At 50.1% G+C, this 108,711-nt stretch carries 126 protein-coding genes, 5 tRNA genes and 1 pseudogene (2 of these 132 running past the window's edge); 57 read left to right on the top strand and 75 right to left on the bottom strand.

All coding sequences use genetic code 11. The annotated features are described in order from the left end of the window. On the bottom strand, positions 1 to 2,373 hold the 5' portion of the coding sequence (gene uvrA, locus ACN0IC_RS06940) for an excinuclease ABC subunit UvrA (RefSeq protein ID WP_416878040.1). 504 nt of this gene lie to the left of the window's left edge; 2,373 of the gene's 2,877 nt are visible here — the first part of the coding sequence; its start codon is at positions 2,371 to 2,373; the stop codon falls past the left edge of the window. Between the two features lie 159 nt (positions 2,374 to 2,532). Here uvrA and ssb (ACN0IC_RS06935) point away from each other — a divergent pair, with 159 nt between their 5' ends. From ssb (ACN0IC_RS06935) to ACN0IC_RS06925, 3 genes are all read left to right on the top strand, one after another. Continuing rightward, on the top strand, positions 2,533 to 3,039 hold the full coding sequence (ssb, locus tag ACN0IC_RS06935) for a single-stranded DNA-binding protein (RefSeq protein ID WP_416878039.1): 507 nt from the start codon (positions 2,533 to 2,535) through the stop codon (positions 3,037 to 3,039). Positions 3,040 to 3,306: 267 nt separating this feature from the next. Continuing rightward, positions 3,307 to 4,233: an RnfABCDGE type electron transport complex subunit D gene (locus ACN0IC_RS06930; RefSeq protein ID WP_416878038.1), complete on the top strand. Its 927-nt coding sequence runs from the start codon at positions 3,307 to 3,309 to the stop codon at positions 4,231 to 4,233. 33 nt (positions 4,234 to 4,266) lie between these two features. Further along, positions 4,267 to 5,646 (top strand): DUF2330 domain-containing protein, encoded by a 1,380-nt coding sequence (locus ACN0IC_RS06925; protein WP_416878037.1) that lies wholly within the window; start codon positions 4,267 to 4,269, stop codon positions 5,644 to 5,646. 37 nt (positions 5,647 to 5,683) lie between these two features. Here the strand turns inward: ACN0IC_RS06925 and ACN0IC_RS06920 are convergent, their stop codons facing one another. After that, entirely contained in the window at positions 5,684 to 6,343 is a 660-nt protein-coding gene (locus ACN0IC_RS06920) for a superoxide dismutase family protein (protein ID WP_416878036.1), read from the bottom strand. Between the two features lie 203 nt (positions 6,344 to 6,546). Between ACN0IC_RS06920 and gyrA the strand changes: the two genes are divergently transcribed. The 7 genes from gyrA (at position 6,547) to ACN0IC_RS06885 (ending at position 14,689) form a co-directional block, all read left to right on the top strand. Continuing rightward, a complete protein-coding gene (gene gyrA / locus ACN0IC_RS06915; RefSeq protein ID WP_416878035.1) occupies positions 6,547 to 9,318 on the top strand; it encodes a DNA gyrase subunit A in 2,772 nt (923 codons plus the stop codon). A gap of 91 nt (positions 9,319 to 9,409) precedes the next feature. After that, positions 9,410 to 10,087: a methyltransferase domain-containing protein gene (locus ACN0IC_RS06910; protein ID WP_416878034.1), complete on the top strand. Its 678-nt coding sequence runs from the start codon at positions 9,410 to 9,412 to the stop codon at positions 10,085 to 10,087. Positions 10,088 to 10,808: 721 nt separating this feature from the next. After that, on the top strand, positions 10,809 to 11,129 hold the full coding sequence (locus ACN0IC_RS06905) for a hypothetical protein (protein ID WP_416878033.1): 321 nt from the start codon (positions 10,809 to 10,811) through the stop codon (positions 11,127 to 11,129). 168 nt (positions 11,130 to 11,297) lie between these two features. Beyond that, positions 11,298 to 12,266 carry a tyrosine-type recombinase/integrase gene (locus ACN0IC_RS06900; RefSeq protein ID WP_416878032.1) on the top strand — a complete coding sequence of 323 codons (969 nt, stop codon included), beginning with the start codon at positions 11,298 to 11,300 and terminating at the stop codon, positions 12,264 to 12,266. 50 nt (positions 12,267 to 12,316) lie between these two features. Next, positions 12,317 to 13,285: a KpsF/GutQ family sugar-phosphate isomerase gene (locus ACN0IC_RS06895; protein WP_416878031.1), complete on the top strand. Its 969-nt coding sequence runs from the start codon at positions 12,317 to 12,319 to the stop codon at positions 13,283 to 13,285. Then, positions 13,278 to 14,084: a 3-deoxy-manno-octulosonate cytidylyltransferase gene (locus ACN0IC_RS06890; protein ID WP_416878030.1), complete on the top strand. Its 807-nt coding sequence runs from the start codon at positions 13,278 to 13,280 to the stop codon at positions 14,082 to 14,084. Before ACN0IC_RS06895 ends, ACN0IC_RS06890 begins: the two co-directional genes overlap by 8 nt. Continuing rightward, on the top strand, positions 14,081 to 14,689 hold the full coding sequence (locus tag ACN0IC_RS06885; RefSeq protein ID WP_416878029.1) for a histidine phosphatase family protein: 609 nt from the start codon (positions 14,081 to 14,083) through the stop codon (positions 14,687 to 14,689). Before ACN0IC_RS06890 ends, ACN0IC_RS06885 begins: the two co-directional genes overlap by 4 nt. Here ACN0IC_RS06885 and ACN0IC_RS06880 read toward each other — a convergent pair. The 6 genes from ACN0IC_RS06880 to ACN0IC_RS06855 form a co-directional block, all read right to left on the bottom strand. Continuing rightward, entirely contained in the window at positions 14,652 to 15,497 is an 846-nt protein-coding gene (locus tag ACN0IC_RS06880) for an MBL fold metallo-hydrolase (protein ID WP_416878028.1), read from the bottom strand. The two genes, ACN0IC_RS06885 and ACN0IC_RS06880, sit on opposite strands and share 38 nt — an antisense overlap. After that, complete coding sequence (locus tag ACN0IC_RS06875; RefSeq protein ID WP_416878027.1) at positions 15,488 to 16,279, bottom strand: TatD family hydrolase; 792 nt, start codon at positions 16,277 to 16,279, stop codon at positions 15,488 to 15,490. The genes ACN0IC_RS06880 and ACN0IC_RS06875 overlap by 10 nt, the downstream gene beginning before the upstream one ends. Next, positions 16,279 to 17,343, bottom strand: coding sequence for a DNA polymerase III subunit delta' (locus ACN0IC_RS06870; protein ID WP_416878026.1), 1,065 nt, complete (start codon positions 17,341 to 17,343; stop codon positions 16,279 to 16,281). Before ACN0IC_RS06870 ends, ACN0IC_RS06875 begins: the two co-directional genes overlap by 1 nt. Beyond that, a complete protein-coding gene (tmk, locus tag ACN0IC_RS06865) occupies positions 17,344 to 18,003 on the bottom strand; it encodes a dTMP kinase (protein WP_416878025.1) in 660 nt (219 codons plus the stop codon). 3 nt (positions 18,004 to 18,006) lie between these two features. Further along, complete coding sequence (locus ACN0IC_RS06860; RefSeq protein ID WP_416878024.1) at positions 18,007 to 19,152, bottom strand: D-alanyl-D-alanine carboxypeptidase family protein; 1,146 nt, start codon at positions 19,150 to 19,152, stop codon at positions 18,007 to 18,009. Positions 19,153 to 19,288: 136 nt separating this feature from the next. Then, positions 19,289 to 20,281, bottom strand: coding sequence for a septal ring lytic transglycosylase RlpA family protein (locus ACN0IC_RS06855; RefSeq protein WP_416878023.1), 993 nt, complete (start codon positions 20,279 to 20,281; stop codon positions 19,289 to 19,291). A gap of 436 nt (positions 20,282 to 20,717) precedes the next feature. Between ACN0IC_RS06855 and ACN0IC_RS06850 the strand changes: the two genes are divergently transcribed. From ACN0IC_RS06850 to hisIE, 11 genes are all read left to right on the top strand, one after another. Further along, positions 20,718 to 20,807: transfer RNA gene (locus ACN0IC_RS06850), tRNA-Ser, on the top strand. Positions 20,808 to 20,908: 101 nt separating this feature from the next. Beyond that, positions 20,909 to 22,465 (top strand): sulfatase, encoded by a 1,557-nt coding sequence (locus ACN0IC_RS06845; RefSeq protein ID WP_416878022.1) that lies wholly within the window; start codon positions 20,909 to 20,911, stop codon positions 22,463 to 22,465. 16 nt (positions 22,466 to 22,481) lie between these two features. Further along, positions 22,482 to 23,249, top strand: a complete 768-nt coding sequence (locus tag ACN0IC_RS06840) for a class I SAM-dependent methyltransferase (RefSeq protein WP_416878021.1) — start codon at positions 22,482 to 22,484, stop codon at positions 23,247 to 23,249. 94 nt (positions 23,250 to 23,343) lie between these two features. Beyond that, positions 23,344 to 23,631: a YerC/YecD family TrpR-related protein gene (locus ACN0IC_RS06835; RefSeq protein ID WP_416878020.1), complete on the top strand. Its 288-nt coding sequence runs from the start codon at positions 23,344 to 23,346 to the stop codon at positions 23,629 to 23,631. Then, the gene (gene hisG / locus ACN0IC_RS06830) at positions 23,628 to 24,512 is read left to right on the top strand and encodes an ATP phosphoribosyltransferase (protein WP_416878019.1); all 885 of its coding nucleotides are present in this window, start codon (positions 23,628 to 23,630) and stop codon (positions 24,510 to 24,512) included. Before ACN0IC_RS06835 ends, hisG begins: the two co-directional genes overlap by 4 nt. Positions 24,513 to 24,514: 2 nt before the next feature. After that, on the top strand, positions 24,515 to 25,816 hold the full coding sequence (gene hisD / locus ACN0IC_RS06825; protein WP_416878018.1) for a histidinol dehydrogenase: 1,302 nt from the start codon (positions 24,515 to 24,517) through the stop codon (positions 25,814 to 25,816). Next, positions 25,809 to 27,458 (top strand): histidinol-phosphate transaminase, encoded by a 1,650-nt coding sequence (gene hisC, locus ACN0IC_RS06820; protein WP_416878017.1) that lies wholly within the window; start codon positions 25,809 to 25,811, stop codon positions 27,456 to 27,458. The genes hisD and hisC overlap by 8 nt, the downstream gene beginning before the upstream one ends. Next, positions 27,455 to 28,054 (top strand): imidazole glycerol phosphate synthase subunit HisH, encoded by a 600-nt coding sequence (hisH, locus tag ACN0IC_RS06815; protein WP_416878016.1) that lies wholly within the window; start codon positions 27,455 to 27,457, stop codon positions 28,052 to 28,054. The genes hisC and hisH overlap by 4 nt, the downstream gene beginning before the upstream one ends. Continuing rightward, a complete protein-coding gene (gene hisA / locus ACN0IC_RS06810; RefSeq protein WP_416878015.1) occupies positions 28,051 to 28,776 on the top strand; it encodes a 1-(5-phosphoribosyl)-5-[(5-phosphoribosylamino)methylideneamino]imidazole-4-carboxamide isomerase in 726 nt (241 codons plus the stop codon). The genes hisH and hisA overlap by 4 nt, the downstream gene beginning before the upstream one ends. Next, a complete protein-coding gene (hisF, locus tag ACN0IC_RS06805) occupies positions 28,770 to 29,537 on the top strand; it encodes an imidazole glycerol phosphate synthase subunit HisF (RefSeq protein ID WP_416878014.1) in 768 nt (255 codons plus the stop codon). The genes hisA and hisF overlap by 7 nt, the downstream gene beginning before the upstream one ends. Then, a complete protein-coding gene (hisIE, locus tag ACN0IC_RS06800) occupies positions 29,537 to 30,142 on the top strand; it encodes a bifunctional phosphoribosyl-AMP cyclohydrolase/phosphoribosyl-ATP diphosphatase HisIE (RefSeq protein ID WP_416878086.1) in 606 nt (201 codons plus the stop codon). Before hisF ends, hisIE begins: the two co-directional genes overlap by 1 nt. Before the next feature lie 18 nt (positions 30,143 to 30,160). On the opposite strand, the gene ACN0IC_RS06795 is transcribed toward hisIE, so the two are convergent. The 4 genes from ACN0IC_RS06795 to cysG are packed head-to-tail and all read right to left on the bottom strand — an operon-like array spanning position 30,161 to position 34,683. Continuing rightward, positions 30,161 to 31,348, bottom strand: a complete 1,188-nt coding sequence (locus ACN0IC_RS06795; RefSeq protein ID WP_416878013.1) for a phosphoadenylyl-sulfate reductase — start codon at positions 31,346 to 31,348, stop codon at positions 30,161 to 30,163. Continuing rightward, positions 31,338 to 32,975: a nitrite/sulfite reductase gene (locus tag ACN0IC_RS06790; RefSeq protein ID WP_416878012.1), complete on the bottom strand. Its 1,638-nt coding sequence runs from the start codon at positions 32,973 to 32,975 to the stop codon at positions 31,338 to 31,340. Before ACN0IC_RS06790 ends, ACN0IC_RS06795 begins: the two co-directional genes overlap by 11 nt. A gap of 2 nt (positions 32,976 to 32,977) precedes the next feature. Then, positions 32,978 to 33,301 (bottom strand): DUF2849 domain-containing protein, encoded by a 324-nt coding sequence (locus tag ACN0IC_RS06785; RefSeq protein WP_416878011.1) that lies wholly within the window; start codon positions 33,299 to 33,301, stop codon positions 32,978 to 32,980. Continuing rightward, positions 33,298 to 34,683 carry a siroheme synthase CysG gene (gene cysG / locus ACN0IC_RS06780; RefSeq protein WP_416878010.1) on the bottom strand — a complete coding sequence of 462 codons (1,386 nt, stop codon included), beginning with the start codon at positions 34,681 to 34,683 and terminating at the stop codon, positions 33,298 to 33,300. The genes ACN0IC_RS06785 and cysG overlap by 4 nt, the downstream gene beginning before the upstream one ends. 162 nt (positions 34,684 to 34,845) lie before the next feature. Here cysG and ACN0IC_RS06775 point away from each other — a divergent pair, with 162 nt between their 5' ends. The 3 genes from ACN0IC_RS06775 (at position 34,846) to ACN0IC_RS06765 (ending at position 37,519) form a co-directional block, all read left to right on the top strand. Beyond that, on the top strand, positions 34,846 to 35,463 hold the full coding sequence (locus tag ACN0IC_RS06775; RefSeq protein ID WP_416878009.1) for a helix-turn-helix domain-containing protein: 618 nt from the start codon (positions 34,846 to 34,848) through the stop codon (positions 35,461 to 35,463). Positions 35,464 to 35,528: 65 nt separating this feature from the next. Next, positions 35,529 to 36,872, top strand: a complete 1,344-nt coding sequence (gene thrC / locus ACN0IC_RS06770) for a threonine synthase (RefSeq protein WP_416878008.1) — start codon at positions 35,529 to 35,531, stop codon at positions 36,870 to 36,872. A 2-nt stretch (positions 36,873 to 36,874) separates the two neighbouring features. After that, positions 36,875 to 37,519 carry a shikimate kinase gene (locus tag ACN0IC_RS06765; protein WP_416878007.1) on the top strand — a complete coding sequence of 215 codons (645 nt, stop codon included), beginning with the start codon at positions 36,875 to 36,877 and terminating at the stop codon, positions 37,517 to 37,519. Here ACN0IC_RS06765 and hemH read toward each other — a convergent pair. Beyond that, a complete protein-coding gene (hemH, locus tag ACN0IC_RS06760) occupies positions 37,502 to 38,512 on the bottom strand; it encodes a ferrochelatase (protein ID WP_416878006.1) in 1,011 nt (336 codons plus the stop codon). The genes ACN0IC_RS06765 and hemH overlap by 18 nt on opposite strands. Positions 38,513 to 38,657: 145 nt before the next feature. On the opposite strand from hemH, the gene ACN0IC_RS06755 reads away from it, so the two are divergent. Both ACN0IC_RS06755 and ACN0IC_RS06750 read left to right on the top strand, forming a co-directional pair. Then, positions 38,658 to 40,511 (top strand): M2 family metallopeptidase, encoded by a 1,854-nt coding sequence (locus ACN0IC_RS06755; RefSeq protein ID WP_416878005.1) that lies wholly within the window; start codon positions 38,658 to 38,660, stop codon positions 40,509 to 40,511. Between the two features lie 56 nt (positions 40,512 to 40,567). After that, positions 40,568 to 41,980 (top strand): hypothetical protein, encoded by a 1,413-nt coding sequence (locus ACN0IC_RS06750; RefSeq protein ID WP_416878004.1) that lies wholly within the window; start codon positions 40,568 to 40,570, stop codon positions 41,978 to 41,980. 25 nt (positions 41,981 to 42,005) lie between these two features. On the opposite strand, the gene mfd is transcribed toward ACN0IC_RS06750, so the two are convergent. Further along, the gene (gene mfd / locus ACN0IC_RS06745) at positions 42,006 to 45,479 is read right to left on the bottom strand and encodes a transcription-repair coupling factor (protein ID WP_416878003.1); all 3,474 of its coding nucleotides are present in this window, start codon (positions 45,477 to 45,479) and stop codon (positions 42,006 to 42,008) included. Next, positions 45,480 to 45,734: a succinate dehydrogenase assembly factor 2 gene (locus ACN0IC_RS06740; RefSeq protein ID WP_416878002.1), complete on the bottom strand. Its 255-nt coding sequence runs from the start codon at positions 45,732 to 45,734 to the stop codon at positions 45,480 to 45,482. It abuts the gene before it with no gap. An 85-nt stretch (positions 45,735 to 45,819) separates the two neighbouring features. Between ACN0IC_RS06740 and recG the strand changes: the two genes are divergently transcribed. After that, on the top strand, positions 45,820 to 47,919 hold the full coding sequence (gene recG / locus ACN0IC_RS06735) for an ATP-dependent DNA helicase RecG (RefSeq protein WP_416878001.1): 2,100 nt from the start codon (positions 45,820 to 45,822) through the stop codon (positions 47,917 to 47,919). 12 nt (positions 47,920 to 47,931) lie between these two features. Here recG and ACN0IC_RS06730 read toward each other — a convergent pair whose 3' ends face one another. Further along, complete coding sequence (locus ACN0IC_RS06730) at positions 47,932 to 48,699, bottom strand: DUF502 domain-containing protein (RefSeq protein WP_416878000.1); 768 nt, start codon at positions 48,697 to 48,699, stop codon at positions 47,932 to 47,934. A gap of 98 nt (positions 48,700 to 48,797) precedes the next feature. On the opposite strand from ACN0IC_RS06730, the gene ACN0IC_RS06725 reads away from it, so the two are divergent. The 9 genes from ACN0IC_RS06725 to ACN0IC_RS06685 all read left to right on the top strand — a co-directional run bounded on the left by ACN0IC_RS06725 (position 48,798) and on the right by ACN0IC_RS06685 (position 55,762). After that, on the top strand, positions 48,798 to 50,021 hold the full coding sequence (locus tag ACN0IC_RS06725) for a DUF3089 domain-containing protein (protein WP_416877999.1): 1,224 nt from the start codon (positions 48,798 to 48,800) through the stop codon (positions 50,019 to 50,021). Positions 50,022 to 50,127: 106 nt separating this feature from the next. Beyond that, entirely contained in the window at positions 50,128 to 51,126 is a 999-nt protein-coding gene (locus tag ACN0IC_RS06720; RefSeq protein ID WP_416877998.1) for a cysteine synthase A, read from the top strand. Beyond that, positions 51,120 to 51,956: a sulfurtransferase gene (locus ACN0IC_RS06715; RefSeq protein WP_416877997.1), complete on the top strand. Its 837-nt coding sequence runs from the start codon at positions 51,120 to 51,122 to the stop codon at positions 51,954 to 51,956. Before ACN0IC_RS06720 ends, ACN0IC_RS06715 begins: the two co-directional genes overlap by 7 nt. Then, positions 51,953 to 53,095, top strand: a complete 1,143-nt coding sequence (metC, locus tag ACN0IC_RS06710; protein ID WP_416877996.1) for a cystathionine beta-lyase — start codon at positions 51,953 to 51,955, stop codon at positions 53,093 to 53,095. The genes ACN0IC_RS06715 and metC overlap by 4 nt, the downstream gene beginning before the upstream one ends. 92 nt (positions 53,096 to 53,187) lie before the next feature. Further along, positions 53,188 to 54,315 (top strand): hypothetical protein, encoded by a 1,128-nt coding sequence (locus ACN0IC_RS06705; protein ID WP_416877995.1) that lies wholly within the window; start codon positions 53,188 to 53,190, stop codon positions 54,313 to 54,315. 154 nt (positions 54,316 to 54,469) lie between these two features. Continuing rightward, entirely contained in the window at positions 54,470 to 54,742 is a 273-nt protein-coding gene (locus ACN0IC_RS06700; RefSeq protein ID WP_416877994.1) for a hypothetical protein, read from the top strand. Then, on the top strand, positions 54,739 to 55,140 hold the full coding sequence (locus ACN0IC_RS06695) for a hypothetical protein (protein WP_416877993.1): 402 nt from the start codon (positions 54,739 to 54,741) through the stop codon (positions 55,138 to 55,140). The genes ACN0IC_RS06700 and ACN0IC_RS06695 overlap by 4 nt, the downstream gene beginning before the upstream one ends. 3 nt (positions 55,141 to 55,143) lie before the next feature. Further along, positions 55,144 to 55,383 (top strand): hypothetical protein, encoded by a 240-nt coding sequence (locus ACN0IC_RS06690; RefSeq protein WP_416877992.1) that lies wholly within the window; start codon positions 55,144 to 55,146, stop codon positions 55,381 to 55,383. Further along, positions 55,373 to 55,762 (top strand): hypothetical protein, encoded by a 390-nt coding sequence (locus tag ACN0IC_RS06685; protein WP_416877991.1) that lies wholly within the window; start codon positions 55,373 to 55,375, stop codon positions 55,760 to 55,762. Before ACN0IC_RS06690 ends, ACN0IC_RS06685 begins: the two co-directional genes overlap by 11 nt. A gap of 35 nt (positions 55,763 to 55,797) precedes the next feature. Here ACN0IC_RS06685 and ACN0IC_RS06680 read toward each other — a convergent pair whose 3' ends face one another. The 3 genes from ACN0IC_RS06680 to ACN0IC_RS06670 all read right to left on the bottom strand — a co-directional run bounded on the left by ACN0IC_RS06680 (position 55,798) and on the right by ACN0IC_RS06670 (position 58,129). Then, on the bottom strand, positions 55,798 to 55,947 hold the full coding sequence (locus ACN0IC_RS06680; protein ID WP_416877990.1) for a hypothetical protein: 150 nt from the start codon (positions 55,945 to 55,947) through the stop codon (positions 55,798 to 55,800). Then, the gene (locus ACN0IC_RS06675) at positions 55,944 to 57,497 is read right to left on the bottom strand and encodes a hypothetical protein (RefSeq protein WP_416877989.1); all 1,554 of its coding nucleotides are present in this window, start codon (positions 57,495 to 57,497) and stop codon (positions 55,944 to 55,946) included. Before ACN0IC_RS06675 ends, ACN0IC_RS06680 begins: the two co-directional genes overlap by 4 nt. Positions 57,498 to 57,673: 176 nt before the next feature. After that, entirely contained in the window at positions 57,674 to 58,129 is a 456-nt protein-coding gene (locus ACN0IC_RS06670) for a hypothetical protein (RefSeq protein WP_416877988.1), read from the bottom strand. A gap of 110 nt (positions 58,130 to 58,239) precedes the next feature. Here ACN0IC_RS06670 and ACN0IC_RS06665 point away from each other — a divergent pair, with 110 nt between their 5' ends. The 4 genes from ACN0IC_RS06665 to ACN0IC_RS06650 are packed head-to-tail and all read left to right on the top strand — an operon-like array spanning position 58,240 to position 59,082. Next, entirely contained in the window at positions 58,240 to 58,413 is a 174-nt protein-coding gene (locus ACN0IC_RS06665) for a hypothetical protein (RefSeq protein WP_416877987.1), read from the top strand. Between the two features lie 35 nt (positions 58,414 to 58,448). Beyond that, the gene (locus ACN0IC_RS06660; protein WP_416877986.1) at positions 58,449 to 58,670 is read left to right on the top strand and encodes a hypothetical protein; all 222 of its coding nucleotides are present in this window, start codon (positions 58,449 to 58,451) and stop codon (positions 58,668 to 58,670) included. Then, positions 58,667 to 58,873 (top strand): hypothetical protein, encoded by a 207-nt coding sequence (locus tag ACN0IC_RS06655; protein ID WP_416877985.1) that lies wholly within the window; start codon positions 58,667 to 58,669, stop codon positions 58,871 to 58,873. The genes ACN0IC_RS06660 and ACN0IC_RS06655 overlap by 4 nt, the downstream gene beginning before the upstream one ends. Beyond that, on the top strand, positions 58,870 to 59,082 hold the full coding sequence (locus ACN0IC_RS06650) for a hypothetical protein (RefSeq protein ID WP_416877984.1): 213 nt from the start codon (positions 58,870 to 58,872) through the stop codon (positions 59,080 to 59,082). The genes ACN0IC_RS06655 and ACN0IC_RS06650 overlap by 4 nt, the downstream gene beginning before the upstream one ends. Before the next feature lie 54 nt (positions 59,083 to 59,136). On the opposite strand, the gene ACN0IC_RS06645 is transcribed toward ACN0IC_RS06650, so the two are convergent. Genes ACN0IC_RS06645 through ACN0IC_RS06635 form a run of 3 tightly spaced genes read right to left on the bottom strand, consistent with a single transcriptional unit; the run spans position 59,137 to position 62,283 of the window. Further along, positions 59,137 to 59,943, bottom strand: a complete 807-nt coding sequence (locus ACN0IC_RS06645) for a glycoside hydrolase family protein (protein WP_416877983.1) — start codon at positions 59,941 to 59,943, stop codon at positions 59,137 to 59,139. 8 nt (positions 59,944 to 59,951) lie between these two features. Continuing rightward, on the bottom strand, positions 59,952 to 60,365 hold the full coding sequence (locus ACN0IC_RS06640; protein WP_416877982.1) for a hypothetical protein: 414 nt from the start codon (positions 60,363 to 60,365) through the stop codon (positions 59,952 to 59,954). A gap of 49 nt (positions 60,366 to 60,414) precedes the next feature. Beyond that, a complete protein-coding gene (locus ACN0IC_RS06635) occupies positions 60,415 to 62,283 on the bottom strand; it encodes a hypothetical protein (protein ID WP_416877981.1) in 1,869 nt (622 codons plus the stop codon). A gap of 66 nt (positions 62,284 to 62,349) precedes the next feature. On the opposite strand from ACN0IC_RS06635, the gene ACN0IC_RS06630 reads away from it, so the two are divergent. After that, the gene (locus ACN0IC_RS06630; RefSeq protein ID WP_416877980.1) at positions 62,350 to 62,853 is read left to right on the top strand and encodes a hypothetical protein; all 504 of its coding nucleotides are present in this window, start codon (positions 62,350 to 62,352) and stop codon (positions 62,851 to 62,853) included. Between the two features lie 234 nt (positions 62,854 to 63,087). On the opposite strand, the gene ACN0IC_RS06625 is transcribed toward ACN0IC_RS06630, so the two are convergent. The 20 genes and pseudogenes from ACN0IC_RS06625 to ACN0IC_RS06530 all read right to left on the bottom strand — a co-directional run bounded on the left by ACN0IC_RS06625 (position 63,088) and on the right by ACN0IC_RS06530 (position 79,255). Beyond that, the gene (locus ACN0IC_RS06625; protein WP_416877979.1) at positions 63,088 to 64,191 is read right to left on the bottom strand and encodes a hypothetical protein; all 1,104 of its coding nucleotides are present in this window, start codon (positions 64,189 to 64,191) and stop codon (positions 63,088 to 63,090) included. 15 nt (positions 64,192 to 64,206) lie between these two features. After that, positions 64,207 to 66,450: a hypothetical protein gene (locus ACN0IC_RS06620; protein WP_416877978.1), complete on the bottom strand. Its 2,244-nt coding sequence runs from the start codon at positions 66,448 to 66,450 to the stop codon at positions 64,207 to 64,209. Between the two features lie 2 nt (positions 66,451 to 66,452). Next, positions 66,453 to 66,812: a hypothetical protein gene (locus ACN0IC_RS06615; RefSeq protein WP_416877977.1), complete on the bottom strand. Its 360-nt coding sequence runs from the start codon at positions 66,810 to 66,812 to the stop codon at positions 66,453 to 66,455. Further along, positions 66,809 to 68,317: a hypothetical protein gene (locus tag ACN0IC_RS06610; RefSeq protein ID WP_416877976.1), complete on the bottom strand. Its 1,509-nt coding sequence runs from the start codon at positions 68,315 to 68,317 to the stop codon at positions 66,809 to 66,811. Before ACN0IC_RS06610 ends, ACN0IC_RS06615 begins: the two co-directional genes overlap by 4 nt. Before the next feature lie 3 nt (positions 68,318 to 68,320). Further along, the gene (locus tag ACN0IC_RS06605) at positions 68,321 to 68,968 is read right to left on the bottom strand and encodes a hypothetical protein (RefSeq protein WP_416877975.1); all 648 of its coding nucleotides are present in this window, start codon (positions 68,966 to 68,968) and stop codon (positions 68,321 to 68,323) included. Beyond that, positions 68,968 to 69,354 carry a hypothetical protein gene (locus tag ACN0IC_RS06600; RefSeq protein ID WP_416877974.1) on the bottom strand — a complete coding sequence of 129 codons (387 nt, stop codon included), beginning with the start codon at positions 69,352 to 69,354 and terminating at the stop codon, positions 68,968 to 68,970. The genes ACN0IC_RS06605 and ACN0IC_RS06600 overlap by 1 nt, the downstream gene beginning before the upstream one ends. Before the next feature lie 9 nt (positions 69,355 to 69,363). Then, positions 69,364 to 70,803 carry a hypothetical protein gene (locus tag ACN0IC_RS06595; RefSeq protein ID WP_416877973.1) on the bottom strand — a complete coding sequence of 480 codons (1,440 nt, stop codon included), beginning with the start codon at positions 70,801 to 70,803 and terminating at the stop codon, positions 69,364 to 69,366. Positions 70,804 to 71,044: 241 nt separating this feature from the next. Further along, positions 71,045 to 71,452, bottom strand: a complete 408-nt coding sequence (locus ACN0IC_RS06590) for a hypothetical protein (RefSeq protein WP_416877972.1) — start codon at positions 71,450 to 71,452, stop codon at positions 71,045 to 71,047. Further along, a complete protein-coding gene (locus tag ACN0IC_RS06585) occupies positions 71,449 to 72,018 on the bottom strand; it encodes a hypothetical protein (RefSeq protein WP_416877971.1) in 570 nt (189 codons plus the stop codon). The genes ACN0IC_RS06590 and ACN0IC_RS06585 overlap by 4 nt, the downstream gene beginning before the upstream one ends. Then, positions 72,015 to 72,410, bottom strand: a complete 396-nt coding sequence (locus ACN0IC_RS06580) for a hypothetical protein (protein ID WP_416877970.1) — start codon at positions 72,408 to 72,410, stop codon at positions 72,015 to 72,017. Before ACN0IC_RS06580 ends, ACN0IC_RS06585 begins: the two co-directional genes overlap by 4 nt. Next, positions 72,410 to 72,625, bottom strand: coding sequence for a hypothetical protein (locus tag ACN0IC_RS06575; RefSeq protein ID WP_416877969.1), 216 nt, complete (start codon positions 72,623 to 72,625; stop codon positions 72,410 to 72,412). The genes ACN0IC_RS06580 and ACN0IC_RS06575 overlap by 1 nt, the downstream gene beginning before the upstream one ends. 49 nt (positions 72,626 to 72,674) lie before the next feature. Continuing rightward, on the bottom strand, positions 72,675 to 73,664 hold the full coding sequence (locus tag ACN0IC_RS06570) for an SU10 major capsid protein (protein WP_416877968.1): 990 nt from the start codon (positions 73,662 to 73,664) through the stop codon (positions 72,675 to 72,677). Positions 73,665 to 73,676: 12 nt separating this feature from the next. Beyond that, positions 73,677 to 74,633: a hypothetical protein gene (locus ACN0IC_RS06565; RefSeq protein WP_416877967.1), complete on the bottom strand. Its 957-nt coding sequence runs from the start codon at positions 74,631 to 74,633 to the stop codon at positions 73,677 to 73,679. Between the two features lie 26 nt (positions 74,634 to 74,659). Beyond that, positions 74,660 to 74,938 (bottom strand): hypothetical protein, encoded by a 279-nt coding sequence (locus ACN0IC_RS06560; RefSeq protein WP_416877966.1) that lies wholly within the window; start codon positions 74,936 to 74,938, stop codon positions 74,660 to 74,662. Continuing rightward, entirely contained in the window at positions 74,935 to 76,980 is a 2,046-nt protein-coding gene (locus tag ACN0IC_RS06555) for a hypothetical protein (protein ID WP_416877965.1), read from the bottom strand. Before ACN0IC_RS06555 ends, ACN0IC_RS06560 begins: the two co-directional genes overlap by 4 nt. Beyond that, positions 76,977 to 78,482 carry a terminase gene (locus ACN0IC_RS06550; RefSeq protein ID WP_416877964.1) on the bottom strand — a complete coding sequence of 502 codons (1,506 nt, stop codon included), beginning with the start codon at positions 78,480 to 78,482 and terminating at the stop codon, positions 76,977 to 76,979. The genes ACN0IC_RS06555 and ACN0IC_RS06550 overlap by 4 nt, the downstream gene beginning before the upstream one ends. Beyond that, positions 78,460 to 78,660: a hypothetical protein gene (locus tag ACN0IC_RS06545; RefSeq protein ID WP_416878089.1), complete on the bottom strand. Its 201-nt coding sequence runs from the start codon at positions 78,658 to 78,660 to the stop codon at positions 78,460 to 78,462. The genes ACN0IC_RS06550 and ACN0IC_RS06545 overlap by 23 nt, the downstream gene beginning before the upstream one ends. 33 nt (positions 78,661 to 78,693) lie before the next feature. After that, positions 78,694 to 78,795, bottom strand: a pseudogene (locus ACN0IC_RS06540) (hypothetical protein); the annotation flags it as partial. Continuing rightward, the gene (locus ACN0IC_RS06535) at positions 78,788 to 78,946 is read right to left on the bottom strand and encodes a hypothetical protein (protein ID WP_416877963.1); all 159 of its coding nucleotides are present in this window, start codon (positions 78,944 to 78,946) and stop codon (positions 78,788 to 78,790) included. The gene ACN0IC_RS06535 and the pseudogene ACN0IC_RS06540, both read right to left, overlap by 8 nt. A gap of 9 nt (positions 78,947 to 78,955) precedes the next feature. Then, the gene (locus tag ACN0IC_RS06530) at positions 78,956 to 79,255 is read right to left on the bottom strand and encodes a hypothetical protein (protein WP_416877962.1); all 300 of its coding nucleotides are present in this window, start codon (positions 79,253 to 79,255) and stop codon (positions 78,956 to 78,958) included. A 456-nt stretch (positions 79,256 to 79,711) separates the two neighbouring features. Here ACN0IC_RS06530 and ACN0IC_RS06525 point away from each other — a divergent pair, with 456 nt between their 5' ends. Together ACN0IC_RS06525 and ACN0IC_RS06520 are read left to right on the top strand one after the other, a co-directional pair. Continuing rightward, entirely contained in the window at positions 79,712 to 79,960 is a 249-nt protein-coding gene (locus ACN0IC_RS06525) for a hypothetical protein (RefSeq protein WP_416877961.1), read from the top strand. Continuing rightward, positions 79,957 to 80,151 carry a hypothetical protein gene (locus ACN0IC_RS06520; RefSeq protein WP_416877960.1) on the top strand — a complete coding sequence of 65 codons (195 nt, stop codon included), beginning with the start codon at positions 79,957 to 79,959 and terminating at the stop codon, positions 80,149 to 80,151. The genes ACN0IC_RS06525 and ACN0IC_RS06520 overlap by 4 nt, the downstream gene beginning before the upstream one ends. A gap of 147 nt (positions 80,152 to 80,298) precedes the next feature. Here the strand turns inward: ACN0IC_RS06520 and nusG are convergent, their stop codons facing one another. From nusG to ACN0IC_RS06435, 17 genes are all read right to left on the bottom strand, one after another. Continuing rightward, positions 80,299 to 80,922: a transcription termination/antitermination protein NusG gene (gene nusG / locus ACN0IC_RS06515; RefSeq protein ID WP_416877959.1), complete on the bottom strand. Its 624-nt coding sequence runs from the start codon at positions 80,920 to 80,922 to the stop codon at positions 80,299 to 80,301. Continuing rightward, the gene (locus tag ACN0IC_RS06510) at positions 80,915 to 81,439 is read right to left on the bottom strand and encodes a hypothetical protein (protein WP_416877958.1); all 525 of its coding nucleotides are present in this window, start codon (positions 81,437 to 81,439) and stop codon (positions 80,915 to 80,917) included. The genes nusG and ACN0IC_RS06510 overlap by 8 nt, the downstream gene beginning before the upstream one ends. A gap of 351 nt (positions 81,440 to 81,790) precedes the next feature. Further along, complete coding sequence (locus tag ACN0IC_RS06505; RefSeq protein ID WP_416877957.1) at positions 81,791 to 82,054, bottom strand: hypothetical protein; 264 nt, start codon at positions 82,052 to 82,054, stop codon at positions 81,791 to 81,793. 10 nt (positions 82,055 to 82,064) lie between these two features. Next, a complete protein-coding gene (locus tag ACN0IC_RS06500) occupies positions 82,065 to 82,547 on the bottom strand; it encodes a hypothetical protein (RefSeq protein WP_416877956.1) in 483 nt (160 codons plus the stop codon). Between the two features lie 247 nt (positions 82,548 to 82,794). After that, positions 82,795 to 83,001 (bottom strand): hypothetical protein, encoded by a 207-nt coding sequence (locus tag ACN0IC_RS06495; RefSeq protein ID WP_416877955.1) that lies wholly within the window; start codon positions 82,999 to 83,001, stop codon positions 82,795 to 82,797. 390 nt (positions 83,002 to 83,391) lie between these two features. After that, positions 83,392 to 83,586 carry a phosphoglycolate phosphatase gene (locus ACN0IC_RS06490; RefSeq protein ID WP_416877954.1) on the bottom strand — a complete coding sequence of 65 codons (195 nt, stop codon included), beginning with the start codon at positions 83,584 to 83,586 and terminating at the stop codon, positions 83,392 to 83,394. Further along, on the bottom strand, positions 83,583 to 84,449 hold the full coding sequence (locus tag ACN0IC_RS06485; RefSeq protein ID WP_416877953.1) for a helix-turn-helix domain-containing protein: 867 nt from the start codon (positions 84,447 to 84,449) through the stop codon (positions 83,583 to 83,585). Before ACN0IC_RS06485 ends, ACN0IC_RS06490 begins: the two co-directional genes overlap by 4 nt. Further along, positions 84,446 to 85,849, bottom strand: a complete 1,404-nt coding sequence (locus ACN0IC_RS06480; protein WP_416877952.1) for a replicative DNA helicase — start codon at positions 85,847 to 85,849, stop codon at positions 84,446 to 84,448. Before ACN0IC_RS06480 ends, ACN0IC_RS06485 begins: the two co-directional genes overlap by 4 nt. 109 nt (positions 85,850 to 85,958) lie before the next feature. Beyond that, positions 85,959 to 86,189, bottom strand: a complete 231-nt coding sequence (locus tag ACN0IC_RS06475; protein WP_416877951.1) for a hypothetical protein — start codon at positions 86,187 to 86,189, stop codon at positions 85,959 to 85,961. Continuing rightward, on the bottom strand, positions 86,186 to 86,614 hold the full coding sequence (locus ACN0IC_RS06470; protein ID WP_416877950.1) for a hypothetical protein: 429 nt from the start codon (positions 86,612 to 86,614) through the stop codon (positions 86,186 to 86,188). Before ACN0IC_RS06470 ends, ACN0IC_RS06475 begins: the two co-directional genes overlap by 4 nt. After that, a complete protein-coding gene (locus ACN0IC_RS06465; RefSeq protein ID WP_416877949.1) occupies positions 86,607 to 86,873 on the bottom strand; it encodes a hypothetical protein in 267 nt (88 codons plus the stop codon). Before ACN0IC_RS06465 ends, ACN0IC_RS06470 begins: the two co-directional genes overlap by 8 nt. Then, positions 86,870 to 87,256 (bottom strand): DNA methyltransferase, encoded by a 387-nt coding sequence (locus ACN0IC_RS06460; RefSeq protein WP_416877948.1) that lies wholly within the window; start codon positions 87,254 to 87,256, stop codon positions 86,870 to 86,872. Before ACN0IC_RS06460 ends, ACN0IC_RS06465 begins: the two co-directional genes overlap by 4 nt. 308 nt (positions 87,257 to 87,564) lie before the next feature. Continuing rightward, the gene (locus ACN0IC_RS06455) at positions 87,565 to 87,864 is read right to left on the bottom strand and encodes a hypothetical protein (RefSeq protein WP_416877947.1); all 300 of its coding nucleotides are present in this window, start codon (positions 87,862 to 87,864) and stop codon (positions 87,565 to 87,567) included. Further along, a complete protein-coding gene (locus ACN0IC_RS06450) occupies positions 87,861 to 88,349 on the bottom strand; it encodes a hypothetical protein (RefSeq protein ID WP_416877946.1) in 489 nt (162 codons plus the stop codon). The genes ACN0IC_RS06455 and ACN0IC_RS06450 overlap by 4 nt, the downstream gene beginning before the upstream one ends. Next, a complete protein-coding gene (locus ACN0IC_RS06445; protein ID WP_416877945.1) occupies positions 88,342 to 88,527 on the bottom strand; it encodes a hypothetical protein in 186 nt (61 codons plus the stop codon). Before ACN0IC_RS06445 ends, ACN0IC_RS06450 begins: the two co-directional genes overlap by 8 nt. 97 nt (positions 88,528 to 88,624) lie before the next feature. Next, the gene (locus ACN0IC_RS06440) at positions 88,625 to 88,957 is read right to left on the bottom strand and encodes a hypothetical protein (protein ID WP_416877944.1); all 333 of its coding nucleotides are present in this window, start codon (positions 88,955 to 88,957) and stop codon (positions 88,625 to 88,627) included. Between the two features lie 770 nt (positions 88,958 to 89,727). Continuing rightward, positions 89,728 to 89,931 (bottom strand): carph-isopro domain-containing protein, encoded by a 204-nt coding sequence (locus tag ACN0IC_RS06435; protein ID WP_416877943.1) that lies wholly within the window; start codon positions 89,929 to 89,931, stop codon positions 89,728 to 89,730. An 84-nt stretch (positions 89,932 to 90,015) separates the two neighbouring features. Here ACN0IC_RS06435 and ACN0IC_RS06430 point away from each other — a divergent pair, with 84 nt between their 5' ends. From ACN0IC_RS06430 to ACN0IC_RS06365, 14 genes are all read left to right on the top strand, one after another. Beyond that, a complete protein-coding gene (locus ACN0IC_RS06430) occupies positions 90,016 to 90,672 on the top strand; it encodes a S24 family peptidase (RefSeq protein WP_416877942.1) in 657 nt (218 codons plus the stop codon). A gap of 135 nt (positions 90,673 to 90,807) precedes the next feature. Continuing rightward, a complete protein-coding gene (locus ACN0IC_RS06425; RefSeq protein WP_416877941.1) occupies positions 90,808 to 91,311 on the top strand; it encodes a hypothetical protein in 504 nt (167 codons plus the stop codon). Positions 91,312 to 91,322: 11 nt separating this feature from the next. After that, positions 91,323 to 91,751 (top strand): hypothetical protein, encoded by a 429-nt coding sequence (locus ACN0IC_RS06420; RefSeq protein WP_416877940.1) that lies wholly within the window; start codon positions 91,323 to 91,325, stop codon positions 91,749 to 91,751. Continuing rightward, positions 91,751 to 92,173, top strand: a complete 423-nt coding sequence (locus tag ACN0IC_RS06415; RefSeq protein ID WP_416877939.1) for a hypothetical protein — start codon at positions 91,751 to 91,753, stop codon at positions 92,171 to 92,173. Before ACN0IC_RS06420 ends, ACN0IC_RS06415 begins: the two co-directional genes overlap by 1 nt. A gap of 298 nt (positions 92,174 to 92,471) precedes the next feature. Then, entirely contained in the window at positions 92,472 to 92,615 is a 144-nt protein-coding gene (locus ACN0IC_RS06410; RefSeq protein WP_416877938.1) for a hypothetical protein, read from the top strand. Continuing rightward, complete coding sequence (locus ACN0IC_RS06405) at positions 92,615 to 92,800, top strand: hypothetical protein (protein WP_416877937.1); 186 nt, start codon at positions 92,615 to 92,617, stop codon at positions 92,798 to 92,800. The genes ACN0IC_RS06410 and ACN0IC_RS06405 overlap by 1 nt, the downstream gene beginning before the upstream one ends. Then, positions 92,797 to 93,543, top strand: a complete 747-nt coding sequence (locus tag ACN0IC_RS06400; protein WP_416877936.1) for an ERF family protein — start codon at positions 92,797 to 92,799, stop codon at positions 93,541 to 93,543. The genes ACN0IC_RS06405 and ACN0IC_RS06400 overlap by 4 nt, the downstream gene beginning before the upstream one ends. Next, positions 93,540 to 94,232: a hypothetical protein gene (locus ACN0IC_RS06395; protein ID WP_416877935.1), complete on the top strand. Its 693-nt coding sequence runs from the start codon at positions 93,540 to 93,542 to the stop codon at positions 94,230 to 94,232. The genes ACN0IC_RS06400 and ACN0IC_RS06395 overlap by 4 nt, the downstream gene beginning before the upstream one ends. Further along, positions 94,229 to 94,684, top strand: a complete 456-nt coding sequence (gene ssb, locus ACN0IC_RS06390) for a single-stranded DNA-binding protein (protein ID WP_416878085.1) — start codon at positions 94,229 to 94,231, stop codon at positions 94,682 to 94,684. The genes ACN0IC_RS06395 and ssb (ACN0IC_RS06390) overlap by 4 nt, the downstream gene beginning before the upstream one ends. 10 nt (positions 94,685 to 94,694) lie before the next feature. Continuing rightward, on the top strand, positions 94,695 to 95,039 hold the full coding sequence (locus ACN0IC_RS06385) for a hypothetical protein (RefSeq protein WP_416877934.1): 345 nt from the start codon (positions 94,695 to 94,697) through the stop codon (positions 95,037 to 95,039). Positions 95,040 to 95,228: 189 nt separating this feature from the next. Then, positions 95,229 to 95,384: a hypothetical protein gene (locus tag ACN0IC_RS06380; RefSeq protein ID WP_416877933.1), complete on the top strand. Its 156-nt coding sequence runs from the start codon at positions 95,229 to 95,231 to the stop codon at positions 95,382 to 95,384. Then, positions 95,381 to 95,851: a hypothetical protein gene (locus tag ACN0IC_RS06375; protein WP_416877932.1), complete on the top strand. Its 471-nt coding sequence runs from the start codon at positions 95,381 to 95,383 to the stop codon at positions 95,849 to 95,851. Before ACN0IC_RS06380 ends, ACN0IC_RS06375 begins: the two co-directional genes overlap by 4 nt. A 3-nt stretch (positions 95,852 to 95,854) precedes the next feature. Further along, positions 95,855 to 96,040 carry a hypothetical protein gene (locus tag ACN0IC_RS06370; protein WP_416877931.1) on the top strand — a complete coding sequence of 62 codons (186 nt, stop codon included), beginning with the start codon at positions 95,855 to 95,857 and terminating at the stop codon, positions 96,038 to 96,040. Between the two features lie 4 nt (positions 96,041 to 96,044). Next, on the top strand, positions 96,045 to 97,115 hold the full coding sequence (locus ACN0IC_RS06365) for a tyrosine-type recombinase/integrase (RefSeq protein WP_416877930.1): 1,071 nt from the start codon (positions 96,045 to 96,047) through the stop codon (positions 97,113 to 97,115). 46 nt (positions 97,116 to 97,161) lie between these two features. On the opposite strand, the gene ACN0IC_RS06360 is transcribed toward ACN0IC_RS06365, so the two are convergent. The 16 genes from ACN0IC_RS06360 to ACN0IC_RS06285 form a co-directional block, all read right to left on the bottom strand. Beyond that, positions 97,162 to 97,238, bottom strand: a tRNA-Arg gene (locus ACN0IC_RS06360). A gap of 32 nt (positions 97,239 to 97,270) precedes the next feature. Continuing rightward, on the bottom strand, positions 97,271 to 97,576 hold the full coding sequence (locus tag ACN0IC_RS06355; protein ID WP_416877929.1) for an ETC complex I subunit: 306 nt from the start codon (positions 97,574 to 97,576) through the stop codon (positions 97,271 to 97,273). A 59-nt stretch (positions 97,577 to 97,635) separates the two neighbouring features. Beyond that, entirely contained in the window at positions 97,636 to 99,579 is a 1,944-nt protein-coding gene (locus ACN0IC_RS06350; protein ID WP_416877928.1) for an ATP-binding protein, read from the bottom strand. An 85-nt stretch (positions 99,580 to 99,664) separates the two neighbouring features. Next, positions 99,665 to 99,741 (bottom strand) — tRNA-Pro (locus ACN0IC_RS06345). Positions 99,742 to 99,789: 48 nt separating this feature from the next. Then, positions 99,790 to 100,269, bottom strand: a complete 480-nt coding sequence (locus ACN0IC_RS06340; RefSeq protein WP_416877927.1) for a DUF192 domain-containing protein — start codon at positions 100,267 to 100,269, stop codon at positions 99,790 to 99,792. A 72-nt stretch (positions 100,270 to 100,341) separates the two neighbouring features. Then, positions 100,342 to 100,416 (bottom strand) — tRNA-Glu (locus ACN0IC_RS06335). Between the two features lie 85 nt (positions 100,417 to 100,501). After that, positions 100,502 to 102,268, bottom strand: a complete 1,767-nt coding sequence (recJ, locus tag ACN0IC_RS06330) for a single-stranded-DNA-specific exonuclease RecJ (protein WP_416877926.1) — start codon at positions 102,266 to 102,268, stop codon at positions 100,502 to 100,504. Beyond that, positions 102,268 to 103,221 carry a class II fructose-bisphosphatase gene (gene glpX / locus ACN0IC_RS06325; RefSeq protein WP_416877925.1) on the bottom strand — a complete coding sequence of 318 codons (954 nt, stop codon included), beginning with the start codon at positions 103,219 to 103,221 and terminating at the stop codon, positions 102,268 to 102,270. The genes recJ and glpX overlap by 1 nt, the downstream gene beginning before the upstream one ends. 60 nt (positions 103,222 to 103,281) lie before the next feature. Further along, on the bottom strand, positions 103,282 to 104,487 hold the full coding sequence (locus ACN0IC_RS06320; protein ID WP_416877924.1) for an LL-diaminopimelate aminotransferase: 1,206 nt from the start codon (positions 104,485 to 104,487) through the stop codon (positions 103,282 to 103,284). Between the two features lie 9 nt (positions 104,488 to 104,496). Beyond that, entirely contained in the window at positions 104,497 to 104,859 is a 363-nt protein-coding gene (locus ACN0IC_RS06315; protein WP_416877923.1) for a hypothetical protein, read from the bottom strand. Between the two features lie 79 nt (positions 104,860 to 104,938). After that, positions 104,939 to 105,985, bottom strand: a complete 1,047-nt coding sequence (gene argC, locus ACN0IC_RS06310) for an N-acetyl-gamma-glutamyl-phosphate reductase (protein ID WP_416877922.1) — start codon at positions 105,983 to 105,985, stop codon at positions 104,939 to 104,941. A 91-nt stretch (positions 105,986 to 106,076) separates the two neighbouring features. After that, positions 106,077 to 106,577 (bottom strand): 30S ribosomal protein S9, encoded by a 501-nt coding sequence (rpsI, locus tag ACN0IC_RS06305; RefSeq protein ID WP_416877921.1) that lies wholly within the window; start codon positions 106,575 to 106,577, stop codon positions 106,077 to 106,079. 4 nt (positions 106,578 to 106,581) lie between these two features. Then, a complete protein-coding gene (rplM, locus tag ACN0IC_RS06300) occupies positions 106,582 to 107,052 on the bottom strand; it encodes a 50S ribosomal protein L13 (RefSeq protein WP_416877920.1) in 471 nt (156 codons plus the stop codon). Between the two features lie 137 nt (positions 107,053 to 107,189). Beyond that, the gene (locus ACN0IC_RS06295; RefSeq protein WP_416877919.1) at positions 107,190 to 108,236 is read right to left on the bottom strand and encodes a COX15/CtaA family protein; all 1,047 of its coding nucleotides are present in this window, start codon (positions 108,234 to 108,236) and stop codon (positions 107,190 to 107,192) included. A gap of 60 nt (positions 108,237 to 108,296) precedes the next feature. After that, positions 108,297 to 108,373 (bottom strand) — tRNA-Pro (locus ACN0IC_RS06290). 62 nt (positions 108,374 to 108,435) lie between these two features. Next, positions 108,436 to 108,711 carry the final stretch of a MerR family transcriptional regulator gene (locus ACN0IC_RS06285; protein ID WP_416877918.1) on the bottom strand. Its footprint extends 297 nt past the window's final position, so 276 of the gene's 573 nt are visible here — the last part of the coding sequence; the start codon falls outside the window, past its right edge — the gene reads right to left on this strand; it ends in the stop codon at positions 108,436 to 108,438.

The following is a 108,711-nucleotide window of genomic DNA, read 5'->3' as shown; positions in this document are numbered from 1 at the left end:
AATGTCAGCAATGGACTTGCCCTTGAACTTGATCTCGAGTGTTTCGCGGTTATAGCGCGCGCCGTCGCAAACATCACAGGTGACATAGACATCAGGAAGGAAGTGCATCTCAATTTTGATAACGCCGCCGCCCTGACAGGCTTCACACCTTCCGCCCTTAACGTTGAAAGAAAAACGTCCCGGTTTATAACCGCGGGTTTTGGCTTCGGGCAGCCCGGCAAACCAATCCCGGATAGGGGTAAAGGCCCCCGTATAGGTGGCGGGGTTCGACCTCGGCGTCCGGCCAATCGGGGACTGATCAATATCGATGACTTTATCCAAATGTTCTAAGCCCTCGATAGATTTGTGAGGCATAGGCTGGACAGAGGATTTGTTCAGGCGTTTGGCAACCGCTTTGTATAAAGTTTCAATCGTCAGCGTGGATTTACCGCCGCCGGACACACCGGTGACGCAGGTCATCAAACCAAGCGGAAAGTCGGCGTCGACATTTTTCAGATTATTGCCCGTAGCGCCTTTTACGGATAATTTTTTATCTTTGTTCGGTTTGCGCCGTTTAGCCGGAATTTCAATTTCCTTTTTACCGGTCAGATATTTCCCGGTCAGGGAATCTTTGGACTTTTTGATTTGTTCTGGCGTGCCAGAGGCAACAACTTCGCCGCCATGAATGCCGGCGAGAGGGCCCATATCGATAACATAATCAGCCGTCAGGATGGCTTCTTCGTCATGTTCGACAACAATGACCGTATTGCCCAGATCCCGAAGATTCTGGAGCGTTTCCAAAAGCCTCGAATTATCCCGTTGATGAAGACCTATAGAGGGCTCGTCTAGGACATATAGAACGCCTGTCAGACCGGATCCAATCTGGCTGGCGAGGCGAATACGCTGACTTTCACCGCCAGAGAGAGAGCCTGAGCCGCGCCCGAGCGATAGATAATCCAACCCGACAGCATTCAAAAACTCCAGCCGATCGCGTATCTCTTTGAGAATTCGCTCGGCAATTTCCATGTCCTTTTCGGACAATTCCGTGCCTAATTTTTGGAAACGCGTATAAGCGTCCTGAATGGACATATCGCCGGGTTCGGAAATATCCATTCCGGCGACTTTCACGCAGAGGGATTCCGGTCGCAGACGTTTTCCGCCGCAGGCATCACATTGTGAATCCGACATATATTTGCCGAGATCGTCTCTGACCCAAGTCGATTCCGTTTCCCGGTATCGTCGTTGCAAATTCGGAATAACCCCTTCAAAGGGCTTGGTGGTTTTATAGGACCGTTTGCCGTCCTTATAATGGAAATCGACCTTCGTGCCTTTTGTCCCGAACAGGACGACGTCTCTGGCTTTGGCGGAGAGCTTTTCAAATGGGGTATCGACCTTGAAGTCATAATGCTTCGCCAAAGCCTGTAAGGTCTGCATATAGAGACCGTCGGGCTTTTTTGACCAAGGCAGAATGGCGCCGCCCGCAAGGGATTTGCGTTCATCCGGCACCACCAAACCCGCATCGAATTTCAATTCCTTCCCCAGACCATCACAGGTGGGACAAGCTCCAAAAGGATTGTTGAAAGAGAAAAGTCGTGGTTCAATTTCGGATATGGTAAATCCGGAGACGGGACAGGCGAATTTTTCGGAAAAGAGAATACGTTTTTCCGGATCATCCGCATATTCCGCCGCGGCCAGTCCGTCGGCAATTCGCAAAGACGCCTCGAGACTATCAGCCAGGCGGGTTTCAAGCCCTTCGCGGACGACGACACGGTCAACCACAATATCTATATTGTGTTTATATTTCTTATCAAGCGCTTCGGCGTCTTCAATACGCACGATCTCGCCGTTGATTTTGGCCCGCTGATAGCCTTGCTTCATAAATTCGGCGAGGTCTTTACGAAACTCGCCTTTTCGGCCGCGGACAAAGGGCGCCATGATATAGAGTTTCGTGCCTTCGGGCAGCGCCATAATAATATCGACCATTTGCGAAACGGTCTGACTTTCAATCGGCAATCCCGTTGCCGGAGAGTAGGGGACGCCCACCCGCGCCCAGAGCAGGCGCATGTAATCGTAAATCTCTGTGACTGTCCCAACTGTCGAACGGGGGTTCTTGGAAGTCGTTTTCTGCTCAATCGAAATGGCAGGGGATAGTCCCTCGATAGAGTCGACGTCCGGCTTGCCCTGCAATTCCAAGAACTGACGCGCATAGGCTGACAGGCTTTCGACATACCGCCGCTGTCCTTCGGCATAAATCGTATCAAAAGCGAGGGAAGATTTGCCCGATCCGGACAAACCTGTAATCACGATCAGCTTGTCACGCGGCAAATCCACATTGACGCTTTTTAGATTATGCTCGCGGGCTCCGCGAACCTGAATGGATTTTAGCATGGCCATGAAGTCGTCCAATTATCGGAAGAGTTAACAGGTTTTCTACGCCTCATTGTGGACTTAGGTTGCCCATCCCTTCAATACAAGTCAGGTGCCGGGCGCTCTTGCAGAGTCGCGCCCAAGGCTTTAGAACATATATAGAACAAAAACGTCAAGAGGTGAAACATGGCAGGCTCAGTCAATAAAGTGATCCTAATCGGGAATGTCGGCAAAGACCCCGAGATCAGAACTTTCGGCAATGGCGGTAAAGTCGCCAATTTTTCCATTGCGACATCAGAGCAGTGGAAAGACAAGCAGGGGCAGCGCCAGGAAAAAACCGAATGGCACAATATTGCCGTGTTTAGTGACGGTCTTGTCGGCGTGATTGAACGCTATGTCAAAAAAGGCTCAAAGCTTTACATCGAAGGCAAGCTGCAGACCCGAAAATGGCAAGATCGCGACGGGAATGATAAATACACGACCGAAGTGGTATTGCAGGGCTATGGCGGCACGCTGACCATGCTCGACAGCGCAAACAGCTCCGGCGGGGGCGGCGGACGCTCATCCGGCGGCGGCTATAATCAGGATAGCGGCGGATATGGAAATATGAATCAAGGCGGCGGCTCTCGCTCGGCGTCAGCCATGGAAGGCCCGAAAGAAGATTTCGACCTAGACGACGAGATCCCGTTTTAGTCTTTAGCTCTTGAATGCCCGACTGCGTCTATTTCGTTTAGATATTGGCGAATAGGCGGGGCGTAAATTATCGGCGTCACCAATGATGGTGATGCGGGTATGCTTTATAAGAAGGATTTGTCATCAGAGTTCGGAGTATTGAGCGATCTTGATGGGCTTCTACTAACTCTATGAATGACTCAATTGTCATTTAATCTTTTGTCCACCCGCCTTTTTTCTGCCACAATTCAAGGTGTAGTTATATTGTAACGCTTAAAAGGGTCTAAAGTGGTCACAGAACAGGGGAAAAGAATTTGGACGGCGGTTTCCCTTGACCCGCGCCATTACCAGATTGGCGTCCTGACTTCTCTTATACTTCTTGGCTTGTTCCACTTTGGTTTCGATTTGGCATGGTGGCATGTTGCGGGCTGCGTCGGCTCTACCCTCGTCACTCAGGCTTTTGCTGACCGGATCGTGGGCCGACGTTTTGATCCCCGCAGCCCTCTAATATCGGCCCTCTCTCTAACCCTTCTCTTACGCACTGGTTCGCTCACTCTTTCTATCGCCGCAGGCGTTCTTGCCGTCGCCTCGAAATATATTCTGCGCTGGAACGGCAAGCATATTTTCAACCCCGCTAATTTCGGGTTGGTCATTCTCTCACTTCTCTTTACGTCCGCCTGGATATCTCCCGGACAATGGGGAGCGGCGCCCTTGTTTGCACTTCTCCTGCTTGGCCTCGGCGGTATGGTGACAGGCAAAGCGAAACGCTGGGATATAAGTCTCGCGCTCTTAGGCAGTTATGGGCTGCTGGTCTGCGGCCGCGCACTCTGGCTCGGCGATCCCTTAACGATACCTGTCCACCAAATGCAGAGCGGCGCTCTGTTGGTTTTTGCCTTCTTCATGATCTCCGACCCAAAAACGACACCGGATGCGAGAGCAGGGCGGTTGGTTTATGCGGCCATTGTGGCGGCGGTCGGGTTCACTATACAATTCGGGCTTTATAATGCGGGAGGTATAATTCTTTCGCTCATTCTCACGGCTCCGCTTGTCCCGATAATTGATAAAATCTTCAAGGCAGAGCGCTATGCATGGCCGACACTGTCAACACCCCTGTCATTCCGGGCGAAATCGCGGAGGACCGAGAGTGAATATGTCGAATCCACGTTAAAGACCGCCCGAACTCCTGCGACTTCGCGCAGGATGACAGAAATTTAGATTAGAAATTTGAATATTAAACAGGAGCTACCCATGAAACATATCCTAACTGCTACCGCAGCGCTTGGTCTCATCGCCTTCGCGCCGTCAGCCAACGCCTTCTGCGGCTTCTATGTCGCCAAGGCCGACACGGATTTGTTCAATTCCAGCTCAAAAGTGGCGCTTGTCCGGGACGGCAACCGCACAGTGATCACCATGACCAATGATTATCTGGGCGACCCGACTGAATTTGCAATGGTTATTCCGGTCCCGACTGTCATCACGAAAGAACAGGTGCATATTTCAGACCCGGCTTTGTTGGAGCATTTGGATGCCTACACATCTCCGCGGCTCGTCGAATATTTTGATAACAACCCCTGTGAGCGCCGCCTTTATGACGCGGAAGCAATGCAAGATGGTGATACGATTATAGTAACGGCAACACGCAAAGCCGAAGATGCGAAAGCGTTGGGCGTCACTATCGAAGAGCAATTTTCAGTCGGTGAATATGACATCCTCATCCTCTCTGCGACTGAGAGCGACGGCCTTCAGACCTGGCTTGATCAAAACGACTATAAAGTGCCGGAAGGCGCCGAGAAAACACTCGGGAGTTACATCAAACAGGATATGAAATTCTTTGTCGCCAAGGTGAACCTGGAAGAAAAAGCCAAGCAGGGCGGCGAGATGCTCCGTCCTATCGCGGTGGCATATGAAAGCCCTAAATTTATGCTCCCTATTCGCCTTGGCACTGTCAATGCCAATGGAGACCAGGATTTATTTGTCTATGCCCTGACCCGCAACGGTAAAGTCGAGACCACAAATTACCGCACGGTGAAAATCCCTTCGGAGAAGGAGCTGCCGATTTTTGTCAAAGATGATTTCGGCGATTTCTATAAAGATATGTATTCTACCGCGGCAGAGCGGGAAGGGGGCCACGGCGTCTTTATGGAATATGCATGGGATATGAATTGGTGCGACCCTTGCGCCGCCGATCCCCTGAGCCGCGATGAACTGCAGGAGCTCGGCGTTTTCTGGATGGATGAAGGCGTAAATGACCCTGCTATAAGGCCTCGCCGTCCGGTTCCGGGCGCTGCGCAAGATGTTTTCGTCACCCGGCTACATGTGCGTTATGACGCAGAAAGCTTTCCCGAAGATCTAAAATTCAAGACGACTGGCGACAGAAACAATTTTCAGGGCCGGTATATTCTTCGTCATGCATATGAAGGAGACATGGAATGTGAAGCCGCGAAGGAATACAAGCAAAACGTAAATGACCGCAAAGATGAAGAAGTCAAAACGCTTGCGAACCTGACAGGTTGGTCAACGGGCGATATTCGCACCCGTATCGAAGAAAGCGGCAAAGGCGGCTACTTTGAAGTGTCAGAGCCCGCACCGGATGTGAAATGGTGGCAAAAAATATGGCCCGGTGAATAATCACCGAGCCATATCAGAATTCAATTATGATTGAAGTTTAGGAAGTGATGACAGCACATCCCACACGCGCACCTGCTGCGCCGCTTGGCTGACTGGTATAATCATCTGCTTTCTGATGAATCATCAAGGCAGCTCCGTCTGCGTCAAGTAGGGCGGGGAGTTCGCTGTCATTGCTGCGAATTGAAACCCGTTTATTGGTGACTGTGAAAACGCCTTCGCCGTTTATCCCAACGTCTATATTTTCCATATCACCTGCGTGCGGGCCATCTGCGACGTCGAAACCATGTTCTTTATCCGTTGGGTTAAAGTGCCCACCGGCAGATGCAAAATCAGGACCTTCGCATTTACCTGTCTGGTGGAAATGCAAAGCATGTGTCCCTTGCTCCAGACCGCTGACATCAACTTTTACTTCTGTTCCACTCATGCCGAGTGAGGTGAGGGTGACGGTGCCGATAGTTTCGCCCTCAGGGTTCATAATATCTCTTGTCATGACTTCACCGCGCTCATTTTCCATGGAATCTGCCATATCCATATCATCCATCTCTCCATCCATGGCGTCATCGTCCATGGACATGGTGGATTCGGTTGTTGCCATATCCGTGTCCATGTTATCGGTTGTTGTGTCTGGATCGCTACCTGAACAAGCCGCGAGCGACGCAATAATTGCAGTTGATAAAAGGGTTTTTGATAGGGTCATAAATGGCTCCAAAGTTAATTTTCATCTTTGCTACGATTTTGATAGCAAATATGTTCCATTGCCCTCTAAACTTAAATCGATTTAAATTTATAGCTTGAGGAAAAGCGCTCTAATAATTTGCTGTAAGCCCTCCTGACTGCTAATAAAAAGAGGACAAAAGCCGCACGATTCGAGCGGCTTGATTTTTATGGGGAGATCAGAGTTTGAGCGACGATAACGACATTCCTGAAACGCCCGATAATGAGGCCCCTCCGCCCTGGCCGGAAGGGGTGAGCCCCATTAGCATCGAAGAGGAGATGAAAAGCTCCTATCTCGATTATGCGATGAGCGTTATCGTCTCTCGGGCGATCCCTGATGTGAGAGACGGGCTAAAGCCGGTTCATCGCCGTATCCTCTATTCCATGCATGAGAACGGTTTCACGCGGGAAAAGCCTTATAAAAAATCCGCCCGCGTCGTGGGGGACGTTATTGGTAAATATCACCCGCATGGTGATAGCGCGGTTTACGACTCACTTGTCCGAATGGCGCAGGATTTTTCCATGCGCCTGCCATTGCTCGACGGGCAGGGCAATTTTGGTTCTGTGGACGGTGATCCGCCGGCGGCGATGCGTTATACCGAAGTTCGCATGGATAAGCCGGCCGCCTCTCTTTTGGCGGATATCGAAAAGAATACGGTCAATTTCCAGGACAATTACGACGCGTCAGAATCCGAGCCTGTCGTTCTACCGGCCCGTTTCCCGAACTTGCTCGTGAATGGAGCAGGCGGCATCGCGGTCGGTATGGCCACCAATATCGCGCCGCATAATCTGGGAGAAGTCATCGACGGCACGCTGGCCTTGATGGAAGACGGTAACCTCTCCGATATGGACTTGCTGGACATTATTCCAGGACCGGATTTCCCGACCGGCGCATTTATCATGGGCCGGAGCGGGGCAAAACAGGGCGTTCTGACAGGGCGCGGCTCTGTCACTGTGCGGGCCAAAACAGAATTTGAAGAAATCCGTAAAGACCGCATGGCGATTATCGTTACTGAAATTCCGTTTCAGGTAAACAAAGCCAATATGATCAAGAAGATAGCGGCGCTTGTTAATGAGAAACGCATTGAGGGAATCTCGGCCGTTCGCGACGAATCCGATCGTGTTGGCATGCGGGTTGTCATTGAACTTAAACGCGACGCCGTCCCTGATGTGGTTCTGAACCAGCTTTTCCGCTTCTCGCAACTCCAACAGAACTTCAGTTCCAACATGCTCGCCCTGAATGGCGGTAAGCCGGAGCAGATGAATGTGCGGCAAATGCTGGAAGCGTTTCTGGGTTTCCGCGAAGAAGTAATTGCTCGCCGGACGAAGTTCGATCTCGCCAAGGCCCGTGACCGGGCGCACATCCTAGTCGGCCTCGCGACCGCGGTTGCCAATATCGATGAGATCATCAAGATTATACGCGGCTCTGCCAATCCGAAAGAGGCACGCGAGAACCTGTTGTCCCGAACCTGGGACGCGCAGGGCATGGGCGCGCTGATCAAGCTCATTGCTGATCCGCGCTCCAAACTGCTGGAGGACGGCACAATCCAGCTGACAGAGGAGCAGGCAAAAGCGATCCTCGACCTGCGTCTGGTCAAGCTCACAGCGCTCGGGATGGACGAAATTACGGACGAAGCCGAGAAGCTCGCCGCGCTTATCACGGATCTACTGGAAATCCTACGTAGCCGCGAACGCGTTCAGACAATCATTCGCGAAGAACTTATTGAAGTTAAAGAGAAATATGCCACGCCGCGCCGATCCGAGTTTATCGAAGGCGAACTGGACTTTGATGATGAAGATCTCATCGCGGTTGAGGATATGGTCGTAACAGTGACGTCTGGCGGATATGTCAAACGCACGGCGCTCGATACTTACCGCGCGCAGCGCCGCGGCGGAAGAGGGCGCTCCGGCATGTCCATGAAGGACGAAGATGTCGTCACCACCGTTTTCGTGGCCAATACACATACGCCTGTTCTGTTCTTTTCCTCGACCGGCATGGCTTACAAGCTGAAAGTCTGGAAACTGCCTCTGGGCGGGCCCGCAACACGCGGCAAGGCTTTAGTCAACCTTTTGCCTCTGGAGCAGGGGGAAACCATCAACTCCATCATGGCCATGCCCGAGAACGAGGACGAATGGGCAGATATGGATATCATGTTTGCGTCGCGTTCCGGCGGCGTGCGCCGAAATTCACTCTCCGACTTCACGCGCGTCAATCGCAACGGCAAAATTGCCATGAAACCGGATGAGGGCGACGGAATCGTTGATGTTCGCTTCTGTAATGAGGAAGACGACGTTCTGCTGACGACGGCCCTCGGAAAATCCATTCGTTTCCGCGTTACCGATGTTCGCCGTTTTGTCGGCCGGACCTCTTCCGGCGTGCGCGGCATCCGACTGGCGGACGGAGACGAGGTCATTTCAATGGCCGTTCTGCGTCATGTCGATATCGAAACTGACGAAGCCCGCGCCTATATGAAACATGCCAATGCCATGCGCCGGGCTTTGTCTGACGAAGGCGAAGACGAGACTGAAGAGGCCGCGGAAGACGTCGAAATTGAAACGTCTCTCGACGAGGAACGCTTAGGCTATCTGCAAGCCAGTGAACAATTCTTGCTCACTCTGGCGGATGACGGTTTGGGCAAACGCAGCTCTTCTTACGATTATCGCTGTATGAACCGGGGCGGGCAGGGCGTGACGGCTCAAAATCTGGACCGTAAAAAAGGCGATCCCCACGCGAAACTGGTTCGTTCCTTCACAATTGACGAAGATGATCAGGTCATGATCGTGACAGATGGCGGGCTTCTGATCCGCTGTCCGGTCCAGAATATCCGAATTGTCTCGCGGAGCTCACGCGGCGTTACGGTTATTAAAACCCGTGATGGTGAGAGAGTAGTGTCTGTCGAACGTGTCCTCGAAAGCGAAGATGAGTCCGAGGCCGACGACGCAGCGTCTGAAACGTAATTCAAGGTTTAAGCCAAATTCTCGATAAGAGGCTTGGTCTTAAACCTTTTTTTTAAATCTTACGGCTAAGCCCTTCCTCAGGGAGGCGCTCATGCAACGTATTGATGCGACAGATTCAAAGACGATCAGGTATAAGTTTCGGAAGAAACGCTTTGAAAAGGTTGAAAACCTTATCCGAGAGGCGCTGAAAGTCTCCGATCCTGTAACAGTTATCGATATTGGCGGGCGCCGGGATTATTGGGATTATCTGTCCGAAGACCTTCGGGAACATGTCATTATTACCACCGTCAATTTTGAAGACGAGCTTGAGGATTACTCTCAAAAGAGCTCCGATTTGAATATTGTTCAAGTGGTCGGGGATGGTTGTGATTTGTCACAATTTTCCGATAATCAGTTCGACATTTCCCACTCTAACAGCGTCATTGAACATGTGGGATCTTTCGCAAATATGGCCAAATTTTCGTCGGAATCCCGGCGCGTTGCCAAACGCTATTACATGCAAACGCCAAATCTCTGGTTTCCCCTGGAACCACATTTTGGCGTGCCGTTTTTGCATTGGCTTCCGGCGCCGACCCGTATTCGCCTCATCAACAAATACGCCGTTGGGTATAGCGAGAGGGTGGAACCCATAGAGGAGGCGATTGACGAGATTGATCATCTCTCGCTCATAAATGCCAGCCTGGTCAAAACCTTCTTTCCAGACGGCGAGATACACCGAGAAAGATTCGCGCTGATGACGAAATCTCTCATCACTATTGGGCCTGAGTAGGCTTACAATGCTTGTCTTTTCCTCCTCCGTAAACGGGGGAAGATGACCTGACTTAGAAAAACCATCCTCACTTATCATTTTAAAACCCTCAACTCTTTCAACCCCTTACAAAATAATTTGGAGACCCATCCTCACTTTGCTTTTCCGGCCTATAGTCAACCTCGTTGATTTGAACGACGGACTTAAAGGCCCCGCTTTCGAATTGACTGAAAAATGTATCGATCGCGTGGGCAGGTTAAGTGCACGTTGACTGACTGGTAATCGGAGGATGTTTGTCGTTGGGGGATGAAGGGTAACGCCTTGAGAGCCGGGCGGCCTGACGAGCGCCATGGGCTCCACGACTGAGACCCTTGGCCGTCAGCGGGACGCGAAATGCCCGTATTTGATGCGGGGCATCAAATACAATGCAGCGCCGAAACCGAAGGGTTCGGATATGGCAAAAATATTATTTAGCTGGGCCGCATCCTTACTATCTCTGCTTCGCAGAGCCGCGTTCGGATGATTCTATCACTGCGGGTCTTACGCCTTACACCCGTAAGCGTGAGGTCGTAAAAACCATATATAGCTTAACGTTCCCCGTTCGATACTCACACCCCGCAGACAGCCCTCTCCGACAAAACCCACAATAAAACGAAAGAATTGAGAGATAAGGAAATGAAATAAGAATAACATATAAGCGCCAAGGGAAGGGGGCAAAATCAGCGGAAGAAGAGACTTATTTATGGTAAGAAAACGAAGGGTTAACCCGCAACAATATCGACAGAATAAGGCGATCCTTAGCAGCCTTAGAGTTGAGGATAAAATCAGGGCGCTTCAGGCAAAACGCCGTGAGTCCCAACCTGACCATTTAAGTGCGAATGAACATGCCCTTATGCGTGAATTAAAATCATTGAAGCGCCGGGTTAAATATGACGAACTCGAATTAGAGTTGATGAATCTTGAACGCAAGATTGTCGGGCTATCGCCTTTGGACAGCTTGCCAATGGCTACGCCCGAAATGCAGGACATCATGAAAATGGAACGGGATATGATGACACCATAATTTGGCATGAAGCCGTTGTCTTCTAATTTGTCTTCACCTAAACCTTACTCGCTGAACGATAAAGTTCTAAAAAACTCACCAAAATACACCATTCTTTAATACAACATAATGCAGATTATGTTGTATTAAACAGGCCCCTAAGGCCGCGGTAGCGTGAGTGTGTATTCTATGGCCTCTTCAAAACAGGAAATTCAAACCGGACAAGATATGACGCCGCCGGACTTTGTGGTTCGCAATGGCACGAAAATGGTTTCGGCTTATGCCGAGTTCTTTTCGCTCAATATCAACCAACATACCAATCATGCTTATGCCAATGGATTGCGTTTGTTTTTTGAACATTGCGAAAGCCTGGGCATAACCGACGTTCTCGATATAGAGCCCGTCCATGTACAGCAGTTCAACATCGCGCAGATTGAAAAAGGCTATGAAAAATCAAGTTTGCGCCAATATCTATCGGCCGTCCGAATGTTTCTGGACTCCTGCGTCGTCAGAGGCGTTCTTTCCGTAAATCCGGCCAAGGCTGTGAAACTCCCGCGCACCACATCAGGCACAGGAAAAACACCGGTTATAGTTTCCACACAGGTCCGTCAGATATTGGACAGCATTCCGCGTCGCTCTCAGAAAGATCTGCGCGACCGTGCTTTGATAGGCCTCATGGTCTATTCCTTTTTTCGGATTTCCGCAGCCTTATCGCTCAAAGTACGTGATTATGAACTCAGAGGCGATCAGAGATGGCTTGTGGGGGAAGAAAAAGGCTCCAAACGGCACGAAATGCCCGTTCATCCGGATTTAGAGGAAATGATGGATGAATACCTCCAGACAACCGGCTTAATGAATCAGCCTAATGAATTGATTTTTCAGTCTTCTACTGCTCGCGGCGGTTATCTCACAGGCAAACCGTTTGACCGTAATTCGTCCTGGAGAATGGTGCGTAAACGCGCCCTCGCCGCAGGAATTCACCGTGATATCGGCAACCACAGCTTCCGCGCGACAGGCATTACAACCTATCTAAATAATGGCGGCAGTCTGGAGGACGCCCGTATCATGGCAAATCATTCAAATTCGACGACGACGAAACTCTATGATCGAACCAAAGATGTGGCCAAAGTGACTGAAATTCAAAGGCTGAAATTCTAGCTCTTTAGTTTTTACTCGTTTCTGCCCCCCGAACCGCCTATAGGTGCCCTATGAATACGTCGACAGAGATCGCAGAATTTGCCCGTAATGTGGTGCGCCAGGAACGTGACGGCTTGACCGCTCTATTAGAGTCCATTGACACGAGCTCTATTTCTCAAGCTGTTGATATTATTTTAAAATCTGATGGCTATCTCATCGTTGCCGGCGTCGGTAAATCAGGCCATGTCGGTCAGAAGATAGCGGCAAGTTTTGCCTCGACCGGAACTCCGGCCTTTTTCATGCATCCAACCGAAGCCAGTCATGGCGATCTCGGCATGATTGCCAAAGGTTCTATACTCCTGGCCCTCTCAAATTCCGGGGAAAGTCGAGAGCTGCTCGATGTCCTTAACTACGCCAAAAAAGAGAAGGTCAAAGTTATCGCGATAACCTCTCGACCTGAATCGACCCTGGCTAAAGCCGCAACAACCGCCCTCCTCCTTCCGCAAGTGGCCGAAGCTTGCCCGAATGGACTGGCCCCGACGACATCAACGACAAATACTCTTGCCATGGGAGATGCCTTGGTTGTTTCTGTCATGCAAAAGCGGGGCTTCACATCAGAAGATTTCGGTAGGCGCCACCCGGGCGGTAAGCTTGGCTTACGCTTACAGACAGTCTCGGATTGGATGGAGCGCACTCAAGCAGGAAACCCTCTGATAGATTATAAAGCCGATATGGCCGAAACCGTTCTGGCGATAACAGAAGGTGGATTGGGATGTGTTGGCATTACGGATGAAAACGGGGCTTTGATCGGGATTGTAACGGATGGTGATTTGCGCCGGGCCATGGGGCCGAATTTGTTTGAAATGAGCGCGACGGACATCATGACCCCCAGCCCATTCACGGTTTCGAAAGAGCAAAGGATGGGAAGGGTGGTAGATGAATTCACGGCCCGCCGTATTGGAAATGCATTCGTCGTACAGGGCGGAAAGCCCCTCGCCTTGGTGGATCTGAAATCTCTTTTAGCGGCCGGTTATGTCTAGCGCGATTATAGTTCCCGCCCGATACGCCTCGACGCGTTTTCCCGGCAAACCCCTGGCCATGCTGGGCGGCCAGACAATGGTCGAGCGTACTTACCGGAATGCTCAAAAAGCGGCGGACGATCTAAAGGATTGTGTTGCGCTGGTTGCGACGGATGATGGGCGAATAGCCACCCATTGCGCTGAAATTGGAATTCAATATGTCATGACCGACCCGGAGCTGCCGTCTGGAAGTGATCGCGCTTTGGCAGCCGTAAGAAATTTTGAGAACACATCGGGCCAGTCAATTGATATCATTGTAAATTTACAGGGAGACGCGCCATTTACGCCGCCAGAGCATGTTATCGCTGTTTTAGACCTTCTCGAAAAAGAACCCGGTTTTGATGTTGCCACACCCTATATTCAATTGGATTGGGACGCGCTTGACCAGATGAGGTCCGATAAGGTTGAAACGCCTTTTAGCGGCACAAGCGTTGTTTCGGATGAACACGGCAAAGCGCTCTGGTTTTCCAAAAATATCCTTCCGGCTATCCGGAAAGAAGAGGCTCTGAGATACGCCTCCCCCCTCTCCCCGGTCTGCCGCCATATCGGGCTCTATGCTTATCGCAAGTCGGCATTGGAAAAGTTCGTCTCATTGCCGCTAGGCCATTGGGAGCAATTGGAAGGGCTGGAGCAGCTACGTTGCCTTGAAAATGGATTGTCCATTGGCTGCGTCAAAGTCAATCCCTCGGAAGTGGACATCTCTGGCATTGATACGCCCGAAGACTTGCGCCGCGCCGAAGCTATCCTGGCGCATTTATGAGCAAGACGCTCTATATTGTCCGACATGGCAACACCTTTGATAAGGGCGACGAAATTTTACGAGTCGGCGGGAGAACCGACTTACCCCTTTCGCAAAGCGGGAAAGATCAAGCCGCGACCTTGGCCGAAGCCTTTAGGAATACGTCATTGGACGCCTGTTTTAGCTCGCCCTTAAAACGCACAATACAGACCGCAGAGGCGATTTGCCAAAACCAGAATATTGAAATTCAAAATGCCGAGTTCCTCCGTGAAATCGACTACGGACCAGACGAAGGAAAGCCGGAGACAGAGGTCATAGCCCGACTAGGCGAGGAGGCTCTGCAGGATTGGGAAGATAACACCGTTGTTCCGACGGGATGGAATGTAGACCCACAATATTACCGAATCCATTGGGCCAAATTTATAGCTACATTAGAGGCGCAAACGACATTGGTTGTGACCAGTAACGGGGTAGCTCGTTTTCTGCTGGATGCCCTATCTCTGCGAGTTGAAGACCGGAAAATAAAAACCGGAAGCGTATCGAAACTGACACGAGTTGACGGGAAATGGGAACTACAGTTTTGGGGTCTCAGGCCGCCTTTTGAACCGCCATTAGAGGGAGAATAATTTCCATTCCGTCATAGGCCGGGACAGCCATGGGCGGAAGTTCGGCTTTCAAGGTCTCATAATCCATATCAATATGCAGATTGGTCAGTATACCTTGTCTCGCTCGAACTCTGGCCAGCCAAGACAGGGACTTATCCGTATTGGCATGTGTTGGATGTGAATTATAGCGGAGACTATCAACGATGAATGTATCAACATCGGCCAGAGCCTCAATCGCTTCGTCCGGCACGTCCCATACATCCGGCGCGTAGCCAAGTTGGCCGTCCAAGATGAAGCCCAGAGAAGTGGTCGGGCCGTGGCTTACTTGGAAAACATCGAGCGTCAGTGTTCCTCCCGGTCCGTCTATCTGAACCCGATCGCCATTTTTCATCAGAGGCTGAAGTTTTAGGATGGGCGGATGAACCCGGCCTTCGGGCATTTCAAAGCAATAGTTAAACCGTGAATGGACATGGTCTTTGGTGTTTTGATCCATGTATGTTGGAATTTGGGTCCGCATCCGATAAGCAACTGCCCGCAAGTCATCAATACCGTGGCTTTGATCCGCATGTTCATGCGTAAAGACAACGGCGTCGAGTCGTTTGATATCAGCCGCTAGGAATTGTTCCCGAAGATCGGGACTCGTATCAATTACGATAGCCGTACGGTTTACCGGCGCCGGCATGTCCTCGCCATCCCAATACTCAACATAAAGCGAAGAGCGGGAGCGCTTGTTTCTTGAATTTGACGGATCGCAAAATCCCCAGTCGCCACCGACACGCGGTACGCCGCCAGAGGATCCGCATCCGAGAATGACGGCTCTCAATCCCATAAATCTGCTCTATCTGCTTTTTGGAAGAGATTGAAAAATGCGTCAGTTGTTCGCTTAGCCGTCTCTTCAAAAGACCACCCTTTGACATCCGCAAGCCCTTGGCAGACCTCTTTTACATAGGCAGGTTCATTACGGCGCCCGCGATAGGGCACCGGGGCCAGATAAGGGCAGTCCGTTTCTACCATGATGCGATCTTCCGGCATGACTTCTATGATGGCGCGTACGTCATGTGCATTCTTGAATGTCACAATGCCGGAGACTGAGAAATAACATCCCATTGCGTCCGCTTCTTTTGCAAGTTCCGGGCCTGATGTGTAGCAATGCATAAGAGCAGGAAACGCCCCTTTTGCCATTTCCCGGTCTAGCGTCTTCATCATTAAATCGTCAGCTTCGCGGGTGTGGATTATAAGCGGTATTTGAAGTTCTCGGGCCGCATCAATGTGAGCCTGAAAATTGTAGATTTGCTCGGCTTCGGAGCTGTATCCGTAATGAAAATCAAATCCGGTTTCACCAATGCCAATGACTTTTGAATGCTCTGCCATTTTGACCAGTTCTTCCGCCGTTATGTCAGGATTGTCTTTGGCATCATGGGGATGCGTGCCAACACTTGCCCATATGCCTTTTGAGCGTTTCGCAACATTGAGTGTTGCTTCAAAATCTTTGATGTTACAACAAATATTCAGAAGTCCGTTGACGCCAGCCTGTTTTGCTCTTTCGATGACATCCGGCAAGTCATTTGCAAATTTCTCTCCATGGAGATTGACGTGGCTATCTATCAACATCAGGCCGCCCTTACCGCGCTTAGTGTGTTAAGCATGGTCGCTGTTTTGTCAGTATTGATAGCTGTCTCTACGGATTTTTGGTCGCGTATTGTTGACCAAGCGGAAATCCACTTATCAGAATTCTTTGTCAGTTTGGGTGGTTCGAACGCCCCTTCCCAGATTCCTGTTTGAGAATGCATCGCGCAATATTGTATTGAGTCTTCCAAAACATCCCAAAATAAAGCTCTAGAGACAGCTGAATTTTGTGGGGCCAGCGACTTGGCAATAGACATATCTATACTGTCCTGACCCCCGGCTAACGATGCAAGGAACCTTTTTAAAGGCATCAGAACTTCTTTGGCATTTTGCGCTAGGGCAACCGCCTTGCCAGGACCGCCACGGCTCAACACCGCGCAGGCCTCTATAAGATCCGGTGACGCCTCGCCTTGCTTGTTTAACCACTCTTTGATCTCCAACTTTGAAACCGTTTTCAACGGAACATTCAGACATCTTGATCGGATAGTTGGTAATAAACGCCCCGGTGAAGAAGAGAGTAAGATCATCACGGTTCGCTGTGGAGGCTCCTCCAACATTTTCAGCAGGGCATTTTCTGCATTGCTATTCAAATCATCTGCTGTGTCGATAAGAACGACACGCCACCCCCCATCCTCAGAGGCTGTCCCTTGTAGGAATCCACTAATCGCGCGAATAGCGTCGACAGGAATGTCCTGTTTGAATTTTTTTGTTTTTGTATCCCAAGGTCTGTTCACGACGAAAAAATTACCGTGTCCCCTCGCCTCAATACGCTGCGCTACCGGATCAGTTGAAGGAATATTGAGGCTATCCTCCATCAAGGATTTGCCGCCTAGAAGTGACCGGGTCATACGGTAGGCTAGAGTCGCTTTTCCGACCCCAGGCGGTCCAGTGAGCAGCCAGGCGTGATGGAGGCGGCCTGATTCTTTTGCGTGGATGAATTTTCTTTCCGCCTCACCATGACCAAGCAGCTCATAGGTCTCACGGGGATGACGGCATCCCGGCGCGCGATCTGATTCCGGTAAGTCCTCAGTCTCAAACCCTTTCGCCACCTAGCTCTCCGAACTGCTCAATTTTCCGGCCAGCTCAGGATACCGCGTTGAAAGGGCATGTACGATTCGATTGTGAATGGCGTCTCGGCTTCCGCCGGCATCAAGTGTGAAAAACCTTTCGGCATTATCATTGGCAATGTCCAAGAATGCTTCTCGCAATGTGTTGTGAAAATCTATTGCCTCCCTATCAAAACGGGACATTTCTTCGCCACGTGTCTCTACGCGTTTTTGAGCAAGTATCGGATCAATATCGAAAAGAATTGTAAGGTCGGGTTTAAAGCCGTTCATCACTGCAGCGTGCACGGCCTTGACCCGATCCGGGCCTAGTCCGCGGGCATATCCCTGATAAGCCAGACTGGAGTCCGCAAATCTGTCACTGACCACCCAAACCCCACGGGCCAGAGCGGGTTTGATAAGCTTCTCAACGTGATCCAGGCGCGCAGCATACATTAGGAGGAGCTCAGTCATGCCTGACCAGCGTTCTTCGGTCCCTGTTAAAACCAGGTCGCGAATGGCCTCTGCGCCAAAAGTGCCGCCGGGCTCACGGGTCATAAGCGTTTCGACTCCCGCGCTCTGTAAAGCTTCGCAAAGTCTCTTGGCCTGTGTTGTCTTTCCGGCGCCCTCACCGCCTTCAAAAGTAATGAACTGTCCGCGTTCCATGTCCTAGCCCCTGATCGTTTTTAGCAGAGAGGCCCAGGCTTTCCCCACTCCTGACAATTCTTTGACGTCTTCGGCGGCCACAGCCTTAACTTTTTTGAGCTCTGTCTCACCATCATAAATTATGATTTCACCAATCTCATCGCCTGCCATTACAGGCGCAATTGCTGTTTTCGCGTGAAGTTCGGACCTGAGTCCTGACCTATTGATCCGAGCCAACCCGACTTTGACAGGTTCAGCTGCCTTTACGCCGACCTTGGAGGCCTTGCCCATATAGACATCAACTTCAGCGATTCGTTCTGATGCATTAAAGACATCATATATTTTGAACTGAGTGAAAGCGGCTGTCATGAGGGATATGGCCGTATCGCGACGTTCGGCCATACTTTCGGTTCCGTTCAAAACAACTATTCGGCGTTCTCCATCTCTTTCAGCAGATCCTACGAGTCCATATCCGGAAACTTCAGTATGACCCGTTTTCAGACCATCCGCGCCTGTGAACCGGCCCAGTAGAGGGTTTCTATTCCCCTGCTTGATCCCGTTCCAGGTAAAGCTGCGTATATCATAAAGTTTATAATACTCCGGAAATTCGCGAATCGTATAATCTGCCAATTTGGCTAGGTCCAATGCACTTATTTCGTGGCCGGGGTCAGGCCACCCGGTGGAATTTACAAAGTTTGCGCTGTTCATTCCCAGTGCCTGAGCCCGAGCCGTCATGCGCGCAGCAAAAGCACTTTCTGAGCCCGCTAAGCCTTCAGCCAAAACGATACATGCATCATTGCCAGATTGCGTAATAACGCCGTGTAGGAGGTCCTCGACCCGCACCATAGAATTCAATTTTAAGAACATTGTAGAGGAGCCGGATTTTGCACCGCCGCGTCGCCATGCTTCTTCACTCACCGGAAACTCTGTATCCATTGTGATTTCGCCGGACTCCAATGCTTCAAAAACCATAACTGCCGTCATGATTTTTGTCATGGACGCCGGAGGTATAGGTCTTTCGGCAGCCTTTTTGAAAAGAACTTCCTGACTATTGTAGTCATAGATAACGGCATGAGGGGCGTTAGTTTGAAACCCCGAAGAGGAGGTCTGGGCGAGCGCCGCGACAGGAAGGAAGAAAGTAGTAAGCAGAAGAGACGAAAAAATACGCATGAAGACCAAATATCCCGGTTAATTCTTCGCCCCTATCTTTGGGTGAAGACTCAAAAAAGGTGCCCCGAAGGACACCTAGTTTATTCACACAGCTTTTTGATAATCGCAAGGCCGGGCTGCGGCCAGATAGAGATGTTTAATTATTATTTTTCTTGCTGCTGTAGTGAACGGCCGGAATAAATTTCGCCTGGCTGTTTTCACTTTTCGCCATGCGGATAGGGCCTTTAATAGTCAGCGTAACTTGACCGTCTGAGTCTGGCAGTCCGGCTTCCGGCGCAAGTTGAGGCGCGGAAGGCGCAATCGGTGAATTATATTCTTGCGCGTCTGGAGAACGCTCAATATCGAAATAATCGCGCTCATGATATTCCTTCGGCATCATTGGTGCAGTATCCTGAGGGCCTGAAAAGGGCATAGACTTTGGAGCCGGAGCCTCGACCGTTAAAGACGGATCCTCAAAAACGGGAGGTAGCGATTGGGCACTCTTCTGCGCGGCGTTAGGATCGGCAGGGCCCATATATCGAACTCGAACCCGCGCTGTGCCGTCTTGAGTGTAACCCAATATTTTTGCGGAAGCCTCGGATAAGTCGATAATACGGCCTGTGACAAATGGGCCGCGATCATTAATCCGAACAGTAAGTGTGCGGCCGTTTGTCAAGTTCTCAACGTGAACCATTGAATTCATTGGCAATGTCTTGTGGGCCGCCGTGAGATCGTTCTTGTTGAATATCTCTCCGCTGGCGGTTGGGCGACCATGATATTTTGGGCCATACCAGGAGGCTAGACCGGATTTATCATATTTAGGGTCGTGCTTTGGCACATAGGTCGAACCCGCCATTTTATAAGGCTGGCCAATTTTCTGATGTGAATAGAGATCCTTATCCACGTCGTGCGGATTGAATTTCGGCCCTCTTGGGACGGTTGCCTGAGGCAGATAAGGAGACGGCAGGTCTTGTAATGTTGAGGGACGACGATGTTGAAGGCTGTTTGGCGCAGAGGGCATTTCCAAAGAGGCATATTTGGTGACGCCTTGTTCCATTTTGTAAGTGATAGGGGCCGCTTCAGAAACTTTGACGATGTTAGTTGAGGCGCAGGCACTCAATGTCATCATCATTATCGCAGATATGCTCATCTTTAACAGTCTCTTTTGTCTTACCGTTTTCATTCTCTGTACCCACTTTCACTGTGTCGGCCAAACCAAAGTAAATAACTAGGGTGACCCGTCTTCTATGGCTGAAAACAGTTAGGACGTTTTGCCTCTCTGACTATTTTCATTGAACCTATATTTAGACAAACAGCTTTAAGTCTGGGTTAGAGATTACCGTGAATACCTTATCAAAATTCTAGGTAAGGATTTGGTTAATCCCCTCATCCTCACCTTGCGATCCACCGCACCGTGACAGAAAAATGCCAGATAAGCTCCTTACATTTCCGTCACTCAGCCTTCACATTGCTCTGAATTAGAGCGGAACAATATTCTTTTACCTTTTCTCACCTCATCTCTGACAAATGGGTTGAACGGCGTTTCAAAATTGACTAAGCGCTGCGCACGCTCAATTTACACCCGTGGGCGGGTGGCAGAGTGGTTGAATGCACCGGTCTTGAAAACCGGCATAGGTGCAAGCCTATCGGGGGTTCGAATCCCTCCCCGCCCGCCACTTTCCAAAACAGAAACAAGCAATCATCCCTCTCTATGAGTTTACAGGCTCATGGGAAAATGCAAGCTGAGATAAATCTAGATCGTATTAAAGATGAGACGATGAAACCTTCTGTTGCTGCAATACCCTGCTTTGCGCTATTCCTCAGTCTCTGCGGCTGTACGGATCAAGATACTAATACGTCAGATGTAGATGATGTTGGCTCAACCGCCAGTTCATCTTCTGCTCCCGCTAAGCGATCCCTGAAACCGCATATTGTCTACATCACATCGGATGATCTGGGGGCAGACTTGGGACCCTGCTTGAATGATCTGAAACTCATGCCGAATATGGAAAAACGGTGCTCAACATCGTTAGTGTTCGAACGGGCCTATGCTAATCCCTATTGCACACCGACTCGCGCCGGAATTTTGACAGGCCGCTATTCGTACCGTCACGGCGCAAATGATGTGTACTCCAAACTTCCCAAACTCCCTCTTACGGAAACGACTATTCCGGAAAAAATAAAAGAAACCGGAGCCGGTTACCGATCCGCCGCATTTGGAAAGTGGCATTTGAGTTATGGTGAGAATGAAACAGACAATCTGAATAATCCGAGTGAACAAGGTTTCGATTATTTCGAGGGCAACCCGAGACAGTATTATACCTACAACTACTTTCCATCCGAATATCGGTGGTATGTCAACGGTGAGGATGTTGGGTGGGGAGAAAAATACAAACCCGTGCAGATCACAGATGCGGTTTTAAATGATTTTCAATCTAGGGCCTCAGGGCCTCAATTTTACTTTGTAAATTATGTGATCCCGCATATCCCTCTGCATGTTCCACCGAGAGAGTTGCATAGCTACAATCTACCGGAAAAAATACCTGACAGCATAATTCACGGCGGGGTCAAAAGAGACCCGAAGGCAGACAAATACGTATTTGCCATGTTGGAGGCGCTCGATGGCGAGCTTGAACGACTCGTATCCGGATTGAGCGAATCGACTCAAAGGCCCATCGTCTTTGTTTTCATGGGAGATAACGGCACGGCAAATGATGTTTACCAAGGGCCTGTCGGAACGAATGAGGGATGGTATCGAGGGAAATCAAGTCTTTATGAGGGCGGCGTCCGTATCCCGCTCATGATATGGTCTTCTCATCCAGGAGAATACGACATTCCGACGAGCCGTACTGACATGTTGGTCCATTCTGCTGACCTGTTTCCAACATTTTTCGACATTGCGGGCGAGGATATATCCACAGAGGATTTAGACGGTCTGAGCTTTTATAAAGTGTTTGATGATCTCTCCTATGAAAGCCGCGAGATGCTTTACAACGAAGGGGGGCATGACCGAAAACAGGCTTATAATTTTACAGCGATAGACCAAGAGGGCAAAAAACTTTTGGTTCAGGAATTAGACCGAAGGCGAACCGAGATAGGATTTGAGGATCTCGTTTCTTACTTTGACATCCGAAACGATCCCGGAGAACAGAATAACCTCTTAAAAACTCAACCTTGTGCAGTGAATTTTCAAAATGTCGATAAGTTATTAGAATTTATGCGAGAAATGAGAGAAAATAGAAATCCGGATTTATCCGACCGGTTCGTGATTGAGGCGTATCGAGCCGAAATTGAGTCTATTGAGAGCACATGTGATGCGACAGAAAATGAATAGGTTTTTGGATACCCCCATGGCGAAAGATAACAAAAAATACGAACCCAGCAAGAACTCCAAAAATGTCCGAAAACTTGGGAAGCCCGCCGAAACGGGTAAAATGGTTTTGGATTATGTGTGTTCCAAGCTCGGCATAGAATCCTTTGCCAAAAAATCCGTTTTGGATATTGGGTGCGGCTTCCGAATGGTTCGAACGATATTGGAAAATGACATGGAGGTCGGGCATTACACGGGTATTGAGCTGGACGCTGACCTCATTAAATATTTACAAAATGAGATCAGTGACCCGCGTTTTGATTTTCTCTACGCAAATCAAAAAAACAACTATTACAATCCTCAAGGCGGTGATGATTTTGCGTCCCTCAATCGGTCTCTGACCCGTGAATATGATATTATCACGATGTTCTCCGTCATTACGCATCAGGACCCGGATGAGGCCCGTAAGACTTTTGATCTCGCAAGAAACTCTATCGCTTCTAATGGCTGGCTAGTGTTCACGGCGTGTATTCAGGGAGAAGGTCACGCCGCGTTCGAAATGGAAGGCGGCGACAAAGGTGTCTTAGCTTCATTCCCTGAATCGCATCTGAGAGATTTGAAAAAACAAGCCGAATCTGGCGTTCAATATATGGAGTGGAACCCTGAAAAACCCGGTCAGATGAGTGGCTATAGAGTTGCCTATCTCAAAGAAATCCTGTCCGAATCAGGGTGGAATTGCCTTTCCGTGTTTCCGCCTTTTGATCAAGGGGTGCCTGTGCAGTCCACTTTCATCTGTAAGCCTGACTAAAGACAGATATTAGACCTTTTTACATATTTACTGGCATTTTACTCTTGCAGTCTTTATGTGTGTCTGTATTAGCACGATAGCACAGTGAGACATCATGCAGACACTTGAAAAAACTTTGGCGAAATTGGATACGGACAAGGCCGTTGCGGCTTTTCTGACAGACCTCTGTACGCCCGCCGAACGCAGGGCTATGACGGAGCGCTGGGCCGTTGCTCAGCTTTTAGAGCAAGACGAGCTCTCCTATCGAGATATACGAGCCAAAACAGGTGTCAGCACAACAACGATTGGCCGCGTCGCCAGATTTTTACGCGATGAGCCTCATGGTGGCTATCGCTATGCCCTCGACAAAATAGCCGACGAAAAATCGAAAGTAGAGACATGACCGATCGTTTGAGAATTGCTCTTCAAAAAAAGGGGCGCTTGGCTGATGATAGCTTCGAACTTCTGAAAAAGTGTGGTTTGCGCTTTGCGATACGCGGCGGCGGATTGCTCGCCCGCGTGAAAAACATGCCAATCGATCTTTTACTTGTCCGCGACGATGATATTCCGAGTTTTGTTGCCAATGACGCCGCCGATATTGGTATTGTTGGAGAGAATGTTCTTGTAGAAGAACAACTCGTCAGTCGTGAAGGACTGGACGCCGAAATCACTATGCGTCTGGGTTTTTCGCGTTGCAAACTGTCCCTAGCGGCTCCAAGCGATGGGGACATCAGCAAGACAGAGCAGTTAGACGGAACCCGCATCGCCACAACCTATCCTGGCGTGCTTGGAAACTTTCTCAAAGAGCGCGGTATTTCTGCTAAATCTGTTGAGATGAAAGGCGCGGTCGAATTGGCACCGTCTATCGGAATAGCGGAAACTATTTGCGATCTGGTATCTTCGGGCGCAACGCTCGAAGCCAACGGGCTCATTGCATTTGAAACTATATTGGAGAGTGAAGCTGTTTTGATTCAGTCTGGCCGTAAGCTCTCTTCTGATAAACAAGCGCTTCTTAGCAAATTGATGAGCCGCATTGACGGCGTAATCAAGTCCTCTGAAACGAAATATATTATGCTCAATGCGCCCAAGGATAAGGTCGAGGCTATTACGGAATTGCTTCCGGGATCGGACTCTCCGACAATTATTCCTCTGGCAGGCAAAGACAATCTCGTTGCGCTACAGGCTGTCTGCACAGAAAATATTTTCTGGGAAACTCTTGAAGATTTAAAAGCTCTAGGCGCCCGGGCAATTTTGGTCTTACCGATCGAAAAGATGATGAGTTAGTCATGGAGCGTTTCTACTGGTCAGATTTATCGGAAGAGATGCGTAAGAACGCCCTCTCCCGCCCCGCGGCTATTGCGGATGACAAGCTCGTTGCATCTGTACGAGAGATAATGGCAGGGGTTAAATCCAACGGTGATAAAGCGGTCAAAGATTACACGACGAAATTTGACGGCGTCTCGTCCCAGTCCTTCCTCATTCCAGAAGAAAAGCTGGAGTCTGCATGGGAGGCCCTGCCCGACGCAGATAAAACAGCCATTGAAACAGCCAAGAGCAATATCGAGCAGTTTCATCTCGCTCAAAAACCCCAGGATATCTCCGTAAAGACTATGAAGGGTGTTTATTGCCGTCGGGAATCACGCGCGATTAGTACGGCGGGGCTTTATGTGCCGGGAGGAACGGCCCCTCTTGTTTCAACTCTGTTAATGCTGGCTATTCCCGCCAAAGTCGCAGGCGTTCGCAACCGAATTATCGTGACGCCGCCCGCAAAGAATGGTCAAGTTAACCAAGCCATATTGGCTGCCGCCTATCGATGTGGCGTTACCGCCGTCTATGCATGCGGAGGCGCGCAGGCCATAGCCGCATTAGCTTACGGCACGGAAACCATCCCAAAATGTGACAAGATATTTGGTCCCGGGAATGCTTGGGTGGCCACAGCGAAATCCCTAGCCGCCCAGGAACCCGGCGGGCCGGGTATTGACCTCCCGGCAGGGCCATCAGAAGCCATGGTTTTAGCAGGGCGGAAATCCAATGCGACATTCGTGGCGTCTGATTTGCTTAGCCAAGCGGAGCATGACACCCTTGCACAAGTTGTTTGCGTCTCGACTTCTTCGGACAAGGCGCAAGAAATTGAAGACGCGGTGCAGGAACAGCTTCAAAGTCTGCCGCGTAAAGAAATCGCAGAGCAAGCGCTGGATTATGCGCGCATGATTATTGCCGAGAGCCGAGCCGATGTAGTCGATATCGTCAATCGTTACGCGCCTGAGCATTTGATAATCCAGATGAAAGATCCGGAAATGCTGGTGCCAAACATTCGCAATGCAGGGTCAATTTTTCTTGGTCCGTGGACGCCGGAAGCTGTCGGTGATTATGCGAGCGGTACGAACCATACCCTACCGACTTATGGCGCGGCGCGGTCTTACTCCGGCGTCACCCTGGAAAGCTTTATCAAATATATCAGCGTGCAACGCCTGACCAAAAAGGGTTTAAAAAACCTCGGCCCTACCGTGGAGAGACTCGCGACGATGGAAGAACTGGAAGCCCATAGACGGGCCGTCTCACTACGATTGGAGACGCTTAATGACTAAAACTGACTGGCCATATTCAATTGCCCGCAAAGCGGTGCTGGCGTTTGACAGCTATTCTGCTCGAGGCGGAAGCACAGACGCTTTACACTTGGATGCGAATGAAAATCCTTATGCGCCTCCGCCGGTGACGGGGGTCGGGAATTATAACCGCTACCCTGAGCAACAACCGCCTGCTCTGCGTCAGCGCTTGGCCGATATTTACGGCACAAAGCCCCAGCGCATACTGGTCGGGCGAGGTGCAGATGAAGGCATTGAGATCCTGCTTCGGACTTTTTGTGAAGACGGTCAGGACAGTATTTTGATATGCCCTCCGACCTTTGGTTACTACAAAACTGTAGCGGATATTCAGGGCGCCAAAACTATCGAAGTGCCGCTATCTGACACCTATGATTGGGATGTAGAGGGTATTCATAAAGCCGCATCGGAGACGAAAAAGCTCAAGGCTATTTTCATTTGCTCGCCAAACAATCCGACCGGCAATGAAATTGCTCGTAATTCTGTATTGGAATTGGCGACAGCATTTCCCGACACCTTTATCGTGGTAGATGAGGCGTATATCGAGTTTTCTGAAAGTGAGAGCTTTATTGGCGATATAACCGACTATCCCAATCTTGTTATTCTACGGACGCTGTCCAAAGCTTACGCTCTTGCCGGAGTGCGCGGCGGGTGCGCAATTGCAGATGAGCGGGTGATTGAGTTGATGCTTAAAGTCTTACCGCCTTATCCGATTGCCAGGCCTGTTGAGAATGCAATTTTGAGCGCCCTCGCCCCAGCCGCAATGGGCGTTCATGCTGAGCGTTTGGCTGAAACGCTGGAAGAACGCGAACGTATGGCGAAAGAGCTCAAAAAATCGCCTTTCGTGAAAGCCGTTTATCCCTCTGCAGCAAACTTTTTGCTCTTAGAAGTGAAAGAGGATGAAGGTTTAATCAGAGAACTAAGCAAGCGAGCTATTAAAATTCGCGATTATCGATCAACAACTGGCCGCATGCGCATATCCATTGGTTCTCCGGCGGAAAATACACTCGCCCTGAAAGCCTTTGGTGTCGTCGCCGATGACAAAGCTGAACGTGTTGGAGAAATCTTTCGCACAACCAAAGAGACCGACATCGCCGTACGCGTCAATCTTGATGACACGTCCAAGGTCGAAATTGAAACCGGGCTAGGTTTTTTCGATCATATGCTAGAACAGATCGCCAAACATGGCGGGATGGGATTGCGTCTTACCTGTAAGGGCGATCTGGAAATTGATGCCCACCATACGGTGGAAGATACCGCCCTCGCCTTCGGAGAGGCTCTGCGGCAGGCCTTAGGAAACAAGGCCGGTATTGGACGGTACGGTTTTGTGATGCCGATGGATGAGACTCAGGCTAAAGTCGCTATCGATCTGTCAGGTCGTCCGGCGGCTGTTTTTAAAGGCACTTTCCCGACAGATCATATTGGTGAATTCCCGGTCGAAATGTGCCCGCACTTTTTCGAAAGTCTGGCGCAGAGCCTTGGCGCGGCGATTCATATTGATGTGCAGGGTGATAATTCCCACCACATTGTTGAAGCCTGTTTTAAAGGCGTGGGCCGCGCGCTGCGTCCCGCCTTTGCCAAAACCGGCACGTCAGAAATGCCGTCGACCAAAGGTATGCTTGCGTGAGTTTGATTATAATCGATACGGGCTGCGCTAATCTTTCTTCGGTCGCTTTTGCCTTTGGGCGATTGGGCGTTGAGTCTGAAATTACGGCTGTGGCTAGTCGCATAGAACAGGCCGAGCGCGTTGTTCTGCCAGGTGTTGGCAGTGCGCCTTATGCCATGGAAAAAATCCGAGATCGAAATCTCGTCCCCGTGGTGCGGGGATTGAAGCAACCTGTTTTGGGTATTTGCCTGGGAATGCAGCTCTTATTTGAAACATTGGAAGAAGGAGATCAGCAAGTTGAAGGCTTTGGAGTTGTCAAAGGCCATGTCGGAGCCCTGGACACCCAAAATAATCCAAGCCCGCATATGGGCTGGAATACGCTTTCAACCGTAAAAGAGGATCCGTTATTAAAAGGAATCAATGAGGATGAGTATGCTTATTTCGTTCACTCCTTTGCTGCCCCTGTCGGCGATTACACGCTGATGAAATGCGATTATGGTAGTTCTTTCAGCGCCATTATACGGCAAGGCAATTTCAGGGGTTGCCAGTTTCACCCGGAACGCAGTAGTGCCACGGGTTCACGTATATTGAAGAATTTTCTGGACCTGCCCGCATGATTATCCCGGCTATTGATCTTATAAATGGACGCTGCGTCCGCCTGTACAAAGGCGACTTTAATCAACGTACCGATTACGACGAGGATCCTATCGACGTCGCTAAACGCTTTGCCGCAGAAGGCGCAGAGCGAATGCACATTGTAGATCTCGACGGCGCGAAGCACGGCAAGTCATCTCAGTCTGATTTGATTATGAAAATTGCCGCAGAAAGCGGGCTCAAGGTTCAAACCGGCGGTGGCATCCGTGACCTTTCGCAGATTCAGCGGCTTCTTGACGGCGGTATAGACCGGGTTGTGGTCGGCTCTCTCTCCGTGACGAATCCGCAAATGGTCAAATTCTGGCTGAATGAAGTCACCCCTTCTAAAATTGTTGTCGCTCTGGACGTGAATTTGGACGAGAATGGCGTGCCTTTCCCCGCAACCCGGGGGTGGTTGGAAGCGGGCAAGAGATCCCTTTGGGAAATATTGGATGATTATTCCGGATCCGGCCTTAATACGGTTTTGATTACGGATATTGGCCGGGACGGCGTTCTGGGCGGCTCGAATGTTGATCTTTATAAAGAGGTTCAGTCCAATTACCCAACTTTAAACGTGATTACCTCTGGCGGCGTGGGCTCGATCAAAGATGTTAAGGCGCTTAAAGCCTTGAAACCTCACGGAATCATTATCGGTAAGGCACTTTACGAGAACAAGTTCTCGGTTTCAGATGCAGTGGCATGTTAGCGAGACGTATAATACCCTGCCTAGACGTCCGCGAAGGACGCGTCGTCAAAGGTGTACAGTTTAAGAATCATGAGGATGTTGGCGGCATTCTGGATTTAGCGCTACGCTACCGCGACGCGGGCGCGGATGAGCTTGTCTTTTATGACATCACAGCGTCAGTAGATGACCGATCTGTCAGTCCGGATTGGGTGAAGAAAGTTTCACAAGTCCTTGATATTCCTTTTTGTGTTGCGGGCGGAATTAAAACGGTTGAGGCCGCTGGCGCCAGGTTGGCCGCAGGCGCCGACAAGATCAGTATCAACTCTCCGGCGCTGATGAACCCGAGCCTCATTACCGAAATGAGCGACGCTTTCGGCCAGCAATGTATTGTGGTTGGAATTGATAGTTTTGAAGATAAAGGAACCTATCGGGTCCGCTCTCACACAGGCGACCCGAATAAGCAACGTGAAACGGGCCGCGAAACCCTGTCATGGGTAGAAGAGGCCTGCGAACGCGGAGCGGGCGAAATCGTGCTTAATTGTATGAATCAGGACGGCGTCCGCAAGGGCTATGACATTAAACAGCTCGCCGCCGTACGGAACGTGTGCGCCGTACCTCTCATTGCCAGCGGCGGAGCAGGTGAAATTTCCCATTTCAAAGATGTATTTGAGCAGGCCAATGTAGACGGCGCGCTCGCCGCCAGCGTCTTTCATAAAAATATTATATCCATTCCAACCTTGAAGTCAGACCTCTCGAACTCCGGGATAGCGATAAGATTATGATGAACATCTCAGAACATATTAATTTCGACAAAGGTTATGGCCTGGTCCCAGCGATTGTACAGGACGCTCAAACGCTTCAGGTTCTAATGCTAGGGTATATGTCCAAGGAAAGTGTTGCTAAGACTTATGAGACTAATCAGGTCACATTCTATAGTCGTTCTCGCAAAACGCTTTGGACGAAGGGCGAAAGCAGTGGAAATTACTTGAATCTGATTTCCATGACGGTCGATTGCGATAATGACACACTCCTGGTGATGGCAAACCCGGAAGGGCCAACTTGTCATAGGGGCACTGTGTCCTGTTTCGGTGATCACGGGGCCAGCGGAGTGGGCTTTTTGGGGCACCTCGATAAAGTGGTCAAAGGCCGCGTTGGCGCCTCCCCGGATGATTCCTACACCGCAAAATTACTTTCGGGGCCCTTGCGCCGCGCCGCGCAAAAGGTCGGCGAAGAAGGCGTCGAAACCGCCCTCGCCGCGGTCGCCGAAGACGACGAAGCCCTCTTAGGTGAGAGCGCCGATTTGTTATATCACCTTATTGTACTCTTGCGGGCTAAGGGACTCTCATTGACGGACGCAATTGAAGTGCTTCAATCGCGTCACTCTTAAACGATTAGGACAAAAACCCTAAAACACCTCATAGGTTTTATTGACCGGAATGGGTTGCCATTTTCCATCTACAAAGTGAATGCCGCATTCGGTTTTGTCGGAATGGCGCCAGCGCCCTGCCCTTGGATCTTCGCCGGCGGAGACCCGGGTCGTACAAGGCTGACATCCGATCGAGAGATAGCCAAGAGCAAGCATCGGATGCGGAGTCAAGTCGTGACGACGCATATAGGCTGTCACGTCTTTCGCGCTCCAATAGGCAAGCGGGTTGACCTTCACCTGTTCTCCGCCAAGTTCCAAAATCGGCATGTCCGCGCGTTGCGGTGTCTGGTATCGCTTGCGTCCCGTAATGCGGGCGCCATACTGACGGATCACCTTATCCAGAGGCCGCACTTTTCGGAGATCGCAACAAGCATCCGGGGCAGACTGATTAAGGTCTCCTTTCGGATCTTCAGATTTTACTTCTGCCGGATCAGGGCGGATATTTTGGAAGTTTGTCAGCCCCAAATCGTCAATAAGCATATCGCGATACGCCAAGGTTTCCCGAAAGTGCTTTCCCGTGTCGAGAAAGATGATCGGCAGGTCGGGTTCGATTTCAGAGACCATATGAAGGAGCACGGCAGAGTCCGCGCCAAGAGAGGATGCCAGTACAATCTGTCCCCCATAGGCCTCAATCGCTTTTTTTAATGCACTCTCCGCGGAAAGCCCATGATATGGGTCTTTGGAGTTTTCGGTTGTTCGAAACCCGGTCGGGCGGGCATCCAAAACGCTGGTGGCAGGCCCGGACGGCACGGCATATCCCCGCTGATATGTCAGATCAAATTGATCCAAGGCCTTGAACCAATCACCTTCTGTGTGACGCTCAAATAGGTTCTGTTCCAGCTTTACGGCGTTAAAACCGCATTGCATGGCGAAAGCATATTGGTCAGGAATGAGCGGGCCTTCAGCAATGAGTTTTCCTTCATACCCCGCGCGTTTACGCAGAAGCCGTCCCAATGAAAATCCCCGGCCATCCGTAAATGCCGGAAAGTTCACAACAACTGTTTTGGCACGTTCTAGGTGAGGCTCGACATTTTCGAGACTTTCATCGCCGCCAACGCGCAAAATATCCGCGCTATTATGACCGGCAAAGTCTTCAATTGAGAGAATGTTTTCCTCTGGCGGGGGCGGTTTAGGCTGCCCGCCCGTTATCAAAAGATTAGTCGACATAGAGGACCTCTTTGAAGCTATCGACACCGGCGCGGCGCACCGTGTCGATAAAGCGTTCTTCGTTTTCGCGAATTTCAATATAGTGATCGACCATGCGCTCGATCCCGTCGATAAGCTCTTCCTGCGAAAAGCCTGGACCTGTAATCTGGCCAAGCGCCGCATTTTCGGAAGGGTCGCCTCCGATCTTTACCTGGTAGAATTCAACGCCGGCTTTCTCTAAGCCGAGAATGCCAATATGACCGACATGGTGATGGCCGCAGGCATTGATGCAGCCCGAAATTTTGATCTGCATTTCGCCGATCATGGCTTGCCGCTCTGCGTCCCAAAATCGCTCTGCTATGGCTTGGGAAACAGGAATAGATCTGGCTGTCGCAAGAGAACAAAAATCCATACCGGGGCAGCAAATAATATCCGTAATGAGGCCGATATTTCCTTCGTTCATTTTTGCGGCGACAAGCTTTTTATAAACGTTTTCAAGCTCGGACGTTTCAACATGAGGAAGAACAAGGTTTTGCTGATGCGTGGTGCGTATCTCGGAAAAACTGAATTCGTCGGACAAGTCGGCGATGACCCGCATTTGCTCAGAGGTCACATCCCCCGGCGCTCTTTCTTTCGGCTTCAGAGAAATATTGACGATCGAATAGCCAGGAACCTTATTCGGCAAAACATTGTGCTTAAGCCAGCGGGAAAAGCCGGGATCATCGCTTTTGATTTTAATGTCTTGCAAGCCCTTGTGCTCTGGGGGCGTGAAGTATCGATGGATGCGATCCACCTCTTCCGGCGAAACTGAAATATCCAAGGGAACAAGGTCGGCATATTCCGCTTCGACCAAATTGCGGAAATCCTCTATCCCTGTTTCCTGAACAAGGATCTTAATCCGGGCCTTATACTTATTATCGCGGCGTCCAAAGCGGTTATAAACGCGCAAAGTGGCTTCCAAATAAGGCAAAAGCTCTACGCGCGGTAGGAATTCACGGAGAACCTGACCGATAATCGGCGTCCGGCCCAAACCACCGCCAACAAGGATACGATATCCGACCTCTCCCTGTTTATTCTTGATAATTTCGATACCAATGTCATGGGCGCGGATGAGCGCACGGTCTTTTTCAGACGCTGTAACAGCGATCTTGAACTTACGGGGTAAGAAGGAGAATTCCGGGTGAAGCGTTGACCACTGACGCAGGATTTCACAGGTTGGGCGCGGATCCTCGATTTCATCGGCTATTGCGCCGGCATAGGGATCAGACGTTACGTTGCGAATGCAGTTGCCTGATGTCTGGATAGCGTGCATCTCCACGCTCGCCAATTCTTCAAGCATATCAGGCACATCGGTCAACTCTGGCCAGTTAAACTGCATATTCTGACGTGTTGTAATGTGGCCGTATCCTCGGTCATATTTATCCGCGAGATAGGCAAGCTTTCGCATTTGCTCGGAATTCAGCGTCCCGTATGGCACGGCGACCCGTAGCATATAAGCATGCAGCTGGAGGTAGAGTCCGTTCATTAGACGCAGAGGTCGGAACTCGGCTTCACTCAGGGCGCCGTTGAGACGGCGTTCAACCTGCCCCCTGAATTGTGCCACGCGGGAGGACACCATTTCGGCGTCAAATTCGTCATAACGATACATGATTAGACCTTTTGAATATCAAGAGGAACAAGTGTGGCCGTGTCATAGCTAGGGCCTCTGACACGGAATTTTTCGCGGTAGCGGACGGGAAGGCCCGTCTCCACTTCCACATCAATGAAGTAAGGCGCGACGACATCATTGGCGTGTTCGCTTTTTACGCCAAAAGCTTCCATCTTTTCGATCACGTCATCATCTTCGGTCGTTAGGGCTTCCGCATATTTCATGGACCACTCAAATTCCGGCGTGAGCCAGACACTGAGCCCATCTCGTAAAGTATTGGCGGTAAGGGACTGAGGTCCCTTCCCTTTGTGTTTTGCAGAGCTCATGAAACAGCCTTAAAAATATCAGGAATTTCAGTTTTATTGGCCGAGTAACCAAGCATCAGAACCGCCGGTCCCTTGATTTGAGATTTGGCCATATCATCGGCCATTGATGAAAGTTGTGTGCTTACAACCTTCTGGTTCGGGCGGGTTGCGTTTTCGACCACTGTAACAGGTGTGTCTTTAGAGGCGCCGTGTATAAGTAAACGCCCTTGAATAAATCTAGACGCTCCAACGCCCATATAAACAATCGCTCGCGAATTTTGCTTGGCAAGCGTCTTCCAATCTTGCTTGGCGTAACCCTTGACGTCATGGCCCGTAAGGAAGGTGACTGAAGAGTTTTTGCCGCGCGTCGTCAGAGACGCTCCGATTTCTGCAGCCGCTCCGGCCGCGGCGGTAATACCGGGAACAATACGGAAAGGAATATCGGCGTCATGAAGAACAGAAATCTCTTCATCAGCGCGTCCAAAAATAAGCGGATCTCCGCCTTTCAGGCGTACAACATGAAAACCTTTAAGGGCCTTATCAACCAATATCGAATTGATATCGTCTTGGGTAACGGACGGGCCGTTGGGGGTCTTGCCAACATAAATATACTCAGCCTCGCGGCGCCCTAACTCCAAGACCTCGTGGCTGACAAGTCGGTCATATATAATGACGTCTGCACCGTGAAGGGCCTGCTGCGCGGCAAAGGTCAGCAAGTCAGGATTACCCGGACCCGCCCCTACGAGCGCCACTTGCCCTGTTTTCACCGTTGATTGATTTAATAATGCATTTTCAACAGTTTCTGTGAAAGTCTTGGCGTCGCTTCTCAGCTGGTGCGTAAGGTCCTTCCCACCAAATATTCTCGCCCAAAAGGTTTGACGGTCTGACAGGTCTGGCAAATGTGTTTTCACTTTGGCCCGAAGTTTTTTCGTGAGTAAAGCGAGTTTCCCCAGATCCGCCGGCAGGCGTTTTTCCAAGTCGGCTTTCAGCGCCCGGGCAAGTCCCGGCGTTGTGCCTTCCGTTCCAATTGAGACCAGCACGGGCGACCGGTCTACCAAGGCGGGCGTAATAAAAGCACAGGCAGACTTCTGGTCCGCCGCATTTGCAAGTACTCCCCGTTCATGCGCGGCCGCCGCTATTTCTGCGTTCAGAGAATCATCTTCTGTAGCCGCATAAACCAGTCTGGCGCCGTCTAGGTCAGATATATCAAAAGCTTTCTGAATCCATACCAGACGCCCATCCTCTGACCAACGCGATATTTCGGCGCTGATCGAATCGGAAACAACTTCGAGACGCGCTTCTGTTTTTAACAGGGTACGTAATTTGGCTTCCGCCGCCTCGCCGCCCCCAATAACACGAAGGGTCACATCTTTCGTATCTATATGTATAGGAAGGTATCGCATGTCTTCCGCCTTTGTTTAAAGCTTGTGATTATGCACTTGGCTTTACTCACTTGCCTTGTTTGAATGTTCTATATATAGAACGAAGTGAACAAAATCTAGTCCAAGCGGAAAATAGTTTTCGCAAAGTCATCACAGAGGCGTGAGGGCGAACCAGGAAAGAACATGGCCAGACAAAAAAGACAATATTGCCCGGAAACTGATGCTTTATCCGAAAAATTAGGTCAGACAATCCTCCGCTTAAGAACCGCCGATAAATTATCGCTCGGCGAATTATCTGAAATGTCTGGCGTCGCGAAATCCATGATCAGCCAGATTGAGAAAAATGAGACCAACCCGTCTTTGGCAACCCTATCCCGACTCAGCCTTGCATTGAAAACCAGTGTCGAGGCCATGGTATCGGCTGATGAAGATCAAGACGTTCTCATAGAAAAGCTGTTTGTGCAGGATATTCCACTTCTGAAAAGCGAAGATGGTTTATGTGAACTCCGTATAATCGGCTCGATCGACACAGTTCAATGGGTTCAATGGTATGATTTTCAGGCGCAACCGAGCGGCGTACTTAAAAGTTCGCCTCACCCAGCCGGGTCCGTCGAGAATCTGAGTATTCTTTCCGGTGAAGTCACTGTCGAGATCGGGGGAAAGCGCTGGGTTGCTAAGGCAGGCGAGACGATTCGCTATCGGGGCGACTTTGAACACAGCCTGACGAATACGGGCGACACACCTGCTCATGCGACTATGGTTAATATTTTGGCCCATATGGTTCGAACTCAACCTTTATAAAAACGAGGTTTGCCCAACCGGCGGGAAATCCTTGCGTCCCTCCCAAACTCCTTTAGTAAAACTACATGACTTATCATTCCCATCTTAATCACGATGAGAAAGCTGACTTCGGTCAGGCGTTACTGGCCTCTCTCGCGCCTGATGGCGGTTTGTGGATGCCAGATAATCTCCCTTTTTATAAGTCAGAAGAGACGGCGAAATTGGGCGCGCTACCCTTCTGGGCCTGCGCCGCTGAACTTGCCAAAAACTTCATTGATAAGGCTTTTAGCGAAGCGGCTTTAAAGTCGTTATGTGAAGATGCGTATAATTTTCCTCTTCCTTTGAAAACATTTAAAGGAGCCGAGCTGGACACGGCCATGACTGAGGTTGCGGATGAGTATATTCTTGAACTTTTCCATGGCCCGACCCTGGCTTTTAAGGATTTTGCCGCCCGCTTTATGGGACGCTCTGCCTCAGAGTTGATGAAAACCAAGGGCCAGACCCGCACGATTTTGGTGGCCACCTCAGGCGATACAGGCGGCGCAGTTGGAGACGCATTTCTAGACCAAGAAGGTATTCGGGTTGTCATACTTTACCCCGAAGGCGGCGTCAGCAAAGTCCAGGAACAACAACTTTGTACTATTGGAGGCCATAATTCCAACGTCCAAGCCGTGAGCCTGGAAGGCAGCTTTGATGATTGCCAGCAACTTGTCAAAGACGCCTTTGCTGACAAAGTCTTGAGCGAAAAACATAACTTGATGTCGGCTAATTCGATAAATGTCGGCCGCGTCATTCCTCAAAGCTTTTATTACTTTTGGACGTCCTTGCAGGTTAAGGCTGCCCATCCCGGAGTATCCCTCGTTTATTCGATTCCTTCGGGCAATCTCGGGAATCTGACGGGCGGTATCATCGCCAAGAAAATGGGCGCCCCCATCGATCGTTTTGTTGTTGGTAACAACTCAAACGACCCATTTGTTGATTACTTAGAAGACGGCGAATATCGGCCACGTCCCTCTGTGCCGACACTTTCCAATGCCATGGATATTGGGCGGCCAAACAATTTTCCACGTATTCTGGACCTGCTAGACAAAGATTTCGATAAGGTGTCAGAACTTTGCTGGGGCGCGTCTTTCTCCGACGAAGAAACAGAACGTCACCTTAGACGGATTTTCAATAAAACCGGATATATTATGTGTCCGCATACAGCTGTGGGGCATCTGGCTATGGAGGCGTTCTCGAAAGATGTTGAACGAGAGTTCATAAAGGTGACCGTCGCAACAGCGCATCCGGCAAAATTCGCTGATAGTGTCGAGCGCATAATTGATACTAAAATTAAGCTGCCAGAGCCTTTAGCAAAATCCATGAAACAGAAGAAACGCGTGACGTCTCTTGCCCCGACGCTTGACGCGCTTTCCGATTATCTCGGATAGAGATGAAACTGAACCTATCAGAATTTGAAAGCCGTTTTAGGTCCGGAAAATTGCGTCTGGCGTTTATCGGCATGTCGAATATCGGAAAAAGTTATACAGCCACGCGATTGGCTGAGCGGTTTGATTTTGAGCTCGTTGAAGTCGACAAGTTGATTTGGGAAGAACTCGGGCATGACGACATGGCTAGTTTTGCTGAATGGCAGGGGCAGCCCTATTCCGAAGGTTACTCAGACCGAGAAAAAAGGTCGATTGCTCTTGAAACGTCCGCAACTCGAAAAGCGTTATCCCTCAATAAACGCAATACTATACTCGATACCACGGGAAGCGTTATCTATACGGGAGATGACGTTCTCCAACTATTATGTGAAACGCACTACGTCGTATATATCCAGGCGAGCGAAGCGGCACTTAAAAGATTAAAGGTTCAATATTTCCAGCAGCCCAAACCCCTGATTTGGAAAAATTACTTTGACCAAAATCTTGGACAAACAGACCAAGACGCCGTGTTGGAATCCTATCCAAAATTGCTAGAAGCCAGAGCTGAAAGCTATGAGGCCTTGGCCGACGCAGTTCTTTCCAGCGAATATATCCTCAATCCAGAAAATACGGTTGAAGACATATTCAAAAAATTAAAGCCATCCCTTTAACAGCTTTTCTTTAGCGAGGCTGGCTAAGAATTCAATGTGGTCAGCTCGAGTGTTCAAGCAAGGCACAGCCGTAAAGTTTTCTCCCCCTGCTTCCAAAAAGCTGTCCCGCGCCTCAATCTTTATTTCCTCTAAGGTCTCAAGGCAGTCTGCTGCAAAACCCGGCATCATGACAGCGACGTTTTTTACGCCCTGTGACGGCAGTTTTTCCAATGTCTTGTCGGTATAAGGCTGCAACCAGGCTTTCGGACCAAAGCGCGACTGAAAGGTTGAATAGAGATAGTCCCTTGAATAACCGGTATGTTGTCGCAACAGCTCCGTCGTTTTCAAGCACTCTAATTGGTATGGGTCACCCTTGTCGACATAGCTCTGCGGGAGGCCATGGTAAGAGGCGAGAATGGCCTCCGGTTTCCAGTTCAAAGTCTGCAAATGATCTTTCAGACTATTCGCCAGGCATTTGATAAAACCCTCTTCTTGATAATAGTCTCTAAGGAAGCGAATTTCTGGGATATCCATACGCCCCTTGAGCGCTTTTGCGATTCCGTCAAAAACCGATGCCGTCGTTGCGCCGGCAAATTGTGGGTAAAGCGGCAAAATAGCAATCCGCGCACAGCCACTTGCTGTGAGTTTGTTTAGAGCGGACGGGATTGAAGGATTGCCGTAACGCATGGCAGTTTCGACATGAACTGTGTCGCCGAATATGGCTTGCACGCCTGCTGTCTGAGCCTCTGTGACTCGCACCAGAGGCGCCGTGTCGGTCAGATCTTCTTGGTCCGAAAATTCTGGTTCATTCCAGATAGACCGGTAAGCCTTCGCGGATTTTGACGGACGGACTCTTAGGATTACCCCATGTAAAATCGGACACCAAATCCAACGAGACGTATCTATAACGCGATGGTCATGCAGAAATTCGGCTAAATATCGACGCGTCGCTTCTGCCGTTGGAGCGTCAGGCGAGCCAAGATTAACCAGAAGAAGTCCGGTTTTAGATGTCATATTCAGGCTCCGTCGAATAATGATATAATGCCAAGCTCATCGACATCATTGACCTTCTCGCAAGAGGGGTTACGAATAAGGTTAATTGTAAGATTGGACTTGCCCCGTTTAAACACTAAACTTCGCAAAAATATAAGAGGACAATATGAAGCTGTTTTTATCATCTGCCGCCAGCGTACTGGCACTCACCCTTGCCGGATGTGGTGACTCTGTCGACAGTTCATCTGAGAACGTAGACAAAATGGTTGAGGCGGCGAGCCCAAATTCCCAGCCGACCGTTCAAGACGCGAAAGAATTCCTCGAAATGGCCGAGCAGGAAAAATCAACCCTCAATGAATATGAGGCTCGTGTTGCTTGGGTAAATAACAATTTCATTACTGAAGACACCAATTGGCTTGCCTCAAAAGCCTCAGAGCAATCAGCCCTTTTAGATACCCGTCTCGCAAATGAAGCGAAACGCTTTAATGACCTTGCACTCCCGGATGATATGCGCCGGAAGATTGATAGTCTAAAACGAGCTTCAAACTTCCCTGCCCCTGAACGTGCTGGAGCGGCCAAAGAACTTTCAGAAATCATGACAAGCCTTAACGCAGCCTACGGAACGGGAAAGTTTGAGTATCAAGGCGAAATGATTTCCCTAACGGAGGCCAGCGATATTATGGCTGAGTCTGACGACCCAGAGGAACTAAAGGCGATATGGGAAGGCTGGCGGACAATCTCGCCACCCATGAAAGACGATTATGCCCGCATGGTGGAAATCGTCAATGAAGGCGCCCAAGAGCTGGGTTATGAAGACGCAGGCGCATTATGGCGCGGCGGTTATGATATGGATGCTGATGATTTTATCGCTGAAACCAACCGTCTCTGGAATCAAGTGAAGCCGCTTTATGATCAGCTGCATTGTAATGTCCGGGCTGAGCTAAACGACAAATATGGCGATGAAGTCGTTCCTCTGGACGAACCTATCCGCGCAGACCTTCTTGGCAATATGTGGGCGCAGCAATGGGGGAATGTTTATGAAGCGGTTGCACCTGAAGGAGCGGCTGAAGGGGTGGATACGACGGAACGTCTTGAAGAAAATGACTATGACGCTCTGAAAATGGTTCAGACGGCAGAGAAGTTCTTTACTTCAATGGGATTTGAACCGCTTCCCGACACCTTTTATGAGCGCTCTCTCATCACAAAACCCGAGGATCGGGAAGTTGTGTGCCATGCTTCTGCTTGGGACATAGACGAAAAAGACGACATTCGGATCAAAATGTGCACCAAGGTCACCGGAGAAGATTTCTCTACGGTTCATCATGAACTAGGACACAATTTTTATCAGCGGGCCTATAAGAACCAACCCGTTTTTTATCGAAACGGCGCAAATGATGGCTTTCATGAAGCCATTGGCGATATGATAGCTCTGTCCATTACGCCTGATTACCTTGTTAAAATTGGATTGCTCGACGAAGAAAACGTTCCGGGCGAAGATGCGGATCTCGCGCTGTTAATGCGTCAGGCGATGGACAAGGTCGCTTTCTTGCCTTTCGGTCTTATGGTTGATCAGTGGCGCTGGAAAGTCTTTTCCGGCGAAATTTCCCCGGCCGGATATAATGAAGGGTGGTGGGAATTACGCGAGGAATATCAAGGCGTGAAGCCGCCTGCCCCTCGCCCGGCGGATGCGTTTGACCCGGGCGCGAAATATCATATTCCTGGCAACACGCCATATATGCGGTATTTCCTCGCTCATATTTTGCAGTTCCAGTTCCATAAAGCCGCCTGCGAGGCCGCCGGATTTGAAGGACCGCTTCATAGATGTTCGGTTTATGGAAATCAGGAAGTGGGCCAGAAGTTCAATGCGATGATGGAAATGGGCGCGTCCAAACCTTGGCCGGACGCACTGGAAGCTTTCACTGGTTCTCGCGAAATGGACGGGTCTGCGATTCTTGAGTATTTCGAGCCTTTGCAGTCTTACCTGGAAGAGCAGAATAAAGACCGGACCTGCGGTTGGTAATATCTACGTCTGGCCTAAGCGAGGTTAAGAGAGAAGAAAGTATTTGGGCATAGTTTATGGCTATGTCCGATTCTGCGCAAAACCTGACGAAACTATCCGGCGAGACTGCGTCAGGCTCTCGGATAGCGAGGTCATCGCGCATACTCATTGCCACTGATTCGGTCGAAAAAATTAAAGAGCTCGCGGTCCAACTTCGCGGGCTTCGGTATGATGTCCAAATCTCATTTTATGATGGCAAGACGCTCTCAGCCACGCCTAAACGAGCGCCTGCTGCGATCATCTCTCATTTTGCAAAATTTCCTGATAAAACAGAGGCTGTTTTAAGAATTTTGAAATCTCATTACACGCCGCACGAAATTCCGGTTATAGGGGTATTGCCTGCCCCTCAATCCAAACCTCAGACAGCTTTTGACACAGTGCTTATTGAGCCTGTCCATGCCTCCCAAATTGCCAATCGCGTCAACTCCCTTATCCGTCTTGGCGCAATGGAGCGTGAAATCAAGTTGCGGGTGGAAACGCTTGAAAAAGACTTTGGGCAGACCGTAGTTATTGAGGATGACGGGCAACACCCGCCCTTCCGCGTATTGTTTATTGGGAAAGCTTCCCCCGGCTTCATGGTCATCATAAACGCTCTCCAGTCCAGAAATGTGGACACAGTCGCGGCGTTCACCTCTTTTAGCGCGTTTGATTATCTTCATGAAAGCAAGTTTGACGCCGTTGTTATGAACGCGTTGGAGCACCCGGAACCTGCGCTGTCTATCTCTGAAACCATGCGGCGCAATGCGCGGCTTTTTCATGTTCCGACGCTTTTCCTCGTGAAGGACGGTGAATTCGCGCAGTTTGATAAAGCCGAACATCACGGCGCGCGTGATATTGTAAATGTTAAGTCGGATGTAAAAGAGATAAGCGGACGTATTTTAGAACTTGCCAATTATCATCGGCTTCATGACAATTTGAAAGAGGAATTCGAATCTCTAGGGGATCACAGCTCGATATGCGAGAAGAGTGGCTGTTTTACAAAACTTTTCATTGAAAGACATGCTATTAGAGTGTTTAGAGCCAATCATAAAATCAAGCAGCCCGTTACTCTGATGGCGGTGCGCCCCCGCCTGTATTGCTCAGAAGACGTTTCCTCCGAATATGCAGAAAATGCCCTGATGCAATTCGGACATATGCTCAAAAACCTCGTTCGTATGCAGGATTCTGTCGCAATTTACGACGATGATCGTTTCTTACTGATGTTCCCGGGCTCGACTGAAGACGACGCGAAAATAGTCCTTGAACGGGTCAAAGGGCTGGTTGCGTGTACGGCTTTTGAAGGTGGGACGCCGAATTCCCCTCTCACTCTCGCCATTGACCATACTATCGCAGAGGCTCTCATTCACGAGTCTAGCGATCTGACAATCGGACGGGTCATTCTGGACCTAGAGAATAGGAATTCAGGGGACTATCTCGAAGAAAGCGCCTGATTTTTTTCGGTAGCGCAATTAGTTTCTACGCAATCAATGCTTCCAATGCCCGCTTTGTGCCTCTGACCCGAGGCTTTGCATTTTCGAAATTACCCATGACCAGTATCGTTTGATCCGGTCGAAGGCGCCACCCGCTATTCTGGGTGATAGCGTTCATTATAACGGACGGGTCTTTAATATCCGCATGACGCATGGTCAGAACCAGTCCTTTCGGACCCGCATCAACCTTTTCAACATGAGCTTTACGGCATAGACGTTTGATTTGCATAACTTCGAAGAGGGATCTGACTTCTTCCGGTAACTGTCCAAATCGGTCAATCAACTCGGCCATCAAAGCGTTACTGCCCTCATCGTCTTCTATGTCCGCAATGCGGCGATAGGTTGTGAGGCGCAGGTTGAGGTCGGAGATATAGTCTTCCGGGATGAGAATGGCAACGCCGACATTGACTTGTGGTGTCCAGCCCTGATCATTCACCGTTTCATCATCTCGTAGCTCCGCGACCGCTTCTTCCAGCATGTGCTGGTAAAGCTCGACACCTAGCTCTTTCATGTGGCCGGATTGTTCCTCACCGAGCGGATTTCCGCCGCCGCGCATATCCAAATCATGGCTCGCTAAAGTAAAGCCCGCGCCTAAAGTATCGAGAGATTGCAGAATTTTCAGCCGCTGTAGAGCTTCTTTGGTGGCGACATGCTCGTCGGGCATGGTGAGATAGGCATAAGCACGGATTTTTGACCGCCCGACCCGTCCCCTCATCTGATAAAGCTGCGCGAGGCCAAACCGATCCGCGCGATACACGATCATTGTGTTGGCAGACGGAATATCGATACCACTTTCGATAATAGATGTGGAAATCAACACATCATATTCACCGTCGTAAAAAGCGTTCATGATATCTTCGAGGGCACCCGCCGCCATCTGTCCATGCGCGATCACGTAGCGCACCTCCGGCACGGACGCTTTCATAAACTCTTCAATACGCGGAATATCAGCGATTCGCGGGGCAACAAAATAAGACTGCCCGCCCCTATAACGCTCCCGAAGCAAGGCTTTGCGGATTGAAATCTCGTCAAATGGCATCACAAAGGTGCGAACTGCCAAACGGTCGACCGGTGGAGTCGCAATGAGCGATAGATCACGTATGCCTGATAGCGCCATTTGCAGAGTTCGCGGAATAGGCGTTGCCGTTAAGGTCAGCATGTGAACATCTGCCCGAAGTGCTTTCAAACGCTCTTTGTGCTGGACGCCAAACCTTTGCTCTTCGTCGACAATGACCAACCCTAGATTTGCAAATTTGATAGTTTTAGCGAGTAACGCGTGTGTCCCGATCACAATATCGCACTGACCTGTTGTAAGAGCTTCTTTAGTTGCAGTGGCGTCTTTGGTCGAGACAAGACGCGAAAGTTGCCTGACGCGAACGGGCCAACCTTTGAATCGGGAAGAAAACGTTTTGAAATGCTGGCGTGAAAGAATGGTTGTCGGAGCAATTATCGCCACCTGACGACCGCTCATAGCGACAGCAAATGCAGCGCGCAGAGCGACTTCCGTCTTACCAAACCCGACATCTCCGCAAATGAGCCGATCCATGGGGCGCCCGCTCTCAAGGTCTGTGAACATATCTTGTATCGCGCTGAGTTGATCATCGGTTTCCACATAAGGGAAACGTGCGGCAAATTCATTGTATGTGCCTGAATCAATGTCGAGCGGCTCGATAGTACGCATGGCCCGCTTTGCGGCAATCTTAATCAGGCCTGCGGCCAAGTCTTTCAGCTTTTTCTTGGCTTTGGCCTTGCGAGATTGCCAGGCTACACCGCCCAGCTTGTCCAGGACCGCACCTTCAGCGGCCGAGCCATAACGTGACAGCAGCTCAATATTTTCCACCGGAAGAAAGAGTTTGGCCCCGCCATGATATTCAAGCTCAAGACAATCATGCGGAACGTTTTGAACCTGCAAAGTATTCAGGCCGAGATAGCGACCCAAACCATGATCAATATGAACAATCAAATCCCCCGGCTGCATGGCCGTCGCATCTGAGATAAAGTTTTTGGCTTTTCGCTTGCGTCCGCGATTGACCAAACGGTCGCCTAGAATGTCTTGCTCCGAAATGACAGTCAGGCCGTCTATTACAAACCCCTGCTCTATCGGAAGAACTGTGCGCCAGGCCGTGCTTTTAGGTTTGTCGAAAATCTCTGGCCCGCGTTCCATTTTCGGCAAAGGAAAATCATGGTCTTCAAACACGTTGCCCAAACGATCGAGCGATCCTTCCGACCAGGCGGCAATCAACACTATTTGTTTCTCAGTTTTCAGAGTGTCGATATGGTCTTTAACGGCCTCAAAAACATTTGCCCCTTCTGTTCGGCGTTCCGGGGAAAAGCTGCGTCCAACACGTCCGCCAAAGTCGATCAGGTTTTCGGCATCTGCCGGACGAAAGACCGAATGATTCCGAACGGTTAAAGGTGTGGTAAGTTCTCCCCACTCTTCTTCACTAATATACAGTCTGTCTGGATTTAGCGGTCGGTAGAGACCAGCTGATTTCGCCGGATTGCCCGAGCCTGAATCGCGCGCTTCAGCGTGTTCTTTTCGAGATGAGTAAAAGTCCTCAATCGTGTCCCATCGCTCCGTTCTGGCTTCATTTAAGAGCCCATCAAAAGCGTAAATCGCTTGAGGACCAACATAATCGAAGAGGGTTTCCGTGTGAGAGTGAAAGAGCGGTAAGTAATGTTCTATGCCTTGTGTCCGGATGCCGTCGCTGACTGCGGCATAAGTTGGATCGCGGCTTATGCCGCCCCCAAAAGCGGCGACATAACTTGTACGAAACAGACTTATGGCATCTTCTGAAAGAAACACTTCACTGACCGGTGCCAGCTGTACGTATTTTAGCTTATCCGTTGTGCGCTGGGTGGAGACATCAAAAGATCGAATGCTCTCTAACTCATCTCCGAAAAAATCAAGGCGAATCGGGTTTTTCAAAGCCGGCGGAAATATATCAATAATACCGCCCCGAATTGCATAATCCCCGGCCTCCATCACAGTTGAGGCGCGCGAATATCCATTATGATCCAAATAAGACTGAAGCTGTTCTCTGGGCAAAGCCTGTCCCGCCACAGCCTGAAAGCCCGCTTTTGCCAGGGCGGACCGGGGCGGAACTTTTTGCATAGCGGCGCTGCCCGTTGTGACAATAATCATTTGAGTGTCAGGAGATAAGGTCGCCAGTGTGTATAGGGCGGCTGCGCGTTGCGCCGCTAAGGCGCGGCTCGGAGAAATCCTGTCATAAGGGAGGCAGTCCCAAGAGGGTACATTCAGGACAACAATTTCCGGAGCAAAAAAACGGCACGCCGCCGTAAAAGAAGCCGCGCGTGCAGCATCCCTCGCGATAAAGACCCCTCGCCCGCCGCGTTGTTTTACCGCCTTACAGAATACCAAGGCATCGGTGCCTTCGGGCAATCCGGCGGCAGTCAGAGACTTTTCAGGCCCCGTATATCGGCTTAGCTGGATTTGCATTTACTTGGAGGGATCAAATTGTTTCAGCCGGGAGAGCAGCGGCGTATCATAATTGGCCGGGACTGGCATATTGCCGGAAATCCACGCGTAAATGTCATGATCTTTCGCGCCAAGTAGGTCTTCGAACATTGTAACTTCGTCGTCCGATAACGTCTCGATATGCGCCTTGGTAAATCCGCCCAATATGAGGTCAGCTTCTTTGAAGCCGCGATAATTCGCGCGGTATACGAGGCGTTTTCGGCGGGCATCCAACATGCCGGCGCTGTAGCGGAAATAATCTAGCCTGTCACGGTGACAATGCGGTCTTGCTTCATCCGAATTGTCGCGCCAAAACTGTCATATGTCTGCCATCCGACCTCAGCATTTATTTCCTCTTTTTGCGGATATTCAGACCCTATCAGGAGTCGGTCCCAAGACGGCCCCTTTAATTGAACGCGCCATGGGCGGGCGTATCAAGGATTTGCTCCTGACGGCGCCCACAGGCGCCATTGATCGGTCAAATCAACCCGGCATAGCCAATGCGCTTGCCGGAGAGATCGGAACATTTCTGGTGACAGTCGGCTCACACGTAGCGCCAACTAACCGTAATCGACCCTATAAAATCAATGTCTATGATAAAACGGGCGAAATGGAGATCATCTATTTCAAAGCCCGCGCACCGCAAATGGAACAGCTTTTCCCGGAAGGCACAGAAAGGTTGATTTCAGGGAAAACAGAAAGTTTCAACGCTCAAGTTCAAATGACTCACCCGGATTACGTTCTTGATCCAGAGAAGGCAGATTCTATGCCCGCCATAGAGCCGCTTTATCCTTTGACGGCAGGTCTGTCTCAAAAAATGGCGGGCAAGACTGTGCGCGCCGCCCTCTCCGTGTTTGAAACGATTCAGGAAATGGGAGAATGGCTAGATAGGTCTTTTGCTTCCCAGCAAAATTGGGCTGGGTTTCAGGAGAGTTTAAAAACACTCCATCACCCGTCCCATGCTGTTGATATAAAAGCAGAAAGTCCGATTCGCCGCCGCCTTGCCTATGACGAACTTTTTGCCAAACAGCTTGCCATTGCCTTAGTGCGTGAAAGCACAAGGCGCGCACATGGGCGGGAATTTCGACATGACGGTCACTATGTCCAGGACGTTTTGAATGGGGCGCCTTTTAAGCCGACCAGTGCCCAGTCTCGTGCCTTTGAAGAGATCAAAAAAGACATGCAATCGCCGTTTCGAATGGCGCGTTTGCTGCAAGGTGATGTCGGAGCGGGAAAAACCTTTGTTGCCGCGCTGGCGGCCGCCTATGCGGCGGAAGCGGGCGTGCAGACGGCTTTGATGGCGCCAACAGAAATTCTGGCACGTCAACATGCTGAGACCTTGAAGCAAATGTTGGAGCCTGCCGGACTCACGGTGCAGGCGATCACAGGCCGGGATAAGGGCAAAGTCAGAAACGCTCTGAACTCTGGTCTTGAAGCGGGATATATTGACGTCGTTGTGGGCACCCACGCGCTCTTCCAAGACAGTACGGCCTTTAAAGATTTAGGGCTCGTGATTATTGATGAACAGCATCGTTTCGGGGTTCGAGATCGCCTTCGATTGTCCGATAAAGGTCAGTCGCCTGACCTTCTCGTTATGACGGCGACGCCTATTCCGCGAACACTTGCGCTGACAAGCTATGGCGATTTGGATAGTGTCAAGCTTGATGAAAAACCGGCAGGCCGAAAACCGATTGAGACCAGAATATTACCCCTCCAACGCTTGGATGATGTTATTGACGGGATTGGACGCCAGATAAAGGATGGTAACCAAGTCTATTGGGTTTGTCCGCTCGTAGAGGAAAGTGAGCTGATAGACCTGACGTCCGCCGAAGACCGCCACAGACAGTTGACAGCCATTTACGGCGATAAAGTCGGTCTGTTGCACGGTCGAATGAGTGGACAAGAAAAAGAACAAATTTCCAATGATTTCAAGGCTGGACGATACAAAGTTCTTGTCGCAACAACAGTAGTTGAAGTCGGCGTCGATGCACCAGATGCGACCATTATGGTGATTGAGCATGCCGAGCGGTTTGGGCTTGCGCAGCTGCACCAACTCAGAGGACGTGTTGGCCGGTCTGATAAACAATCCTCTTGCCTGCTCCTTTATAAAGGGCCGCTTTCTGTCAGCGGAAAGGCGAGACTGGAAATCATGCGGGAGTCCGAAGATGGATTTTTGATTGCAGAAAAAGACTGGGAATTGCGCGGCTCTGGAGATTTGCTTGGAGCAAGGCAAAGCGGCATTCCTGATTATGCCTTTGCTAATCTCGACAAACACAAGTCCTTATTGGAAACAGCCGTTCAGGATGCGCGGCTTCTGGTTCAAAACGATCCGGAACTCAAATCTGTCCGGGGAAAAGCGGCAAGGGATTTACTTTTTCTTTTTGAACAGGACTACGGCATCGCTCTCATGCGCGCCGGCTAAATCTAACAGTAACTAGACAGGGTCGTCAGATATTCTGTCTTCGTTCGGCCGATTTTTTGGCTTTACATATTTTGTATTATATTCCGTGGTCTCATCATTAGAGGTGACCATGCCGCCGCTGATAATCATTTTAGCTCCCTCTTCCGGCGTCATATCCAAAATTCTAATGTCTTCGCGTTTTGAAAAAAGAAGAAAACCAGATGTGGGGTTCGGTGTCGTCGGGACGAAAACACAAACATATCCCGGCCCCAGACTATGCATCGCTGCACCTTGCAAATCTGTCGTGATAAAGCCGATCGCCCAAATTCCGGCTTTAGGATATTCAATCAGACAGACTTCTCTAAAGGCCTTGTCTCTCTGTTCAGCTACGATAACAACTATCTGCTTCACAAAAGAATAAAGACTTCGCACCACAGGCACTCGAGATAATAGCCGCTCGCTTTGACGCAGCAGTGCTGAACCAAAATAATTGGAGGCCAGAGAGCCTAGGGCAATGAGACCCAATATTGCTATAATGAGTCCCAAGCCCCAAACGTCATATCCGAACTGAATTTTAGGGTTGATAGAGGCAGGAAGGAACTTCCAAACTGTTCGATCGATAAACTGAATGAAGGCCGTAATCGCCCAAATTGTAACGAATATTGGCAAGGCCACAATAACGCCGGTTAAAAGGCGGTTGCGGACAAATTTTAGAAATGCGAATCGAGCACGCCTACTCCGTCCCCGGAAACGTGACGCGAAAATAGATTTTTTAGGTTTTTCGACTGAGTCTTCAGTCATAGCCTTCTCTCCAGTATTTCCTGCGTTACTGTATGGTAATTACCCTCTACGGCTCGCACAAACTAGGTTATAGGCCTTGGACAAGAAAGGGAAATTATATGCGCATGAAAACCGCCTTAATTAGTCTAATACTTATTTCGCTACTAACTGTCCTGACTCTTGTCTTCCTTTATCGCGACGATATTTTTCAGCATATTCAAGACCCCGGACAGCCCTTTCAAACCTATAAACGCCCTTCCCCACCTGACTACAGTCAAAAGGACTCTTGGCTATCCCTTCCGGATTTATCCAAAGACAGTTTTGAACACCCTTCAAAGGGAGATGTTTTTGTCGTTGTCCCGAGCGTGTACCGCGGCGGCAAACATTGGAATCTACCAAGCGACGATCTGAAAAGGAAACGTAAGTTGGAGCGCATTGTACGCCCAAACTATGTGACGCCCTACGCAGATGCGGGGCGTTTATTTGCCCCCTTTTACAGACAAGCGTCGCTCTATGCTTACATGACCCAGCGCGAAGACGCGCGCATGGCTCAAAACTTGGCATATCAGGATGTCCGAAGGGCCTTTAGAAGGTTTCTCGAAAACTCCCCGCCTGAAAGGCCCATAGTTTTGGTTGGACATAATCAAGGCGCCAGTCATGTGGAGCGGCTTTTGCAGGATTTCTTTTCAGGCCCCGAAAACGAAGGAAATTTAAACCGGCTCGCCGTAGCCTATGTCATTGACTACCCTTTGACGAAAAAACTTTTAGACGGGCCGCTAAGAGGTATTCCTGTCTGTCAATCATCAGATCAAACCCACTGTATAGTTGCTTTCGGTGCCTTTGCCCCCAATGAGGAAGATATTGCTGAACGCTTTGGCTCAAGGCTTTTGGTTCATGATGGAGAGGAATATAGTTCGGTGGAGGGACAGGCACTTATCTGTGTTAATCCGCTACTCTGGACACAGAGCGAAGACTACGCGCCTGCGCGGTTACACAAAGGCGGCGTAGCGGCAGAGGGCCTTGATCTTGATACACGTCCAGCCCCGCTCCCGCGCCAGGCCGGCGCGCAATGTCAAGATGGGTTGCTCTTGGTGGACAAGCCTCGATCGCGTTCGCTTCGTCGCCCGCTCAAAGTTGGCGGAAAGTTTAGGACCCTTCCTTCCAATCTTTTCTATGAGGACCTTAGACTCAATGCAAAAGAACGTGTCGAATCTGTAATCGAAGACAACATTCTTCCCAAACGAGCCAAACTTTTAGACGGCTTCGAAATACAGGAAGTCGAAGAAAGCCCCATTGGCGAAGTTGTTGACGTGACCCCAGAAGAGGATGCTGACAAGGACTAAATTGAATCTCGCGTTTTTCGTATGTTTTGCAAACAAAATCGATAAAGCGGTAGATTTTACTTACTCGTTCAGGCATCTCAAATGTAACTGATTTTTGGAGATCGCTATGATTGCCCAGTCTGTTCTGGACCTCATCGGGAATACGCCGCTTATTCGCTTACAGGAAGCCTCTGCCATGACGGGATGTAACATCCTCGGAAAGGCTGAATTTCTCAATCCCGGCCAATCGGTCAAAGACCGCGCCGCTTTGTCCATAATTCGTCACGCCGAAGATCAAGGGAAATTGAGCCCCGGCGGTGTGGTTGTTGAAGGTACAGCCGGAAATACCGGTATTGGACTTGCGATGGTTTGCTCTGCTCTTGGCTATCGCTGCAAAATTGTGATGCCCCGCACTCAAAGCCAAGAGAAAAAGGATTCTGTGAAACTCTTGGGTGCAGAACTTATAGAAGTAGACGCGGTCCCCTATTCTAACCCAGGCAATTATATCCATACCTCACAGCGCTTGGCTGAAGAACTCGCTAAAACGGAACCGAACGGCGCGCTCTGGGCTAACCAATTTGACAATATTGCAAACCGTCAGGCCCATATCGACACGACCGGACCAGAGATATTCAAGCAGACAGATGGAAATATCGACGGTTTTATCTGCGCGGTTGGAACAGGCGGTACATTAGGCGGCATTTCATTATCTTTGAAGAGTCTCAAACCATCGGTGCAAATCGGTGTGGCTGACCCTCTAGGCTCCAAGATGTATTCTTATTTCAAAAATGGCGAGCTGGAGAGTCATGGCGACTCAGTTACAGAAGGTATTGGGCAAGGCCGTATCACAGCCAATTTGGAAGGAATCGAAGTCGACAAGGCGTATCAGATTGATGACACAGAAGCCTTGCAAATAATTTTTGAGTTGAACCAACTCGAAGGTATTTGTCTTGGGGGCTCATCCGGCATCAATATCGCCGGAGCGATTCATATGGCGCGCGAAATGGGCCCGGGCCATACGATTGTGACTATACTTTGCGACTATGGACAGCGTTATCAGTCAAAAATCTATAACCCAGAGTTCTTAAAGGAGCGGAATTTACCGATTCCGAACTGGTTATGTTAAACGGCGAAGACGTCCCTTATTTCGTAGACGCCACATGGTTGTCTGAAAACCTATCCCATTCAAACATTCGGATTCTGGACGCTACTTGGGGCGTTCCGGGAAATAAGGATGATTTGCCGGACGGAGTTATTCCGGGCGCGAGATTTTTCGACCTTGGTTACTTAAAATCCAAAACCTCTCTTGGCGACGCTTATCCACCCAAAGATGTCATGAAAAATATGGCTGAGGAACTGGGCATCAAACCCGAAAATCATATCATTATTTATGATAAGCAAGGATATTTTTCAGGCCCTCGCGTCTGGTGGTCTTTCAAGACGATTGGACACAAAAAAGTGTCGGTCTTACGTGACGGTTTCCCTGCATGGCTAGCCAAAGGGTATGAAATTGCGTCCCACCACCAGGAAGAAACATCCACAAGCGAATATGAAACCTCCGCCAGCTCTGTCAAAGGGGTAACAATAGAGTCGGTTTCAGATGCTATAGGAACAGTTACACAGATCATAGACGCCCGCCCTGCAGCGCGTTTTTGCGGCGAGTTGCCAGAACCAAGAGAGGGTTTGCGATCGGGGCATATACCGGGCTCAATCAACTTACCACTAGGCCAGTTGAAAAACTCTCAAGGAGAATTGCTTGAAAATAGTGAAATTCGCCAGATCCTCAAAAACAATAATATAGACCTCAACAAACCCATTATAACAAGCTGTGGTTCAGGCGTCACAGCGGCTGCATTGGCGTTTATTTTTGAATGCCTTGGATCAGAGAACGTCTCGGTTTACACGGGATCTTGGGCGGAATATGGGGCTTCAGATTATCCAATTGAGACATCATGAGGAAAGAAACTGAATTTACGCATTTGGGACGGCCCCAAGCTGGATTGGGTACAGCCGTAAATCCGTCCATAACAAGGGCTTCCACGCTTTTATTTGATGATGCAGCAGATCTCTATCGTTCTGATGTCAGAGGCTATGGACGGCATGGTGGAGAAGTTCACGATCATTTAAGCGACATGTTCACTCATTTGGAAGGCGGTGCAGGAACCATGCTGTTTCCTTCTGGTTTAATGGCTTGTACAGTACCTATCCTGTCCCAAGTCAAAAGCGGAGATCATGTCTTGCTGACAGATTCTGCCTATGGCCCGACAAGAGGCTTTTGTCTTCAAATGCTGCCGACACTTGGAGTTTCCGTTGATATTTATGATCCACATATTGGCGCTGGTATAGAAGACCTTATCCAAGATAATACCAGGCTGATTATCCTTGAAAGCCCTGGCTCCCTCACCTTTGAAATACAGGATATCCCTGCGATAGCCGGGGTCGCCAAAGCAAAGGATGTTAAAACACTTATCGATAATACCTGGTCCGCAGGGATCGTTCTATCGCCATTGTCACTTGGCGTCGATATATCCTGTCACGCCGCTACGAAATATTTTGGCGGTCACAGCGATATCATGTTTGGCGCAACAGTTTCAGCCGATTCCAAAACAGCCCTAGAAATATCCAAAACAGCCAGGCTTTTGGGAAATTCGTCCTCACCGGATGACGCTTATCAAATCCTTAGGGGGTTCAGAAGCGTGATTCCGCGTTTTCGGCAACAGGAAGCTACAGCTTTTTCATTGGCAAAATGGTTGGAAACACGGCCGGAAATACAGTCCGTCATTCATCCCGCCTTGGAATCTCATCCAAATCATGACCTTTGGAAACGGGATTTCACGGGATCAGGATGCCTGTTTAGCGTCGTCGCTCAGAAAACATCGACTAAAAAGGTTGAAGCTTTTATCAATGCCCTCGATCTGTTCGGTATCGGCTATTCCTATGGCGGCTTTGAAAGTCTGGCCATTCAATGTGACCCGCAATTACGCCGATCTGAAGGGGAAAAGTTTCCCGGCCCTCTCATTCGGTTTGCTTGTGGATTGGAACATGTCGATGACTTGAAAGCCGACATAGAAAACGCTCTACAACACCTAAGCTAATGTGGCACCTGCTCAAGCTAAAACGGTTTTGGTTTGCGCTTTTCTCGATTGCACTAATATTATTGCTGATGTCATGCAGCGGAGTTCGCCTCATGATGAAACAGGCTCCGCTAAAGCCTGAAGCCTATCCCGAGCTACCAGAGCTGGAATCCTCTGCGGAAATGATTCAAGGCTTGGAAGAAAATATATATGGCAAAATCCCGGCACTCTCAGACGTCACTATTTTATCTAAGCAAGAAATAGCGCGCGACGTATTTACAAAAGGGGATATTATTACAGAGTGGGAAGTTGAGGCAGGCTTCGGCAAAGCCAGAAAAGTTTTCCATATCGTATTTATAAGACGTGCAGACTTTCTGAATGACCCCATGATCATCACTCAGAATTTTTGTCCGAATACGGCTGTTGTTCCGATTCAAGGCGTGACTCCCCCCATTGGAGAATTTTTCGACTGTTCAGATAGCGGTCCCATAGCAAGTATCTTCAGCTATTTCTTTGGACGATATATTACGGTCCCACCTTACAAAATGATTCTTCAGCATGGCTATGGTGTGGCCGTCATGTTCCCCTCGGAATTTATACCCGACTCAGCGGAGCGCGCCCCAGTTATCTTGGAAGACCTGTTTCTCACCAATGTTGAAAATCAACCGGGTGTTTTGGCGGTTTGGTCAAGTCTTTCTGTTTGGCTCGCTGAAGCCCTTAAAGCCGACGGAGAAGTCCATACCACCATTACTTATGGACATTCCAGATATGGAAAGACGGCGCTTATTTCAGCCGCTGTAAGTCCGTCAATCGACGCCGTTATCGCACATCAGTCCGGGACGGGCGGCGCCTCGCTTTTACGGGACGAGACCGGAGAAAGTATAGCGCAGGTCCTAGAAAATTACCCTCACTGGTTCACATCGAATTTCGCAAGTTTCGCTTACGAAAAGGAGTCGCTACCCGTCGATTCACATTTCCTTCTTTCTCTGATTGCGCCTCGCCCTCTTCTGCTAGGGAACGCCCGCCGCGATGTTTGGTCGGACCCCGCTGGCGCTTTCAATGCTGCAAGAGCAGCTTCTCCTTCCTGGGCGCAATATGGAAGCCAAGGCCTGTCCGCGGCCCGATTAGATGATTACCGACCTCAAGATGACCTAGCTTTCTGGATGCGGCCCGGAACGCATGGGGTCGTCGAGGAAGACTGGCCGGCTTTTTTAGAATTTCTGGATGCGCACTTTAAATAATATATCAAAAGGCAAGATATGGCAGACCCAGCAGGACTTAATCAATCCAGCATATTCAATGCCTTAGGCTTTCCGAACCTCGTTTTCGACCCCACGTGTTTACGTAGGTTTCTGGGCCTGTTTCCGAACCTATCCCCCACCAAAGGAACCTAACATGACACATTATGACTTAACACATAATGACTTAGAGGCGTGGAATGCGTATTCAAGCAAGACTCGCGTATATCATGATGAGGCTGAAGCCCAGATGGTGTGCTTTTTAGAGGGGAGAAGGTCTCAAAAGCAGGAAATAGAAGGTTTGCGGGAAGTCATTCAGGAGGCATGGAATATAGTCGAGGGCTTTTCATACGGCGAAGAGGTTCAGCCTTCTATGGACTGGCTTCAAAATCGCTTGAGAGCCAACCTTGACAAAGAGCAATCCCAATGACCGACACACAGAACCCCGAAGGCCCAAAAACACCTGTCTCATCTAAAACAAGCGTAAAAGGCTGTTCGGATGATTATAAAGAACTTATAGAGAAATTACAGGGCTTATCTTCACGCTATGACGAGTGCTCCCGGACTTGCAGCAATGATTGTGCAGGGGTTTTTTGTGGAATAAGGCGCGGAGACTGCGCTCTTCAGGTTGAAGCCAAGATAGAGGATCAATTAATCCAAGAAGCCATCACCACCCTCACCTCACAAGGGGAAAGAATAGCGGAGTTGGAGGGATGCTACCTCCGCCTATACGATGCCTACCATTCGGCCCATGAAGAATTTCGCTCATATCTTTTGAAAAGCATATCCAAAATGCAAAATTCCACTAAGCCAGAACAAAAGGAATAGACTATGACCAATAAAGAAAAGAAAACGGCGGTAATCGGAGACGTAGAAAGCCAGAACACCACATTGACCGCCGCTATAGCTAAATACTTTGGAGACGTTAGGAGGACATCCCCTAGCGCCGCATCCATAGCATTTGATTACGCTACCGAACCAGACCGCACCGTAACTCAATGCAAGACACATGGCGTTGTTGAGGGCCTATGCCCCTGCTTTGGAAAACAAGGGGGCAGAAATGCCCAATAAAGAAACGCTCTTAGAGCTAGCAGACCGTGTTGAAGCGCTTGATGGGCCGTGTCGGGAAATGGACGCGGAGATATTCGTAATGGAAATGCACCTAAAGACAGGCCGCTCCCTCGAAAGCATAGCTTGGCTTAATGACCCTTTAATGGAGGGATTGCCTGAATACACTGCCTCATTAGACGCCTCTATGACGCTTGTGCCGGAGGGGTTTTTGCTAAACAATCTTTTTAATGATGGCCATGCTCGTGGATTTTTTAATAACAGAAAACCATGCGGAGCAATTTTAAACCCACCCAAAGGAGAGCGGGTTTTTGGGTATGGGAATAGCATTTACAACGCCATTTGCGCCGCCGCTCTTAGAGCTATTGCATCACAGGATTAAGTGCCTTCGGGGCATGTAAGGAGAGAGTCTAAAGCCTACACAATCCCCCAATAAATCCGAGCCATAGCCTTAAAGAACTGCACAAAGCCCCTTCGGTCAAAATCTATCGTGTGTGACTGGCCGTGCTTATCGCAGACCACGATTTGAACGCCGCCCTGCCCATCTTCTCTTGGATAATATTTCATACATAATCCGCTATAGTTTTGCCGCGTCTTTGGAATATCAAAGCCCGCTTTCCGTTTGCGTAAATGAGACAGTCACAGATGGCCCATGAGCTAAGCCCTTGCGCGTATTCCATGCCAAGCGCTGAGACACCGACCTGATAGCAACCCTTCTCAATACAAGGCGTGTGAGAGTGTCCTACGACTGTTTTAGTGGCGAGTTTGGCGAAGGCTTTGGCGCTGCCACGGCTTCCATTAATGCCCTTATCGCCATGCTGCGAGACATCATTATCCACTATCAGATACGGCTCGTTACGGGATAGAAATTTATGGGAGACGGTGAGCTTGCCTTCCATCCAGGTCTCTAAAGCAGGCTTACCGGACTTGATTGTTTTCGCGGATAGCTCCCACGCAAATACGGCGTTGTGAGGGTCTTTCTTTGGATCGAAACGGTTTAAGAACTGGTCAAGGTGGTCATTGTGGTTTGAGCCGACTATCAGGTTTTCATAACCCTTTCCGAACGTATTGAGCATATCGGCTGACTTCTGTAATTCGTCTTTTACAAGAAATTTTCCCGCCCTTGCTAGCTTAACCGCGTCAAAAACGGTGTTATGATGGGACTGATAAGCGTTATCGTGTAAATCGTGCCAGACTAGCGCCGAGACTGAAACGCGGCCTAGGAAGCGCTTACGGGTCTTTAGAACCTTTGGCTCTGCATATTCCACATGGGAATCGCCCTGAACAAGCGCCTTGGCGGATTTTCCCGTTTTCTTGCCATTTGGCGTCCAATACTCATCAAGATAATAAAAGCCCTTCCCATCCCAGTGAAGGTGTATCGGATGGAATATCTGCCCTACCCTCACGATAAAAAGCGCCGAGAATGAATGGTGAAATTTAGCCTTCCCGCCTGACTTGGTTTTCGTGTAAGTTGCGGACGTGCAAGCGCCAGTCGTTACCATAAGTTTGGGAAAGGATTTGCCGGGGGTCGCTACGCATTGCAGCGCGACCTGCGTGGCTCCGTAAACAGCAGACCGAGCGCCTGAATTGGCTTCCAGCCCTGAAAGCGGATTGACCGCCGTTGCCACGATATTGAGAGAGGAGAGCGTTAGGTTCTTATTGATTATCACGTCTTTGTGGATCGCGTATTCATGCACCCGCTTTGGCCAGAAATATTCCGTCTTATCGGTGAAGGTCATATGCCGATATTTTTGAGGGATAACGACAAGCTGCGCCGCCTTCTCTTTTGCGAATAATTCCAGCGTATCGAAAAACTTATCATTCAATGTGGTGTTGTTGACCGCCGAGGTAATGACGAAAGCCTTAGCGGATTTGAGCGCTTTATGGTCAAGATATGAGGGGCAGTCCTCGCCGAGAACAGCCGTGGTGAGCTGCGGATTGTGCGAGGGCAATTCTACCCCCAACATCTTTTCTGCAATCCGCCTGTAACGCTGCTGCGTTCGGCGGCACTTGCTCTTGACTCCCGCCCGCTTCATGGCATCTGGCAGGGATATAGCATCGGGCCAGACGCCTGCAATCCTGCGGGCCGTCACCATGCTAATGGCGGCACGACTCATTTAGAACTTCCGCCTTGCGTCACTCACCTTCAGGCTCTTTTTGAAGCTGTTCTTCATATACATCTGCACCAAGATTGTGGCGGGTAGCACAACGAAAATACTCAATAATCCACTGCTGACCCTGACGCATAAGAAGTGAAATTTGCGTCGAAGCATCGAGCGCGTTCCATTCCGTCTCACTTAGGTTGATTTCTGATAAGGTTTCGGGGCAGCGCTTGAGAGCCGTCGAGGGGTATATTGCCGCCCTCGGCGTTTCTGTCGCTGGAGCCGAGACTATCTCCCTTTGCCCAATCGTTCCGCAGGCGGACAATGCCATAATCCACACGGCAATCACTGCCAATTCTGATAACTTTCTCAACTGGAACCTCCCTGATGCGTTCAATGATGCGCGTTTCGGCGCGGTCTATGGTGTTGCCTGTCTGAATGTCCCGCTCTTGTGCTTCGGCGGCTTCCTGCGCTTGTATGGCGAGGTAACTTGAAAGGCTGAGATTGGCGTCTTTCAGGGTATCGACATTGGCCGTTTCCCACTTGAGGCGCTCCACCTTTTTCCCTTGATTATAGGAAAACAGGCTTGCGGTCGCCGCCATAAGGAGAGAACCGACCAGACCGCCCAAGATGATGTAAGGGTTCATATCAGCCTCCGTGAAAATAAATTGAGAAAGGTGTTGACAGTGTAGGGCAATAGCCCTATATATAAATCATCAACAACGGGGCAAGCCCCATCCAACTAGGAGCAAATAGAATGACCGCAATCAAACAAGAATCCATCAAAGGCCAAGACGTAGAGTTTATCAATCACGGTGGCGGCGAATATGCCGTCTGTGTAAACGGACACGAGATTGACAGTGGCTCAATCAGAAACATGGAGTGGTCTTATAAAGCTGCGATAAAAACGCTTGAAGCAATCGAAGACTAATCAGGGCTTGCCCTATCCAATCAGGAGTAAATGAAATGACGAGTCCGGCCCCCAAAACCCTAGCCGATTATTGTAAAGTCCATGACAGCGATTGGGCTCTTGACCACAAGGTCTATATCGAAGGCCAGGAAAACCACATTCGACAAATCGGCAAAGTTCAAGGCGTTTATTATGTCGAGATGGCCTTTAGCCGTGAACGCAAGTTTTTACCCGCCGAAACTCCCGTTAGCTTCAAGCACTGGAAGGAGTCCGCATGACCCCATCCGAAGTTAAAGCCGCCCGCCTATCTCTTGGCTTTTCCCCTCTTGAACTGGGGAGGGCTGTGGGACTGACGGGCAAAAATCAGAACATACGAAACGAAGTATGCCGATGGGAGCGCGACCCTAAATACAAATCTGCTCGCGAAATCCCTGAATTGAGACAACTAAAGCTATTACTGCTTATGGAGAATGAGAAATGAAAACTCATAGATTGAAAGAACTCTCACTAGGCGGTGATATGTGCGACACGCTTTGCGGGAAATTTGTAGATGTGGAGCGGGCCACCCGCAACCAATCAAAGGTGACCTGCGGCACATGCGAGAGCGTTTGGCAGAAGAAATACAATCGTAGCCGCTACCCCGCCAAGCATCTAAGCCCATGCACTACAAAAAACCCCATTACGCCCTAGACCCCTCAATAAGCCTAATAAGGCTGTTTATCGTGAGGCCGCTTAAATGGGCTGTCAGGAAATGGCGGGGTTAGGCTCCATAAGGCAATATTCCCGCTCTTCGGAACGGCGTCGGACTAGGCCGCGCAAAATGACATTACCCGCCTTGTCATACCAAGTCATTGCATCACACGCGCCATTGACGTTTCCTGCGTTCAATCTCTTAAGGGCGGTTGAGCGGCATGTTGCAAAAACTCCGATATTGTATGCGAGGGAAGTGAAAGCCACGTCGCGGGTAACGGGGAATCTACGCCGCTTGGTTTCTCGGCTAACGCACTTATGAAATCCGCTCCTGTGCTTGTCTATATCGGCGCTTAGAAACCTTTCGCACTCTTCTCTTGTAAACACCTCATAAGGACGCACAGAACGGCCATAGACCCGAGTTGCGCCAAAGCACACCGTCCAAATGGGCGGCTTTGCGAGGGTGTCGTGATAAGCCGTTAAGCGAAGGCCCTCCCATTTGCCAATAAGAGGAACGGCCAGACTGTCAAACTCCGCGCTCTCAGACGCGGCTACAGAGCGTTCTCCGTGGCAATAGGGCGATGCAAGGGCAGGAACGGCAAACCCCGCCACGGCAAGAGCAAGCCACACTATGATGACCCTGCGCCGCCCTTTGTGGGAGTCGGGCTGATTAATGAACCTACCGATAAGACCAAGCACCAGAACAGCCAGTAAGAGCCACCCCCAATAATAAGGGTTTGTGTGAGTATCGAAATAGTAAAGCAGAATTGCGGGAAGTGTATAGACCACAATCGCCACAACGTAGCCAATAAACGAATAGCTCTTTAGAGCGGCTTTCCAGTCAGGGATAAGGGCGGACATATAGGCTCCTATTGCTGTTGGCTCGACTCTATGCGGGTCAAGCGGCTATCCATTTCATTCAGTCTGGTCTTGATTGACGGAATGTCCTCGTTAACCTGATCCATCCACCCCCTGCGATAAACCAGCTCTGTTTGAGCGCGGCCATCCGCTTCAACCAAGACTTTCAGGCTGGTATTTATGGAGGCTATGTCAGACTTGATTGTCGAAAGTATCTCCGAGTTCGTCTGTGATAATCTCAATGCCTGCTGGCTTGTTTGGGAGTTTGCCGTAATTCGGCTATCTGCTTTGGAGAGCCACCAGACGCCTAAAAAGGTCTGAATGGCGAATCCCACAAGTATAGCTATCAATGGCAGCAGCTTCCCCCAGTTCATGTTGATGGGGCGGGGCCGCGTCATCATGGCCTCGACTTCTGCGCGAGTCATTGGGTCATCTTCCGGCTTAAAGTTTATAGGGCTAGGTCGGCTCATGGCTCTATCGGCTTCCGTTAGTCGCGTTCACCGCCGCCGCCCCTGCGCCGAGACGTAAGGATTGACGGCCTGTCATGGCGGGTAAGTTTCTGGCAGAATTTACAACAGCAAGCCCGCGCTGCCCTGCTTGTGCAAGAAGCCCTTCAACCGCTTGGCGCTCCTGCATAGGCATAGAGAGTAACAGCCTTGCGCCCTCATCGGCAGGCATAGTCAGGATGCGTGACACCTCTGTCAGCGTGGCGTCGTCAACCTTGCTGAGAACGCCGTTCACCTTGTTTGCGCCCTGCGAGAGAAGCCGTGAGGGGCTTAAGCCGTCATTTGCCATGAATTGACCAAAGCGGCCCAAAGCCTGCCCTGCTTGTGAGCGGGAAGCGTCTTCGACATTGGCAATCGTTTGCTGTGTTGGCGCGGTCTTGGAGTTGCGGGCATAATTTGCGTTATTGGCCATCTCGGCGAGTTCCGCCTGTCTCTCCAATTGAGACACCATTTCATCTGCCTTTTCAGGCCCGACAAGAGCTTGCATGTTGGATCTGAAGGAAGGGCGTCTAAATTCAGCGCGAATAGCTCCGTAGGTTTCGGGGTTATCCAGTTTCGTTTGAACGGCACGCATAACGCCCGCTGTGGCCGCTTCGCGCTGTTGCGGCGTCATAGCCTGCGCTCTGGCCGCAAACTCCGTTCCAGTTCTGTCGTTAAAGACCTTAGAGCCTTCCTCAAAGGCCTCTCTAAGCTCTGCTCCGTCGCGGAAAGTCGCCGTGGCGGCTGCGTAATCTGGAGACGCCGCCTTTCCTGCATCCATGACTTGATTGCGCATATCAGATAGTAGGCCGGACTCGTAATTATCCCCTGCGCGAGATGTCTGGCCAATCTTCCCGCCTATCATTTGCTGCGTCTGATGGAGCAGCTCCATATCGGTCATATCCGCCTTATTGAGCCCTGCCATTTTTGATTGCGCTTGGGCCATATAATCGCGAATTGCGGGAACCTTCGCCAGCTCTCCCAAATTCGGCTTGACGTTTTCGCCCATAGCAGCGGCGTAGAGCGGCTTTGACTGCTCTCGGGCCCGCGCCATAATGCTGTCCATCGTCATGTCTTTATCGGGCGAGCCTAACGAATTGCGAATGATGTTATCTACGCGCCCCGCCTGCCCTTTCTGCTGCGCTTTCGCGGCGTCCGCAAAAATATCGCGGCTGGCCCCGCCTCTGTTGCCAAGGCCCTGCGCCGTTTGAGGTAGGTTTAAGGACTGAAAGAGCATTTCATCAGGCGTTGCGCCGTTATCTAGAACGTTCTGCGCGGCTGTCTTCATGTCGGAGACAGACCGCCCCTCTTTTTGGGCAACAGCCGCTAATAGATTAGCTACAGGGTCGCCAGATTGCCGAGCGGATGGCCCTCGCAACAGTTTGGACATCTCGCCCGTTAGCCTTGAAGCACCCTTGCCTGCGCCCTTAAATGCAGGGAATATGCCTGCCCCCTCTGCCACCCCGCCCGTTGCCTGAAGGGATGAACCTAAAGATGAAAGCGCGTTGTCTCTAGCGCCGCCAAAGTCCCCACGAGCAACTTGCGCTAAACCCTTAACGGCAGAGCGGTTTGCATTATAAGTGTTCTTAGGAACGTCCCGAATTGCCTTGGCGGGGTCTGTGACAAGCGTCTTAACGGGGTCTTCAATTGTATCACCTGCGAACTGGCCCATAAACTTTGCGCCGGGAACAGGTGTATCTAGCCAAGCGCCTATGCCTCGCGCCGCATTTGCGATATTATCCCGCGTTGACGGCTCTTGACTAGCCTTATTTTCGACAAGCCGAAAGCCTTCAGGCAAACCACTGTCTCTATCTTCTGGCTCATCAATAACACGAAAGCCGGGCGGTAATCCTGACATATAGCTGCTCCTATTGACCTGAAACGCAATTCAGGGCTACTATCTCCAGCCTTAGCGGAGGTAATTTTGAAAAATATTGTAGTTTCACTGGCTTGCGTATTGCTCGCGGCCTGCACGACAACAAAGACCACCCAGCTTGGCTCTAATGTTCATCGAATAGACATGAGAAGCACTGCGTTTGTTGACGCCGCAACAGCGAATGATAAAGCCTTTCTCCGCGCCGCCGAGACGACTTTAGAGGCCGGACATCGATATTTTGCGCTAGAGAGCTTTCTTGATACGTCACGCTTTTCGCAAATTGTCACACCAGGAAGCACTACAACGTCTGTGACAGGTAGTTCTTATAATTCAGGCGGGTTTAATAATTTCAATGCGACGGCGACCTCTACCTCATCTCCAAGCACAGTTAATAATATCCACAAGCCCGGCTCAAGCACGGTAATATCAACCTACAAAACGCCGCCTAGTGGTGAATATTTTGATGCCTATGAGGTTATCAAATATTACGGCCCGCGCCTGAATAAAGATAAGTGGACGCCTAGCGAGATTGAAAGACTTTATCAGTCATGAATCCGCTGCGCCAAGCCTTTAGCCAGGCTCGCTCTTCGAGATTAATGCGCGTGGCCATAATCCTGTGGACTTTATGGAGCCTTTACGCTTTGGCAATGGCGGCAATGACCGCCTATTTCGCCCTCACTAGTGACAGCTCTTTGATTTGGGGTGTTTTGGCGCTCTTGGCCTCTATCCCCCTCGCAGGCCTGATTTTATGGTTTGTGGCCGGGTGCATTCGCTGGATTATCAGCCCTACATCCTAACCCATTGCCCATTGCGATAGACGAGTTTGTCGCCCCTATCGTTTTCAGCAACATCACCCTCTTGATATTCTTGGCCCCCGCCAGATTGCACCAAGCCGCCTGAGCTTTCTACTTTAGCCAGAACCTGCTCAACTTCGTTCAAGGCTTTAATGGCCTCTGCGTCTGAAATCGGGTTTTGCAAACGGGTAGCTGCCGCTGCTGCTGTTGCCATTTCCTTCTCAGAGATAGCGCCCTTAAAAGCAGAGAGAGATTCAATCGTTAGGTCTGACGTAATCTGGTCAATCACTGCACGAGCATCAGCACGACTAGAACCGGGAATATTGCTGCCAGGGATAAATCTACTTTTGCCGTAAAGCGTACGGAAGGCATCGCTTAGCTCGCCACCCTCCTTAAGCCGTGAGATATTACCTAAAGTTTGGCCTTTCTTGATGTTAGCAGCTGTCTCGGCTTGAGCTGCCACCTCCTGTTCGTCTTGATACTTGCTGAGTGCAATTTGCTCACTAACGCTCATAGGGCCTGCATTTGGGTTTATAGCCTCATATCGCGACGTATTAGCATTCATGCGCCCTGTCTGATTAGAGAATCCTGTAAGCGCTTCATTGGCCTGATTTGAGCGAACATCTTCGTTTAGTTCCTGCCCGCGTAATCCCTGTGTGGCGAGGTTGTTCTGTGAGGTAATGCCTTCATCATAAGTCATGCCAAAGTCGCCCGTTTGCTGGGTTCCGTTAGCGCCTTGCGTGAAGAACTGATTTCCGTTGTTGGAAAGTTTAGGCGCGGTCATCATCTGACCGTTTACGTAGCGGCTGTCCCCACCTGATACATTTGCAGCCTCATAATTTGTAGAAAGGCTTTTTCCGAACGCCTCGGGATTGACCGCTGCTGCATAGCGTTGTTCTGGTGAAAAACCTGCCTGATTGGCCCACTCATTCATCCGCGCCGCCCGCTCTTGTTCAAGGCGCTTTCTCTCTTCTTCTTGCGCCTGCGCCTGTGCATACTGGTCGTATTGGCGAATCCCTGCGCCGCCGCCCCCATTGGATATATCACCTAAAAGCGCTCCAATGCGGCCCACTGAAAATCTTTTCTTATTGAACATATTGTTTCCCCTGAATTAAGCGAAGAAAGACAGCGCCGAGCCTGCAAAGCCAAGCGGGTTGCTTTCCTTAGTCGTGGAATTGCTTGTCCCTCTGGAATTAACTGTCTGGCCAGAGACAGCGCTAATCGGAAGCTGGCCTGTAAGCTGTGACAGAAGTTGCGCCAAAGCCAAATCAGACCCCGCTTCCTGCTGATTAATATCGCGCTGAATGCCGCCTGCTTGCAAGAGCTGCGCAATATCGGCGCGTTCGCTGTCGTTATACTGGCCTTGCAGATTGCCCATAAGGCCTGCCGCACTCAAAGCGCGGTTAAGCTGATTGTCGCTCTGGCCTGCATTGAACTGCCTGTTCTGCTGGGCTTGGCTTGAATTGAATTGCGAGGCATTATTCAGGGCAGATTGATTAGCCAGACCTGACTGTTGCCTAAAGGCCGCGTCCTGCGAATTTGCGTCATTCAGAGCGCCCGCTGTAAACAATCCGCCTTGCTGTCTGTTGGCAATATTTTGCGCGTCTCTTGTGTTCTGTGCGTCTGCGCCAAAGCGTGAGGCATCGTTAAGTGCCCCTGCATTGAACAGACCGGATTGCTGGCGGTTAGCCGTGTTCTGCAGATTTACCTGATTTTGCGAATCTGCTCCAAACCTGGCTGCATCGTTCGTCACGCCCGCATTAAAGATATTGGATTGCTGTCTGTTGGCGAGGTTTGTCAAATCCACTCTATTTTGAGCCTCTGCGCCAAATTGAGCCGAGTCATTCAGAGCGCCCGCGTTAAATAGCCCCGTCTGTTGTCTATTGGCGAGGTTTTGAGAATTTACTTGGTTCTGAGCATCTGCGCCAAAACGTGAAGCCTCATTCAAGGCTCCAGCATTAAATAGGCCCGCCTGTTGACGGTTGTTTATGTTCAAAGCATCACGCTCATTAAGGGCGTTAATGGACGCAATCCCAGCCGTGTTGCGAAGCTGCGCATTGAGGTTGGAAGCGTTATTCCGCGCATTCGTATTAAACTGGCTTGCCTCGTTTAAAGCCGAGGTGTCAAACTCAGAGCGCCGATTAACCGCATCCGCATTAAAAAGGTTGGCTCTTGTATCGAGTTCAGCCTGCGTTAGCGCTCTCGCATTGGCGAGTCCGGCGTTTGTAATTGACGTGCTTTGGCGTCTGTCGGCATCTTGACCTGACAGGGCTGCTGCTGTGTTAAATCCGTCCGAACGAAGGTCTGAGCTAATTCTGTTTCGCCCTCTTGCCAACTCGCCTTCGGTTAAGGCTTCAAGCACAGCAGAGCGTGACCCGCCAAAAGAGTTATTGGACGCCATTTGAGCAGCTTGCTGCGCCCTAATGCGTCCGGCATTCTGGTCAAAGTCTGCGAGTGAGGCGTCCACGACATCTTGCGTGTAGGGGTTTTGATAATTTTGGAGGTTGTCAAGTAAAGACTGAGCATTAGCACTTCCTCCGGCCCCTACAGCGGCGTTTTCAGCCTGTGCAGCGTCCCCTGCCAATGCCGCATCGTAAGTCCGCGCCCTCGTTCTAGCCCCGCCAAACGTATAGGCTGGCCCGCCCTGAGCTGCGTTAAATGTAGAGGCGGTATATCCCTGTGCTGGCCCGCCCTGAGCTGCCTGAGCTGTAGCCGCGTCATATCCTTGAGCCGCGCCCCCTTGCGCCGCCTGAGCGGCAAGGGCTTCATAGCCCTGCGCTGGGCCGTTTTGTGCAGCTTGTGAGGTTGCCGCGTCATAGCTCTGTGCTGGCCCGCCCTGAGCACCGGAAAACCCTGTTACGGGGCCAGACTGCGCAGCGCCCGCTATAGACGCCTGATAAGGCTCTACAGCCTGCGCTGTATTCGCGCTGCGTTCCGCCACATCCGCTGCAATCTGTCCGCCAAGCGCAAAGCCGTTTGGCAGGTCTCTAAAGTCACGAGCGGGCTGATTTGGGTTAGGCGTTTTCACTGTGCTGTTTTGCGCCATTTGCATCATGCCACCGCTTGTCGGACGAGCATTGCCGTTTCCATCGAACGTGATGTTAGGGGTGCCAGATGTCGTGCTGGGCGCGTTTTGTGCCATTTGGCTTAAACCATTGCGTTGCGCAATTCTGCTGAACGCGCCTTGCTGTAAGGGCGAAGCGCCTGTTACAAATTCGCTACCATCACGCCCTTGAAGCTGGGAGATAATATCAGCCTGATTGTTCACCACACCGCGCAAGCGAGGGTCAACGTTTGGCGTTTGCGTGGTCGTTGACTGCTGCTGGCTTTTGGTTTTTTCTTTTTTACTTGGCATAGTTACAAATCCTTTTCCGCTGTGCGCGAAACTTCGTGATATCCGTAGGAGCGCATGGCCCTCACCCATCCGGGGCGGCCATCGAAACGCGCCTTTTTAGCGCCAAGTGATTTGGCCCATTGCTCGGCTTGCGTGGTGAGTCCGGGGATGATTTCGCTAAGCTCTCCACCGCCAACGACGACCTGAATGGAGAGCGCTCCGCTTTGATTGTTCTTGATTAGCTCTGTGACCAGAATAGAATTATCCGTATTCCAAAGCTGCGCCTCACCTGATTGAATGAGGGATAGTATCGCCTCTCGGCTGTAAAACGGGTTATCTTCAATGGAGGCGTCAATCAGCTCTATGAGCTTGTCGATTGTCACCTTCGCCCGCCCTGCCCTATGTCGAAAGTGAGCTTGCCAAATCGGCAACGCGCCGGAGCCGTGTTTCCTGAAAGACGGAACTGCGAGAACAATCCGCTATAGAGAAAATCCACCTTTTCCTTATCAGGCGGCATGTTGAGGGTAATCCGCGCCTCTTTAGTGGATTGCGGGTAAGGCTTGGCGAATAGCGTAAGATTAACCGCCCCCACCTGCTCGGCAAAGTCCGGCCTAACGCCGCGAACCTTTATAGCTCTTTGCCCCATTGCGAGGGTAATATCGCCTGAATCCACAAACCAAGGGATAGGCCCGCCATTGGCAGAGCGTCCCTTTTCGTGAATAAACACATTGCCGCTAGGGGAAATGCCCATTGGATATTGCGCGGGCGTTGCGTCCTTGAAAGCAGAGCGGGCGAGGTCGCCTTTAAACCATAAATCGGTCTCGACATTGTAAGCCACATAACCGTCAACATCATCCGCGTCATTCGATTGGAAGAAAATCCAAATCTCGCGGTATTGAGACAGGCTTGACATAAATATCTTGTCGCGCTGAATAGGGTCTAGCCTATCGGTTAGCTCTGTTGATATGGGGTTGATAATTCTGATGGGAGCCGTGTTTAGCGCCCCTGCCCATAGCTTGAATGAGCGGTCAATGAAGTAAACCACGCCGCCGATTTCGCACATTGCGTTTGGCCCTGCGAGGCCGGACCTATCGCCTAGCTTTCGGTAAGCGTATGTCTGGCCGGGATTGCCGAGAAAGTCCTCTTGATAAACCGCGTTATCCGTCATGACCAAAGCTGCATCCGCAACCTCTATCGCGCCGACTAACCGCCCCGCATCTTCCAGAACATACTCGCCTGCATTGTTGTCTGTGCCTGTAGTCCAGTCTGTCGGGTCAAGAATATCTGACCACCTTATAGCGCGGGGATTAAAGGTGCCTGAAACCTCTTCTTCCGTCCCGTAAGCGATAATCTGCCGTTGCGCCGAGACGCGCATATAGGTGCATTCAGTAGGGGCATTGGTAAGCGGCGTAGCTTTCGCATCGCCCTCATCCCAAATGAATATGCCTTGGCCTCTAGGATTGGCCACAAGCGTTGTCCCGCGATTATCCAGTGACCACGTAAGAGCGAAGGAGTCTATCTGTGACGGCTCTCCGTAATCTCCTACGCCGTAAGCGCCCGTTCCGAAACCATTCCCGCCGAGGCCGTCCTGATTGCCCGGCACGAAGTCATCCGGCGTAATGTCAATAAGCTCCCCGTCCACAAGGATATAAAGCTTTGTATGCGTTCCAATAGCGGTAAGCTGTTGTGTTGGCCCGTCCCAAACGTGAATAGCTCTGGCTACGCCGTCCAGCATCCCAAGTGTAGCCGTTTCCCACCCGCCGATGACTTCCCCGCGTCCGCGCCAAGGCCGCACGTTAGAGCAATCCGTCCAGCCTGTCTGACCGACTTCAAACTCCGTATCATCTGAACGCAGGCCCGGCAGAATGTCGAGCGGAACAAATGTCATGGCTTAGGGGCCAGTTGCCCGCGTGATGGCTTCTGTGATAAGCGTCGGCGCGGTTGTTTTGAATGTCTCTATGTCCGAGGCGATGGAGGCAAATGTAACCGCCGCATTATCGCGCTCGGCCTGAATGATGCCTAATATTTCCGTATAGGTTGTTGCGTTGTCTATTAGCTCTTCAACTCGGCGGCGGTGAAACACCGCAATGCTCGCTGTATGCCGGAATGTAGCATCCGCAACCATAACCTTCATGCCGAGCTGTTCTTTCGTCCAAGTGGCCTCTGCCAAGGGCTTTGCGGTTTTTAAAAGGTGCTTGGCATTTATGTTTGCGAACTCATCATCCGTAAGAACTGACCACGCCCAATCCCTCTCCATTCCCCAAACCTGTTCGACACGCTCAGGCGCATTGAATAAAAGGTTTTCGAGATTGATTGAAAATTCTTTCGCAACAAGTTTCTTGGCCTGCGTCTGGATAGCGGAAATCTCTGCGTCGAAGTCAAACGGGAAGAAACTTCCCCCATCCCATCTATAACCGACTTGCGTCTCTGGCGGGCATTGCGGGCCGTCTGATGGGTTTTCCGTAACGCCCGTCACCATTGCATAAGCCAGCTCTGGTGACGCGCTAACGTCCGATATTTTAGCAAATTTCAGGGTCATTAGACTTTTATCCAATTCAGAACAAATGGAGCGGGGGTAGAAGTAGAGCCGCTTGTATTTCTCAACTCGAAAGTGTCCCCCGCAATGGCCGAAGCTGCGAAAGATATGCTGTTAAAGGCATTTAAAAGCATAAGCCTAGACTCGCTAAGCGCGCCGTTTTTATAAAGAGAGATGTTTCCTGAAACTGGCCCCCAAAGGTCAAAGTTTAAAACATAATCCCCCGCCTCATCGCAGGTCATAATGTTTCCCGCCGTGAAGCTGAAAGCAGAGCCAGCAGTGCGGGCTATCGTGTAATTAACCGCATCGGCTGTTGCGAGCCTTTCCACTTGGAAAACCGCATCGGCAACTCCGCCCCCGCCAATTATCAATGAACTAAGCACTGTCATATGCGCCCCCTATGAGTAAGTGAAAGACCAGCCGCGAGAGGCTGAAATGTAAGTGAGAACGCCGGAAGCTCCGGCTACGTCCAAGGTCAAATCCTCGGCAACGCCTTCAATGTTACTGCCATTTCGTAAAACCGTGACAGGGTTTACATCTAGGGAACGCGCCCCGTCCCTGAAATAAACCTGGTCTCCTATCGAAGGGCTTGGAGGAAGTGTTACGTTAAAGACCCCGGCGCTGCTGTCGAGGCTGTAAACGAGAGTATCAAGTGTGAATGTAAAGCTAGCTGTTCTTACAGCTGAGACAGACTCTTCAGCTAGCCAGAGAAGAAATTCAGCACCGCTCCCATCGTGCCAGATTTCATTCCACCGTGACCATCCTGTCCCTGTCCCGCCTGTATTCCCACTGTGTCCAGACCGAAAATATAAAACATCACCTTCAAAATCCGTCATGACCTGGAATTGTCTATTGCTGTTAAACCTGACAGACAAAACGGGGCCAAAAAATGCGGGGTAGCCGGACTTATTAGCTGAGTCCCAGCAAAATACACCCTGTGGCATTGTTGAGAAGCTGGCGCTACCGTCATAGTTAACGTCCGAAACGCCAATGATGAAATTGCGACCCTCCCCTTGAAACAGGTCTGCGTCCAAGCCAGACCCTGGCCCATCAACAGTTTTTATTTTAGTCAGAACGTCTGAGGCCGTGTAGTCAGAGGCGGGAAGATAATAAGCCCCCTCCTGCCCGTCCAACAAGTCCGCGTCCACTTTTGAGCCAGCGCCGCCGCCCCAGACCGGGTCGCCCGCGCCGTCAACAACAAACACCTGTCCTGTCGTGCCGATTGAATCGGTTATCAGTGTATCAACTGTTGCAAGAGCCTCTTGCTGTGCGGGAGTCAAGGCCCCCGCAGCAACGGTTGCAATCTCTTGGTCTGTGTAGCTGTTTGCGCTTTCTAAAGTGTCTGCATCGCCCTGAACACGAAGACCTGCCTCGGCGGTAAGCTGGCTATAATTTACAGCGTCACCCGACTCTGTGCCCGCCGCCATATTTGTTATTTTCTCGCCGTTTTGGTCAACCAAAGAGACAATCAATGGCTCCCCGCCGTCAATCACAACCGTGCGGCTAACGCCAGGCCCCAAGGTCACGCTACTTCCGCCCGCCGTAATGACCAAATCGCCTGAACAGCCGTTTATAAAGATATAAACTTTGTCAGTAGAGGGAACGGTAAGCGTCCCGCCCGTCCCTGTCGTTTTAATGACGGCAGACCGCGCCTCATCCGTGTCGTAATTTTTTGACGTAAGCTCTGTAGCCCCATCAACAACAACCGCGCTTGTTGCGGCAATGGCCTGCTCTAGCAATGACAGAGCGCTTGCGTTTAATTTAGCGCCCCAAGTGTTGAGGTTTTCGCCCGCCCCTTGTAATTCCAAGCGGAGTAATGGGGATGCAGTAGACGCCATATTAGCCTCCGAAAATTAGGTGTGGGAAATCAAACCCAGCTCGTGCCGTCCGAGACAACAAGCCCTGTCCCGCGAATGTGGGCGATACAGTCCCGAAAGTCGTTCGCAGGGGGCAAATCGCCAACCGCGTCAACGGAGAAAACCCGTCTCGGTGCGTCTGGCCCTGTTGCCTGAAATATTCTGTTGAGCTGCTTGATTATATCTAAAAGCGGAGCCTTGGCCCCGATTGGCGAAGTAAGCCTCACACCGCTAACCTTGCGTGGTAATGCGTCACGCTGAACATGCTCAGGTCACGGCATATGGCGCGGGTAAAATCGCCTGTAACTTCTTTGCAGCCTAGCGCTCTGGCCCTGTCGGCCAACACTTCAACGCGCTCCGCCCATCGCTTTCTGTGCGTCCCGCCTATCAGCTCAATTCTGTATTCGCCTTTTACGGGGTCTGGCTTTGCGATAATAAAACCCTTGGCTTCTTTCTTTTCGGTATCCCACGCCACCCAAAGCTCTGTCTTCCCGCTTAGCAGATTATCCGCAACGGTTTCCATATCGTGTGACTTGCGCGAGGCATTGACCGCCGTTTGCACATAAGATTTGATGAACTTCCACACCTTTTGAATAGGCTCTTTTTCTGCAACGCGGGTTAAAACTATCATAGCGGTATGGACATGCCTTCAAGCGGGATTTGCGAGGCGTTATCAGCGGCATTTGCCGCGCGAATTGCATTGTCGAACTTGGCCAGATGCGTAGACGCTAAATCCGCCTCATCAATATTCATATAAAGCTGGTGCAAGACGCCGTGCAGATAGACAGGCAGAAACTTGGCTAGCACAACATTCGTGTCTGCATCGTCGACAAGAGGCTCAAAATCTTTGTAATAATCCAGCACAACAGACTTGGCCGATGTGTGGATATCACTGCCAATCACCGTAAATTCGGTTTTGGTCATGTAATCCGTCTCGGGTGTGCGGTAATATAGCGAACAAGTCCCGTCAGATGCCCGTATAAGCGCCGCGTAGTCACTTGGTAGGACTATCACCCCGTCAACAGGGGTAAGCGTTGTGCGGGCCTTATAGGCGTTTAATCGAAGCGGCTGGCCGACACTTGCGCCCGTTCTCATTTCGGATTCCGCGAGGGAAATATAAACCCCCATCATGTCGTCAAGGTCTGTGCGGTTAAAGGCATATCGTTTGACGTAATTAATGAGGTCGGCGCGTGTCATTTTGCAGCCTCGGCAATGTTTAGGGTGCAGGCTTTCAAGTGAGGATATTCACGCTCAATCACGCCCATCAGAGATGTCAGATGGTCTTCATTTGTGTAGTCAATGCCGTAATTGACCTTGATTTCGTCAAGCACCGTAATCGGCACATTTGTCAGCATCATTATGCCGTTGTCAGACAATCCCGCAGAGCGGTTACGCGCAAATTCATTTCTCATTTTCGTGTTATAGGCGACAATCGGGTCAACACGCTGCGAACGCTGCGTTGTGGCGTAGCCCGTCATGCCGTCATAGAGATATTTCGTCTTAATGCCTGTATGACGCGAGCTGAACGTGATTCCGTCCAAAGCCCGCGCCAAAGCATCAGCGCTCATATTGTGTGCGCTCTCGCTCATTACAGAGCCTTGACGTTCTTGCGCTTATTGAGAATGTCAATCAGGTCTTTGCGGGACGCGTCAACCTCAAACTTAACAGGCTCACCGGGGTTATTATCCGCATCGCGCGTGACTTCATGCTTGACCAACTTACCATTGGCGTCCGGCATGTAGATATTCCCATAGCGAAGCTCATATGTCTTCGTTTTGGATTCGGTTTTCTTTGTCTCTGTCATAGATTTCTCCAAGAGTTAAAAAGGGGCGAGAAAACCCGCCCCAAAAGGATTAAGATACGTCGATATCAACAACCGCGCCGGAGCCAGCTTGGTTAGTTGCTTCGAGGGTTGTGGACGTCCAAACCTGCTTCTCTTTAGAGAGGCCAGTTGTGCCGAGGGTTTGCGTCTTCCAAGGCTCCATATCGCGGAGCTTCCAGAGTTTCTTCTGGATGATAGGAATAGCGTCATCCGGCGTGGTGTGGTCATAGTGGATGGTCACAATGCCGTAGTCTGTCTTCATGAAACCAACAGAGCCTTGCAGACCGATATCAACGCGCGGATTGTCCACGTTCTGAGTGAGGCCCGCGATACCTGTAAAGTTGCGCGAGACAAAAGAACGGTTATCCGCATTCATAAAGGCATCGTAATTGGCCATCTTGCGGCCGCGAGCAATTTCCTTGATTGTATTCAGGAAAATCTCCTCGGTCAGAGCGCGGGCTGTGCCAGCTGTATAAGCAGAAACAATCTTGGTCGTGCCGTTAAAGCCGCCGTCTGCGCCTGTTGCGCCGCGCGCTACATTATCGCCCGTCATCCAAGCCAATGCACCTGCGAACTTGCCAACATTGTTGTTGCCTGCGGCAGGCTCTTGAGAAGGATAGTTCCCCTGCGCCCGCTTGTTCATGGCGATTTTCATGGCCGTGGTTTTCAAGCGAATCTGGTCGGCCAGCTTCTCTTTGATGTTATACTGAGCCTGAGCTTGCGCCGTTGTCGTAACAGAGGCCGTATCAGAAAATATCATCTGATAGTTGCCCTGCAATGTCGGCTGGACGCTAGCGGATGGAACCGCCTTGTGGCCTTGCTCGATATTCGTATCTACACCGTAAGTCGGAAGATTGCGGGTCTCGAACTCTGTATAGACGTTCTTTGCCTTAGCGCCCCGGCCAATAGCCGTGATGAAAGGTGTTTCGTCTTTGTCCAAGTTGTTAATCGCGTTGGATACGTCTTGAATTTTGCCAACCTGGTCAGGCGTGGCGAGTGTGTTTGTATAAGTCGTTGCCATGGTTTAAATCTCCTAAATGGCAGCTAACAGCGCGGCTGTGGCCTCGGCCTCAGTGACTTTCGCACCGCTTGCGGATTTCTGATTTAAGGTGTCCAAGGCAGACATTTTCACGCCCCCTGATTTCCGGCCCTTAACGCGCCGAGGGGCTGATTTGCTTTTGAGCGTTGCCGTGGCTTTCTCTCCGGCTTTTTTGCCCTGATGGTAATCCAACAGGTCTTTGGCCATTAGAAAAAAGCGGTGGTTATCAACACTATCAATGTCTTCTCGGCTAACCCCGTATTGAGTGGTCAACAGGTTATACATCGACTCAGAAACCGCTTTGTCATTTGCAATCTCCGGCCATGCTTTCTTAAGTAAAGAGACTTCGCGCTGAGCGTTGTTTCTCTCTACCTCGGCTTGGGCGGCTTCATGCTTTTGACGGGTTTCCTCATATGCCTTTAGGCGCTGTTGCTGCTCATTGTTCAGGTTGTGATAACGCGCAAGCTGGCGGTTATATTCGCCGGGGTTTTGCTCCATCAGGCCCATATCAGGCATTTGCGGCTGGGGCGAGGTCATGATGGCCTGCTCTAGTCGCTGCTGCATTTGGGAGTAGTCTTTTGCGACATACTCCAAGGCTTGATGATACTGCGTTTCTTTTTGCTGAACTTCTGCAAGTCGTTCTTGGACTTGTGGGGCTTGGTCAAAATCAACTTCGGGGTTCTCATAAAACTCTATGAGTTCTTGAAGTGATTTTTGTTTTAGGTTTTCACCCTCTCCCCACTCAATAAGGTCGGAGTCTTCGTCCTCGGCGTCCGGCTCTTGAGCCTCTGCCTCATCCTCGTTCTCTGCCTTATCAACTGGCTCTTCTTCGTTTCCTTCGCCGTCCGGCTCTTGAAGGGACTCGCCCTCAACGCCTTCGCTTTCTTCAGATGAAACAACTTCTTCTTCCCCGTCGAGAGCCTCAACGAGTTCATTTAGTGGATTTTCCATTTTGTAACCTATGGACTGGGTGCGCCTCAATCATCCGGCGCGGACGCGCTTAAGATACTCTCTGCCGATTTTCCCTCGGCTACAGTCTTCTTAAGCGAATTGTGTAATTGTTTGACGGCGCGCATTTGGCTCACAAGCCCCTCGCGCTCTGCATGACCCTTATCGCCGGGGTGCGTAGCCATAAGAGCCTCGACAAGCCTGCGCTCAACGCTTTCAAAATAGTCGTGAACGGGCTTTATATCCAAAGCGCGAGCCACCTTCTGGCCCATCTCGACGTCTTCAATGAGCTTTTTCTTATCTATCACTGGTCAAGCCTTCCGCCCGGTCTGAAATCCGGTATTTGTTGTGAATTGGCCTTGATGAGCGCTAGCTGAGCCTCGTTATTGGCTTTTTGCTGCGCCATCTGGGCCTCAAACTCCGCCCGCATACGGTCAAGGTCAGCCTGCGTTGCCGCCTTGCGTTCCTCCATTGCCATTTCGAATTGCTGTTTCTGCATGTCCATCTGAAGGCGCTGGCGGTCTATTTCCATATCGTTCTGCGCCTTGACCATTGCAGGGTCAGGCGGCTGCTCCTGCGGCTCTGGCGGCGGTAATTTAGACGGGTCAACAAAGTATTTGTCAGGGGATTTATATCCCACTGCTTCAACAAATTCAGACGCCAGATTGTATATCTTTTGCGGGTCAACTGTGGGAAGTCCCGCCTCTACCATCTCTCTTTGAAGCTGTCCCAAAACCTGTAGCTGTCCAAGCTGTGCATCGCGTGAGCCTGTGCCGGCCCCGATATCAATATCAACGGCGGTGCGGTCTAACCATGACATAGGGCTGAACGTGACAAAGCCCGTCTTGGTCTTCATCTCGCGTTCAAAGTTATGATGGCGGCGGATAAGAGCGGATATCTTCGTAAAAACGCGCTCAAGACCCCTTGCTGCCTCTCTGGCGATATATTCTTTCCGGGCGCTGGCTGCGTTCTGCAACAACTTCATGCCGGAATAAGTGTCTGTTAGGCTGTCAGGGTCTAGGCCCTGTGATTGGCGGTTAATGCCTGTGTTGAACTCACGCTCTTTTTCTTCTACATCAAGCATGGCAAGCGCGGCCTTCGACACGTCATTCATCAGAAGCGGCTTAGCGGATTTGCTTACGTCTCCGTCTTTAGAAATTCCCGTTACAGGGACAACGCCGCCCGCTGATGGGTCAAGCAATGCATTGATGTTTACCGTGTCGGTATTCGCCAAATATTTCGGCATGGTGGCCAGCTTCACGCTGTCATTGGCTTGGCGCATTGTAACGGTGCGCTGTCTCTGGCTTATCTCGGCCTTCTCGCCCAAGCTGGACGCAAAATATACATCCGGCTCAGGATGGCTTGACCATGAGGCAAGCGGCTGCATATCCACATCCTCAACAGACAGGATAACATTGCCAACGCGCTTGACATTGACCAGCTCGGCAATTCCGTCTCTGTCGCGGTCAAGGCGAATAAACTCATCTAATAGATGGAAGCGGTCATTGGCGCGGGCATAGAGGCGGTTAACGCCTGTTATTTCTTCCGGCTCATTGTCGTAATCTGTAACCGTTTCTTCTTCATCTTCGTCCTGCCCTATTTCCTCAATATCGGTGCGGCGGTCGGGAAACATTTTGACCAAATCAGAGCGCGAAACAGGAATGCGCAGAGCTACGTAATCTGCGTCATCTTCCGTCTCGAAGCCTTTCGCGACTAACACCTCATTCATGTTGTGCGACTGAATTTTTATACAGCCGTCATAACGCACCTCGGCATATTCAAAATCAAATGTGCCGTCTTCATTCTGAACGGCGGTCTCGGTGTCTATCTGTATGTTGTTCTTTTGCAGGTAGCGCTCGGCGTTTTCAGGAGACACGCCCGTCATTTGCACTGTATCGCCTAGCTTTGGGTCTTCCCAATAAACAGAAAGATAGCCGCGCTTTCCAAGCAGTCCGTTAAACAGATAATTGCGGAGGTTCTGGTAGCCGTCATTATCGCGGAGGAATATCGCGTTGGTGTAATCCGTCTCTTGCTGCGCGTTCTGCGCCGCCTCATCACCCGGAACTTCGGCAGTAAACTCTGCAATCTGGTCGCCCGAGAGAAACAAGCGTATCAGGTCTGTTAAAGCCCAATCAACCGTGCCCGCAACATCGCCTGAGACGTATTGTGAGCGGTTCGGCAGCTCATCGCCATAAGGCTGGCGCTTATATCTTTTTAGAAGCTCATCGCCCTCAGAACGGGCCGCTTGCATATATGTGTTTGCTGAATCGTATGACGCCTGTGCGAAGGAGAGTATTTCCTCCGTTGTCATTTCTTCATTGCCCCGCTCAGGGCTGGTCTCTGTCTTCATGAGATTGTTCCCTGATTTGGCACAAGAGGGCCGTCATAAGCCTTCTTTTTCGGGCCGTGATATCCATCAGCAAAGGTCGCAAAGGCGTCTGCTCCGTGTGAATGGTCGTCGTGACGCGGCTTTGATTTCCAGACGCCGTATTTTTCATCCCACTCGCGTGAGTAGTTTTCGAGGTGCTTAATGCCTTGGTCGCAACCAAGCTCATCGAACTCACATTGCGGGAGCTTCGTTCTGGCGTTCTGAATGGTGTGTTGCTTGTCCTGTGAGCGCTCGACAACCTCAAAGGCAAAGCCCAACTTCTTGGCGATATCCTTAACGGACTCTGCCACAATCCCCATCTTGCGGTGTTCAACATCGTGCGGCCCATAATGCTGACCAAAGACAGCTCCGCGCATCACAGCCCATTTGTTGAGCCAGTCAATGTAGTGCGCTATGCCCTCACCGCTATTTTCGTAATATCCGACAAATCTGTCTTTTCCGGCAATCGACTGGTGAAGCCATATCGAGGTCATATCCCCCACGCCTAAATCCCAGAACGTGTTCACAGCCGTGCGGGATTCAAACTCAAACTGCCCAATCTTTCCAAGCTGTCGAAGCGCTCTTAGTTGCTTAGCGTAATAAGCTCCGTCCTTTGCGCCAGCGAAAGCCTCTTCAGGCGTAGAAGGATATTCCTTCCACATATCATCGCCCTGCTCTTTCGCCTTAGACGCATACCACCACTTTTGAGGGCCGCTTAGCTCAATGCCGTGTTCATCCAGTAATGCGGCGAAATACTTGTCGTTCTCATCCGTAAGAGGGTAAGTCTCGTTAAGCTGATAGGTATCGTCTTCAAACCAAGGGAAGAAATGAAATTTGTAATCCAGTGTGGCCAGTTCGCGGCCGCTATCCTTAACCCGCCTTGCCTCTTCCGTCTTATCGTAGAAGTCGCCCGCCCTGCCCTCTGCCGTGCTTTCAATAAAGCAGAGCTGCTTGGGAGCCAGAGTGTTCAAAGCGCCGGACTTGACCTCTTTGGCCTTCTCAGGGTTCTTGGCGCATATCTTTCCGTATTCGGATATGTGCAGGAAATTCTTGGTCGTAGAGCGGAGAGAGACCCCCACCTCAACACTTGAACCGTTCGACAGGATTAACTCTGTAGCGTTATTTGCCTCAATAGGTTTGAGCGCTCTGATTTGCTCCGGCAATCGGTCATACGCAAACTTGATGCGCTTCAATAGATTTTTTGCGTTATCCAGGGTGTCCGCCACAAGACCCGCCGCGAAATGCGAGTTGAACAAGCAGCAGTCCAAAGCCAAAACCAGAATGAACGTGCTGAAACCCATTTGCCGAGCCTTCAACACGATATTCAGATAGTGCATCTCCTCTAGGAGCTTGGTCTGCGCCTTATTTGGCTTGAACAGAACCACCTGCCCCATCTTGTCCTCAATGTGGTAGAGGTTGTTTAGCCTCCATGCTCTGTTTGACCACTGGCTTACCAGTTCATCACTTAGAGCGGGTGCGCCCATCAATCTCTTCCATGAGCGCTTGCACAGGGTTTACCGAAACAGAGCCGCTATGCTCCATATCCACTTCCTTAGGGATAATACCCGCTATCATCTTGGCGAAGTCACCAGGCTTATCAGTAGCCATAGCTTCAAGCGCTACCTTGCCGTTCCTTCCCCATGCATCTAAGGCGTCACTCAAGAAGCTCTCCGATAGCTTAGACCTAGCCCCCTTTGGCCTTCCGGCAGGATTGCCAGACTGACCGGGCTTGAACGGCTTAAGGTTCGCCAAACTTCTCTGTTTAGCCTCTGTTTCTTCAGTGGAATTATCAGTCACGACCCTGAACCGCTATCTGACCTATCGCGGCCTCAAGAGGCGACCTGTTCTCAAGCCATCCCTGCTCCACGTAGTTAACAATGCTCTCGGCTTTGCTGATATCGCCTTTGGCCAGTCTTATGGCTTCTAGTCTTAGTTGCTTATCGTCCATGCTGACCTCCTAGTCTGTGAGATAGTTAGCCCGCATAACGCGAGCGATATTGCTTTGCGCGAAGTGTGGGATTGATGTTTGCTCAACGGTTGAGCCTTCAATGAACTTTAATGCGACACCCGCCGCCATGCCCTCACCCCAAGTCACTATTGCATAGCCACTTAGGTTATCGCCGCTATCAGCTAAGTAAGAGGCGTCATTGACCAATGCAGATTGAACCTCGTTGCGCTTTGCAACATCAAGCACACGCACATCAGCGCCGCCTGCCTTCATCCGAACGCGGCCAATTCTTGCAACAGACTGGCGCATGCGTCCCTCCATAGAATAATTGCGGATACTAACCCTTGGCGTCCAAATGTATGCTTATCCCGCAACGCACTGGCAGGGTTAGATGAGACTACGCCTATCCGCTTTTAGCGTTGAAGGAATGCGGGGAATAAGAAAAGGGGCTGTATCTTAACCCTGCGGAAACAGGACGATACGACCCTTGGTTCGGTAGATAAGCCCTGACCTGCTATAAGGTTAGCCAGTATGCTCTCCACGTCATAACAACTGGATTCTTGCATATAGAAGCGGCCTGAGCAAGGGAAATAAGAAGCAGGACACTCTCATAGGTTAAAGGCTCTAGGCTCATTGATTGTGTAGAGCGCCTGCTATTCGGTGAAAATAATGAATAATAATGTAAATTAGGTGTTGCATCCCGCAACAAGGTGTGAAATAAGATACTTGTTCAGGCAATCAAGCCAATCAAAACGGAGAACGAAAATGGATAAGCTCACACAAGCAAATAAATCAGTAGCTCGCGCAAGGTGGCTAGAAAAGCGCTTCGATAAAAAGGCTAGAATGCACACTAATGCAAAATCTGCAAAAGCCGCCTTCTATGTTGAGCGTCATTTGAAAGCCTGGGAATTAACCACCAAGCGAATCGCGATAAGAAACGCCCTCGTCCCCGATGGATGTCAAATTGATATTTCGTTTTTGCACGACATGCCGTCAAAGTTTAAAGCCACATGACCCACAAAGAATACAAAAAAAGGATTGAGGCTTTAGGCTTCAATCTTTCCTCTTGGGGGCGGTTTGTTGGATTGAACCGCTCAACCGTGTTGCGCCAATGCTCCGGCGAGATTGAAACGATACCTGAAATCTACTGGCGTGTGATTGAATGGCTCGAGAGCGGAACGCTTACAAATCCGAATAGGGAATAATTTTAAGCCGCACTTAGCCCAAAGCTGCCACGCGGAAAAGCCGATTATCGACCCTTGGGGCAGTTTGGTAGCGATGCCTTACATTCGTTCGAGTGGTCGCAGACGGCTATCCAGTTACGCTACGCGTAGCATACCGCAATATATAGGTCAAGACGCTTTTTGCAATTCATACGGGTCAACCACAATCTCGCGCTCAACGCCGAAAAACTTGGTCATAACCTTAATCCCCTCATCCCCGCATTCTGTGACTTCGGCCCCTAAGCCCTCAAAGCCGCCAGTGATAAACTTGACCTTCTCGCCCCTCGTAAAGTTCGGGATTGTGATAGCCTCCTGACCATAAAGCCGCTTTTGGTTCTTGCGGGCGTCCTTTCGCGGGTCATAACCACGTAATACAATGCGTTTGCGGGCGCTGTGAGCCTCATACAGAGACTTTTGCCATTTTTCCATGTCATCACACGTCAAAACAACTGGTGCGTCCCTATGCACCATAAATGAATAGGCATCGGCGCGTCTGTCGATGATATAAGCCATGCCCATAAGAGCATCGTCAATATCCCTATCCGTTCCAACAAAAAGATAGCCTTTGAATAGCGGGTCTGCATATGGGCGAGAGGCTTGGCGCTCTGCTCGTGCCTTGCGTGACCGAGGGGCCTGAAACTTCGTCTCGAAAGGCGAGTAAACATCAAACCCTGTGCTAACGAATAGCTCATGCAAGAATAGCTCCCGCCCTGACCGCACGTTTACGATATACCATAGCTTTGCTTTAGCCATTATGTTTCCTTTGGGGGTTTTTGCGAAGGACAGACTTGGGAACAACCGTATCTTCACGTTCAGGGTCATTTGGAAAGCGATAAATTTCATATCCCAGAGCCAAAGCTTTTGACATATCGTCGGGAAAAATGTTGATGAAAGAAGGGGCTTTATTATGCCCACAACAGCATCCCAGCGTCCCAATTCCTTCATTCCACAATCTTGTGACTTCCAGCGCGAGACAGGCATCCACACAAACTCCCGGACTGCGTTTTCCAAACTCTTTTTCCCGCCTGTCAAAATAACCTTTCATTGTAGGATGTTCGGCTAATAAAACGGTTTCTGTATACGTTCCAAAATCTACATCATCACACGAACACCCGCTTTCCTCCGCTCTGGCTTGGTGACCAGCTTTGAAGGCGTTTTGCTCACAGGCTAGAATAAATTTAAGCAGCGCAGGGGTGCTAGTATCTGCGGGTGCTGCTGTAAGTGTTAGGCTTTCATAGTTCTGAAAAGCCTTCTCCATCTTATCGCTCATAGTCGTGTCCTCCCACAATCCCAATCGCACTCCTCAGAACCCGCCTTGCTGCACTGCCCATCCGGCCCCATTCCGCAATCCACATACTCGCAACCGCATGTTCCAAGTTCCGCACCGCAATATTCGCAGGTATCTTCATCGTCTAAACACATGCAAAAATTATCGGGAGCGCCACATTCGGGGCATTTGTCGAAATCCATCTTATCGCTCATGACTTGGCTCCCTGTTGTGAATAAATAGGAGTGGCCTTGTCCTTATTGCTCTTGTCTGGCCTCGGTCTTAACGGACACGAAAGGCAACGGGTCTCGTCTATGGGCCAATACTTTGGCGGGCAGTCTGAACACTTATCGCTCATCCCTCACCGCCTTTCAGGGCTTGGCGGGATTCTCGGATGGCTCTTTTTATTCCGAGGAATACAGTTGGGTCTTCAAGTATAGCATCTAACCATCCGTTCATCGTCGCCTTCTCCCGCTCACTCTCTGCAAGGTCTTTGGATAGGCGGGTGATTAGGTTTGTGGTTTTTTCAAGCGTCACAGGTGTTGATTTGAGATTAAATTCCAACAGTCGCAAAACACTTGCGGTCATTTCCTCAACGCTCTCTGTCTCTTGGGTCATATCAAACTCCTTAAGTGGCTTTTTGCGGGTGAACGGTATAGGTATTTTGCGGGTGTTTTCGCCGCCCAACTATAAATAAAGTCCACGTTTTTCCGCGAAACTCAGGCGCTAAGTAAAAGGCGTGAATGGCCTTTCTACTCCGAAAAACAACACTGCCCGGACGCAAAAACCTTAAGCTCCAGGGCGTCTTTTCAATTATCTTACCGCGAAGCAAAATAGTTATAGACCAACGTGGATGGTCGTGAAATTCTTCTGAACCAGATTTTGCCCTCCAACAATGAAGAAGTAGATTGAAAGGACACCACCAGGGAAGCTTATTTCTTATCTGGCCTTTATGCATGTATTCGTCATCCATAAAAAAACAATATCGCCTCAAAATGGGCGTTCCTTTGAAAGTCGTGATAGAAATACGCTTAGTCACGTCCGTTTGACTAATACCCCACAGTATAAGTCTATTGACCAAACTGACCTTTCTAGTTTTAGCTTGGGTCATTGGGTGTCCTTCTCTGGTGGGGTTAGTCTGTCCTGCCATTCGGCGGAGTGTTTCGGGCAAAGGTCTTTGTTTGGGGCGGGTGGCGTCGAGCATTGGCGACAAAGCGGAGCGTCACACGTTCCAGATTTTTTATGAGGGACTTTCCAGTCACAAAGCTGGGTTGCTCGATTTCCGCATTTGCATTTTCGGGATCGTGTGCAAACAATAGCGGTCATGCCGTTTGGCAGGGTTGTTGGTGTGCAAGGCATCACCGATCCTCCGCCGTTAGGTTCAAAATCATGATAGCGGACAAGCGAAGCGCTCTTACTTTATCGGACTTTGACAAAGGCATTTTAGTGACCGCCTTTGAAACTCCGTAAGATATCTTGAAACACCATCTGGCTAATTCCTCACTAACGTGCCCGTCTTGCATGAGGTCTATTTGGTCTTTCGCGGTAGTGTGACTGTCACTCATGCCCAATTTCCTTTCGGTTCTGTTACGGGGGTAAGGCCCGCTATTCGGTTGGCGTATTCGATTAGATGTCTTGCCCTTACGCCTTGGCCATACGTTTCGGCTCGGCGGGCCTGTTTCTTAAGTGTCAGGTATTTTGTCCTAACCTTCGGCTCTAGGCCCTGGATTTTCTTTTCGCGGATACGCCGGCGAAGCTCTGCCCTTGTTATCTCATTGGCTTTCTTCTGCTTCTCCGCGATAGAGGCTATCTGCTTTTGAGTGGCCCGCGCCTTGCGCATCCCTTCGCGCTTGACCCTTCGTCGTTGTGCCAGTTTGCAATCTCGGCAGCGCCTAAACTGTCCTTCAACGGCAGCAGAGCAATCATGGCAAAAACCTGTTGCGGGAAGTCCTGACCTACCCTGCACGGCGAAGCTCCTTTGGCAGACCGTTCACAAGATTTGAGCGAACATCAAAGCGGGCCTTGCGGAGTATCGACGTGAACTCGCTGGCGACAACCTTCACCTCGACCTCAAACCCCCTCTTAAGCCAATAGCTTTCAATCTGTGCCTTGACGGCAATGGCTCCCTCCTTCGTCCAAAGGTCTCTCATTGTGCTGTCTCCTTCGTTTTTTCGTATTGGGATTTTATCCAAGCCTCGTTTTCCGCCTCTTCTCGGCGCATACGGGCAACACCATCCTCAAACTCGACCTTTGGGCCGTCTGGCTCGAAATACGTTTCAAACAGGCCGTCATCGAGAATTGTGGCGAGGGACTTGCGGTATTTCTCCGCATCTGGATTGTTTTTCTTTTCGTCACGGCATCGCGCCGCAACCGCCGCGCCAATAGCTTTCGGCGATTTATCCTCACGGAGCCGCACTACTCGCAAAAACCGCTTGGCATCCGCGCTCACGGCAACCTTGGATTTGCCGAGCGCCGCAATAAATTCGGTGTAACTTGCCTCCCATACCTCTAGTCCGGTGTTTAACCGTTCTTTCGGTAAGGGCTTTTCGGGTGGTTGTTTTGGTTGATTTACCGCGCCCTCGCGCGTTTGGGTTATTATTGGGTTATTAACTGGGTTATTAGTGTGCACCTCCTGCACTACCTTTTGGTCGTTAGGTGCACTACCTTTTGGAACCTGCTGCACTACCTTTTCGCTATCAGGTGCACCTGCTGCACTACCTTTTGAGGGTGTAGGCATGACGGCTTTGTATTGATTATTTGCCCATTTTTGACCCCCAAAACCATGCTTTGAGACCTCCAAAAAACCCGCATCTATAGCTAACTTCAAATTGGATTTGACCGCACGAATTGACAGGCCGGAGCATCTTGCAAGCTCCTCTTGTGTAGGGTGCGCAGCCGTGTTTTTAGCGTTCATAAAGGTGGCCAAAGTGAGCAACACAAGGCGCGTTGTGGCCTTCAGGTCGGACTCCGTAATGGCGTCCTGCCACGACCAGAAAAATGGCTTTTCGCTCATGCGCTCTGCTCCGTAATGTAATTGTAGTGCATATGCGCGTTAAGCTGACGCTGACCGATTGGCCCCATCCGTTGCTTGGCGCAGATGATATAGAGTTGGTTTTTGACCTCTCGCAAGGCCACTTGGTCATCGAGTGTCGGCTGTTCACCAGAGGCTTCAATCTGTGATATTTTCCGCTCCAAATAGTATTCAGGACGGTGACAGAATAAGACCGTATCGGCGGCTTGCTCTAAGACCGCACTGTCTTTCAGGTCAGACAATTCAGGGGCCTTCTGGTCGCGTGAAACGCTGTTGCGGTTTAACTGGCAGAGAAGCAGAACAGCGCAATCTCTCGCCTTCGCCATATCCCGCAAACGGTTTGCCACTTCGCCAATTTGAAGGTCATGGCGCATCTTCTGATTCATATCATCGAGAGAGACCTTATTGACGTAATCGACTATGACTAAATCCAGGGGCCGAATATCTTCTGACAAACGCGCTCCAATATCGGAGACAGTCAATCCGGGGGTGCAATCAAGGTTAAGCGCGGGCAGGTCTTTAAGCGTCTCTTGCGCTAGTCCCTTGGCCGCGTCACTCAGGCCGTGAGAGCGCATAAGCTTGAAATAGGCTAGGCCCCTCGGATTGTTCACATCTGAACCCTCGGCCATTGTCGCGCTCATCATACGGGCTGCAACCTGTTTATCGTTCATCTCCATTGAGAAGAAATCCACACGATATCCCATGCGGGCAACGCGGCGGGCTATATCAACCGCAACGGCTGACTTACCCATTGAGGTATGACCTGCAAGCAAGGTGATAGCTTGGCGGTCAAGCATGGCCATTTCATCAACCGCTCTCCATCCCGTTGGAATTTGGGCGGGCTTCTCTTGCGTAAGCAGAGCATGGCCAGCCTCGGCGGGATTGACAAAGGCCGACTGCCCCACTCCGCGCTTGGCGATTAGGCTTAATTCATCGGCAAAATTGCTCACCAGAATATTGGCGTTTAAATCCTCTTGCTCGTCAATCTTTTCATTGAAGGCATGGACGCGGGCTTGTGTTTTGCGGCGCATAGAGCAATCGGCTATGATGCGGGCATATTGCGGCGCGGCCTCTTTATGCGGTTTCTCGGCTAACAGAGACGCCACATAGTCATCCCCCACTTCATCGGTGTATTCGCTCTTGCGAAGGGCGTGGTTAAGCGTGATAATATCAACGGGCTGACCGCGCTTTGTGCCTTCCAGAATGATACGGTAAATATCGCCGTGAAGAGGGCTGTAGAAATCATCTGGCGTCAAGAAAACGCGAATACCTTCTGCCAATTCGTTGTAATGCAGCATAGCTCCCAGCAAGGCTTGCTCCGCCATTGACGAGTGAACAGGGGCAACCGTTTCATCTGTGACGATTGAAAGAGCGGCCCCCATTATTTGGAGTTCCGTGTCTTAGGCTTGCCCATAGAAGCAAGAGCCTTTTTAAGCGCTTCACTCACATGGGTGCGCTCGGCGTAATTTAGGGGTTTGGTCGGTTTATCACTCACTTACCTTCCCCCTCTTTGGAATTGAGGGTGTGTTCAAAAGAGACCTCTTTGACTCGCTCTTCGGCTTCTTTTCGCGTCTTGAAACTTAGGCTCGGGCCGCGAAAAAACAGGCCGTATTGGTCATAAATATCGTGCCAGAAAAACCGGCCCTTATGCTGAATATAAAACCGTGAGCCTATTTTCTTTATACGGATTTTAACGCCGCCTATTATGAATATATCGCTCACTTATCCCCCTCCTGTTTGGAGAGGGCTTGGCGGGCCAGGTTTACGCAATATCCGACAAGCAATAGACCTTCAAATCTAGACATGTGGCCCGCGTCTGGCCAATCACCGTATTGCTGTGAGAAGCAATAAATCGGACTATTGAATATCTCTTCTTGTGTTGCAGCAACGGTAAAGGAAAACTCTTCTCCTCGCGCTCGAAAATAATAGCAGACACCATCAAACCGCCCCTCGATTTGCAAAGGACAGCTTCCGCCAACACTAGAAACACTTATCCCAAATTTAGCAAAGATGGGCTTGACTAAAGCAAATAAGATTTCAAACTTTTTCTGCCGTGCTTTCTGGTAAGGCCTCAGCCGTCTCAACAGTTCATCAAGGCTTTCGCCTTGCCCTGAATCGGATTCGTGCTTATGTGATTTATCAGGCATCTTGACCTCCTTTCGCGAGGTTATTTTGCTTAGTCGGGACGGGTGTTGTCGCATCCGTTTCCGACGCTATTGTTCTATCAATGTTCACGTCAAAAGACAAGCTCTCGGCGTAGTTTTCCAAGCTGTTTTTAACGCTTTCCATGCACTTTTTCGCGTTCACCAAAGGGCCTGAAACCTCCCCTTTATTCGGAGCAGGAATATATCTTAAAGCGCTGTCTATTTGTGACAGAGCTGAGGCTAGGGACGTGGGAAGGGTCATAGGTCAAATCCTTCCTGAATAGGCGCTATGGGCTTACTAGGCGGGGCGACAAACATATCAGGCTGTTCGTAAGCCTTGCGGATGCGTTCAACGGCTATGTCGAAGTAATCGGGGTCTAACTCTATGCCAGTGAATTTGCGGCCTAGCTTGGCGCAAGCAACGCCTGTTGTGCCGCTTCCCATGAAGGGGTCAAATACGTGACCTGAAGTCCACCGAACATTCTGCTCCATAAGAGAGACGGGTTTTTGAGTGGGGTGGAGGTCGTTTCCTGTTCGATTAGCGAAAACAACATCGTTGGGCCGCTTTGAGAAATAATGCGCCTCACCCGCATAAAACGCAGCGACTTCCGTTTTGCGGCCATGCTCATGCTCAAGGTCGCCCATAGAGTGATTGTTTTTTACCCATGTGATTAGGCTTTTAGGCCTTGGAACATTTGTTAAATTGTCCCAGCGCATCCAAATGTAAGCCGAGTGTTTGTATGGTAGCCCGCAGGCAAACTCTAGAAGCCCTGTCTGGTCGTCTCCAGATATCGCTTTGTGACTCACACGCCTATAGTTTGACTTAAATGACATTCCATAGGGAGGGTCAGTTACAATTGAGTCAAAAGCGCCAAGGGCTGGCGCAATGTTTACGCTGCACCCCTGAATAAGCCGACAATCCCCAATAGTAACTTCACGGATAATAGGAGATGTCATGCTGCGCTCCCCTTCAAATGCTTTACAAGGTTCAAGGCGTCATCAACTGAAACCAAAAGAGCGTGACCGCCCGTCCATGTCTCTAGGAACGTTTTCTGCGCCGCTGTGTAAGCCTTAGGCTCACCGCGCTTGTTACGTGGCATTTTGACCTCAGCAAGCACTGTGCGGCCTTTATAGCCGCATAAGAGGTCTAAGGGCTTATCGAGAGGGTAAACGACAATGCCGGACGCTCTAAGAGCTTCTACAATCTCTTTTTCGTTAGCGTCTCTGGCGGTGTTGTATCTGTGAAGGCTCATTGTCCGACCTTCCGCTTAGGCCATTTGGTTTTGTGACCTTCCGGCTTGTAAAAGTGGTTGTGGCCCTCTGGCGCTTGTTGAAATTCAGATCGGCCTTGGATAAGGGAATAGCCTCTGGCTTTGCGGCGCTTTAATTGGCCCGTTTCACCAGCTCGGCGCTTAGCTCTCGCAATATCTTTCTGGTCTTGAGCTGTCTTAATCTTGTGCCACTTTTTCAAGAGAGGCTGCCAAACGACATCATCCCCCTCTTCCAATAAAGCGCGGGGAATCTTATGGTCAAAGTCAAACGCCTGCCCGCGAATTGGCTCATTTGAGTATTCGCAATAGCCGTGATTAAATATCCATTCGCGCATAGCCTTCTTAGTCCACCGGGCTTTGCGCTTAGGCTCACGGCCCATGACAACAGGATATTGACGAAGGAAGATAACCTTCATCTCTGGCGCTGTGATAGGCTTGCGCTTCATCGTGTTGAAGGGTTTAGTCACGAATAGCAGCCTTCAACGCTTCATGCGTTCTTTCGTATCGCGATTTATGCTCTTTGGAATTTCCGTGGACGGGCTTAGGCGCAGGCAGCGCTCCCATATATTTAGCCATCCAAGGGGCGTAAGTGACAACTGTATCGCCTTGGCGCTCTACTGTGCGTCCGTTTATTGTTTCGCTCATTTATAAACTCCCATCAGTCGCCAAGCCCTTTGTGTGAGGGACTTTGCTTTTTTCAGAAGGCGTTCTGCCCTCCAGTTTTTGAACTGTTCCCACAGGGTCATAGTGAGGCTTTCAGGGCGCGTTTGCGGGCAAGGAACGCCTCGGCTTCTGCTATCTCTGCATCTATGGATTGCGCTTCGAGTATCAGAGCCTTACGCTCCATGATGTATTCAATTGCCTTCACGTCCCTGTTCGGGATTGTGCGAGTTGCGTTACGGATGTAGAGGCATTTACCTTCGGAAATGTGGTAGCCATGCAGGGCTAGGTCGTCCGCCATTTCCTTTGCGCTCTTGTTCCAGACTTCACGGCATTTGCGCGCAAAGGCTTTTTGGTCGCGCGTAAGCAATTCCTCAAGATGTTGAGCAAATCCCTCAAGAGTTGGTAGTGTCATTGTTTGTCCCGTCATCTAGTTTTACCACATGATGATGAGAGACACAGACCAAACACAGACCCGCGAAGCCCTGGTAAGCGATAGGCGGGAAGGTGAAATTTTGTTTCTTTCTGATTTTCGGAAAGCCCTGCCACTGACGCAGATTTATAATCTGACCGCTCAGGAAAGAAGGCTAGGTATAAAGATGCGGGGTTCGCCAAGCGACCTCCCCCGCTAAGGTTCAACTGAGGGTATGTGGCCCTCCGCTTGGCAAAAGAGAAAGTGACGGACAGGAGCGACCTTACAAGCCCCCGCCCGTCAAGTTTTGCGCGGAAGAAAGGAATAAAACCACGCATGGGGAAAACCTTGGCGAGAAACGGTAATGACTCCGCTCCTCGCCTCACAGTAGTGGGGATTGTGTTTGATATGTGAGAAAGGCGGGTTATGAGCAAACCCACTCGCAATGAACTGTAATACCGTGCTCTTTTAGTTTTTTTGCTTGCCCCCAAAGCGCATGGGAAGGAATGGAAAAGTTCTTACCACCAAGAACCTCAAGTATCTCAGCAGCCTCTGGAAGGGCTTCACTGTCAGGGCCATAAAGTGGAACCCAATAATCACCCCTAAGAGTTAGCGTAACGCATGTGCAACGTCTCCCTGCCATCACTTCCCCCCGTATTCATTCCGAGGGCGATTAAGCCACATCACAAAGACCGTTCCCCAAAAGAGAGCCGGAAAGACAAAGCCAATAATGCCGATAATTGCATCCCAAAGGGTTATGTCGTGAAAGAGGCTCATGCGGCGACCCCCGCGATAAAGGTGGACGCTGTTACGGGAACGTCATGCTTTTCCGCCGCCGTCAAAATAACCTGCCAATGCTTCTGCGGGATTCTCCCGACTGACTGCCAGCTTCTAATTGTCGTTGATGGAATAGTAGTCTTTCGGGAAAGCTCATTCGCCCCCTCAAAAGCCTCAATAATGGTGTCCACGTATGTCATGGATATCATTAATACGAATTTTTCGTATGAAATCAACCCATTTTTTAATATGGAATGTTTTTTGCTATGGGGCGATAAAGGCGCATGACCACCCCAGTCGGACAGAAACTTAAAAATTTCAGGAACGACTGCGGCCTCACCGTGGAAGAAATGGCTAAGGCTTTGGGTAAGGTGAAGTCATCCTACCAGTATTACGAAGACAAATATAAAAAGCCTTTTCTCCCGATAGGGTTGCGAGAGGGTCTGCTCACACTCGCACGAGGTTATAACTTGCCACCCTCGCGTGCATCTGAATTGATAGGCATCCCCATCACGGATAATAAGACGCAGCCCATAGAAGGCCTGTTTGATGGGAAAAAACTTCCCATTCTGGGAGGAGCAAGGGGTGGTATGGAAGGGGTTTTTGCAGATAATGGGGCGGTATTCGGCGAAACGATGCGGCCTTTATCATTACAGGGCGTAACTGACGCCTATGCGGTTTATGTGGTTGGCGAGAGTATGGAGCCGCGATACTTCGCAGGCGAAATCGTTTGCCTTCACCCTATGCGGCCTATCTCACGCGGGGATTTTGTTGTTGTCCAATACGAGAAGAACGGCGAACGCCTTTACACCATCAAGCAATATATAAAGAGAACCGAGAAAAGCCTGCATCTCTTGCAGCTAAACCCAGATGAGGAAATCCTTATCCCGGCAGAAATGGTTCACAGCGTTCATAAGGCTGTAGCTACACTTGATTCCTAAATAACCCAATTCCTGCCCTGACTTTGCTCACTTCTGCAAATCAAATACGAAAATTTCGTTTTTATGCTTGACGTATACGAAAAATTCGTATAGACCTATTCTCATACACACAACCGCAATGCCGGAGATATGAGAATGACAGAACATCACGAAACGCCAGAATTGAACGGTGCCGCCATTAACTTGATTTCAGGGGCGTTGAAGGAGGCCGAAGGCTTAGCAGAGAGCGCCTTCCCAAGGGCTGGTGGAGTTTTGGCGGGCTGTCTTCTTGCAGAAGAGAGTTTCCGCCCATGCTTTAGAATTTCAATCGAAAAGTATCAGCACGGATACTCAGGGCGAACGCTTATATCTGTTAAAGAAAAATTCACGCACAGCGTGACTGAGGCAGTTGACAGGTTTCTTGCTAAGGTTCGAGAGGCTTGCGAGGTTGACGATACCGAAACCATCAGAGCTATGGCCATCAAAATTATCGAAGTAACTTTCGACAAAGGTCAATGCACTGACCGAGACTTGCGGCTTTTCGACTTCCCACAAATCATAATCGAGCGCTCTGGCGACAAGGCTGCGGCTTTGGCAACCGAGATGGGTAATGGCGGGCCGTTTGAAATCGTCTCCACTCAAATCGCGAATGCGGCATAGGAGATATGAGAATGAGTTTAGCTTTTGAAAACCGCAACTGGAACGCCTCGCCATACGGACGCACAGAGCCAGTTACTCCCGCCGCCGAGCAAGACGCTATTACGGCAATTGAAACAGCTTACGGCATTATCAATAACGGTATGCAAGCCTGTAACGATGGCGTCCGTCACCACTATATAGCGCATGAGCGCTTTGCTAGAACGCTCCCCGCTGTCTTTGCGGCCATCGGAGGTTATGACGCGGAATTGAATGCATACGCTCTCACAGACGGGCTTATCGGTATTGATTGCCGCTGGGATGTTTACGCGGCTATTGACGGATTTATGGAGGCGGCTTTTGGGCATGAATTAGCTCTAATCGAAAACACCTCAATTCTCACAAATCGCAACAAGTTCATCGCAAGCATGGACGCCTGCAAGATGCGGATGGGAGTAGCGTAATGGGAGAGTTTACTAAAGGGCCTTGGGTTGCTGTTGGTGATCATGAGTATATTCAAGACTCATGGGGGGAAGTGATTTGCCGGCTATCTTTCACGGTAGACGACTACGGAACCTCTTGTTCATTTGAGAACGCCGAAGCCAACGCCCAAAGAATCGTCACGGCGGTTAACTGTCATGATGAACTGGTGGAGGCTTGCCGAGGCGTTGCTTCATTGCTCGAAGGAGCAAGAGAAGCCTACAAGAGCGTTCAAATAGACTATTCCTCATCCGCTGACATAAGAGCAACAGAGTCAGAGCGTGACGCAACTTTTTCCGATTATTTGGCGGAAAATATAACCGCCGAAATGGTGTTTGCCTGCGAAGCCGCCCTCGCCAAAGCCACCCCCAAAGACTCCGAACCTCGGATGGGGGGTGTGGCATGAGTGAATGGCAACCGATTGAAACAGCTCCGAGAGATGGAACGGTAGTAGACCTTTGGATAGTTTCGTGCGCTGGCGGACATGACGCCGATAGCATTGATTTTTACACTGACGGATTGGCTAAATATAACAAAAAAACACGGCGAAGAGAGGGTCGCGTTTGCAACAAACGGTATGAGAAAAGAGCGGGCGGCGAAGGCTGGTATACAGTTGGCGGTCTAAGCACAATGGCTATGACCGTTAAGCCCACCCACTGGATGCCACTCCCCACTCCCCCATCCCCCAATGAAGAAGGAAAGAGATGATGGATTTATTTATTGAGATTGCCGCAAAAATTATGCTCGGCCTTCTTTGCGTGAGCGCGTCTATGGTCTTTGAGGACAACGGAAAGGTTTCGTTTCTCTTTGTCGCAGCAATCACCTTAGCCATAATCGGAGTTTGGTAATGACATCCCTCTACCCACGCGGAATAGCCAATTACGACAAGCGCATATCAGGCGTTCCCATGAGCGCGGTTCTGTCCGCCGAGTCCCTTAAGCAAATCACAATGGAAAGCCCTAGGGCTACCAGAGACTATTTCGCCCAAACGCTTTTGAATGAGCGCGGGTATAACGGAAGGAAAGAGAGATGAGTAACAACACTGAATTAGCAATGAGCGAGAAGGCTGACAGTAATCCCCAGCCTATCGGAGAAATACTGACCGCGATAGCGGGCGCAATGGGTAAAATCCGCAAGGTAGGAAAGGACAATGAGAACAAGTTTGATAAATATAACTTCGCATCGATTGACGATTTCCTTTCTTTAGTTAACCCCATCTGCGCCGAAGCCGGACTTCTGTTTCACATGCAGGAAGGCGTTGTTACCGAATTTATGAAAAAGGGCCGCAATGGCGAAAGTTCGTGGCTTCGGATTACCTTTGAGATTACCGCATACCACACGAGCGGTCAATTCTTGCCGCCTGTATTCAGGAGCGTTGAGGTTCAGCGGACGGGCGCTCAAGCCTATGGCTCGGCGCAATCCTACGCTCTAAAGCAATTCTTGCGGTCACTTCTGCTAATCCCAACGGGGGACAAAGACGACGCTGACTTTGAGCGCACCGACAATGGCGCCGTTGTTCAGGCTAGCCCCGCAACGCAGCCTAAAAAGAATGGCAAAAGTAAAACTCCTGAAACACGGAAAATCTTCTCTAACCTGCAAAGTGATATTTATGCGGCAGGCGGGGATTTAGACGCCCTTACGATATGGGGTGAGCAAGCCGAGACTAAAGATGCAATCGCCCAGCTTCCCGCTGACTGGCAGAACGATATTCGCGGCCTTTACAAATCTGAAATCACGGCTGCGAAAGAGCCGAAAAATATGGAGCAAGCAGCATGACTTTATCTAACAATGGCCCAATGGACGCCGCTGATTATGAAGAACCTTTAACCGAGCTGGAGAGCAATCTATCAGACTATGAAGGCGTAACTCTTGACGATGAAAGCGCGGCAAAGCTCAATGACTTATTGAAGGAAATTCAGAAGGTCGGGAAAGACGCTGACAAATCCCGCGTTGCCCTAAAGGAACCTCACCTTGTTGCAGGCCGAAAAGTCGATGATGACTTTCGCCCCATCAAGGAGAAAGCAGGAGAGCTTCACAAGACGGGTAAGGGTTACATGACAGCCTATCTTGTCGAGCAAAAACGAATTGCCGACGAAGCCCGCCGTAAGGCAGAACAAGAGGCCGCAGAGAAAGCCCGCATAGCCGAACAGCTGGCGAAGGATGCTCTTATTGGCGAGGATGTGAAGCGGGACGCGGAGGAGGCCGCCAAGGCGGTTGACCTAGCGAAAGCACAAGCTGAAAATTCCGGTCGCGCGGGAAGCTATCAGGGCGGTGCTCGCACCATGTCCCTTCGCACTTCTTACGAAGCCGTCTTGTCTGACCCGAAAGCAGCGGCAATTCACTTCGCAGACCATCCCCGCGTTCAAGATGCAATTATCTCGGCTGCTAACGCAATCTTGCGTGGCTCCGATAGACCAGATGCAATTCCTGGAATTGAAATCAAAAAAATACAGAAAGCAGCATAATGTCATCAGTCAATAAAGTGATTTTAGTCGGAAATGTCGGCAAAGACCCCGAAATTCGGAATTTCGGTAATGGTGGCAAGGTCGCCAATTTCTCTATCGCTACATCAGAGCGATGGAAAGACAAGCAAGGCCAAGCGCAAGAGAAAACGGAATGGCATAACATTGCCGTGTTCAGTGACGGGCTTGTCAGCGTGATTGAGCGCTACGTGAAAAAAGGCTCTAAGCTCTATATCGAAGGCAAATTGCAGACTCGTAAATGGCAAGACCGCGATGGGAACGACAAATACACCACAGAAGTCGTTTTGCAGGGCTATGGCGGCACTCTGACGATGCTGGATAGCCCTCAATCAAGCGGAGGCCAAAACACACGCGGAGACTATAGCTCTAATCAGGACGCGGGAAATAGCGGGAATGATAGCTATGGCGACTTAGACGATGAAATTCCATTTTAGAGGCTAACAGATGATTACCGAACAAAAGCTAGTCGAAGCCCTTCGCATACTGGCAGACCCTGATGGGACTTACGCCAATACGCGGGCCGGACATGAATTTTCGCAAAAGATGGAGAAGATTGTTCTCGCCAACCTTGTCGCCAACAGCCCTGAGAAGAGCGCGGCCGCGAGTGAAAAATGGGCCATGCGTCAACCGGAATATACGGAGGCGATAGAACAAACCCGCGAATGTGCGGAGCTTGATTATCGAATTAGAGCTAAGCGTGAAGCCGCAATGATTATCGTTGAAACGTGGCGAACGGAGCAAAGCAACGAAAGAGCGCACACTCGGACAAGCAACGTCCGAGCCGCATAACAGGCCAGAAGGCCGCATAGGAGAGAGTAATGTCATATCCACGAGATTTGGAAGACCTAGCAAAAACGATTTTGGGCCTATCGTTTTGTTGATTAACAGGCCAATAGTAATAGCTATACTAGTCGGGTTCATCGCGCTCTCATTTGCCGTAGGAACCTTGATGCGTTTCTTTGGCTGGGAGCAGCTCTAATGACCCTCAAACAGAAACTATCCCAGCGCCAAAGAGAGATAAAAGACCGCCCTCTTCCAGACGCTATAGACGCGACAAACCGCAATCTAAGAAACGCAGGACTTCCCGCTATTTGGGAAGGGATTAACCAAATGACAGATGGAGAGATGGAATGACGCTTTCAGAAACCATTGGCCGTGCTATGGCTGAAATGGACGGTCACTCCAAGCAGTGGGATATTGAGAGAGACACGCCCGAAACCGGAGACGGACGATACCTCGGCTATAATGCAGAGGCCGACCAAATAATTAAGCGGATAGAACAGCAAGGGCATCTTATTGGCAAAATCGAATGGCGTCCGATACAGACAGCGCCGAAAGACGGAACGCGGATTTTTGTTCTTTGCCCTCCAGTAAAGTTTACCACCAGAAACGGCGGATATAAAAAAGTTGGTTGGCGAGACACCTCTGTCCAATGGGTTGGAGATTTGCGCGGAAAAATAAAGAACGAGCTTAGTGAACACGCAAAAGAACTAATTGAGGCCCATGGCGGATTTTGGACGCAGAGGCCCAAAGCTGCCGTGCCGATTATCGGTTGCCCTCTCTATTGGTTTCCTCGCCCGGCCGTTCCGGTCAAGAAATAACCAATGACCTCCCCTTCCCGTATATCACGTAAGACCAAGAAAGAGCCTTCCAAACGGTTTTTGGTTAATGCTATGGAAGCTGCCAAGGCGGCGGGCTGGACTAACGTTCAGATTCGGACGCCTTACGGGGTTTTGATAGCTAGTGAGGATATGGGAGATGGGAAAGAAGCGCAAGGCGAATGGGATTAGCGTTATGCCAGAGCGCCTTTCAAACACTTACCCCGAGAAAGACCGACACGGGAAAATCAGGTGGCGTTTTCGTAAAAAGGGCTATGCCTCGGCGCAACTGCCGGGAGAGCCGGGAAGTCCCGAATTTCTGGCCGCATGGCTCAAAGCAATGGGCAAGCCAAGCCAAGCCGCCAAGCCTAGACACGTAAAGAGCGGGTCAATGCGGTCACTTATAAACGACTATATAACAGACCCGACCTTTAAGCAAAATCGAGATGAAGGAACGCAGATAGCCTATAAAAAGCGCTATGACGCCTTTTGCGACTCCACTGGCAAATCAGGGCGGCGGCGGGGTGATATGCCTTTCGCCTCGGCTGACTCTATCGTGTTGCGGAAAATCATACGGGAAGAACAAGGGCGCTCTATAACAGCAGCTAGGCGACTTCATACGGCCCTTTCCGCTGTGTTTGAATATGCGGTTGAGAGCGAACAAATGAGGCTCAACCCGATGAAAAGCGTAAGCCGGCCCAAAGCAAAGAAAACGGAAGGCTTCCACACTTGGACGGATGAAGAGATTGGACATTATCGCGATTCATACGAAATCGGCACAAATGAACGGCTGGCCTTTGAGTTGCTTCTCTATACAGGCTTACGCGGTGCCAACCTTTTTGATCTCGGCTGGCAGAATGTAAGAAATGGATATTTGCGGGTAAAGCCCGTTAAGGGCGGGGATTGGCTAGAGCTATTTATCACGCCTGATTTTGCCGAGGTATTGGAGCCGACGCGGGGAAATATGACGTTTATTATTTGCCAGAGCGGGACGCACTACACCCGCAAGAGCTTCCAGCAATGGTTTTCCAAATCTGCGACATTAATCGGACTACCCCATTGCAGCGCTCACGGCTTGCGTAAGGCGAGAGGGCGACTCATGGCAGAGCATAACTGCACCGACCGCCAGATTATGGCCGTTCTTGGTCATAAGACCTCGGCAATGGCGACGAAATACACTCGCGCTGCGAATCAAAAACGCCTCGCAGAGCAGGCTTATGGCAAGACGGAGTTTCCGAACCTACAAAACACTATGAAAGCGAAATGAAAAATGCTATACAAAACAGGTATTTACAAGCGAAGGTTCGGAAAAATGGCAGACCCAGCAGGACTCGAACCTGCAACCTGCCGCTTAGAAGGCGGCTGCTCTATCCAGTTGAGCTATGGATCCCCAATCTGCGGACTGTCTCTTAATCTGTAAGTTTAATGTGTCCAAGGCAATTTGCGATCATAGCTGAAATTATCAGCATAAGAACGCGGAATACGATCTGTTGGACGCGTATCAATGACGCGGTGCGGTATGTTGTTGTTCTTGGCGTATGTAATCGCTTCTTCTTTTGTCTCGAATTTCAACTCGACCTGAGAGCGTGGATCCACGGAGCGTTTATAACCTGTCAATGGGTCAATTAAAACAGACCCTTTTGTTTCAAAATCAAGCAACCAATGATGCGTTTTCGCCCGGCCGGAAGTCATGGCAGAGGGGTTTGGCTGATAAATCTTGGCAAACATGTTCACAAATCCGTTTTGAAACAACCATAGCGTCTTACCAGATCAAGACGCTCTGTAAATCATATATCCCGATTAAAGGCAGAGGTCAGCATAGATTTGACCTCTGAAAGACTTTGCGGTTTTGCTGTGGCCTTTTCCAGGATGCGCTGTCGTTCTATGGCGCTTAGTCCCTGACCCTGCCGAGGAGACTTTGGTATATTCGGTTGCGCCGGCGGGCTTGAGCGTGGCTGAGTGGGCTGTGCGGAATGAAATTGCGTCTTGCGCGGAGTATTAAAAGAAGGGTTTGACGGAGGATGCGATTGCACATTACCCGAATTCAGGCTTCTTGTCCGCCAGCGTTCATAAACGGTCTCCATAAAGGCTGGAGATGTCGCATCATACTGCCAAAGCTCTGTAAATTTAGCGCTGGAACTATGAGGCCGATATTCTGCTGTTAAATTATTCAGAATCACGCGCATGGGTAGATTAACGGATTCCCCGAAAACCATAGTTTCGGCTGTGCCGAGAGACGGTAGGAATGACAGCAACTCCGCTGCGCCGTCCGGGACAGCCGCTTTTACAAAATTCTGATCCACTTCGTTTGATAAACGCATTGAGAAAATAGTCGAGCATTGCGACAGAGTAGAAGGTTCTAGCTCAGAAGGCCGCTGAGAAATAATACCAAGGGAGACGCCATATTTCCTGCCTTCTTTCGCAATTCGTCCAATAATCCGTCTGGTCGAATGAAATCCGAGCGATTTGTCCCTAGGGATATATCTATGAGCTTCTTCACACACTAAGAGAATTGGAATTTTTCGTTCCGACCAGGTCGCAAGTTCAAAAGCCAATCGACTCACAACGCTGACAACAATATTTAAGGCCTCTGATGGAATACCGGAGAAGTCCAATATTGAAATAGGCTTATTGTTGACAGGTATACGGAAAATCCGACCGATTGTTTCTTCGATAGGTCTTGGAGATGCCTGATTTTTAAAGATAAATTTGTATCGCGGATCGGCAACGAGCGTCGCAATACGGCGTTTCAACCGCTTATACGGTGCAAGGTTAGAGTTGTTTTCAAGCTTACCCATATAATGATCAAGCAGCTTGGAGACATCTCTAATACGGTAAGGGACGGGACTATCGAGCGTGATGTGGGTCGCGCGTTGCAATTCTGACTCGATGTCATCCAACTTCACTTGAGAAGACACGTCATTGTTTCGCCGTGCCCGGTCAAACAGACGTTTTGCCTTTAGAATAACATCATGGAGGATTTCCTGCTCTTCCCTCGCCTGGTCTTCGATTTCACTGGTTAACAACTCTACGGTTTCAACAAAATCAAACATCCAGAGAGGAAGGTCCAGAGATTCGCCATCAATCACCTCTGCGCGGTCACCAAAACTTTTGGAATATTCATTATGAGGATCAAACAAGACAACATGTCCCTGAGGGCTCTGGTCTAATATAGCCTGAAGAACCAAAGCCACCGTGCAGGATTTACCGGACCCCGTTGAACCAATTATCGCAAAATGTTTGGAGAGAAGATCGTCCGTTCTGACTTTTGCAACAATCGTGTTATCCTGCTGCAGTCGTCCTACTTCTATGCAAGACGTATTTTCGCGCGCAAAAATAAGCTCCAAATCAGAGCGCGACATATTAAAAACCGGAGCATTCAAAACTGGAAAAGACCGGACGCCTCGAAAAAATTTCGTCTCACGCGTTGTTTGATTCGTCGTGATCTCGCCTAGTATGTTTAGAGTAGCCAAACACCCGTCATTCATGCCCTCTTCATCAGCAGAACCGATTTTTAGAGACGACACCATAGCGACAACGATAGAGTCACTTGTGAGAATTTTCAGGATTGTACCGATTTGAGCTTGATGAAGCTGGTTATTCCGAATCAAAGACTTATTGATTGAAATAAGCGCCGTAGCTGACCCCACTGTCATAATGCGGCCAATCTCCAGACGCTTATCCGTCTGTTCTGGCGCCGCCGACTGTACGGGCTGTGGTGATTGCAACATATTCACTCGTCTCCAAAGGCAGGAGAAGTGATAGCCCTATACCGTTAGGAAAAACTTACGATTGAAATGATTTATTGAAATACCGTGGTCGGGGCGGCAAGATTCGAACTTGCGACCCTCTGTTCCCAAAACAGATGCGCTACCAGGCTGCGCTACGCCCCGACATACGGTGAGGTGCCTATTAAAGCCGTTGCTGAAGATTTCAAGCGATTATGGTGCAGAATTTTGGAAAAATGCATGTTGGACGGTATCGCCCGGACGAATGCCTAATTCATTGGAACGCCCGCCCTTGAGTTCGACCACCGCGGCAACGACTGCTTCGGACGAAGCACTGCGTAATTTATATGGCTGAGCCATATGCTCAATCTTCAAAATCTCTCCGTTTGAACGGACAAATAGAATATCAAGCGGAATAGCCGTGTTTTTCATCCATATCGTTGCAAGCTTGGGCTCAGCAAACTCGAAGATCATTCCTGTGTCTTCGCCCATTTCTTCTCGAAACATCATACCACGAGCCTGTTGCTCAAGGGTTTTGGCTTCCTCGACTTGGAATTCATGCGTGCCTGATTCGGATTGAATTATGAGAGGAACCGGCGCTCCAAAATCCACGACGTCACCGCGGTTGGTCTGGGCGAAAGCACTTTCTATAGCAAAAAGAACGAGGGCAAAACTAAGGATAAAATTTTTCATGTATTTCCTTTATCCAAAAGGAAAGGAAACGAAAAGCGCTTTATCAGCGAAGATTAGTTAGGAAAAACTGATTGGCAGTCCCTAGGGGAATCGAACCCCTCTTTCCAGGTTGAAAACCTGGCGTCCTAACCGATAGACGAAGGGACCGCTTATCAGTGTGCGGGCGATATAGAAGTGAGCGCTAGAGGGTGCAAGTCATATTTTACAAAAAAGACACAGAGCACCAAAAAAATTACATATTCGCTCTAGCTGCATCAATAATATGAAAATCTGCCGAGATACGGCCACTCCATTCATTGCGTTGAACCTTGCCCGCCAAGTGCAGAGGATGGTTTTCGCTCGACAAAAGCATGTCAGCGAGGCCGGATTCGTCTGCTCTAAACGCTATAGCGCGCAGTGAGGTGCCATCACGACTTTTTGCGTTCACCCTGACATGGCCGCCGCGCAAAAGTTCAGAAAATGTTACAAGCATATCCGGCAAAACAAAAGCGGGAGTTGGATTACCAGCTCCGTAAGGCGCGACTTTTTCTAATACGTCCAATGTTTCTAAAGAGACGGCTCTGGGGTGAAGGACAGAGTCAATTTTTAGTGCTTTGTGGTCCTTGGCTTGAGCAAATGATTTGTTGAGCTCTGATGTCATGAAGTTAATAAAAGCCTCTATCTTATCGGGGTCGATCGTTAACCCTCCGGCCATTTCATGGCCTCCGCCAGAGAGTAAAAGCCCTTCTTCTCTGGCTTTAGACAATGCTTTTCCAAGATTAACCCCTTTAATGGATCGCCCGGAGCCTTTCCCGACTCCATTGGAATCGATCCCGATTACAATTGCCGGCTTATCGAGCCGGTCTTTGATTCGCCCTGCCACAATCCCAATAATACCGGCGTGCCAATCCTTCATTGAAACAATTAGAATCGGAGAATCCTCTGAGAGCTTGAGGGCTTCATCCATCGCTTCTGTTTGTATCCGTGTTTGTATGGCGCGGCGTTCTGTATTTACCCGGTCAAGTTCAGCGGCATGTGAATAGGCGATTTGCGCATTCTCGGTGGAAAGCATTTCCGCCCCCATGAACGAGACACCAATCCGGCCACCAGCATTTATTCTAGGACCAAAGCCAAAGCCGGCATCTGAAGTCGTAAAAGGAGCCGAAAGTTTTGCAATATCTGCGAGCGCTTCAATGCCGGGATCTTTTTTTCGGGATAATACTTTCAAACCTTGGGCGACAATGGCTCTGTTTAGCCCGGTAAGAGGGACTACATCGCAAATCGTCCCCAATGCGGCGAGCCCCAAAAGATCAAGCGGTTTTGTTTTTGGAGAAAGTCCACGTCGCTTTGCCTCTCGGTTTAAGGCAACAACGGTCAGAAAACAAACCCCGGCCGCCGCTAGATGTCCTAAACCGGACGTGTCGTCAGCGCGATTCGGATTGATGACGGCCAGCGCGTCCGGAATCTTATTCCCCATCAAATGGTGATCAATGACAATAATATCCAGGCCGATTTCGCTGGCATGCTCTAAAGCCTCGGTCGCGGCGGCGCCGCAATCTACTGTGATGACCAAATCAGTTCCATGGGTCTTGAGTTGCTCGAAAGCCTGGGCAGATGGACCATATCCCTCTAATAGTCGATCCGGAACATATAGCTCCCATTCCTGTCCAATCCCCCTGGCCCACCTTAAGAGCTGCGCAGCAGAGGTAGCACCATCGACATCATAGTCCGCAAAAACACAAATTTTTTGATTTTGATCGATGGCAGCAAAAATAGCTGCGATGGCCTTATCCATATCCGCAAGCGCAGACGGATCAGGCATAGCCTTTTTGAGGCGGGGGTTTAGGAAGTCATCGACCTTCTCGGAGGTGACATCTCTCCCCGCCAATAATTGCGCGGTTAAAGGCAAAATGTCAGAGCGTAAAAGCATAGCTTCTACGTCACTTTGCTCAGCGCGGCTGATCCATTTCCTGCCCTTTACAGAGCTTTCAACGCCTAAAAGCGGGCTGTGCCCGGACATTAAACGGGTCGGAAAGAACGGAGTTTTTGAACTGCCTTGTCAACGGAATTCATTACGAGCGTATGTGTGTGAACGCGGCCGTTTGAAATTTTGACGCCGTCTAAAAGCGAGCCCTGCGTTACGCCTGTGGCGGAAAAAATAGTCGGCCCGGAAGCGAGCCCTAACAGGTCGTATTTTGTTTCCAGATTATCAATTCCCACACGGCGGGCGCGAGCGACTTCGTCGTCATTCCGGAAGTGTAGGCGTCCCTGCATTTGACCCCCGACGCAGCGCAAGGCGGCGGCGGCTAATACGCCCTCAGGCGCTCCGCCCTGCCCGATATACATATCAATCTGGGTTTCAGAATCGGTTGTCGCAATCACGCCTTGAACGTCCCCATCACTGATTAAGCTGACCTTGGCATCCATATTGCGAAGCGAATCAATAATTTTGCCGTGACGCGCCCGATCGAGAACGCAAACCGTAATATCTTTCGGACTGACGCCTTTAGCCTTCGCCAGAGCTTTCACGTTATCCTCAACGCTTTTATCCAAATCGACTAATCCAGCCTCATATCCAGGGCCAATTGCGATTTTATCCATATAAGTGTCCGGCGCATATAGAAGGCCGCCACGAGGCGCAAACGCCATGACAGCGAGGGCATTTGCCATATTTTTTGCGGTTAGCGTCGTTCCTTCCAGTGGATCAAGCGCGATATCAACTTCAGCCCCCTTCCCCAAACCGACTTCTTCACCGATATAAAGCATTGGCGCTTCATCACGCTCACCTTCGCCGATCACAACACGCCCTTTGATTTCCATCGCGTTCAAATCGGTGCGCATGGCATCTACTGCGGCTTGGTCTGCAGCTTTTTCATCTCCGCGCCCGGCCAGCTTCGAGGCAGCAATAGCCGCTTTTTCGGTCACCAGAGCCGCCCTGAGAGCTAATCCAGCATTAAATCCAACTTTTGACATTTCTGTCCCTTTTTCAAATCATGGGTCGCGTTTTGATAACACAGCTAAAACGGTTAGTAATTATTCAGCGGCTAATTCTCTGTGGGTCGAGAGAAATTGTTTCACATTTCGCGCGGCCTGTCGGATGCGCTGCTCATTCTCAACCAAAGCAATTCGGACAAAGCCTTCGCCATTCTCTCCGAACCCGTTGCCAGGGGCCACAGCCACACCGGCCTCTTTCATAAGCAGTTTGCAGAAATCGACAGACTTCATGTCCTCAAACCCTTTAGGCAGCGGCGTCCAGGCAAACATCGACGCTTCCGGGGACGGAATATCCCAGCCTGCACGAGCGAAGCTGTCTATAAGAACGTCACGTCTGTATTTATAAATTTCGCGAGCGCTATGAACGCATTCTTGCGGACCGTCGAGCGCAGCGCAGGCCGCCACCTGAATTGGCGTAAACGCACCGTAGTCCAAATAGGATTTCACCCGGGCTAGCGCGGCGATTAATCGCTCTGATCCGACAGCAAACCCGATTCGCCACCCCGCCATGGAATAGGTCTTGGACATTGAGGTGGTTTCAATTGCGAGGATATCTTCTTTGGCACCCGGCACTTGAAAAATAGACGGCGGGGCCTTCCCAAAGTAGATCTCGGAATAAGCCAAATCGGACAGAATTATAATATCGTTGGCTTTCGCTATCTCAACAATTTCTTCGTAAAAACTCAAATCCGCCACATGTCCCGTAGGATTGGAGGGAAAGCACACGACAATGGCCATAGGCGGCTTTTCCGCCTTGACCAGAGCTTCCTTTACACCTGCCAAATATTCGTATGCAGTAATCGCGGGAATGCCCTGTATCTTGGCCCCCGCAATCACGAATCCATAAGCGTGCAAGGGGTAGGAAGGATCGGGAGCATAAATTATGTCGCCTGGCGCTGTGATCGCTTGCGCCAAATTGGCAAAGCCTTCTTTTGAACCGATCGTCGCAACAACTTCAGTTTCGGGGTCAAGACTGACATCAAACCGACGCTTGTAGTAACGTGCGCAAGCTTGCCTGAGCCCCTTAATGCCACGCGAGGCGGAGTAACCCGTCGTCTTCGGCTTCTGCACAGTCTCAACCAGTTTATCAATCACATGTTGAGGCGTTGGAAGGTCAGGATTACCAAACCCAAAGTCAATAATATCCATGCCACCGGCGCGAAGCTCAGCCTTGAGCTTATTGACCTCCGCAAAAACATAAGGCGGAAGGCGTTGGATACGATAAAAGTCTTTGGTTTCGATCACGGATTTGTCCTATTGGGGATCGTCGGCCTTGTAAGCCTGAGCCTGATTTTTCAACTCTTGGAAATTTTCTTTCAGTTCTTCTTCAGATGGCTGTTCGTACACTTTTTCAGGGACAGAAAACCCATCCCGGACTTCCATCAGACTTGTTGCGGACATATCCCAATCTGCATCTGAGCGAACATCTGTCGGCACATCTGGGGCTTCGTTAACGGAAGGGATGGATGAATCAATATTCTGGATATCTTCATCAAAAGCCGAACCGCCCATCAAATCAATCTTCGGGGCCTTGATAGAGCTACAAGCAGTTAGCCCTACAATGCCGATAAGTATCGAAGAATATATTTTTAAAGTATGAAAAAAACTGGGTGGCACGGGCGCTCCTTAGCTCATCGAATATCTACAATTCGATATGGGCGGCTTTCAGTCTGACGTCATCTAAATTATGACTCATTTACGGGAAAAAACCAACCATGTCCAAGCCAAGGGCTTCGTCCCAGCCTTGCGACAGATTATAGTTTTGTATGGCTTGTCCGGAAGACCCTTTGGTCAAATTATCTATCACTGCTATGACAATAGCCGTATCGGAGGTTCGATCATCAAACACATTTATATGGCAGCGATTTGATCCGCGGACATGACGCGTTTGAGGCACTTCGCCTTCAGGTAGGAGCGACACAAATTTAGAGTCCTTGTAGGCCGATTTTAACGACGCCCTCAAATCACTGACAGAATTTCCGCTCTTTAACCTTACGACTGTGGTCGTAATCATGCCGCGATTCATAGGAACCAAGTGCGGCGTGAGGCTAACTTGACTCTCTTGTCCGCTGACGCGTTTGATAATCTGATCAATTTCCGGCGCATGCCTATGATTGCCCACGCCGTAAGCATGAGCACCTTCCGCCAGTTCTGTATAACTCAGCCCCAGCGAGGCCTTGCGCCCTGCCCCTGTCACACCCGTGATTGCGGAAACAGGCAAAGAATCCGACTCGATAAGGTCATCTTTCAAAAGTGGCAATAAAGGCAAAAGGGTGCAGGTCGGAAAACAGCCCGGGCAAGCGATTAGCTTTGAGCCGGGAAGTTGCTCTCCGGCCCATTCACTCAGCCCGTAAATAGCCTGTTCCAAGATATCCGTAAAGTCGTGCGAACGACCATATGTTTTGGCATAAAGCTTTGGATCTCGCAGTCTGAAATCAGCGGATAGATCCACCACAGTTTCTACATGAGGAAGAATTTCAGCAATTGTTTCCTGACTGGCGCCATGAGGCAAACAAGCAAATGCCACGTCAATATCGTCCCAACTCACATCTTTCCAATCTTGTAAATCAGGTAAATCCAAATGAGCAATATTACCAAAAACATCTCCGGCACGTTCTCCGGCGCGGCTATGCCCGGTCAGGGCGGTGATCTTTAGTAACGGATGATGTTGCAAGAGGCGGATAAGCTCGACGCCCGTATATCCCGACGCACCGAGAACAGCCACATTTTTGATATTCGACATAATTGCATCCCATAAAAAAAAGCGCTCCGGTCTCCCGAAGCGCTTAAAACATTGCGATGATTCGCTTTGTAAGGTCTTAATAAGCTGATGCTTAGCGCTTGGAGAACTGGAAGCTCTTACGGGCTTTCGCTCGGCCGTATTTCTTACGCTCAACAACACGTGAGTCGCGTGTGATGAATCCGGCTGCTTTCAGCGGACGACGCAAAGCTGGCTCATAATAGGTCAACGCTTTGGTGATACCGTGACGCACGGCACCGGCCTGACCGGAAAGGCCGCCGCCTTTAACGGTTGCGACAACATCATATGAATCCACACGATCAGCAACTTCAAAAGCCTGATGGATAACAAGACGCAGAACCGGACGTGCGAAGTAAACTTCTTGGTCGCGGCCATTGACGGTTACTTTACCACTACCTGGTTTAATCCAGACGCGGGCAATGGAATTCTTCCGTTTGCCGGTCGCATAAGAGCGGCCATGCTCGTCAATTTTCGGTTCAGGCAAGGCAGAAGTGTCTACTGCAGCAGCGGCATCGCCACCGGCTGTGCCGTCCATGACGTTTTTCAGATCGGCAAGTGTTTGGGTCTCAGCCATGGTCTTAGGCTCCCTTCACGTTTTTAGGGCTCATGGACGCAAAGTCGATGATTTCGGGTTCCTGAGCTGTATGGGGATGGTCCGAGCCGGCGTAAACGCGCAGATTGGACAATTGTTTACGGGCTAGCGGGCTCTCTTTTGGCAGCATACGCTGAACTGCTTTACGCATGATGCGATCCGGGAAACGTCCGTCTAGAATCTTATCCGCTGTACGCTCTTTCAAGCCGCCGGGATGCCCGGTGTGCCAATAATATTTCTTATCTCTACGTTTGTTTCCTGTGAAAGCCACCTTTTCCGCGTTGATGATGATGACATTGTCACCACAATCCATGTGGGGTGTGTAATCAGGGCGATGTTTACCGCGCAGACGCATGGCAATAAATGTAGCCAGGCGACCGACAACAGCATTTTCCGCATCTATGAGAATCCATTTCTTCTCAATATCAGCAGTTTTCAAAAACTGGGTCGTTTTCATAATATCCTCTTTGTTCGACAAGACAGACCTGCCGTCTAGGGGCGTTTCACTACTGGAGGCTATACAAGTCGTCAACAAGATAGTTCATAGACCTCGCTCAAAATAACCATGCAAAACAATATGTTAGAAAAACGGTATTATAATACCGTAACATTTCTACTGCTTCTCCACACCCATAAGGCGCAAAGAAAGACCAGAACAGAGCTAAACTGATGCAGCAGGGATAAATTTAGAGGCGCAACAGACAATAAGGTCCATATACCCAAGCAGACCTGCCAAATTAAAAGTGCTGTAAAAACTATCAAGGCCCCAATACGGGCTTTTTGACGGACAGCAGATACCCATAAACAAACCAGTGTGGCCAGAATGATGTAAGCTAAAGTCCGGTGATTAAATTGAATTGCCGCTGTGTTCTCAAATATATTGCGCCAAAACGGGGACATCATACCATAGCCTTCTGGAACAAATTTTCCGTCCATTAAGGGCCAGCTATTGTAGGTTTTCCCGGATTGCGTTCCCGCCACAAAAGCTCCGGCCAGTACCTGTAAATAAACCAGACCAACGGTAAGAGCAGCCAAAGGGGAATATAATGAAGTTTCACCGGTAAAAGATAAAGAAGAGCGCGGACGTTCAATTTGTCCCCTGAACAACCAGAACAAAATTCCGAGGATAAGAAACGCCATACCTAGATGGATTGCCAATCTGTATTGGCTCACAGAGACCATGCCTTCTTGCAATCCGCTATGGACCATCCACCATCCAATCGCGCCCTGTAGACCAATAAGGAGAAGCACGGCCAAATATCCCAATTTGGACTCTTTGGGTACTTTTCGTTTTAAGAGAAAGTAGAAAAACGGTAAGGCATAAATGACCCCAACCAAACGACCGAGTTGTCTGTGGCTCCATTCCCAGAAATAGATGAACTTGAAACCGGCCAAATCCATGTCGGGGTGTTCCGCTGTAAATTCCGGAATTTTCTTATATTTTTCGAACTCGGCAATCCATTGCGCTTCAGATAAAGGCGGAAGTGCTCCGCGGATCGGGGCCCATTCTGTAATAGAGAGACCTGAATTCGTCAGACGCGTGGCTCCGCCGATAACGATTATAGCCGTCACAAGCAGGATCATGACAAAAAGCCAAATCGCAATGGAACGGTGCTGGGTTTTCACTGACATACGGGACATATAAAACCGCCCGAATAGGATTACTCTGCGACAAATTCACAGTTGGCAAAACGACAAAGATGGTCGGAGTAGCAGGATTTGAACCTGCGACCCCTAAGCCCCCAGCTTAGTGCGCTACCGGACTGCGCTATACTCCGACGATCTTTGATGAGCGCGCATATAGTCTGCCATATAGAGTTTGGCAACAGGCCAATACGGCTCAATTCCCCTGCGGCAGGAAAGTGGACCACCTGTTTTTAAGTGTTTGGAGGCGGTTTAGGGCGTCCTCAAGATCCTCACGGCGCTGCAAAATCTCTCCTTTGGTCAAACGTGAGGTCTCAGAGGAAGAATGCGTTTCAGGTTTAGGGCTTTCATCGGAAATGGGTTGCGACACCGACGTATTACTCTGGTCCGGCGGAATCCGAACGGGATCAGAGTCATCACTTTGGTTAGGTTTCTGAATTCGCTCCGGGACCAGAACAGTATCTTCGACTTT

It is taken from the genome of Litorimonas sp. (assembly GCA_029936425.1).
Classification (GTDB): Bacteria; Pseudomonadota; Alphaproteobacteria; order Caulobacterales; family Maricaulaceae; genus Litorimonas.
This window is presented reverse-complemented; position numbering and strand designations above follow the sequence as displayed.

What these genes read in the sequence shown, in the direction of transcription:
- ssb (WP_416878039.1), top strand. Translation starts at nt 2,533, where the DNA reads ATGGCAGGCTCAGTCAATAAAGTGATCCTAATCGGGAATGTCGGCAAA.
- ACN0IC_RS06925 (WP_416878037.1), top strand. Translation starts at nt 4,267, where the DNA reads ATGAAACATATCCTAACTGCTACCGCAGCGCTTGGTCTCATCGCCTTC.
- ACN0IC_RS06920 (WP_416878036.1), bottom strand. Translation starts at nt 6,343, where the DNA reads ATGACCCTATCAAAAACCCTTTTATCAACTGCAATTATTGCGTCGCTC.
- ACN0IC_RS06910 (WP_416878034.1), top strand. Translation starts at nt 9,410, where the DNA reads ATGCAACGTATTGATGCGACAGATTCAAAGACGATCAGGTATAAGTTT.
- ACN0IC_RS06905 (WP_416878033.1), top strand. Translation starts at nt 10,809, where the DNA reads ATGGTAAGAAAACGAAGGGTTAACCCGCAACAATATCGACAGAATAAG.
- ACN0IC_RS06900 (WP_416878032.1), top strand. Translation starts at nt 11,298, where the DNA reads ATGGCCTCTTCAAAACAGGAAATTCAAACCGGACAAGATATGACGCCG.
- ACN0IC_RS06895 (WP_416878031.1), top strand. Translation starts at nt 12,317, where the DNA reads ATGAATACGTCGACAGAGATCGCAGAATTTGCCCGTAATGTGGTGCGC.
- ACN0IC_RS06890 (WP_416878030.1), top strand. Translation starts at nt 13,278, where the DNA reads ATGTCTAGCGCGATTATAGTTCCCGCCCGATACGCCTCGACGCGTTTT.
- ACN0IC_RS06885 (WP_416878029.1), top strand. Translation starts at nt 14,081, where the DNA reads ATGAGCAAGACGCTCTATATTGTCCGACATGGCAACACCTTTGATAAG.
- ACN0IC_RS06880 (WP_416878028.1), bottom strand. Translation starts at nt 15,497, where the DNA reads ATGGGATTGAGAGCCGTCATTCTCGGATGCGGATCCTCTGGCGGCGTA.
- ACN0IC_RS06875 (WP_416878027.1), bottom strand. Translation starts at nt 16,279, where the DNA reads ATGTTGATAGATAGCCACGTCAATCTCCATGGAGAGAAATTTGCAAAT.
- tmk (WP_416878025.1), bottom strand. Translation starts at nt 18,003, where the DNA reads ATGGAACGCGGACAGTTCATTACTTTTGAAGGCGGTGAGGGCGCCGGA.
- ACN0IC_RS06860 (WP_416878024.1), bottom strand. Translation starts at nt 19,152, where the DNA reads ATGCGTATTTTTTCGTCTCTTCTGCTTACTACTTTCTTCCTTCCTGTC.
- ACN0IC_RS06855 (WP_416878023.1), bottom strand. Translation starts at nt 20,281, where the DNA reads ATGAGCATATCTGCGATAATGATGATGACATTGAGTGCCTGCGCCTCA.
- ACN0IC_RS06845 (WP_416878022.1), top strand. Translation starts at nt 20,909, where the DNA reads ATGAAACCTTCTGTTGCTGCAATACCCTGCTTTGCGCTATTCCTCAGT.
- ACN0IC_RS06840 (WP_416878021.1), top strand. Translation starts at nt 22,482, where the DNA reads ATGGCGAAAGATAACAAAAAATACGAACCCAGCAAGAACTCCAAAAAT.
- ACN0IC_RS06835 (WP_416878020.1), top strand. Translation starts at nt 23,344, where the DNA reads ATGCAGACACTTGAAAAAACTTTGGCGAAATTGGATACGGACAAGGCC.
- hisG (WP_416878019.1), top strand. Translation starts at nt 23,628, where the DNA reads ATGACCGATCGTTTGAGAATTGCTCTTCAAAAAAAGGGGCGCTTGGCT.
- hisD (WP_416878018.1), top strand. Translation starts at nt 24,515, where the DNA reads ATGGAGCGTTTCTACTGGTCAGATTTATCGGAAGAGATGCGTAAGAAC.
- hisC (WP_416878017.1), top strand. Translation starts at nt 25,809, where the DNA reads ATGACTAAAACTGACTGGCCATATTCAATTGCCCGCAAAGCGGTGCTG.
- hisA (WP_416878015.1), top strand. Translation starts at nt 28,051, where the DNA reads ATGATTATCCCGGCTATTGATCTTATAAATGGACGCTGCGTCCGCCTG.
- hisF (WP_416878014.1), top strand. Translation starts at nt 28,770, where the DNA reads ATGTTAGCGAGACGTATAATACCCTGCCTAGACGTCCGCGAAGGACGC.
- hisIE (WP_416878086.1), top strand. Translation starts at nt 29,537, where the DNA reads ATGAACATCTCAGAACATATTAATTTCGACAAAGGTTATGGCCTGGTC.
- ACN0IC_RS06795 (WP_416878013.1), bottom strand. Translation starts at nt 31,348, where the DNA reads ATGTCGACTAATCTTTTGATAACGGGCGGGCAGCCTAAACCGCCCCCG.
- ACN0IC_RS06790 (WP_416878012.1), bottom strand. Translation starts at nt 32,975, where the DNA reads ATGTATCGTTATGACGAATTTGACGCCGAAATGGTGTCCTCCCGCGTG.
- ACN0IC_RS06785 (WP_416878011.1), bottom strand. Translation starts at nt 33,301, where the DNA reads ATGAGCTCTGCAAAACACAAAGGGAAGGGACCTCAGTCCCTTACCGCC.
- cysG (WP_416878010.1), bottom strand. Translation starts at nt 34,683, where the DNA reads ATGCGATACCTTCCTATACATATAGATACGAAAGATGTGACCCTTCGT.
- ACN0IC_RS06775 (WP_416878009.1), top strand. Translation starts at nt 34,846, where the DNA reads ATGGCCAGACAAAAAAGACAATATTGCCCGGAAACTGATGCTTTATCC.
- thrC (WP_416878008.1), top strand. Translation starts at nt 35,529, where the DNA reads ATGACTTATCATTCCCATCTTAATCACGATGAGAAAGCTGACTTCGGT.
- ACN0IC_RS06765 (WP_416878007.1), top strand. Translation starts at nt 36,875, where the DNA reads ATGAAACTGAACCTATCAGAATTTGAAAGCCGTTTTAGGTCCGGAAAA.
- hemH (WP_416878006.1), bottom strand. Translation starts at nt 38,512, where the DNA reads ATGACATCTAAAACCGGACTTCTTCTGGTTAATCTTGGCTCGCCTGAC.
- ACN0IC_RS06755 (WP_416878005.1), top strand. Translation starts at nt 38,658, where the DNA reads ATGAAGCTGTTTTTATCATCTGCCGCCAGCGTACTGGCACTCACCCTT.
- ACN0IC_RS06750 (WP_416878004.1), top strand. Translation starts at nt 40,568, where the DNA reads ATGGCTATGTCCGATTCTGCGCAAAACCTGACGAAACTATCCGGCGAG.
- mfd (WP_416878003.1), bottom strand. Translation starts at nt 45,479, where the DNA reads ATGCAAATCCAGCTAAGCCGATATACGGGGCCTGAAAAGTCTCTGACT.
- ACN0IC_RS06740 (WP_416878002.1), bottom strand. Translation starts at nt 45,734, where the DNA reads ATGTTGGATGCCCGCCGAAAACGCCTCGTATACCGCGCGAATTATCGC.
- recG (WP_416878001.1), top strand. Translation starts at nt 45,820, where the DNA reads ATGTCTGCCATCCGACCTCAGCATTTATTTCCTCTTTTTGCGGATATT.
- ACN0IC_RS06730 (WP_416878000.1), bottom strand. Translation starts at nt 48,699, where the DNA reads ATGACTGAAGACTCAGTCGAAAAACCTAAAAAATCTATTTTCGCGTCA.
- ACN0IC_RS06725 (WP_416877999.1), top strand. Translation starts at nt 48,798, where the DNA reads ATGCGCATGAAAACCGCCTTAATTAGTCTAATACTTATTTCGCTACTA.
- ACN0IC_RS06720 (WP_416877998.1), top strand. Translation starts at nt 50,128, where the DNA reads ATGATTGCCCAGTCTGTTCTGGACCTCATCGGGAATACGCCGCTTATT.
- ACN0IC_RS06715 (WP_416877997.1), top strand. Translation starts at nt 51,120, where the DNA reads ATGTTAAACGGCGAAGACGTCCCTTATTTCGTAGACGCCACATGGTTG.
- metC (WP_416877996.1), top strand. Translation starts at nt 51,953, where the DNA reads ATGAGGAAAGAAACTGAATTTACGCATTTGGGACGGCCCCAAGCTGGA.
- ACN0IC_RS06705 (WP_416877995.1), top strand. Translation starts at nt 53,188, where the DNA reads ATGATGAAACAGGCTCCGCTAAAGCCTGAAGCCTATCCCGAGCTACCA.
- ACN0IC_RS06700 (WP_416877994.1), top strand. Translation starts at nt 54,470, where the DNA reads ATGACACATTATGACTTAACACATAATGACTTAGAGGCGTGGAATGCG.
- ACN0IC_RS06695 (WP_416877993.1), top strand. Translation starts at nt 54,739, where the DNA reads ATGACCGACACACAGAACCCCGAAGGCCCAAAAACACCTGTCTCATCT.
- ACN0IC_RS06690 (WP_416877992.1), top strand. Translation starts at nt 55,144, where the DNA reads ATGACCAATAAAGAAAAGAAAACGGCGGTAATCGGAGACGTAGAAAGC.
- ACN0IC_RS06685 (WP_416877991.1), top strand. Translation starts at nt 55,373, where the DNA reads ATGCCCAATAAAGAAACGCTCTTAGAGCTAGCAGACCGTGTTGAAGCG.
- ACN0IC_RS06680 (WP_416877990.1), bottom strand. Translation starts at nt 55,947, where the DNA reads ATGAAATATTATCCAAGAGAAGATGGGCAGGGCGGCGTTCAAATCGTG.
- ACN0IC_RS06675 (WP_416877989.1), bottom strand. Translation starts at nt 57,497, where the DNA reads ATGAGTCGTGCCGCCATTAGCATGGTGACGGCCCGCAGGATTGCAGGC.
- ACN0IC_RS06670 (WP_416877988.1), bottom strand. Translation starts at nt 58,129, where the DNA reads ATGAACCCTTACATCATCTTGGGCGGTCTGGTCGGTTCTCTCCTTATG.
- ACN0IC_RS06665 (WP_416877987.1), top strand. Translation starts at nt 58,240, where the DNA reads ATGACCGCAATCAAACAAGAATCCATCAAAGGCCAAGACGTAGAGTTT.
- ACN0IC_RS06660 (WP_416877986.1), top strand. Translation starts at nt 58,449, where the DNA reads ATGACGAGTCCGGCCCCCAAAACCCTAGCCGATTATTGTAAAGTCCAT.
- ACN0IC_RS06655 (WP_416877985.1), top strand. Translation starts at nt 58,667, where the DNA reads ATGACCCCATCCGAAGTTAAAGCCGCCCGCCTATCTCTTGGCTTTTCC.
- ACN0IC_RS06650 (WP_416877984.1), top strand. Translation starts at nt 58,870, where the DNA reads ATGAAAACTCATAGATTGAAAGAACTCTCACTAGGCGGTGATATGTGC.
- ACN0IC_RS06645 (WP_416877983.1), bottom strand. Translation starts at nt 59,943, where the DNA reads ATGTCCGCCCTTATCCCTGACTGGAAAGCCGCTCTAAAGAGCTATTCG.
- ACN0IC_RS06640 (WP_416877982.1), bottom strand. Translation starts at nt 60,365, where the DNA reads ATGACTCGCGCAGAAGTCGAGGCCATGATGACGCGGCCCCGCCCCATC.
- ACN0IC_RS06635 (WP_416877981.1), bottom strand. Translation starts at nt 62,283, where the DNA reads ATGTCAGGATTACCGCCCGGCTTTCGTGTTATTGATGAGCCAGAAGAT.
- ACN0IC_RS06625 (WP_416877979.1), bottom strand. Translation starts at nt 64,191, where the DNA reads ATGTTCAATAAGAAAAGATTTTCAGTGGGCCGCATTGGAGCGCTTTTA.
- ACN0IC_RS06620 (WP_416877978.1), bottom strand. Translation starts at nt 66,450, where the DNA reads ATGCCAAGTAAAAAAGAAAAAACCAAAAGCCAGCAGCAGTCAACGACC.
- ACN0IC_RS06610 (WP_416877976.1), bottom strand. Translation starts at nt 68,317, where the DNA reads ATGACATTTGTTCCGCTCGACATTCTGCCGGGCCTGCGTTCAGATGAT.
- ACN0IC_RS06605 (WP_416877975.1), bottom strand. Translation starts at nt 68,968, where the DNA reads ATGACCCTGAAATTTGCTAAAATATCGGACGTTAGCGCGTCACCAGAG.
- ACN0IC_RS06600 (WP_416877974.1), bottom strand. Translation starts at nt 69,354, where the DNA reads ATGACAGTGCTTAGTTCATTGATAATTGGCGGGGGCGGAGTTGCCGAT.
- ACN0IC_RS06595 (WP_416877973.1), bottom strand. Translation starts at nt 70,803, where the DNA reads ATGGCGTCTACTGCATCCCCATTACTCCGCTTGGAATTACAAGGGGCG.
- ACN0IC_RS06590 (WP_416877972.1), bottom strand. Translation starts at nt 71,452, where the DNA reads ATGATAGTTTTAACCCGCGTTGCAGAAAAAGAGCCTATTCAAAAGGTG.
- ACN0IC_RS06585 (WP_416877971.1), bottom strand. Translation starts at nt 72,018, where the DNA reads ATGACACGCGCCGACCTCATTAATTACGTCAAACGATATGCCTTTAAC.
- ACN0IC_RS06580 (WP_416877970.1), bottom strand. Translation starts at nt 72,410, where the DNA reads ATGAGCGAGAGCGCACACAATATGAGCGCTGATGCTTTGGCGCGGGCT.
- ACN0IC_RS06575 (WP_416877969.1), bottom strand. Translation starts at nt 72,625, where the DNA reads ATGACAGAGACAAAGAAAACCGAATCCAAAACGAAGACATATGAGCTT.
- ACN0IC_RS06570 (WP_416877968.1), bottom strand. Translation starts at nt 73,664, where the DNA reads ATGGCAACGACTTATACAAACACACTCGCCACGCCTGACCAGGTTGGC.
- ACN0IC_RS06565 (WP_416877967.1), bottom strand. Translation starts at nt 74,633, where the DNA reads ATGGAAAATCCACTAAATGAACTCGTTGAGGCTCTCGACGGGGAAGAA.
- ACN0IC_RS06555 (WP_416877965.1), bottom strand. Translation starts at nt 76,980, where the DNA reads ATGAAGACAGAGACCAGCCCTGAGCGGGGCAATGAAGAAATGACAACG.
- ACN0IC_RS06550 (WP_416877964.1), bottom strand. Translation starts at nt 78,482, where the DNA reads ATGGGCGCACCCGCTCTAAGTGATGAACTGGTAAGCCAGTGGTCAAAC.
- ACN0IC_RS06535 (WP_416877963.1), bottom strand. Translation starts at nt 78,946, where the DNA reads ATGGACGATAAGCAACTAAGACTAGAAGCCATAAGACTGGCCAAAGGC.
- ACN0IC_RS06530 (WP_416877962.1), bottom strand. Translation starts at nt 79,255, where the DNA reads ATGCGCCAGTCTGTTGCAAGAATTGGCCGCGTTCGGATGAAGGCAGGC.
- ACN0IC_RS06525 (WP_416877961.1), top strand. Translation starts at nt 79,712, where the DNA reads ATGGATAAGCTCACACAAGCAAATAAATCAGTAGCTCGCGCAAGGTGG.
- ACN0IC_RS06520 (WP_416877960.1), top strand. Translation starts at nt 79,957, where the DNA reads ATGACCCACAAAGAATACAAAAAAAGGATTGAGGCTTTAGGCTTCAAT.
- nusG (WP_416877959.1), bottom strand. Translation starts at nt 80,922, where the DNA reads ATGGCTAAAGCAAAGCTATGGTATATCGTAAACGTGCGGTCAGGGCGG.
- ACN0IC_RS06510 (WP_416877958.1), bottom strand. Translation starts at nt 81,439, where the DNA reads ATGAGCGATAAGATGGAGAAGGCTTTTCAGAACTATGAAAGCCTAACA.
- ACN0IC_RS06505 (WP_416877957.1), bottom strand. Translation starts at nt 82,054, where the DNA reads ATGACCCAAGAGACAGAGAGCGTTGAGGAAATGACCGCAAGTGTTTTG.
- ACN0IC_RS06500 (WP_416877956.1), bottom strand. Translation starts at nt 82,547, where the DNA reads ATGACCCAAGCTAAAACTAGAAAGGTCAGTTTGGTCAATAGACTTATA.
- ACN0IC_RS06495 (WP_416877955.1), bottom strand. Translation starts at nt 83,001, where the DNA reads ATGAGTGACAGTCACACTACCGCGAAAGACCAAATAGACCTCATGCAA.
- ACN0IC_RS06490 (WP_416877954.1), bottom strand. Translation starts at nt 83,586, where the DNA reads ATGAGAGACCTTTGGACGAAGGAGGGAGCCATTGCCGTCAAGGCACAG.
- ACN0IC_RS06485 (WP_416877953.1), bottom strand. Translation starts at nt 84,449, where the DNA reads ATGAGCGAAAAGCCATTTTTCTGGTCGTGGCAGGACGCCATTACGGAG.
- ACN0IC_RS06480 (WP_416877952.1), bottom strand. Translation starts at nt 85,849, where the DNA reads ATGGGGGCCGCTCTTTCAATCGTCACAGATGAAACGGTTGCCCCTGTT.
- ACN0IC_RS06470 (WP_416877950.1), bottom strand. Translation starts at nt 86,614, where the DNA reads ATGCCTGATAAATCACATAAGCACGAATCCGATTCAGGGCAAGGCGAA.
- ACN0IC_RS06465 (WP_416877949.1), bottom strand. Translation starts at nt 86,873, where the DNA reads ATGACCCTTCCCACGTCCCTAGCCTCAGCTCTGTCACAAATAGACAGC.
- ACN0IC_RS06460 (WP_416877948.1), bottom strand. Translation starts at nt 87,256, where the DNA reads ATGGGCGACCTTGAGCATGAGCATGGCCGCAAAACGGAAGTCGCTGCG.
- ACN0IC_RS06455 (WP_416877947.1), bottom strand. Translation starts at nt 87,864, where the DNA reads ATGAGCCTTCACAGATACAACACCGCCAGAGACGCTAACGAAAAAGAG.
- ACN0IC_RS06445 (WP_416877945.1), bottom strand. Translation starts at nt 88,527, where the DNA reads ATGAGCGAAACAATAAACGGACGCACAGTAGAGCGCCAAGGCGATACA.
- ACN0IC_RS06440 (WP_416877944.1), bottom strand. Translation starts at nt 88,957, where the DNA reads ATGACACTACCAACTCTTGAGGGATTTGCTCAACATCTTGAGGAATTG.
- ACN0IC_RS06435 (WP_416877943.1), bottom strand. Translation starts at nt 89,931, where the DNA reads ATGACATACGTGGACACCATTATTGAGGCTTTTGAGGGGGCGAATGAG.
- ACN0IC_RS06430 (WP_416877942.1), top strand. Translation starts at nt 90,016, where the DNA reads ATGACCACCCCAGTCGGACAGAAACTTAAAAATTTCAGGAACGACTGC.
- ACN0IC_RS06425 (WP_416877941.1), top strand. Translation starts at nt 90,808, where the DNA reads ATGACAGAACATCACGAAACGCCAGAATTGAACGGTGCCGCCATTAAC.
- ACN0IC_RS06420 (WP_416877940.1), top strand. Translation starts at nt 91,323, where the DNA reads ATGAGTTTAGCTTTTGAAAACCGCAACTGGAACGCCTCGCCATACGGA.
- ACN0IC_RS06415 (WP_416877939.1), top strand. Translation starts at nt 91,751, where the DNA reads ATGGGAGAGTTTACTAAAGGGCCTTGGGTTGCTGTTGGTGATCATGAG.
- ACN0IC_RS06410 (WP_416877938.1), top strand. Translation starts at nt 92,472, where the DNA reads ATGATGGATTTATTTATTGAGATTGCCGCAAAAATTATGCTCGGCCTT.
- ACN0IC_RS06405 (WP_416877937.1), top strand. Translation starts at nt 92,615, where the DNA reads ATGACATCCCTCTACCCACGCGGAATAGCCAATTACGACAAGCGCATA.
- ACN0IC_RS06400 (WP_416877936.1), top strand. Translation starts at nt 92,797, where the DNA reads ATGAGTAACAACACTGAATTAGCAATGAGCGAGAAGGCTGACAGTAAT.
- ACN0IC_RS06395 (WP_416877935.1), top strand. Translation starts at nt 93,540, where the DNA reads ATGACTTTATCTAACAATGGCCCAATGGACGCCGCTGATTATGAAGAA.
- ACN0IC_RS06385 (WP_416877934.1), top strand. Translation starts at nt 94,695, where the DNA reads ATGATTACCGAACAAAAGCTAGTCGAAGCCCTTCGCATACTGGCAGAC.
- ACN0IC_RS06380 (WP_416877933.1), top strand. Translation starts at nt 95,229, where the DNA reads ATGACCCTCAAACAGAAACTATCCCAGCGCCAAAGAGAGATAAAAGAC.
- ACN0IC_RS06375 (WP_416877932.1), top strand. Translation starts at nt 95,381, where the DNA reads ATGACGCTTTCAGAAACCATTGGCCGTGCTATGGCTGAAATGGACGGT.
- ACN0IC_RS06370 (WP_416877931.1), top strand. Translation starts at nt 95,855, where the DNA reads ATGACCTCCCCTTCCCGTATATCACGTAAGACCAAGAAAGAGCCTTCC.
- ACN0IC_RS06365 (WP_416877930.1), top strand. Translation starts at nt 96,045, where the DNA reads ATGCCAGAGCGCCTTTCAAACACTTACCCCGAGAAAGACCGACACGGG.
- ACN0IC_RS06355 (WP_416877929.1), bottom strand. Translation starts at nt 97,576, where the DNA reads ATGTTTGCCAAGATTTATCAGCCAAACCCCTCTGCCATGACTTCCGGC.
- ACN0IC_RS06350 (WP_416877928.1), bottom strand. Translation starts at nt 99,579, where the DNA reads ATGTTGCAATCACCACAGCCCGTACAGTCGGCGGCGCCAGAACAGACG.
- ACN0IC_RS06340 (WP_416877927.1), bottom strand. Translation starts at nt 100,269, where the DNA reads ATGAAAAATTTTATCCTTAGTTTTGCCCTCGTTCTTTTTGCTATAGAA.
- recJ (WP_416877926.1), bottom strand. Translation starts at nt 102,268, where the DNA reads ATGTCCGGGCACAGCCCGCTTTTAGGCGTTGAAAGCTCTGTAAAGGGC.
- glpX (WP_416877925.1), bottom strand. Translation starts at nt 103,221, where the DNA reads ATGTCAAAAGTTGGATTTAATGCTGGATTAGCTCTCAGGGCGGCTCTG.
- argC (WP_416877922.1), bottom strand. Translation starts at nt 105,985, where the DNA reads ATGTCGAATATCAAAAATGTGGCTGTTCTCGGTGCGTCGGGATATACG.
- rpsI (WP_416877921.1), bottom strand. Translation starts at nt 106,577, where the DNA reads ATGGCTGAGACCCAAACACTTGCCGATCTGAAAAACGTCATGGACGGC.
- rplM (WP_416877920.1), bottom strand. Translation starts at nt 107,052, where the DNA reads ATGAAAACGACCCAGTTTTTGAAAACTGCTGATATTGAGAAGAAATGG.
- ACN0IC_RS06295 (WP_416877919.1), bottom strand. Translation starts at nt 108,236, where the DNA reads ATGTCCCGTATGTCAGTGAAAACCCAGCACCGTTCCATTGCGATTTGG.